The organism is Vibrio sp. 811, assembly GCF_033339195.1.
The window spans coordinates 115,343-230,685 of sequence record NZ_JAWOUB010000001.1; the positions used below are offsets into that span (position 1 = coordinate 115,343).

Annotated in this window: 93 protein-coding genes, 6 tRNA genes and 1 pseudogene (1 of these 100 cut by a window edge); 41 read left to right on the plus strand and 59 right to left on the minus strand. The window is 43.0% G+C overall.

All coding sequences use genetic code 11. The annotated features are described in order from the left end of the window. Positions 1-65: 65 nt before the first annotated feature. Positions 66-893, minus strand: a complete 828-nt coding sequence (locus R7Q46_RS00535; protein ID WP_318077218.1) for a hypothetical protein — start codon at positions 891-893, stop codon at positions 66-68. Positions 894-987: 94 nt separating this feature from the next. Here R7Q46_RS00535 and R7Q46_RS00540 point away from each other — a divergent pair, with 94 nt between their 5' ends. The 3 genes from R7Q46_RS00540 to R7Q46_RS00550 all read left to right on the plus strand — a co-directional run bounded on the left by R7Q46_RS00540 (position 988) and on the right by R7Q46_RS00550 (position 5,510). Continuing rightward, complete coding sequence (locus tag R7Q46_RS00540; RefSeq protein WP_318077219.1) at positions 988-2,196, plus strand: winged helix-turn-helix domain-containing protein; 1,209 nt, start codon at positions 988-990, stop codon at positions 2,194-2,196. A gap of 243 nt (positions 2,197-2,439) precedes the next feature. Beyond that, the gene (locus R7Q46_RS00545) at positions 2,440-4,137 is read left to right on the plus strand and encodes an ATP-dependent nuclease (protein ID WP_046875411.1); all 1,698 of its coding nucleotides are present in this window, start codon (positions 2,440-2,442) and stop codon (positions 4,135-4,137) included. Beyond that, entirely contained in the window at positions 4,134-5,510 is a 1,377-nt protein-coding gene (locus R7Q46_RS00550) for a UvrD-helicase domain-containing protein (RefSeq protein ID WP_046875410.1), read from the plus strand. The genes R7Q46_RS00545 and R7Q46_RS00550 overlap by 4 nt, the downstream gene beginning before the upstream one ends. Positions 5,511-6,078: 568 nt before the next feature. On the opposite strand, the gene R7Q46_RS00555 is transcribed toward R7Q46_RS00550, so the two are convergent. Next, complete coding sequence (locus R7Q46_RS00555; RefSeq protein WP_046875409.1) at positions 6,079-7,731, minus strand: recombinase family protein; 1,653 nt, start codon at positions 7,729-7,731, stop codon at positions 6,079-6,081. Between the two features lie 48 nt (positions 7,732-7,779). On the opposite strand from R7Q46_RS00555, the pseudogene R7Q46_RS00560 reads away from it, so the two are divergent. Beyond that, a pseudogene (locus R7Q46_RS00560) lies at positions 7,780-9,372 on the plus strand (FAD-dependent oxidoreductase); the annotation flags it as partial. Positions 9,373-9,439: 67 nt separating this feature from the next. Here the strand turns inward: R7Q46_RS00560 and R7Q46_RS00565 are convergent. After that, positions 9,440-10,138 (minus strand): aspartate/glutamate racemase family protein, encoded by a 699-nt coding sequence (locus tag R7Q46_RS00565; RefSeq protein ID WP_176311566.1) that lies wholly within the window; start codon positions 10,136-10,138, stop codon positions 9,440-9,442. Positions 10,139-10,275: 137 nt separating this feature from the next. After that, positions 10,276-11,076 (minus strand): PhzF family phenazine biosynthesis protein, encoded by an 801-nt coding sequence (locus R7Q46_RS00570; RefSeq protein ID WP_167416018.1) that lies wholly within the window; start codon positions 11,074-11,076, stop codon positions 10,276-10,278. A gap of 148 nt (positions 11,077-11,224) precedes the next feature. On the opposite strand from R7Q46_RS00570, the gene R7Q46_RS00575 reads away from it, so the two are divergent. Further along, positions 11,225-11,674: a YkgB family protein gene (locus tag R7Q46_RS00575; RefSeq protein ID WP_205461022.1), complete on the plus strand. Its 450-nt coding sequence runs from the start codon at positions 11,225-11,227 to the stop codon at positions 11,672-11,674. 198 nt (positions 11,675-11,872) lie between these two features. On the opposite strand, the gene R7Q46_RS00580 is transcribed toward R7Q46_RS00575, so the two are convergent. Next, positions 11,873-12,349: a DM13 domain-containing protein gene (locus tag R7Q46_RS00580; RefSeq protein WP_005376099.1), complete on the minus strand. Its 477-nt coding sequence runs from the start codon at positions 12,347-12,349 to the stop codon at positions 11,873-11,875. Between the two features lie 195 nt (positions 12,350-12,544). After that, complete coding sequence (locus tag R7Q46_RS00585; RefSeq protein WP_205461021.1) at positions 12,545-14,869, minus strand: FdhF/YdeP family oxidoreductase; 2,325 nt, start codon at positions 14,867-14,869, stop codon at positions 12,545-12,547. A 665-nt stretch (positions 14,870-15,534) separates the two neighbouring features. On the opposite strand from R7Q46_RS00585, the gene R7Q46_RS00590 reads away from it, so the two are divergent. The 10 genes from R7Q46_RS00590 to R7Q46_RS00635 all read left to right on the plus strand — a co-directional run bounded on the left by R7Q46_RS00590 (position 15,535) and on the right by R7Q46_RS00635 (position 28,966). Then, complete coding sequence (locus R7Q46_RS00590; RefSeq protein ID WP_005460961.1) at positions 15,535-16,419, plus strand: LysR family transcriptional regulator; 885 nt, start codon at positions 15,535-15,537, stop codon at positions 16,417-16,419. 53 nt (positions 16,420-16,472) lie between these two features. Further along, entirely contained in the window at positions 16,473-17,303 is an 831-nt protein-coding gene (fdhD, locus tag R7Q46_RS00595; RefSeq protein WP_017447522.1) for a formate dehydrogenase accessory sulfurtransferase FdhD, read from the plus strand. 406 nt (positions 17,304-17,709) lie between these two features. Beyond that, entirely contained in the window at positions 17,710-19,104 is a 1,395-nt protein-coding gene (gene uhpT / locus R7Q46_RS00600; protein ID WP_021707729.1) for a hexose-6-phosphate:phosphate antiporter, read from the plus strand. Between the two features lie 138 nt (positions 19,105-19,242). Next, positions 19,243-19,851 carry a transcriptional regulator UhpA gene (gene uhpA, locus R7Q46_RS00605; protein WP_005376090.1) on the plus strand — a complete coding sequence of 203 codons (609 nt, stop codon included), beginning with the start codon at positions 19,243-19,245 and terminating at the stop codon, positions 19,849-19,851. Next, positions 19,851-21,353 carry a signal transduction histidine-protein kinase/phosphatase UhpB gene (uhpB, locus tag R7Q46_RS00610; RefSeq protein ID WP_318077220.1) on the plus strand — a complete coding sequence of 501 codons (1,503 nt, stop codon included), beginning with the start codon at positions 19,851-19,853 and terminating at the stop codon, positions 21,351-21,353. The genes uhpA and uhpB overlap by 1 nt, the downstream gene beginning before the upstream one ends. A 6-nt stretch (positions 21,354-21,359) precedes the next feature. Next, positions 21,360-22,700, plus strand: coding sequence for an MFS transporter (locus R7Q46_RS00615; protein ID WP_017634643.1), 1,341 nt, complete (start codon positions 21,360-21,362; stop codon positions 22,698-22,700). A 124-nt stretch (positions 22,701-22,824) separates the two neighbouring features. Further along, a complete protein-coding gene (gene manA / locus R7Q46_RS00620; protein WP_005388002.1) occupies positions 22,825-24,042 on the plus strand; it encodes a mannose-6-phosphate isomerase, class I in 1,218 nt (405 codons plus the stop codon). Between the two features lie 351 nt (positions 24,043-24,393). Continuing rightward, positions 24,394-25,656, plus strand: a complete 1,263-nt coding sequence (locus R7Q46_RS00625) for a hydroxymethylglutaryl-CoA reductase (RefSeq protein ID WP_161441634.1) — start codon at positions 24,394-24,396, stop codon at positions 25,654-25,656. Positions 25,657-26,062: 406 nt separating this feature from the next. Next, on the plus strand, positions 26,063-27,631 hold the full coding sequence (locus tag R7Q46_RS00630) for a DUF1800 domain-containing protein (protein ID WP_064369239.1): 1,569 nt from the start codon (positions 26,063-26,065) through the stop codon (positions 27,629-27,631). Positions 27,632-27,640: 9 nt separating this feature from the next. Next, the gene (locus R7Q46_RS00635) at positions 27,641-28,966 is read left to right on the plus strand and encodes a DUF1501 domain-containing protein (protein WP_053349916.1); all 1,326 of its coding nucleotides are present in this window, start codon (positions 27,641-27,643) and stop codon (positions 28,964-28,966) included. Between the two features lie 86 nt (positions 28,967-29,052). Here R7Q46_RS00635 and R7Q46_RS00640 read toward each other — a convergent pair whose 3' ends face one another. After that, entirely contained in the window at positions 29,053-30,147 is a 1,095-nt protein-coding gene (locus tag R7Q46_RS00640; protein ID WP_005387993.1) for a ketoacyl-ACP synthase III, read from the minus strand. 162 nt (positions 30,148-30,309) lie between these two features. Here R7Q46_RS00640 and trxC point away from each other — a divergent pair, with 162 nt between their 5' ends. Together trxC and R7Q46_RS00650 are read left to right on the plus strand one after the other, a co-directional pair. Then, positions 30,310-30,744: a thioredoxin TrxC gene (trxC, locus tag R7Q46_RS00645; RefSeq protein WP_213871126.1), complete on the plus strand. Its 435-nt coding sequence runs from the start codon at positions 30,310-30,312 to the stop codon at positions 30,742-30,744. A 176-nt stretch (positions 30,745-30,920) separates the two neighbouring features. Next, on the plus strand, positions 30,921-32,081 hold the full coding sequence (locus R7Q46_RS00650; RefSeq protein WP_213871127.1) for an MFS transporter: 1,161 nt from the start codon (positions 30,921-30,923) through the stop codon (positions 32,079-32,081). 57 nt (positions 32,082-32,138) lie between these two features. Here the strand turns inward: R7Q46_RS00650 and R7Q46_RS00655 are convergent, their stop codons facing one another. Continuing rightward, entirely contained in the window at positions 32,139-32,528 is a 390-nt protein-coding gene (locus R7Q46_RS00655) for a nitrous oxide-stimulated promoter family protein (protein ID WP_005387988.1), read from the minus strand. A gap of 14 nt (positions 32,529-32,542) precedes the next feature. Further along, positions 32,543-33,052 carry a GNAT family N-acetyltransferase gene (locus R7Q46_RS00660; protein WP_005387984.1) on the minus strand — a complete coding sequence of 170 codons (510 nt, stop codon included), beginning with the start codon at positions 33,050-33,052 and terminating at the stop codon, positions 32,543-32,545. 136 nt (positions 33,053-33,188) lie between these two features. On the opposite strand from R7Q46_RS00660, the gene R7Q46_RS00665 reads away from it, so the two are divergent. Next, on the plus strand, positions 33,189-33,380 hold the full coding sequence (locus tag R7Q46_RS00665; RefSeq protein ID WP_005376066.1) for a DUF2986 domain-containing protein: 192 nt from the start codon (positions 33,189-33,191) through the stop codon (positions 33,378-33,380). Positions 33,381-33,429: 49 nt separating this feature from the next. Here R7Q46_RS00665 and R7Q46_RS00670 read toward each other — a convergent pair whose 3' ends face one another. Beyond that, a complete protein-coding gene (locus R7Q46_RS00670; protein ID WP_005376064.1) occupies positions 33,430-35,601 on the minus strand; it encodes a TonB-dependent receptor in 2,172 nt (723 codons plus the stop codon). An 89-nt stretch (positions 35,602-35,690) separates the two neighbouring features. Next, positions 35,691-36,428 (minus strand): siderophore ferric iron reductase, encoded by a 738-nt coding sequence (locus tag R7Q46_RS00675; RefSeq protein WP_042520969.1) that lies wholly within the window; start codon positions 36,426-36,428, stop codon positions 35,691-35,693. A 419-nt stretch (positions 36,429-36,847) separates the two neighbouring features. On the opposite strand from R7Q46_RS00675, the gene R7Q46_RS00680 reads away from it, so the two are divergent. Next, positions 36,848-38,179, plus strand: a complete 1,332-nt coding sequence (locus R7Q46_RS00680) for an anaerobic C4-dicarboxylate transporter (RefSeq protein WP_005376060.1) — start codon at positions 36,848-36,850, stop codon at positions 38,177-38,179. An 86-nt stretch (positions 38,180-38,265) separates the two neighbouring features. On the opposite strand, the gene R7Q46_RS00685 is transcribed toward R7Q46_RS00680, so the two are convergent. Then, positions 38,266-38,754: an NYN domain-containing protein gene (locus R7Q46_RS00685; protein WP_005387978.1), complete on the minus strand. Its 489-nt coding sequence runs from the start codon at positions 38,752-38,754 to the stop codon at positions 38,266-38,268. A 119-nt stretch (positions 38,755-38,873) separates the two neighbouring features. Between R7Q46_RS00685 and R7Q46_RS00690 the strand changes: the two genes are divergently transcribed. After that, positions 38,874-39,314 (plus strand): DUF4174 domain-containing protein, encoded by a 441-nt coding sequence (locus tag R7Q46_RS00690; RefSeq protein WP_005376058.1) that lies wholly within the window; start codon positions 38,874-38,876, stop codon positions 39,312-39,314. A gap of 16 nt (positions 39,315-39,330) precedes the next feature. Here R7Q46_RS00690 and cobA read toward each other — a convergent pair whose 3' ends face one another. The 4 genes from cobA to nirB (R7Q46_RS00710) form a co-directional block, all read right to left on the minus strand. After that, entirely contained in the window at positions 39,331-40,089 is a 759-nt protein-coding gene (gene cobA / locus R7Q46_RS00695) for a uroporphyrinogen-III C-methyltransferase (protein ID WP_213871128.1), read from the minus strand. A 206-nt stretch (positions 40,090-40,295) separates the two neighbouring features. Continuing rightward, positions 40,296-41,144, minus strand: a complete 849-nt coding sequence (locus tag R7Q46_RS00700) for a formate/nitrite transporter family protein (RefSeq protein ID WP_005387971.1) — start codon at positions 41,142-41,144, stop codon at positions 40,296-40,298. Between the two features lie 195 nt (positions 41,145-41,339). Next, positions 41,340-41,663, minus strand: a complete 324-nt coding sequence (gene nirD, locus R7Q46_RS00705) for a nitrite reductase small subunit NirD (protein ID WP_005387969.1) — start codon at positions 41,661-41,663, stop codon at positions 41,340-41,342. A 13-nt stretch (positions 41,664-41,676) separates the two neighbouring features. Next, a complete protein-coding gene (nirB, locus tag R7Q46_RS00710) occupies positions 41,677-44,241 on the minus strand; it encodes a nitrite reductase large subunit NirB (protein WP_262638437.1) in 2,565 nt (854 codons plus the stop codon). A gap of 527 nt (positions 44,242-44,768) precedes the next feature. Here nirB (R7Q46_RS00710) and rnk point away from each other — a divergent pair. The 3 genes from rnk to R7Q46_RS00725 all read left to right on the plus strand — a co-directional run bounded on the left by rnk (position 44,769) and on the right by R7Q46_RS00725 (position 48,628). Then, entirely contained in the window at positions 44,769-45,176 is a 408-nt protein-coding gene (gene rnk, locus R7Q46_RS00715; RefSeq protein WP_005376048.1) for a nucleoside diphosphate kinase regulator, read from the plus strand. A 236-nt stretch (positions 45,177-45,412) separates the two neighbouring features. After that, a complete protein-coding gene (locus R7Q46_RS00720; RefSeq protein WP_213871361.1) occupies positions 45,413-46,366 on the plus strand; it encodes a GGDEF domain-containing protein in 954 nt (317 codons plus the stop codon). Positions 46,367-46,843: 477 nt separating this feature from the next. Further along, positions 46,844-48,628 carry an Ig-like domain-containing protein gene (locus R7Q46_RS00725; RefSeq protein ID WP_318077221.1) on the plus strand — a complete coding sequence of 595 codons (1,785 nt, stop codon included), beginning with the start codon at positions 46,844-46,846 and terminating at the stop codon, positions 48,626-48,628. A gap of 64 nt (positions 48,629-48,692) precedes the next feature. On the opposite strand, the gene R7Q46_RS00730 is transcribed toward R7Q46_RS00725, so the two are convergent. Beyond that, the gene (locus R7Q46_RS00730; RefSeq protein ID WP_151515535.1) at positions 48,693-50,288 is read right to left on the minus strand and encodes a DUF11 domain-containing protein; all 1,596 of its coding nucleotides are present in this window, start codon (positions 50,286-50,288) and stop codon (positions 48,693-48,695) included. A gap of 679 nt (positions 50,289-50,967) precedes the next feature. On the opposite strand from R7Q46_RS00730, the gene R7Q46_RS00735 reads away from it, so the two are divergent. Then, complete coding sequence (locus R7Q46_RS00735; RefSeq protein ID WP_213866317.1) at positions 50,968-52,254, plus strand: hypothetical protein; 1,287 nt, start codon at positions 50,968-50,970, stop codon at positions 52,252-52,254. A gap of 72 nt (positions 52,255-52,326) precedes the next feature. Here the strand turns inward: R7Q46_RS00735 and R7Q46_RS00740 are convergent, their stop codons facing one another. The 3 genes from R7Q46_RS00740 to R7Q46_RS00750 all read right to left on the minus strand — a co-directional run bounded on the left by R7Q46_RS00740 (position 52,327) and on the right by R7Q46_RS00750 (position 55,186). Next, positions 52,327-54,009, minus strand: a complete 1,683-nt coding sequence (locus R7Q46_RS00740) for an Ig-like domain-containing protein (protein WP_213871362.1) — start codon at positions 54,007-54,009, stop codon at positions 52,327-52,329. Between the two features lie 980 nt (positions 54,010-54,989). Then, positions 54,990-55,063 (minus strand) — tRNA-Cys (locus tag R7Q46_RS00745). A 36-nt stretch (positions 55,064-55,099) separates the two neighbouring features. Beyond that, positions 55,100-55,186: transfer RNA gene (locus R7Q46_RS00750), tRNA-Leu, on the minus strand. Positions 55,187-55,488: 302 nt separating this feature from the next. On the opposite strand from R7Q46_RS00750, the gene R7Q46_RS00755 reads away from it, so the two are divergent. Further along, positions 55,489-56,418 carry a CHAD domain-containing protein gene (locus R7Q46_RS00755; protein WP_213871132.1) on the plus strand — a complete coding sequence of 310 codons (930 nt, stop codon included), beginning with the start codon at positions 55,489-55,491 and terminating at the stop codon, positions 56,416-56,418. A gap of 69 nt (positions 56,419-56,487) precedes the next feature. Further along, entirely contained in the window at positions 56,488-57,276 is a 789-nt protein-coding gene (locus tag R7Q46_RS00760; protein ID WP_005375991.1) for a lipase family protein, read from the plus strand. Positions 57,277-57,350: 74 nt separating this feature from the next. Here R7Q46_RS00760 and R7Q46_RS00765 read toward each other — a convergent pair whose 3' ends face one another. The 4 genes from R7Q46_RS00765 to R7Q46_RS00780 all read right to left on the minus strand — a co-directional run bounded on the left by R7Q46_RS00765 (position 57,351) and on the right by R7Q46_RS00780 (position 59,762). Beyond that, positions 57,351-57,605, minus strand: coding sequence for a hypothetical protein (locus R7Q46_RS00765; protein ID WP_005375990.1), 255 nt, complete (start codon positions 57,603-57,605; stop codon positions 57,351-57,353). A 130-nt stretch (positions 57,606-57,735) separates the two neighbouring features. After that, a complete protein-coding gene (gene amyS, locus R7Q46_RS00770; RefSeq protein ID WP_238843902.1) occupies positions 57,736-59,259 on the minus strand; it encodes an alpha-amylase in 1,524 nt (507 codons plus the stop codon). Between the two features lie 306 nt (positions 59,260-59,565). Further along, positions 59,566-59,639 (minus strand) — tRNA-Cys (locus R7Q46_RS00775). A gap of 36 nt (positions 59,640-59,675) precedes the next feature. Beyond that, positions 59,676-59,762, minus strand: a tRNA-Leu gene (locus R7Q46_RS00780). A 550-nt stretch (positions 59,763-60,312) separates the two neighbouring features. Between R7Q46_RS00780 and R7Q46_RS00785 the strand changes: the two genes are divergently transcribed. The 4 genes from R7Q46_RS00785 (at position 60,313) to R7Q46_RS00800 (ending at position 64,723) form a co-directional block, all read left to right on the plus strand. Beyond that, complete coding sequence (locus R7Q46_RS00785; protein WP_053303666.1) at positions 60,313-61,944, plus strand: methyl-accepting chemotaxis protein; 1,632 nt, start codon at positions 60,313-60,315, stop codon at positions 61,942-61,944. Between the two features lie 201 nt (positions 61,945-62,145). After that, positions 62,146-63,375: an alanine racemase gene (gene alr / locus R7Q46_RS00790; protein WP_033907027.1), complete on the plus strand. Its 1,230-nt coding sequence runs from the start codon at positions 62,146-62,148 to the stop codon at positions 63,373-63,375. A gap of 311 nt (positions 63,376-63,686) precedes the next feature. Next, on the plus strand, positions 63,687-64,418 hold the full coding sequence (locus tag R7Q46_RS00795; protein WP_017820197.1) for an AzlC family ABC transporter permease: 732 nt from the start codon (positions 63,687-63,689) through the stop codon (positions 64,416-64,418). Continuing rightward, positions 64,415-64,723: an AzlD family protein gene (locus tag R7Q46_RS00800; protein WP_017820198.1), complete on the plus strand. Its 309-nt coding sequence runs from the start codon at positions 64,415-64,417 to the stop codon at positions 64,721-64,723. Before R7Q46_RS00795 ends, R7Q46_RS00800 begins: the two co-directional genes overlap by 4 nt. A 140-nt stretch (positions 64,724-64,863) precedes the next feature. Here the strand turns inward: R7Q46_RS00800 and dld are convergent, their stop codons facing one another. The 6 genes from dld to R7Q46_RS00830 form a co-directional block, all read right to left on the minus strand. After that, complete coding sequence (gene dld / locus R7Q46_RS00805) at positions 64,864-66,570, minus strand: D-lactate dehydrogenase (protein WP_213871134.1); 1,707 nt, start codon at positions 66,568-66,570, stop codon at positions 64,864-64,866. Between the two features lie 382 nt (positions 66,571-66,952). Beyond that, complete coding sequence (locus tag R7Q46_RS00810) at positions 66,953-67,855, minus strand: LysR family transcriptional regulator (RefSeq protein ID WP_005375982.1); 903 nt, start codon at positions 67,853-67,855, stop codon at positions 66,953-66,955. A 239-nt stretch (positions 67,856-68,094) separates the two neighbouring features. Further along, positions 68,095-68,170, minus strand: a tRNA-Gly gene (locus R7Q46_RS00815). Positions 68,171-68,207: 37 nt separating this feature from the next. Then, positions 68,208-68,281 (minus strand) — tRNA-Cys (locus R7Q46_RS00820). A 204-nt stretch (positions 68,282-68,485) separates the two neighbouring features. After that, entirely contained in the window at positions 68,486-69,940 is a 1,455-nt protein-coding gene (viaA, locus tag R7Q46_RS00825; protein WP_005375981.1) for an ATPase RavA stimulator ViaA, read from the minus strand. Between the two features lie 9 nt (positions 69,941-69,949). Then, positions 69,950-71,611 (minus strand): ATPase RavA domain-containing protein, encoded by a 1,662-nt coding sequence (locus tag R7Q46_RS00830; RefSeq protein WP_053303672.1) that lies wholly within the window; start codon positions 71,609-71,611, stop codon positions 69,950-69,952. 269 nt (positions 71,612-71,880) lie between these two features. On the opposite strand from R7Q46_RS00830, the gene R7Q46_RS00835 reads away from it, so the two are divergent. The 5 genes from R7Q46_RS00835 (at position 71,881) to R7Q46_RS00855 (ending at position 76,673) form a co-directional block, all read left to right on the plus strand. Further along, on the plus strand, positions 71,881-72,396 hold the full coding sequence (locus R7Q46_RS00835; RefSeq protein ID WP_005375979.1) for an NUDIX hydrolase: 516 nt from the start codon (positions 71,881-71,883) through the stop codon (positions 72,394-72,396). Between the two features lie 22 nt (positions 72,397-72,418). Next, the gene (gene ltaE, locus R7Q46_RS00840) at positions 72,419-73,423 is read left to right on the plus strand and encodes a low-specificity L-threonine aldolase (RefSeq protein WP_213871135.1); all 1,005 of its coding nucleotides are present in this window, start codon (positions 72,419-72,421) and stop codon (positions 73,421-73,423) included. Between the two features lie 78 nt (positions 73,424-73,501). Continuing rightward, on the plus strand, positions 73,502-73,822 hold the full coding sequence (locus tag R7Q46_RS00845; protein ID WP_149192240.1) for a c-type cytochrome: 321 nt from the start codon (positions 73,502-73,504) through the stop codon (positions 73,820-73,822). A 212-nt stretch (positions 73,823-74,034) separates the two neighbouring features. Beyond that, a complete protein-coding gene (yfcC, locus tag R7Q46_RS00850; protein ID WP_213871136.1) occupies positions 74,035-75,567 on the plus strand; it encodes a putative basic amino acid antiporter YfcC in 1,533 nt (510 codons plus the stop codon). A 110-nt stretch (positions 75,568-75,677) separates the two neighbouring features. Then, a complete protein-coding gene (locus R7Q46_RS00855) occupies positions 75,678-76,673 on the plus strand; it encodes a succinylglutamate desuccinylase/aspartoacylase family protein (RefSeq protein WP_054574303.1) in 996 nt (331 codons plus the stop codon). A 207-nt stretch (positions 76,674-76,880) separates the two neighbouring features. Here the strand turns inward: R7Q46_RS00855 and R7Q46_RS00860 are convergent, their stop codons facing one another. Further along, on the minus strand, positions 76,881-77,414 hold the full coding sequence (locus R7Q46_RS00860) for a lipocalin family protein (RefSeq protein WP_025767720.1): 534 nt from the start codon (positions 77,412-77,414) through the stop codon (positions 76,881-76,883). A 307-nt stretch (positions 77,415-77,721) separates the two neighbouring features. On the opposite strand from R7Q46_RS00860, the gene R7Q46_RS00865 reads away from it, so the two are divergent. Further along, positions 77,722-78,102: a cystatin domain-containing protein gene (locus R7Q46_RS00865; RefSeq protein WP_005387498.1), complete on the plus strand. Its 381-nt coding sequence runs from the start codon at positions 77,722-77,724 to the stop codon at positions 78,100-78,102. A 58-nt stretch (positions 78,103-78,160) separates the two neighbouring features. On the opposite strand, the gene R7Q46_RS00870 is transcribed toward R7Q46_RS00865, so the two are convergent. From R7Q46_RS00870 to tagH, 22 genes are all read right to left on the minus strand, one after another. Beyond that, entirely contained in the window at positions 78,161-81,217 is a 3,057-nt protein-coding gene (locus tag R7Q46_RS00870) for an AAA family ATPase (protein WP_213871137.1), read from the minus strand. Between the two features lie 9 nt (positions 81,218-81,226). Next, positions 81,227-82,360, minus strand: a complete 1,134-nt coding sequence (locus tag R7Q46_RS00875) for an exonuclease SbcCD subunit D (RefSeq protein WP_213871138.1) — start codon at positions 82,358-82,360, stop codon at positions 81,227-81,229. A 358-nt stretch (positions 82,361-82,718) separates the two neighbouring features. Further along, positions 82,719-83,558, minus strand: a complete 840-nt coding sequence (locus tag R7Q46_RS00880; RefSeq protein ID WP_158155199.1) for an NAD/NADP transhydrogenase subunit beta — start codon at positions 83,556-83,558, stop codon at positions 82,719-82,721. Next, positions 83,559-83,849 (minus strand): PAAR domain-containing protein, encoded by a 291-nt coding sequence (locus tag R7Q46_RS00885; RefSeq protein ID WP_005375969.1) that lies wholly within the window; start codon positions 83,847-83,849, stop codon positions 83,559-83,561. An 11-nt stretch (positions 83,850-83,860) separates the two neighbouring features. Beyond that, positions 83,861-85,696: a type VI secretion system tip protein TssI/VgrG gene (gene tssI / locus R7Q46_RS00890; protein ID WP_213871140.1), complete on the minus strand. Its 1,836-nt coding sequence runs from the start codon at positions 85,694-85,696 to the stop codon at positions 83,861-83,863. Between the two features lie 49 nt (positions 85,697-85,745). Next, positions 85,746-86,225 carry an Hcp family type VI secretion system effector gene (locus tag R7Q46_RS00895; protein WP_005375967.1) on the minus strand — a complete coding sequence of 160 codons (480 nt, stop codon included), beginning with the start codon at positions 86,223-86,225 and terminating at the stop codon, positions 85,746-85,748. Positions 86,226-86,433: 208 nt separating this feature from the next. Further along, complete coding sequence (gene tssH / locus R7Q46_RS00900) at positions 86,434-89,001, minus strand: type VI secretion system ATPase TssH (RefSeq protein WP_025767715.1); 2,568 nt, start codon at positions 88,999-89,001, stop codon at positions 86,434-86,436. 10 nt (positions 89,002-89,011) lie between these two features. Then, positions 89,012-89,977 (minus strand): type VI secretion system baseplate subunit TssG, encoded by a 966-nt coding sequence (tssG, locus tag R7Q46_RS00905; RefSeq protein ID WP_005375963.1) that lies wholly within the window; start codon positions 89,975-89,977, stop codon positions 89,012-89,014. Further along, positions 89,974-91,797: a type VI secretion system baseplate subunit TssF gene (tssF, locus tag R7Q46_RS00910; RefSeq protein WP_213871141.1), complete on the minus strand. Its 1,824-nt coding sequence runs from the start codon at positions 91,795-91,797 to the stop codon at positions 89,974-89,976. Before tssF ends, tssG begins: the two co-directional genes overlap by 4 nt. Next, on the minus strand, positions 91,794-92,258 hold the full coding sequence (tssE, locus tag R7Q46_RS00915) for a type VI secretion system baseplate subunit TssE (protein WP_017635621.1): 465 nt from the start codon (positions 92,256-92,258) through the stop codon (positions 91,794-91,796). The genes tssF and tssE overlap by 4 nt, the downstream gene beginning before the upstream one ends. Before the next feature lie 7 nt (positions 92,259-92,265). Next, entirely contained in the window at positions 92,266-93,060 is a 795-nt protein-coding gene (locus tag R7Q46_RS00920; RefSeq protein ID WP_017635622.1) for a type VI secretion system accessory protein TagJ, read from the minus strand. Positions 93,061-93,070: 10 nt separating this feature from the next. Then, on the minus strand, positions 93,071-94,582 hold the full coding sequence (tssC, locus tag R7Q46_RS00925) for a type VI secretion system contractile sheath large subunit (RefSeq protein WP_064369227.1): 1,512 nt from the start codon (positions 94,580-94,582) through the stop codon (positions 93,071-93,073). Between the two features lie 52 nt (positions 94,583-94,634). Further along, positions 94,635-96,128 (minus strand): type VI secretion system contractile sheath large subunit, encoded by a 1,494-nt coding sequence (gene tssC / locus R7Q46_RS00930; protein ID WP_005375950.1) that lies wholly within the window; start codon positions 96,126-96,128, stop codon positions 94,635-94,637. Beyond that, complete coding sequence (gene tssB, locus R7Q46_RS00935) at positions 96,128-96,658, minus strand: type VI secretion system contractile sheath small subunit (RefSeq protein WP_005375949.1); 531 nt, start codon at positions 96,656-96,658, stop codon at positions 96,128-96,130. The genes tssC (R7Q46_RS00930) and tssB overlap by 1 nt, the downstream gene beginning before the upstream one ends. 15 nt (positions 96,659-96,673) lie before the next feature. Continuing rightward, positions 96,674-97,789 carry a type VI secretion system protein TssA gene (tssA, locus tag R7Q46_RS00940; RefSeq protein WP_017635624.1) on the minus strand — a complete coding sequence of 372 codons (1,116 nt, stop codon included), beginning with the start codon at positions 97,787-97,789 and terminating at the stop codon, positions 96,674-96,676. Continuing rightward, positions 97,782-98,576, minus strand: a complete 795-nt coding sequence (locus R7Q46_RS00945) for a PP2C family protein-serine/threonine phosphatase (RefSeq protein WP_005375947.1) — start codon at positions 98,574-98,576, stop codon at positions 97,782-97,784. The genes tssA and R7Q46_RS00945 overlap by 8 nt, the downstream gene beginning before the upstream one ends. A 9-nt stretch (positions 98,577-98,585) precedes the next feature. Further along, the gene (gene tagF / locus R7Q46_RS00950) at positions 98,586-99,281 is read right to left on the minus strand and encodes a type VI secretion system-associated protein TagF (RefSeq protein ID WP_005387528.1); all 696 of its coding nucleotides are present in this window, start codon (positions 99,279-99,281) and stop codon (positions 98,586-98,588) included. Beyond that, positions 99,263-102,781, minus strand: a complete 3,519-nt coding sequence (tssM, locus tag R7Q46_RS00955) for a type VI secretion system membrane subunit TssM (protein ID WP_318077222.1) — start codon at positions 102,779-102,781, stop codon at positions 99,263-99,265. Before tssM ends, tagF begins: the two co-directional genes overlap by 19 nt. A 16-nt stretch (positions 102,782-102,797) precedes the next feature. After that, on the minus strand, positions 102,798-104,090 hold the full coding sequence (gene tssL / locus R7Q46_RS00960) for a type VI secretion system protein TssL, long form (protein WP_213874035.1): 1,293 nt from the start codon (positions 104,088-104,090) through the stop codon (positions 102,798-102,800). An 11-nt stretch (positions 104,091-104,101) separates the two neighbouring features. After that, complete coding sequence (gene tssK / locus R7Q46_RS00965; protein ID WP_005387542.1) at positions 104,102-105,427, minus strand: type VI secretion system baseplate subunit TssK; 1,326 nt, start codon at positions 105,425-105,427, stop codon at positions 104,102-104,104. 21 nt (positions 105,428-105,448) lie between these two features. Further along, entirely contained in the window at positions 105,449-105,904 is a 456-nt protein-coding gene (gene tssJ / locus R7Q46_RS00970; protein ID WP_017820223.1) for a type VI secretion system lipoprotein TssJ, read from the minus strand. An 11-nt stretch (positions 105,905-105,915) separates the two neighbouring features. Continuing rightward, positions 105,916-107,109, minus strand: a complete 1,194-nt coding sequence (gene tagH / locus R7Q46_RS00975; RefSeq protein WP_213871144.1) for a type VI secretion system-associated FHA domain protein TagH — start codon at positions 107,107-107,109, stop codon at positions 105,916-105,918. A gap of 312 nt (positions 107,110-107,421) precedes the next feature. Between tagH and R7Q46_RS00980 the strand changes: the two genes are divergently transcribed. From R7Q46_RS00980 to R7Q46_RS00990, 3 genes are all read left to right on the plus strand, one after another. Continuing rightward, entirely contained in the window at positions 107,422-109,572 is a 2,151-nt protein-coding gene (locus tag R7Q46_RS00980; protein WP_262597730.1) for a serine/threonine-protein kinase, read from the plus strand. Between the two features lie 446 nt (positions 109,573-110,018). Next, complete coding sequence (locus R7Q46_RS00985) at positions 110,019-110,354, plus strand: Hpt domain-containing protein (protein WP_025767707.1); 336 nt, start codon at positions 110,019-110,021, stop codon at positions 110,352-110,354. A gap of 34 nt (positions 110,355-110,388) precedes the next feature. Continuing rightward, entirely contained in the window at positions 110,389-110,580 is a 192-nt protein-coding gene (locus tag R7Q46_RS00990) for a hypothetical protein (RefSeq protein WP_025767706.1), read from the plus strand. Between the two features lie 70 nt (positions 110,581-110,650). Here R7Q46_RS00990 and R7Q46_RS00995 read toward each other — a convergent pair whose 3' ends face one another. The 4 genes from R7Q46_RS00995 to R7Q46_RS01010 all read right to left on the minus strand — a co-directional run bounded on the left by R7Q46_RS00995 (position 110,651) and on the right by R7Q46_RS01010 (position 113,447). Further along, positions 110,651-111,028 (minus strand): ATP-binding protein, encoded by a 378-nt coding sequence (locus tag R7Q46_RS00995; protein WP_246542892.1) that lies wholly within the window; start codon positions 111,026-111,028, stop codon positions 110,651-110,653. A 64-nt stretch (positions 111,029-111,092) separates the two neighbouring features. Beyond that, the gene (locus R7Q46_RS01000; RefSeq protein WP_318077223.1) at positions 111,093-112,322 is read right to left on the minus strand and encodes a PP2C family protein-serine/threonine phosphatase; all 1,230 of its coding nucleotides are present in this window, start codon (positions 112,320-112,322) and stop codon (positions 111,093-111,095) included. A gap of 29 nt (positions 112,323-112,351) precedes the next feature. Further along, a complete protein-coding gene (locus R7Q46_RS01005; RefSeq protein ID WP_017820228.1) occupies positions 112,352-112,612 on the minus strand; it encodes a hypothetical protein in 261 nt (86 codons plus the stop codon). 220 nt (positions 112,613-112,832) lie between these two features. Next, positions 112,833-113,447 carry a glutathione S-transferase gene (locus tag R7Q46_RS01010; RefSeq protein ID WP_318077224.1) on the minus strand — a complete coding sequence of 205 codons (615 nt, stop codon included), beginning with the start codon at positions 113,445-113,447 and terminating at the stop codon, positions 112,833-112,835. Positions 113,448-113,731: 284 nt separating this feature from the next. On the opposite strand from R7Q46_RS01010, the gene R7Q46_RS01015 reads away from it, so the two are divergent. Together R7Q46_RS01015 and R7Q46_RS01020 are read left to right on the plus strand one after the other, a co-directional pair. Then, a complete protein-coding gene (locus R7Q46_RS01015; RefSeq protein ID WP_005375904.1) occupies positions 113,732-114,307 on the plus strand; it encodes a TetR/AcrR family transcriptional regulator in 576 nt (191 codons plus the stop codon). A gap of 1 nt (position 114,308) precedes the next feature. After that, entirely contained in the window at positions 114,309-114,713 is a 405-nt protein-coding gene (locus tag R7Q46_RS01020) for a PPC domain-containing DNA-binding protein (RefSeq protein ID WP_253649741.1), read from the plus strand. 98 nt (positions 114,714-114,811) lie between these two features. On the opposite strand, the gene nirD (R7Q46_RS01025) is transcribed toward R7Q46_RS01020, so the two are convergent. Together nirD (R7Q46_RS01025) and nirB (R7Q46_RS01030) are read right to left on the minus strand one after the other, a co-directional pair. Further along, positions 114,812-115,147: a nitrite reductase small subunit NirD gene (gene nirD / locus R7Q46_RS01025; RefSeq protein WP_318077225.1), complete on the minus strand. Its 336-nt coding sequence runs from the start codon at positions 115,145-115,147 to the stop codon at positions 114,812-114,814. Next, positions 115,148-115,343: the 3' portion of a nitrite reductase large subunit NirB gene (gene nirB / locus R7Q46_RS01030; RefSeq protein WP_318077226.1), read on the minus strand. 2,324 nt of this gene lie beyond the right edge of the window; 196 of the gene's 2,520 nt are visible here — the last part of the coding sequence; its start codon lies beyond the right edge, outside the window — the gene reads right to left on this strand; it ends in the stop codon at positions 115,148-115,150.

Below are 115,343 nucleotides of genomic sequence, written 5' to 3' on the forward strand. Positions count from 1 at the left end.
ATTTTTATTCTTATTCTAGTTTTTTGAAGCAGGCACTGAGTGCCTGTATATCTATGTTGATTGCTCTATATTTGTTCAGATAAATGCTGTTCTAAGCGGCCTTCGAGACGGTACCTCTCTGCCATTGAGAACTCATATTCTTGTTGTAACCTTTGGTTTTGCTCCATGAGTTGATGAGCTTGAATTTCTAGCTGTCGATTCATGACATTAAGCTCAGTTATCACTCTCTGATTTTCAGCATCTCTGTCTTGTAAGCTTTCAATTTCTATCTGACATTGCTCTAGTTGCATGAGCTGAGCTTTAGCCTCAAAAAGTTCTTCCATCTTTGCTTGAGACTCAATCGCCTTCCCTTCCAATACTACTAACTGGCCCCTCAACTCATCGATGAGTTCGCCACTTTCTATCAACTGAAGTGATAGCATTGATTTTTCAACGTCGTCTTGAGCAGATTTTTCAGCTAGGGCATTGTTAATCTCTTCCTGTGTCTGCCGCCATATGCTTTCAATATCCACCTGAATCGAACCCATTAGCTTTTGGGAAAAAGCCTGCGGAATAGGCTCTAACGCCAGGTTTGGAGAATGGAACTCCCAGTACGCTTCATAAGCCGCTCTCGATTTCTTGAACTTACCGCCGACCGCTTCATTCAATTGAGTCACGTTTTCAATTGGCTCCCCTGAGTTTTCGCCCTCTTTCATTGCTTTGTAGTAATCAGAGAATGGCTTTCCTTTTTGGGGGCTATATCCCAACGATTTCAGTTTCTCTACAAACGATGCTTCCATCAGCAAGTAAGTTTGGTCAGTAAAGTTAGTTTGTTCGGTATGTCCGTCAGTAAGTATGTTACTTATAGTCTGCTCACTGACTGACTTTGTTTGGTTGTAATTTTGTTTTTTCATTTTTGATTTTCCGACTTATGTGTTGAACATGACTTCACTTTAAAATCTCTGTACCATACACAAAACAACCAAAAAACCACCCAACCATGTTGACATGAGATATAAAGAACTAGAAGCCGAATTAGTATCCAACCTTGAAAAACTCAAAGCTAGTGCATCTCACAAAGGGCTTAACCTCCTCAAAAAGAAGTGTCACAAGAGTTCGGGAATTCTGGTTTCAACAGCATTTTCTCAACCACAATTGTCAGCCCATTATTCAAGCTTAATTTCAGATACCATTCCTTTTTGCAGGAAATATGAAGGCCTGAAGCCACAAAGTGTTGAAGAGTTAATACGCTACTGTGGTGGACTAAGCACAGCTATAAATAACATCCAATATGCTTACGAATTCGAATTACCGATGAGAGTGGAAGTAGATGATGATTTAGAGTTCTTACTTTTTTCGTTAGAAAGCGTTTTGCTAAAAGCAAGGAGTGCAACTAGCCAAACTAAAAAGTGGATACCTTTTGAAATCGCTCAAGAGCAAGGGCGATTAAATCTTTTTGAGTCCCAATACAAAACTCGTGTGCCTATGTGTGCTGTTTGTTGGAAACGGACATTTTCATCCAGTTACTATTGTAAAGAGCACCATTCCATTCACAACAAAAAAGCGTACAACTCGGCCGTACGAAAGGTTCTATCGTTTACGGAAAGACACTCTTCTAATTCAGAGTTAAAAGATTTTTCCAATGCATATAGAAAGAAGAACGGAAAGCAAAGAGGCCTAGCTGCTAAGTTGTTCAGCATGGTGAACGATAGCGTCCCAGCAGTAGTTGATGTTCTCAGTTATCAAACCGATGAACACTGGGAGTCATATGCCGAATCGATAATTCTCTATGCTAAAAATAACTACCCTACTAGCTTTCATCGCTTACAACAGACCGATAATTTAACGCAATTCTCCAGCTTTAATTCTCTTCTAGGTTGGGGATTCATGGTTATCGAAAGCCTCGATGACTCGGGGGTTGAATCTTCACGATGGGAAGCTTCTGAAGAATTAAATCATTTCGATAACGGTCCATTGAGGTTTGCTATTCTGAATATTTTAGCGAGGTATGAAGCTACGCAGCGCATATATCAGCCATTGAAGTCGGGGCCTATGAAAGGCTATGGTGCAGACGTGAAACGCCGAGAAATTTTGCGTGAACTCTATCGTAAGCAGTTGGAAGATAACGGACGTGTCAATTTATCCCAAATTGCCAGAGAAATGGGACTATCTAGACAAAGAGTGAGTGTGCTAGTGAAAGAGCTTCAGTTGATGTAAAAAGTGCATTTGTTCAGTTTATATATATAATCGAACAAAAATGCACTTTTCTGAATGCACAAGCAACAAGTGCTTGTGCTGACCTATAGTCCGACCAATCAAGCTTAACCTCACTAGCTCGAAAGTGGACATTTGTGAGTTACGTGCGATCACACTTAGGCACCAACAAGTAGTAGGAACAATACAATAACCTGTAGTACATTAGTAGCATATGCGCTTGTTTTCTTTTTTAGGGAAATTCCTATGTACATCAGAAAGGTAACGATTAACAACTACCGTAGTTTCCGCACTTTCGAAGCTAAACTTCAACAACTGACAGTTGTTATTGGTGAAAACGATACTGGTAAGACGAACTTTTTCACCGCACTTTCGTTACCGTTAAGCGGCAACCTAATAGACTTCAACCAGAAGCGTTTGAGTGTTTCTGATATCAACAAAGATTCCGTTATTGATTTTCTAACGTCCGTTGTCAATGATGACACCGAAGAGAATCAGCTTAAAAAGATCCCTAAAGTATCAGTAACCGTAGAGTTCGCTGATCCGAAAGATGCTTATGAAACAGCACTGTTAGCTAAGTGGATTGTTGCAGATGGAGATAAAGAAACTTACAAAATCAGATACGACTTTAAGCCTAAAGACGACAAAGATTTGCTTGAGGTCGTGAAGAAATCGTTCGCTGGTAAGACTTTAGATGATATTAACTGGTTTACTCTACCCGTTGAGCTATACGACTACCAAGTCGTCTCTGTGAACAACGAAAAGCCTATCGCATACAGTGACTTAAAACACGTCAGTCTCCATAGCATCAATGCAGAGCGAGATGACTTCTCAGAAAGCAGTTCAATGAAGTCCAATAGCATTTTCACCAAACTGCTTATGAACACTCTCAACGATGACGACAAAGGTCAGATCAATACCGCCTACTCTGAGTTTTTTAGTGCTATTGAAAAGACTGAAACATTCGACAAAGTCATTAGAACTAATGACGATTTTGAGAATTACGACAGTATTATCAAACAGCTTGAGTGCACTCCTAACCTGCCTAACTTGAAGAACATCTTATCGAACATCACTTTGAAATACGGGAATGAATTTCTGTACCAAAAAGGCTTAGGACAACGAAATCTTATCTACATACTCATCTTGTTTGCTTACTACAAGTCATGTGGTGATACATTCAACTTGTGCTGTATAGAAGAACCAGAAGCACACTTGAGCGTTAACAACCTTCGTTTAGTAAGAGACTTCATTGAGAAAAGCTCAAGCAACAGTGGCTCGCTTGTACAAACTATCATTTCGACCCATAACCCATCGATCATCAACAAGCTAAAGATCTCTAATGTGTTGGCGTTTACTGGCGAGAAAGCAATTAGTCTGTCTGATACTCCAACTAAGCTAGTTGACTACCTAAGAAAGAGACCTAACTTCGACATCTTAAAGCTGCTGTTTGCGAACAAAGTCATTCTCCTAGAGGGTCCGACTGAAGAAATGCTAATCAGCACTTATCTGTCTAAACAGCCAGCCCTCAACGACATTGATATTATTCCAATTGGTCAACGTGGTTACGCCACTTTCTTAGATATATGGCTAGCCTTGAACAAAGATAACCAGAACAAGAAAATTGGTGTTGTCCGTGATTATGACAATTCAGATGCGGCTAAAGCCAAACATGATGCCTATGACACAGCGCATGCGAATGTCACTGTAAGAACAACAACAAACTACACACTTGAAATTGATTTAGTAGAAGCAGAAGACAACCTAGCTTTACTAAGTGATTTATTCGAAATGGAAGGCGACCTCGACGCAGTATCCAAACACATGATTAATGGTAAGACAGCAAGAATGCTTGATGTATGTGATGCGATGGTTGATGAAGAGAATCCGCTGGATATCAAGTTACCAGCTCACATCGCTGAGGTTATCGAGGCGGTATCATGATAGAAGTACAGATTGCTGGTGCAGGTGCTGGAAAAACTTATGGTTTAGCAAAGACTTTGATAGAGCACATCGAAGCTTGTACTAGTCACAAAAAGACATTTGCACTTACGTACACAAACTCTGCAACAGCGAAGATAGAGCAAGAGATAATCAAACAGCATGGCTTTATTCCGTCGAATCTCTGTATACAGACCATACATAGCTTCTTGTTAAACGAAATCATCTACCCATTCTCGTCATTCACTCTCGGAGATGTGTATAACGACGCATCAATAATGATGTTACCGAGCGATGCTAGATTCAAAAACTGGCACTTAAAGCGATTAAAAGATAAAAACATCATTCATGCCGAGAGCGTCTACAACATCGCTAAACAAATTGTTGATGAAACCACCAGCAAGCACAACAACAGAGCGAAGAAAGCTAAAGTCCGCAGACTTTTGGCTATTCTAGGAAGCTGTTTTGACAAGATATTCATCGACGAAGTCCAAGACTTAGATAAAGATGCACTTCGCTTTTTCGAAGTTCTAGGCAGCAACGATATTGACATATACATGATCGGAGATCCAAAACAAGCAATCAAGTTTCCCCAAGATCTTGATGCTTTCGTTCAAAAATTAGCTCAAAAAAAATACGCGACCATACTACCGATCAACAATCAAACTAGGCGAGTCCCCAGAGAGATACTAACTGTCTCAAACAGCTTCTGTTATGAAAATCAGCAACAAGAGTCACTATCAGAAATGGTTGGTGAACTCATGTACATTGAATCGACGGACGGGCGATATGACGATCTACTAACGCACTACTTAGATACAAAACAGCTTGTTTGTATCGACAAAAAGAATGGTCGCTATACAACTTCATCTAAACACAAACACTCATTCCCACGAGAGATCGAGGAAATGATTCGTGATTCTAACCACAAGAAAGACAAAGCTTTGTTTGTTAAAGCAGCTTTTTCTGACTTTATGGACGATGCGATCAATGAAGATAATAAGAAAGCCATAAGTAAACTCATTGCTCGGCATTCATTGGCTCTTAATAAACAGCACTTCGCCCAATTACATGAGCTATGCAATTCATGCACAAAAAATGATGTTCAATTCAAAGTCCAAAGTATCGAATCTATCAAGGGATTGGATGCTGATGTGTGTGTAATCATACTTAGCCCTAATACCCTGAAATACTTAACTCAAAATGGTATTAGCAAAGCAAATCGATTTAATAAAGAATGGAAAAAAATCTATGTCGCTCTTACTCGTGCCAAAAAGAGGCTGGTGTTAGCTTTAGATCACGATTTACTCGCTAAAGAAGATATGGCGGCTGTTAGGGATTCCATAGGTGAACTGGGATTCGTTACTCATAACTAGTATGCATCTGTCCACAAACACCCATGGAGTCTAATAGAAGTCAGACTCAAAAAATGTGTGATATCTAGTGACCCTGTAAATAATTCTCTTTGACACTTGTTGCAACTCATTTTGGGGCAAAGGCTCGTTACAGCGACCGAGGACGCAATTACTAAGTATCGCTAAGAGCTGGAAAGCAACCGAGAAGGATCACTTCCTAGTTGCCAGCATGAAAAGGGCAATTGTGAGCAGAAAAACCTATTTAAACTATCTGTTACGACAGACATTATTTCTGTTTGCTAGCCTTTGTTATCAACTGAAACTGTTTAGTATTGCGAGTTCTATAACGTGTTAGATACTTATCAAAAAAGTCAGATAACTCTTTAATCTGTAGTTTCTTGGGTCAAGATCTGGTTTCAATCTCTACAACTATTTGCCAATGTCACCCACTTATGTCGAACCCGATTGATCTCTATAGTTTGGCTACGTTTGATGCTTTAATAGCCAGAATTCGCACTCTATGTCTTGATTAGAGTCTGATTGTGCTTCCGCAAGATCTTCATCAGTATTTAAGTTTTCGATAGCAACGCTACAGCTTTCTCGAAGATAGTAACAGCGATGGAGTTTTACCCTTCCTCAATACAATACCTTGCATGGTATCTTTCGCTGTTATAGTTAATTTACTAACATCTCTTTCAGTATAATCGTGGGGAATTCTTATCTCAAAGTCATTCCAGACTCCAACTTTAATCACTATCTGCATTTCATAAAAGATAATTTTAATTTTATAGTCTTTCATAATTTGATTAAATTTATACCTACCTTCAGAGTTGCCTAGGTCTAAATTTAGTTCTTTTAAAGTACCCGTGATTTTTGCTTTAGCACTCTCTAACTGCGCCATTATTTCAGCTTCTTCCAAGCGTAACTTGTCGTATAGTTCTAACCACCCCGTATCGTTGGGATTCCTAGCTAAAAACTGTCTAATATTCTTTAAGTGCTCAGTTTTTTCACCTCTTTGTGCTTCTAATGCAGAGATATCAATCGAACTACTTATTTCATATTTGATCTCTTTTAATACTCCATACACGATATTCTGAGCTTGAAAATAGTTAACATTTTTAGCTTTGCAACGGTGACGCTTCTTTTTGTTATTACACTTAAGATACATGCCTTTCGGTGGTTTAGTCCCAGGTTTTCGCCCGTAAGCTAACGTGTATCCACACTCATTCCCTCGGTCGCTAGGCCAGCCGCATGTTGCGATGTTACGGAACACATTGTTGAATTTACCACTACCTCCGCCTCCCCTATTGGTATCGAAATTTTTCTGTACTGCATAATATACACCTTCATCTACAATAGGCGGGTAGTAAGTTTTTTGTTCACCCAATTGTCCAATTACATTTTTATTACGTAAAACCGCATTAATTGTAGATTCAGCAAGAGGAGAGTTCAGCGCCCCTCGAACCAACTGCCCTTTCTGATTATATGTGTACCTAGCCAAAACTAAGCTTGGCTCATCACCCACAGTAACAAAGCCTTTTAGCTCGCCTTCAGCTTCGAGGTCTCTTAACTTATTCATAATTCTTATAGCGCCCCAGCCATACTTCAATTTCAGTTCAAAAATCTTTTGAACAATCTCAGCGTTTTGGGGGATGACTTCGTGATTCTTACGATCATAGGAACGAGTGAGCCAGATCGGGGTTTTTGCTATATGCTTTAAGCCCTGTTCTTTCATTGTATTATTGCTTGCTCGGATCCTTGCGCTTTTCTGAGATGATTCTTGGTTTGCAAGATAGATACTAATCTCCAGCAGGACTCGAGCACTCACACCTTCAATGCCTTGCATGTCCTCTTCGAACACAATGTCCCATTTAGTAATCGCTATTTTCACACCTGCGGACAAAATTTGTTCAAATTGCTTGCGCACAAAATCTGGCTTTGCTCGACTAAACCTATCAATCAGCTCGATAACAATAATGTCACCTTTTGCGATAAAGCCACGCTCAATATCACTCATTAGCTGACCAAGCTCACCTTTCTTTAGGTTAGCTGCTGTGTATCCACTACGACCTCTATCCTCGTAGATCTGCCCACGGCTATAAGTTGGCAAGCCGTCATCAATCCTTTTCTTGTTATGGTTCTCAATCCAAATTTCGCTACCCTGTTGTTGACGAGCTATACCATGTCCTTCCTCACTTTGGACAGACGTACTAACACGGTGATAAAGGTGGTATTTACTCATTTTTTATCTCTCACAAACCTTTTAAGTCAGATGAAGTCTATCATACAATTAGCTTTTGCAAACTGTGGCTTACCCTATCACATTGGTGGCGATATCCAAGAGCGCAGCAAACTGCTTCTTCAAACGCCTGAGAGCTTTCTAGCGCGTTTCAATGTTGATGTCCGTGTGATGAACGAAGTGGTTTCTATTAACCGTCAAGACAAAACGGTTACGGTTAACAATTTGCTTGATGGCTCGGAATACCAAGAGAGCTACGACTTTCTTCTACTTAGCCCTGGCGCAGGTCCAGTTGTGCCGCCTATTCCGGGTATTGATAACCCGTTAACACACTCGCTGCGCAATATTCCAGATATGGATCGCATCATTAAAACGATCGAAACCAACAAAGTTGAACACGCTACGGTCGTTGGTGGTGGTTTTATCGGTTTGGAAATGATGGAAGCCTTCCACCAGCTAGGCATAAAAACCACATTAGTTGAAATGGCGGATCAAGTGATGACGCCCGTTGACCGTGAAATGGCTGGCTTCGCACATGCTGAAATTCGTGAGAAAGGCATCGACCTTAAACTTGGCGTCGCACTTGAGTCGGTGAAATTCGTACCTAACGAGCACGTGGCAAGTTTCGACTCTGGTGAGAGCGAAAAACACCAACATCTAGAAGGTGAATTGGAATTAACACTAAACAACGGTGAAAGACTCACCACCGATATTTTGATTATGGCAATTGGTGTTCGCCCCGAGACCAAATTAGCAAAAGAAGCTGGCTTAGAAATCGGCGCTCTTGGTGGTATTTATACCAATGAATACATGCAAACCAGCGATCCTTCGATCTACGCTGTCGGCGACGCGGTAGAAGAGAAAGACTTTGTGACTGGCGAGCAAACTCTAGTGCCACTTGCGGGCCCGGCAAACCGCCAAGGCCGAATGGCAGCAGACAACATGCTTGGCCGCCAAGAAACTTACCAAGGTACGCAAGGCACGGCGATCTGTAAGATTTTTGATTTAGCCGTCGCTTCTACTGGTAAAAACGAGAAACAGCTGAAACGTGAAAACATCGCTTATGAAAAAGTGTATGTGCATACAGCAAGTCACGCGAGTTACTACCCAGGTGCAGAAACCGTGTCATTCAAAATGCTGTTTGATCCAGCAACAGGTAAAATATTAGGTGCGCAAGCAGTAGGTAAAGACGGTGTTGATAAACGTATCGACGTAATGGCAGTTGCTCAGCGTGCTGGTATGACGGTAGAGCAACTGCAACACCTCGAGCTAACTTACGCGCCACCTTATGGCTCTGCTAAAGATGTAATTAACCAAGCGGCGTTTGTGGCAAATAACATAATCAAAGGCGATGCGGCCGCGATTCATTATGATGAAATGGATTCACTGACAGAAGACCAACTGTTACTTGATGTTCGTAATCCTGGTGAATTGGAGTCCGTTGGTTATCTTGAAGGTGCAGTTAATATTCCTGTCGATCAACTACGTCGTCGCATGCACGAACTTCCTAAAGACAAAGAGATCGTGATTTACTGTCAAGTTGGGTTACGCGGTAACGTAGCATACCGTCAGCTGGTCAACAATGGTTACAAAGCCCGCAACTTGATTGGTGGATACAGAACTCTCAAATTTGCTCGCTTATAACTTGATAATAAAAAAGAGAAAACCACGTGCTTGGTTTTCTCTTTTTTTGCAGGAAAGAAAGCGTAGATCATTCACCTTCAATTGCCAAACGGACTGCTGCTTGAGCATGGATAGAAGTGGTATCGAGTAGTGTAACATCGGTGTGACTTTGGTTTACAAGTAAGGCAATTTCAGTACACCCGAGAATCACAGCTTCAGCTCCCTGCTCTTTTAGTTTTTCAATAATTTGCAAGTATATCGTCCTTGACTCCTCTTTGATTTCACCTTGGCATAACTCTTTATAAATAATGTTATGTACTTTAGAGCGGTCGTCTTGATCGGGAATGATGACATCAAGCCCATAGAGGTCTGAAAGCCTTCCTTTATAAAAGTCTTGCTCCATTGTGAATTGAGTACCAAGGAGTCCGACCTTTTGAACCCCTTTCTCACGAAGTAACTCAGCAGTCGCGTCTGCGATATGTAGTATGGGGATATTAATACTGGCTTCAATTTGAGGCGCAACTTTGTGCATTGTGTTAGTACAAATAAGAATGAAGTCAGCGCCCCCTTTTTCTATTGAAGATGCAGCATCAGATAGAATGCTTGCCGTTTCTTCCCATTTACCTTGATGTTGAAGTTTCTCTATCTCCGAAAAATTCACGCTATACATACAAATTTTTGCGGAATTTAGGCCGCCTAACGCCTCTTTGACTCCTTCGTTGATCAATTTGTAATAACTAAGCGTCGACTCCCAGCTCATACCACCTAGAAGACCGATAGTTTTCATATAACTCTCCATTGTTATACACCACCGTGCCAGGGGTGTTTTTACAAAAAAATCAGCCACTTAAATAAGCAGCATTCAAGCGTCTTCACTATTGAGCATCGGGTAACACGAAAATAAAATCATTCCCACAAGGACCGCTACGCGATTCTCATATATCCTCGCAATATCGTTACTGCATTTCCAGAAAGCTTAACGTGCTCAGTGCTTAACAACTCTGTATGGACGACCCCACTTCTCTTGGAGGTTTGGAAGCCTTTCAGTTGCTTTTTGTTGAGCTCTTTAGCCCAGTAAACACATAAAGCGCAATGTGCAGAGCCTGTAACTGGGTCCTCATTAACACCTACCCAAGGCGCGAAGTATCGAGAGACAAAATCGGCGTCAGTGCTTGATTGAGCAGTGATGACGACGCCACGGCCTTTTTGTTTAAGCAGCGCACCAAAATCAGGGTCGAGTTGTTCAAGCACAAATTCATCATTAATGACGACCAACTGCTTATTATCAAACTGACCGTAGGCGACTACATTGGCGGCATCTAGCCCCAAACCATGAAGTAAGTCTTTGTTAATACTAGCTCGCATATCTAAAGTTGGAACAGGAAACACCAAATGAATTTCTTCATGATCGAGTTGTGCAGTTAAAACCCCAGATAGCGTAACGAACTCAATCGTATCTCCAGTATTATATAACCCCTGCTCTTTCAGAACGTGCGCCGTTGCAAGTGTGCCGTGTCCACACAAAGCAACTTCCGTCCTCGGTGTAAACCAACGAAGTTGCATTGTACTGAGTGACAGAAATGCCGTTTCAGATAACGACATCTCGGCCGCGATGGCCAACATCGTTTCCTCATCAAGGCTTGACTCTGTGATACAAACACCCGCGGGATTACCTTTGAAAACCTCTGATGTAAACGAGTCAACCTGAAAAATTTTAACTTCCACGAAATATCCTTAAGTTCTATCAAACACGTAATTCTGTATCACGTGATTTTTAATATCTGTTGTTTGAGCGAAAAAAAACCTATGAAATTTTCTACCAACCTTATAGGTCTTGTTGGAAGCGCTAACAAACAGGAGAATGTAGTTAATTATGCAAAACGTAAAAAGCCATCATCAATGTGACTCAATTGGATATCTTATCGGAGTTTTCGGCGTTTCTTTAGTTCTAATATGGATTGGTATTTATAAATTCACACCTACAGAGGCTAAGCTTATACAACCGCTCGTTGAAAATCATTTTCTGATGAGTTGGTTGTATGATGTGATGTCAGTTCAAGCCGTATCAAACATCATTGGCGCAACAGAAATCATTGTCGCTATTGGATTAATCGTTGGCCTTAAAAGCACACGAGTCGCTTATTTTTCTGGCATAGCCGCCGCAATTATTTTTCTTGCGACACTCAGCTTTCTAATTACGACACCGAATACATGGAAAGTGTCTGATGGGGTTTTGGTGACAAACTTCTTTTTAGTAAAAGATATTCTATTTTTAGCCATTGCGATTAGCGTCATCGAACGAAACAAGCCAAACAGAGAATAACTCTAAATAGTTCGAAATCTTGTTTTTCCAGAACGTAGCCTGAAAGGTGCAAACGACTTACAAGTCGAATGGTTCTGTCAATAACTCTAAACAAAGGCTCTTAAATTTAGAATGTTTAAGAGTCTTTGCCTCTTAATTATGCGAAACAACATCCTAGCGTAAAGTGAAAAGAAAAGCCTTTCACTCTACTGCTAAGGTTTATTGATACTTTGCCGAAGTAATGAACTCACCGAATGTCTCGCACCATACAACAACCGTATTGTATTCAGAAATTGAAGTGCTTTGAGGAACCTCAACAACGAAGTTATCGAACGTTTTGACATCACCAATTAAGCTCATCTCAGATTTAAGGTCATTAAACTCTTGTTCCGTTTCGACAAACTTAGGAGATAGATAGAGTTTATAGTCTGGTCCGGGAGCGAGTTTTCCTACCAACGTAATGACTTCAGAACTCAAATGAATCTCTCCCTCTCCCCAATGAAAAGCATCGCTACCTTTGAGTTCCCTCTTAAACACTGCGCTGTATTCTGCACCTTGCTTGCTCTTAGCAACTTGTTCATCGGTCGGCGCAGGTGGTGCAATAAGGATCGGTAAAGTATAGATACCTATCGCAATGCCAATAGAAACTGCCACTAAGTGACTGATTGTTAATTTAATTATATTTTTCAAGGTCATAAGCATCTTCTTATTAGTTTTACTACTTGAAATTAGATTCAAATCGGCCTTATCTGTCTATTATCGAGCAGCATAATGTCATTAACATTATACACAAGCTATGCGCACTAAATGCAGACTGAGCGCAATTAAAAACGGCTGATAATTAATATCAGCCGTTTGCTTATCGGAAATGTCGTTGTGCCGGTTTGGTCACTATTCCGCTTCCACCAAAGCGATCTTATCGGATGTCGATTTTTCCAATTTTATCGCAATAAACTTAGAGGTTGGCGTAAACGTTCTATCCCCATAACTATCTAAAGGAACCAATGGGTTCGTTTCTGGATAGTAAGCCGCCGCCTGACCTGCTGGCACATCATAGGCAACAAGCGTAAATCCGCTTACGCGACGCTCTACGCCATCTTCCCATAATGACACCATGTCCACTTTGTCGCCTGGTTCAAAACCGTGTTTACGAATATCCGCTTCATTGATAAACAGCACTTCGCGCATACCAAATACTCCACGATAACGGTCATTCAAGCCGTAAAGTGTCGTATTGTATTGGTCATGTGAGCGCATGGTTTGCAAAATCAAATCTGGCTTTTGGCCTTTTTCGAGTATCGCTTCGCTGATCAACTGCTTCGGCAACTCGCTAGAGCTGAACTGCGCTTTGCCGCTTGGTGTGTTCCATCGACGCTCAGCAGCTGGGTTTACCAAGTGGAATCCACCCGGGTGTTTAAGCTTATGGTTAAAGTCGGTAAAGCCCGGAATCGTGTCGGCAATCAAATCGCGAATACGGTCGTAATCTTCAATCGCCCACAACCAATCAATTGGTTTTGCCCCGAGTGTAGCATTGGCAATACCGGCAATAATCGCTGGTTCTGAACGCAAATGCTCCGAACGCGGTTTTAGCTGACCAAATGAGATATGTACCATGCTGAAAGTATCTTCAACCGTCACACCTTGTGGGCCCGTCGCTTGCTGATCAATCTCGGTACGGCCTAAGCACGGAAGAATAAGCGCATCTTTACCTGTGACAAGGTGAGAACGATTTAACTTCGTCGAAATGTGTACGGTTAAATTACAGTTTCGCATCGCGTTGTGCGTACGTTCTGTGTCTGGCGTTGCTTGTGCAAAGTTACCGCCCAAACCGATAAATACTTTCGCTTGCCCTTCTTCCATTGCTTTAATGGCTTGCACAGTGTTGTGGCCTTCACCACGCGGGACGGCAAAGGCAAATCGACTTTCGATGCGATCTAACAACAGATCTGAAGGTTTTTCATCAATGCCCATCGTACGGTCGCCCTGAACGTTACTGTGACCACGCACTGGTGAAAGACCCGCGCCCGGCTTACCAACGTTACCTCGTAACATTTGCACGTTTGCGACTTCTTTAATGGTTGGTACAGAGTGACGATGCTGAGTCAACCCCATCGCCCAACACATGATCACACGTTCTGCACGTCGATACATGCTCGCCACCATCTCGATTTCACTTAAATCAAGACCCGATTGTTCCGCGATGTGTTCCCAAGAGGTTGCGTCCACTTCAGCCAAATACTCATCAATACCTATCGTGTGTTGTTTGATGAATTCACGGTCAAATACCGCTTTGCCACCGTTTTGCAATGCCTCGCGTTCCCATTGCAACAAGAATTTCGCGATGCCACGAAACACTGCCATGTCTCCGCCCAAAGCAGGACGCAGGTACGCCGTGTTTGTAGGTTCTGAGCCGTTACTCAACATCTCTATCGGCATTTGTGGGTTTTGGAAACGCTCTAATCCGCGCTCTTTCAGCGGGTTTAGACAGATAACCTGAGCACCACGTTTTACCGCTTCGCGCAGAGGTTCAAGCATTCGTGGGTGATTCGTGCCCGGGTTTTGACCAATCACGAAAATCGCATCAGCTTCTTCAAAATCATCAAAGATCACTGTGCCTTTACCAACGCCAATGGTGTCTTTCATCCCGATTGCACTGGCTTCGTGACACATGTTGGAACAATCTGGGAAGTTGTTGGTACCGAATGCGCGGACAAATAGCTGATACAAAAACGCCGCTTCGTTGCTTGCACGACCAGAGGTATAAAACTCCGCTTGGTGCGGTGAATCCAATTGGTTGAGATGTTTAGCCACAAGAGAAAAAGCCTCATCCCAAGAGACAGGCACATAGTGGTCGGATTCGGCATCGTATCGCATTGGGTGTGTGATACGGCCTTGGTATTCCAACCAGTAATCGGTTTGCGTTGAGAGAGAAGAAACGCTGTGATTGGCAAAAAACTCAGGATCAACCAGACGATTGGTTGCCTCCCAGTTTACCGCTTTCGCGCCATTCTCACAGAAATTGACTTTACCACTATCTGGCGACTCGCCCCATGCACATCCCGGACAGTCGAAACCGCCATTTTGGTTGGTTTTGAGCATAGTGCGAATGTTTTTAACTGCATTTTCACTGCCCCACCAACTTCTGGTTACGGCTTTCAGTGCACCCCAACCACCAGCTGGACCTTTGTATGCTTTTATTTGTTCTTTTTGGCTCACGACTTTACTCCTCGCAGATATACCAGCAAGCAGGGTGCCCGTGAAAACAAGCGCGTTATTTATTGAGATAATGCGGAAGTATTGAAGGGCTTAGTTTCTAATCCATGTATTTTTTAATCCAAATAAGTAACCACTCAACACGCTCTCGCTTGTCCGAGCGTTTACTTATCTAGATTCTTGATATCGGATACCCGCCTACTGTTTCTAAGACTGGTAGATTCAATTCGCATTGTTGCGTCTTGATCTAAATCAAAGATTAAGTCGATATTCAATATGCGTCCAATTGATAATCCTGACCGAGTGATAAACAAAGTCTATGACGAATTTTTCCACTGACGGTCATCACATTTTTAATCAATACAATTTATGAGGTTAATCGTTTTTCTATTCGATTCCGCCTAGTTCGCTTAACGAACTCAATAAAATCGCTACTCTTGATAATAGATAATATCTATCACACTATAGATACTTTAAATTTGACCCTAATTAATATCAGGAATAGCCTTGATTCAGATCAATTTTGAGTGTGGTTTTATTCTTGACTTGGTTTTGGTTTTTCATTCCCCAGTTAAAACGCTCCAGCGCTTAAAAAGTACGGTAGTGCTGTGCCCTTTTTAGGGAGTTCCCCGTACATGTGACTCACAACGCAAGGTTAACAAGCCATTATGGATATCAAACAACTTAAATATCTCATCGCACTTGAACAGACCAAACACTTTGGTCAAGCCGCCGCATTGTGCCACATTACGCAGCCTACTTTGTCCATGAGAATCCGAAGCTTAGAGGAAGAACTCGATCTCGAATTAATCCAAAGAAGTCAAAGATTTGAAGGATTTACTGAAGCCGGAGAACGCATTTTAGCTTGGGCAAAAACCGTCTTAGCAGCTCATGATGGATTGCAAGCCGAAGCCGCCAACTGCCGTGGTCAGTTGGTAGGCTCTCTTCGGCTTGGAATGGTGCCACTCGCCAGCCAAAACCCGATGCAATTGCTCAAACCATTAGCTCAACAGTTCCCTGAGTTACGCTTTCAAATACTCTCCATGACGACCGAACAGATCATAGACCAACTCAATCGCAATCAACTTGATTTGGGGATGTGTTATGTCGATCAAGTCAACACCGCTTACTTCGATGTTATCGAACTAGATTCAACCAAACTTGGCGTTTTATTCGATGAGCGTCATTTTGATTTTGCCGAATCTGAAGTGTTGTGGGAGTCACTCAATAACATTCCGCTAGGGCTGCTTTCGAAGGGCATGCACTATCGCCACTCAATTGATCTTAGCTTTGTGAGTAAAGGGCTGGTTCCGCAAACCGTCATTGAAAGTAACTCCACCTTTCACTTGATCCAAGCAGTAACCAGTGGCCTTTGTTGCGCCATTATGCCTCTGAATTGTGGATTGGAAGAGTTGAACGATACGCTTCGCATTATCCCTATCGAAGAAGCCGCCGTTCACGCCCCACTAGGTTTGTTAAAGCGAAAACAAGAACCCTTCTCCGCGCTAACCGATCAGTGCTTCGCAGAAGCAAAAAACATATTCAATCGATAACAAGAATCCACACGTCAATGTTTGGCATACATAACGGATTATGAGGTGATTTCATGAGATGCACTACTCAATCTTATTTTGAACTGTCCGATTTCAATCAAGCACCACCTCAACCAAGTGCGTTCAATTACCGAGAATTGATTGATGGCCGCCCAGTACAACAAATGTCGCTGGCGAGTGAATCCGCCTTAGCTATCAGCTACAACGGCATTAGCCAAGCGGTCATGATGGTGACGCCAGGCCATCTGGAAGACTTCGTGAAAGGATTTAGCCTAAGCACAGGCATTGTCCACGACTTCAAAGAGATCAAAGACATTGAAATTGGTGGCGATCACGAATCTCACTATGCGGAAGTGGAAATCAGCAACCGCGCTTTCTGGGCGTTAAAAACACAGCGCCGAAATCTTGCTGGCACAACCGGATGCGGGATTTGTGGCGTCGAGGCTCTGGAACAAGCTTTGCCTGATTTGGCGCCGCTGACACCGTCTCTTCCTCCGCGCTCCGATGTATTTGAAGGGCTGCGAGACAAAGTCGCACTGCATCAAGAAGCCGCACGTGAATCTGGCGCGTTACACGCCGCTTTATTTGCAGATTTACAAGGCAACATCAAGTTGTGCCGAGAGGACATCGGCCGTCACAACGCGCTAGATAAGTTGATTGGCGCATTGGCCAACAATCACATCGAGCCTCAAAGTGGCTTCGCAATCATGACAAGCCGTTGCAGCTTGGAGTTGATCCACAAAGCCGTTCGCGCGCGTATCCCCACTCTGGTTTGCTTATCTGCGCCTACAGCGTTAACCGTCGAATGGGCAAGAAGAAACCATTTGAACCTAATTCACTTACCAAAACACGGCTCGCCGCGTCTATACAGCCCTGCGCCTTAACACGTCAACCTAACCGAATTCCTAATATTTCTAACAGAGACCTCCGGGTTTCTGTTGTTTGCTTCTCATTCCCAATTGATACTTAGCGACAAGCCACTATTCTCTCCAACCAAACGTGCTCACCCCTTGTCTGCACTAAGCTTACGCATATTAACCCGCTTGCATTTGAACGCTTTCCAATCCGATAAGAACCCAGTCAAAAACCCATAGATTAGTAAGGATTTTGTGTGACTCTTTTCACGCTTTTCCTCCTTCCTAGGCATTTCTAGGAATTTTTCCTAGCCGATCTAGGCAACCATCTCATGTGCCTCACAAAACCACTCTCTAGAATTCCGCTCAGTCAAAGGTAACAAGAGCGCATAACGGTCTCCGTTGTGTTTCTAAAACAATTACAAGAGAGTTCATCATGTTAAAATTCCTCGAACAGGTGCGGAAGCCGACCCTCGATCTTCCTGTCGAAGTTAGAAGAAAGATGTGGTTTAAACCGTTCATCCAATCTTACTTGGTCGTATTCATCGGCTACCTAACCATGTACTTGATTCGTAAGAACTTCAATGTCGCGCAAAACGACATGATCTCAACTTACGGTTTGAGCATGACAGACCTAGGTCTTATTGGCCTTGGCTTCTCCATCACATACGGCATCGGTAAAACCGTTGTGTCTTACTACGCTGACGGTAAGAACACCAAGCAATTCCTCCCTTTTATGCTGATCCTTTCTGGTCTTGCAATGCTTGGTTTCAGCTTCAGCATGGGCGGCGGTAGTGCAAGCCTGTTCTTGATGGTGGCTTTCTACGCTCTGAGTGGTTTCTTCCAAAGTACTGGTGGCCCTTCTAGTTACTCAACCATTACAAAATGGACACCTCGTAACAAACGCGGCTCTTACCTAGGCTTGTGGAACATGTCACACAACGTTGGTGGTGCGGGCGCAGCGGGTGTTGCTCTTTTCGGTGCTAACTACCTATTCGACGGCCACGTAATCGGCATGTTCGTGTTCCCTTCTATCATCGCGATCATCGTTGGTTTTATCGGTATGCGCTTTGGTAGCGACTCTCCAGAAGCTTATGGTTTAGGTAAAGTAGAAGAACTTTTCGATGAAGCAGTGAGTGAAGAAGACACCGCCGCAGAAGAAAACCAGATGACCAAAAAAGAAATCTTTGTTGAATACGTTCTTAAAAACAAAGTTATCTGGCTACTTTGCTTTGCCAACATCTTCCTTTACATCGTTCGTATCGGCATCGACCAATGGTCAACGGTATACGCGTACCAAGAGCTTGGTCTGTCAAAAGAAACGGCAATCTCAGGCTTTACTCTATTCGAAGTCGGTGCGCTTGTGGGTACTTTGATGTGGGGTTACCTGTCTGACCTAGCAAACGGTCGCCGTGCATTGGTTGCTTGTGTGTCTCTTGGCTTGATCATCGTATCGCTTGAGTTCTACCAGCACGCCACTAGCGAGTTCATGTACTTGGCCTCACTATTTGTATTGGGCTTCTTGGTGTTTGGTCCGCAACTTCTTATCGGTGTTGCCGCGGTTGGTTTTGTCCCTAAAAAAGCAATCAGTGTGGCTGACGGCGTAAAAGGTACATTCGCTTACCTAATCGGTGACAGCTTCGCGAAACTTGGTCTCGGTATGATTGCAGACGGTACACCTATCTTCGGCTTAACAGGTTGGAAAGGTACCTTCGCAGCTCTAGATACCTCCGCCATGATTTGTATTGTTTTGCTTGCTTTCGTCGCTATCGCGGAAGAGAAGAAGATTCGACACGCGAAGAAGCTTCAACTTGCACAAAACCAAGCCTAACTTCTCTGCGCGCTTTACTTCGGTAAAGCGTGCAAGATCATTAAAATGAGTTGATCAATTCAGTATCATTAAAGGTTTTTCTATTGGCTCCTGTTGGAGCTTATTGTTGTTAGTCGTCTGCTCTATTTGGTTGTAATAATGATTCATGTTGCTCTAGTTGATGATCACGTCATCGTGCGTTCAGGTTTCGCACAATTATTAAATTTAGAAAGTGATATTACCGTTGTCGGTGAATTCGGCTCTGTCGCCGAAGCGCGCAAAGGCTTGCCTGCGGTACACCCTCATGTCGTCATCCTAGATATCTCCATGCCAGATGAAAGCGGCTTAAACTTTCTTAGCGAAATACCAACTGGCATTGCCTGCGTGATGCTTAGCGTGCATGACTCCCCTGCGATGGTGGAAAAATCACTAAAGCTAGGTGCAAAAGGCTATCTTAGTAAACGCTGTAGCCCAGACGAACTTATTCAAGCCGTGAGAACCAGTGCTTCTGGCGGCTGTTACCTCACATCAGATATTGCACTTAAACTTGCAACGCCTAGCGACAACACCACCTCTCTATGCCAACTGACAAAACGTGAAAACGAGGTATGTCAGCTACTTGCGACCGGGTTGGATGTAAAGTCTGTCGCGGCAGAGCTTGGCTTGAGCCACAAGACCGTGCATGTGCATCGTGCGAATGCCATCGACAAACTCGGCGTGAAAAACAACGTTGAGCTCGCCAAACTATTTTCTCAAGAGTCCTTTTAATGCGAGCTTACGCTGTTACCACCATTTGCGGACTATTTGTTATGGCTTGCGCCTGGTTCTGCTTATGGGTGATTGCCTATTACTTTGTCAATGATCCCGAACTGGCGATCTTATTGTTTCCTTTCGCTTTAAGATTAGGTGTCGCCCTGCACACTCGCACCGCTTATTGGCCGACGATTTACCTTTCGGAGTGGGGACTTTCCATCGCACTTGCGATCTTACTGGGTCAACCGCAGTGGCTTACCGTGCTGATTGCGAGCATTGCCAGTATCCCGGTCACTCTGATTGCGAAAAAATACTACTACGGAGACCAAAACCGCCATTTAGCCGTGATGAGCGCAGTCATTATCATTAGCGCGTTTATTAATGTGATGGCCGTTGGTTTTCACGTTCCTTCGGTTTACATGGTATGGCTGGCTAGCATTTCTGGAGGCTTGCTCGTGGTGCCTATGTGCTACTTGTTATGGAGTTATTTGTTCCAAAGTCGTTGGTCTCCGCTTAGCTCTCTCCTACTAAGTAATGCCGTTGTATTTCAGGTGCGTCATATCGTGCTTTATGCGCTACTTTTGATCGGCAGTATTTTGGTGCAAACCAGTTTGCCTGAAGAGCTAAAACGATTTGCGCCGTTTTGTATGGCGATTCCAATCATCGTGCTTGCTCTGCATTACGGCTGGCAAGGTGCTCTACTCGCCACCATGCTCAACAGCATTGCGCTGATTGCGGCTCGCAGCGGCGTATCAAATCTAGAAATCACCGATTTGTTATTATCTCTCTCGGCGCAAACCATCACCGGCATTATGCTCGGCTTAGGGGTTCAGAAACAAAAAGACCTCAATCACAAACTGCGCGGCGAACTTGCACGCAATCAGAATTTGTCTCGCCAGCTTATCAAAGCGGAAGAATCGGTAAGACGCGATATTGCGCGCGAGCTACATGACGAAATTGGACAGAACATCACGGCGATCCGCACACAAGCCAACATCATTAAGCGGGTAAATAACGCCGAAACAAGCGTGGGTTGCGCCGACATGATCGAAGGGCTTTCCCTAAACGTGTACGACACCACTAAGCGACTGTTAAGCAAGCTAAGACCAAAAATGCTGGATGATTTGGACTTGAAAGAATCCGTCGAGCAACTGACGCGAGAGATGGAATTTGCCAATCACGGAACGGCTGTTCAACTGAACTGGCAAGGCGATTACACCAACTTGAGTGACACGCTCAAAGTCACCCTATTCCGTTTATGCCAAGAGTCATTGAATAACGCCGCCAAATATGCAGAAGCGCAGTTGATCAGTATTGAACTGACGATCGGAGAAGCGGCGGTGTCACTAATGATTCACGATGATGGTGTCGGTTTCAAAGTTCAGGACAGCATGAAAGGCATGGGCGTTCGCGGCATGCAAGAGCGTGTGCACGCGTTAGGTGGAAAAATGGTTATCTACTCCACCAGCGATCAAGTGATCGGCACACAAATCAGCATTACTTTACCTAAGGTGTAACTCAAGATGTTTGGATTTTTACGTTCACCTAAATTTACTCAACCGAGTCTGAGCAACGAGCAAATCGACCAGCGTTACCGCCATTGGCGTTTGCACATTATGTTGGGGATGTACATCGGCTACGCAGGTTTCTACTTTACCCGTAAGACCTTTAACTACGCAGCACCAGCGATGATCACCGACCTTGGCTTAGATAAAGGCGACTTGGGTCTTATCGGTACACTTTTCTACATCACCTACGGCTGCTCGAAGTTTATTTCTGGCACGATTTCGGATCGCTCTAACCCTCGTTATTTCATGGGATTAGGATTAATTGCGACAGGTCTGGTCAATATCGCGTTCGGTTTTTCTAGCTCACTCGCGGCTTTCATTACTCTGTGGATCTTAAACGCCTGGTTCCAAGGCTGGGGCTGGCCTTCATGCTCCAAGCTGTTAACCACTTGGTATTCACGTTCCGAGCGTGGCTTCTTATGGGCGATTTGGAACACCGCACACAACGTTGGTGGCGCGCTGATCCCTATTTTGGTGGGCTATATAACGTTGCACTACAGCTGGCGTGAAGGTTTTATTCTACCCGGCATCATCGGGGTATTACTCGGTCTATTCGTTTGTTGGCGATTGCGCGACAAACCCACAACAATGGGTTTACCAAGTGTCGGCCAATGGCGCAACGACGCACTAGAACTTGCGCAAGAAAATTACGGACGTGGCCTCACCTACCGAGAAATTCTGAAATCGTACGTATTTAACAACAAATACATCTGGCTACTCGCGTTCAGTTATGTGTTGGTTTACATCGTCCGAACCGCAATCAACGACTGGGGAAACCTGTATTTAACCGAGCAGCATCACTATAGCCTGATTAACGCCAACGCTGCTCTGTCGATGTTTGAAATCGGCGGTTTTGTTGGTTCATTAGTTGCGGGTTGGGGTTCAGACAAACTCTTTGGCGGTAACCGCGGACCAATGAACTTGCTGTTCGCGATTGGGATTTTTTTATCTGTCTCTGCGCTTTGGCTGATGCCCCTGACCAACTTTGCGTTCCAAGCCGCGGGATTGTTCTCCATCGGCTTCTTTGTCTTTGGACCACAAATGCTGATCGGTATGGCGGCGGCGGAGTGCTCTCACAAAGATTCTGCCGGCGCGGCAACAGGATTCGTGGGCTTGTTCGCCTACATGGGCGCAGCATTGTCTGGTTATCCACTGGCGTTAATTCTTGAAGAATATCATTGGACGGGTTTCTTCATCACCATTTCAGTTTGTGCAGCCGTCATTGGCCTTTTGTTACTGCCATTTTTGCAAGCGCAACCATCACGAAAACCACTCGAACCAAAACCTCGGTTGTAAATCGACTTATCGCCCTTCGGGCAAATTGGCGAGTGACCTAACCGCGCTCGCCCACCTTATTTAACGTATCTCTGCTCAATTTTTCTTCCGATTCAGTTCGGAGGGTTAACTATGGGAAAAATTCATGAATTTGAACACTATTTCATCGCATAGCTTCTTTCAAATGAACAACAAAATCCAAAACTACGCTTGGGGAAGCACCTCTTCTATTCACGATTTGTTTGGCTTTTCTAACGAAACGAATGAGCCTCAAGCAGAAGTATGGATGGGTACTCACCCAAACGGCTGCTCTGAAGTTCAGATTGAGCAAAACACGCTGCCTTTGTCTGAACTGATCAAACAAAACCAACCCGCTTACTTATCAGCAGAAACCGCAGCGAAATTTGGCGACCTGCCCTTTCTGTTTAAGATCTTAGCGGCCGAACATGCACTGTCGATTCAAGTTCACCCAAGCAAACAAGATGCCGAAATAGGCTTCGAAAAAGAACAAAGTGCCGGGATCCCACTAAACGCAAGCCATCGTAACTACAAGGATCCAAACCACAAACCTGAGTTGGTGTACGCGCTGACAAGTTACCAAGCCATGAACGGTTTTCGCTCGTATGCCGAGATTATTGAGGCATTTAGCCTTTGCGATATCGATGAGCTACGCGCGCCTCTTGACACATTCAAACGCGAAATCAACTCACAAGGTTTACGCGATTTCTTTGTGCACATTCTTACCATGGAAGGAGAAACAAAAGAGCGAGCACTGAAACAGCTTCTTGCCCACGCTTCACGTCAATCGGAGCAAGGCACTGACAGCGACGTTTTCCAGCTCATCTTGGATCTATCCACTCAATACCCTGGCGATGTCGGCTTGTTTGCGCCATTACTGTTGAATGTCATCACGCTGCAACCTGGCGAAGCGATGTTCCTGAGCGCAAGAACGCCACACGCTTACATTAAAGGTACGGGATTAGAGATCATGGCGAACTCAGATAACGTTTTGCGTGCAGGACTCACGCCGAAACACATGGATGTTGAAGAACTGGTTAAATGCACAGACTTTGTGCCTAAGCCGTTTAACAGCCTTGTTCTAGAACCCAATGCCGATGGTTGCCAAAGCCTTTATCCGGTCCCAGTGGCAGACTTTAGTTTCAGCATTCTTAACCAACCGAACAATGAAGTGGTTGATGCCAATAGCGCAGAGATTTTGATGGCGATTGATGCCGACCTGACACTCATCAGTGATAACGGTGAGACGTTAACCGCCGCGAAGGGACAATCTGTATTTGTTCCTGCTTACGTTGGCCATTACCGTATTCAAAGTGCGGGACGTGTGGCTCGCGCCTTCAACTAGTTTTTGAACAACCGATTCAAACTAACGTCTGACCCAAGGGACTGGGTTAGACAATTTATTCCTTTCATAGATTGAACCATTCCGCTCTTAAGGCACTCATGCTTACACCTTGTCGAATCAAAACACCTACAGGCCAGTTTCTCTAAAAGCCATAACCTCCCGGATCTACCATTTACTCAACATTCATTGTCAAAACCCATTTATGTCCGATAAATTCGTCGCTCCAATATCAAATCACTTGGATAATAAAGGCGCTTACACAGTGGTATTTGTTGCAAAACGTATAATCAACGTTGTAATCAAAGCCTCAATCACTACAATCTCTGGTTCGATTTTTCAGTTAACGTTTGTATGCCGAAGTTAAACCAAGATAACCCTGTTCAAAGCTCCGCCCTTTCCGATATCGAAACCAGCAGTAAGATTCAATCGGCATTAGAACCGAAGTTTCACAAGCCAGAGAAACGTCTCTGCTTAAGCCCTGGCCTATCGGATAAGCATTTGGCGCGCCGTTGGCAAGTATTGGAACACGTGACCAATAAAGATCATCTCCTTGATCCTTTCACGCAGTCACACCGCGATGCTTACTCCAACAACATCGAGCACTTCATTGGTACTGTTAATGTGCCGGTCGGCATTGCAGGCCCTTTGCGCGTCAACGGCTTGTATGCGAACGATGACTTTTTGGTTCCGCTCGCAACGACAGAAGCCGCGTTAGTCGCTTCCTACAACCGTGGCGCAAATCTTATCACCGCCGCTGGTGGCGCGAGCGCATTGTTACTAAGTGAAGGGGTGAGCCGAACACCAGTATTCGCCTTTAATCACCTTGCTGACGCCGGCCAGTTCGTCAGTTGGGTTGTGACCCAGTTTGACGTATTTCGTCAAATTGCGGAATCCACCACCTCACATGGCAAACTCAAAGACATCAATGTAAATATCGAAGGAAACCATGTTTATTTGGTCTTTGAATACGTGACTGGTGACGCTTCCGGACAAAACATGGTGACCATCGCAACAAACGAAGTGTTCCATCATATTTTGGCGACCAGCCCAATCAAACCAACTCAAGCATTCTTGGATGGCAACTTATCAGGCGACAAAAAACCAAACGCACACACACTGCGCTCGGTACGCGGTAAGAAAGTATCCGCCGAAGTGACCATTCCTGCTGAGTTGGTGGAAAAATATCTGCATACGACGCCGGAGTCTATGGTTCAATTTGGCAAAATGACCACGGTGGGTGGTTTACTCAGCGGGACAATTGGCGTCAACGCGCATTACGCAAATGCCCTTGCCGCGCTTTACATTGCTTGTGGTCAAGATGCCGCTTGCGTTGCAGAGTCTGCCATTGGAATCACTCGTATGGATGTGGACGCTCAAGGCAACTTGTACGCGTGCGTGACCTTGCCAAACATCATGGTGGGAACGGTTGGCGGTGGTACTGGCCTTCCAACGCAAAAAGCATGTTTGGATATTTTGGGTTTGCACGGCAACGGCAATGCGAAAGCGTTAGCCGAAGTCGCAGCTTCGCTTTGTCTGGCTGGCGAACTCTCGATTGTGGGCGCATTTTGTGCCGATCACTTTTCTCGTGCTCACCATAAGCTTGCCCGAAAATAACCTTTGTTGCTTTGTACAAGAGAACATCCGTGTGGTTTTCTCTTGTGCAAACCAATGGACTTTATTTATTGGCTCAATAATTTCTTGAAACTAACTTAAGCCTTAACAAACATACCAATCTCTTGTTAACCGTACTTTAGCTGTCCCCCTTCTATATCCATTGCGATATCTCTGCTTGTTACTCTTCATTGGCCATATTTAATATCAGTATCTTAGAAAAATAGCATCAAAAACTTCTAGCACTATAGTACCAAATTCATCGTTTGAGTTTTTTGTTCACCACTTATAGCTACTATACTCGCCTATGCAGCTGCTTGATTTTCATAAATTTACTAAACAGCTCAAAAGAGCTTAATAACTCCCGTTAAATGGACTTAAATCGTTACTTCGGGTAAGCGAGTTAACTATGAGACGTCAGAAGCTAAATAAAATCTCTGCTTGGGTACTAGGATTGGCTATCTTATTGCTGAGCCATGTGCCTAATGTATCAGCACAAATACAGCAATCCCCATCCGATCAAACCGTTGCGCGTTTTCTCTATCAAACCTCTTTTGGACCAACACCTGCGTTAATTAATGAGGTTAGGGAAAACGGGTTAGAGGATTGGATACAGAAACAAATCAACCTGCCAGCAACCTACCATCAACCACTTTATCAAACGCCTTTTTCTAAAGGCCTACAGTCAAACCGCGAAAATGCTTGGTATCAAATTGTTGTTACTGCTGAAGATCAGCTTAGGCAGCGAACGGCTTATGCATTGAGTCAGATCGTAGTCGTTTCTCGTTATGGCGGCGTTCTTTCCAGCAAACCTACAGGGTTAGTGAATTACTACGATCTGTTGGTTGAGCATGCGTTTGGCAACTACCGAGACCTGTTGTATGACGTTTCCATCCATCCAGTCATGGGGAGCTATTTGTCTATGCTCGGTAGTGCAAAAGAAAATAGTGCGACAGGAACGCTTCCCGATGAGAACTTTGCTCGAGAGTTAATGCAGTTATTCACTATCGGTTTGTATGAACTCAATTTAGATGGCAGTAAAAAGCTAAACCACGCAACAGGCAAACCTATCCCCACGTACAATCAAACTGATATTCAAGAGCTCGCGCGAGCATTAACTGGATGGAAAAATTCCGACATCGCATTCGTGAAACCGATGCGAGTTATCAGTCAACGGCACGACACCGGCGAGAAGCGATTTCTAGGGAACGTGATCCCATCGGGTCTAACCGCACAAGAAGAGCTTTCAAAAGTGATTGATATGTTGATGTCTCACCCAAATGTTGCTCCATTTGTTTCAAAGTTACTTATCCAACGTTTGGTCAGTTCAAATCCAAGCCCAGAGTACGTCGCGCGTGTTGCTACGATATTTAACAACAATGGGGAAGGAGAAAAAGGCGATCTAACCGCCGTTGTTCGAGCCATATTGCTCGACCCTGAAGCATTAGGGATGACGGATACCCCGCCTATAAAAGTGAAAGAACCGATACTGGTCCTGACTAATTTTCATCGAGCATCAGGTTTTACGATTAAAGGATCACGTTACGAAGACGCAACAACGATGATGAACATCGCTAATCAAGGGCCGCTTCGTTCTCCTTCCGTGTTTAATTTTTACTCTCCAGACTATCAGCCGTCTAACGAGTTTACGGAGTCTGGTATTAACTCTCCAGAGTATGAACTTCTCAATTGGTCTGTTTATACCGATTTGGTCAACTATATGTTAACCAGCACTCGTAGAGGAGGTGGTGATTCCTACCACTTCGATCTTAACGAGTTTTATCTTCTTCTGGACGATCACCGTGCCTTAGTCGAATTGGTTAACGAGCGTTTCTTTGCTGGAACGGCTTCTGCTGAATTGAAAGAGCTCATGCTCACCGCCCTGAATGATTATCGTGGGGACTATGTGCCAACAACAAAACTCGCTCTAGTGATATTTACCGCCATTTCTGGCGACGAATTCTATATTCAGGATTAGGAGTGAATTATGGATATTTCACGACGACATTTTATACAAAGCACGCTATCGATGGGCGCACTAGCCTCTCTTAGTCTGCCAGGTTACTCTCTCGCAGCGCCATCCAATGACTTTCGAGCATTAATATGTGTGTATTTAGCAGGCGGAAACGATGCATTCAACACCATACTGCCATTATCGGAGGCGCACTATCGTCAATATTCCAAAGTCAGAGGGCCACTCTCTGTCGCCAAAGAAGACATACTCCCTATCAATTTAAGTGCTGTCGATAGCTCAAATCACCCAGTGAAGCTCGGCTTACACCCAAAGTTAAATGCGTTAACTTCCGTTTTCGAACAAGGCGATGCCAGCATCGTGCTCAATAGTGGCATTCTCAACCATCCCGTCACCAAACAAGCTATTGAGCAAGGTGAAGCATCACTTCCCGAGCAACTGTTTTCTCATAATTCTCAAACAGACGCTTGGTTACTTGGTGGAATGAGCGAGTCTAAAAATCTTGGTTGGGCTGGCAGAATGTTGGATGTATTAAACTCTGAATCAGAAATAACACCGCTATACAGTGTGCATGGCAACTCGCTTTGGTTACGGGCAATGGAACACCGCCAAACCGTCCTGAAAAAAGATCGCGCAGTTCAGCTTACCGCGATTGATAACCCGCTATACAAGGGGATCTATGATCGCCTTCTCTCTCATCAAACTGACAATCCATTTAATGGTCATTTTAATTTGATGGTTGATGAGTCGATGGTAATGAGTAGTGTACTGAGCGAGCAACTCAACCATATTGCTGACGAGCCGCTGTTTACGTCATCGACGCTCGGCAAGCAGATGCAAACCGTGTACAAATTGATAGCAAGCCAAGATGTCCTGAAGCAGCAACGACAAGTCTTTTTCGTTAAACACTCTGGGTATGACCTACACGATTCGCAACTGGCACGTCATCCAGTGTTACTTGAGGATCTCGCGACAAACCTTTTAGCAATGTATCGTGCGGTCGAACGGTTAGGGCTAAACAAGCAAGTCACCTCTTTCACTATGTCTGACTTCGGTCGACGGATGATGAGCAACGGAAATGGTACTGATCATGGCTGGGGTGGCCATCAACTATTAATTGGAGGCGCGGTAAATGGGAAACAACCTATCGGTACATGGCCGGAACTAATACTGGGCGGAAACGATGATTACTCTCAAGGCCGACTCATACCCAAAATTGCCGCTGATCAAGTTGGTTCAACACTAGCACAGTGGATGGGCGTGAGTGATAACGCTGCACTGGAATACGTGTTCCCGAACATCCGTAATTTTACCCATTCAAACCTGGGTTTTATGGCTTAAGATATTTTACAGGTTAGCTGTAGAACACATCATCAAATAAGGGAGCCTCGCGCTCCCTTACTCATCTTATGTTTGCAAAGTGTCCGTTACACCTCGTCGCGACGGCGTTCGTTACACAGCTTAATGGCACGTTCAAGTAATTCTAGCGCGGATTGCTCACATTCAGGCAGAACCGCATCACTTTCACCAATTGGCGTTACGCGGTCACCCCATTTCAATACTGCCGCACCCCATGTCAAACCTGCACCAAACGCAGCAAGAAGCATGTTATCACCTGGGTTAACTCGACCTTGCTCTACCGCTTCACACAATGCAATTGGCACCGTCGCAGCTGAAGTATTGCCATAGTTTTGAATGTTAACAAACGCTTTGTCGTGTGGAATTCCAGACAGGTCACACAAGGTTTGAATAATACGAATATTCGCTTGATGCGGAATCACAACATCGATTTGTTCCGTCGTTAACTGTGATGCTTTCAGTACGGTTTTCGCAGCTAGCCCCATGCCTTTTACTGCACGTTTGAAAATTTCTTGTCCTACAAAGTTGAAATCCCAGTAACCGTTGTCTTCCGCAAAGCGATCCATACAAGTACCAAACTTTGGTACGGACAGAATATCGCGGCCTTTTGCGTCACAACCGATTTGAGACTGTAGTAAACCCGTTTCTTTTTCCGTTCTTGATAACACAACGGCGCCCGCACCATCACCAAATAGAACAGCGGTATCTCGCATTGCCCAATCGATGTAGAAAGACAATCTTTCCGCACCAATAATGATCGCGTTACGATAGTTACCTGATTGAATCAAACGTGTGCCCGTTTCTAGGCCATAGACAAATCCCGTACATGCGGCATTTAAGTCAAAGGCAGCGGCTGCACGAATACCTAGGTTCTGCTGTACCTTAGACGCGATATTTGGAATCAATGAATCTGGTGAACAAGTCGCCACAATGATTAAATCCACGTCTGTTGCATCGACGCCTGCTCGAGCTAATGCATGTTTAGCAGCAACGGTCGCCATGTCTGACGTGTTTACATGACTAATACGGCGGTTTTCGATACCAGTGCGGGTACGAATCCACTCATCGGAAGTATCGAGGAAAGTGCTAAGATCATCGTTAGAGAGCACGGCTGGCGGAACACATTTCCCCCAACCTGTAATTTCAGCGTAGTAATTTGTCATCGCAGACCTATTTATTGTTGTATTTTAATAAAATTTCTTAGAACCTTAGGCTCAAATACAAACCTGCGCTGCGTTATTTCGGCAGGTTAAAAAATAAGTATACAAATAATGAGGCTGACTGGTAAGTCATGTTTTCATCAATACGTAATAAAGGAAGAAGTCATGTCATCGTTTAAAACTCGCTGCCCTTCGTGCGGCGGTCTAAATCGTGTCCCTAATGAGCGCGTTGCCGAATCTGCAACTTGCGGTAAATGTAAAAGTGCACTTTTAGACGGCTCGCCTATCGAAGGTACACAAGATAACTTTTCTGCTCTATTACAAAGTGATATGCCTGTTGTAGTAGATTTTTGGGCCCCATGGTGCAACCCGTGCGTTGGTTTTGCTCCTGTTTTCTCTGATGTTGCTCATGAGCAAGCCGGAACGGCTCGTTTTGTTAAGATTGATACCGAAACTCAACAACAACTTGCGGCGCAATTTGGTATTCGCAGCATTCCTACCATTATGGTTTTCAAAAATGGTCAACGTGTTGATATGATCAATGGTGCGTTACCTAAAACTCAATTTGATCAATGGTTAAATCAAGCACTTACTAAATAACCTTCCACGCCAACCTTGTTTGTAGGTTGGCGTTTTTATGCAACTTATCAACCTATCTAGTTAATAAATATTATTTGTCGAAACGACTTAAATTTATCATTTTACTTGCCTAACTATTAGCCTCATATTCGCGCCGAATAACCCTTAGATTTCATTTAACTTATAGGCGCAAAACAGTGGAAAACACAGTCGTTCCTGCAGCATCACCACGAGTTACAGTTCCAGTCGTCGCACTGTCTCTTTATGCGGTGGCTTCGGGCTATTTAATGAGCTTGATCCCTCTCATGCTCGGTGAATACAACATCTCAGCAGATTACGCGAGTTGGTTGGCGAGTGTGTTTTATGGCGGCTTATTAACCGGTGCTATTTTTATTGAACGTATCGTACGTCAAGTTGGTCACCGTAACGCGTTTATTGGTTGCTTGGCCGTATTTTCGCTAACTATCGTCACACTACCCGTGTTTGCTAACGGATTGATGTGGCTTGCCGCTCGCTTTATTGCGGGTATCGCGGTTGCTGGTGTTTTTGTCATTGTTGAGTCTTGGCTAATGTCTGGAGACGAAGCATCGCGTGCGAAACGTTTGAGCTTGTACATGCTATCGCTTTATGGTGGTTCAGCATTAGGCCAGTTTGGTATTGGCGTGCTTGGCGTAAGTGGCGGCGTTCCGTTTATTGCGATCACGACGTTGATCCTAATGGCGATGCTGGTGCTAATGTTCATTGAGTGTGAGCAGCCAAACAGCCATGAATCAACCGCTTTATCATTTAAGCAAATTGCCAAACTAAACCATGCAGCAATTATTGGTTGTATTGTTTCAGGTTTGACCTTAGGCGCGATCTACGGATTAATGCCAGTTGAGTTAACTAACCGTAAAATTAGCCATCAAGACATTGGTACATTGATGGCGCTAGTGATTCTAGGTGGCATGCTAGTTCAACCAATGGTGACCGCGTTAAACAAATACATGAGCCGCACAGTGCTAATGGCGTTTTTCTGTATTTTGGGTATTTTTTCGATCGGTATGACGTTTATTTCCTCGTCAGCCGTGGTATTGGCTGCTGCATTATTCTTTTTAGGTGCAGCTACTTTTGCTTTGTACCCGATTGCAATCAACTTAGGTTGCGAAGGTCTTGATGAACGCTTTATTGTCTCTGCGACACAAGTCATGCTGTTTAGCTACAGCATCGGCTCTGTTGCTGGTCCTGTTGTCGCTGATAAATTCATGGGCCAAGAACACGGCTTGCTAGGCTACTTGTTTGCCGCTTTGGTTGCGACTGGCGTATACATGCTACTTGCTGCGAGCAAAACCAAGCAGCGTATGGCCGCTGGCCTCTAATCACGCCGCTTCTACTCAACGAACTCAACGAAAACGAGGGCATGCCGCCCTCGTTTTTTATTCTTCGCATTTTTGTTTAGATAAACGCTTGTGACGGTTTGACGCGTTCGCTGCAGGCTTTTCCGGTACCATGCGCTTTTCATGAAGCAAATGACGAACCGCCAAGATGGGATGTTTCAGTAACATTCTGGGGCCAGAGTAACGCATGACCAAACGCATTTGTTCTTTCGGCTCTGGTTTGTAGCAGTGAATCGGACATTTATTACACGTCGGTTTATTCTCTCCATAAGGACAGCGGTCGAGGCGCACTTCTGCGTATTCAAGCAGCTCACGACATTCTGAGCATAAGTCACGTTTTGTTCCATGATGGTCATGACAGTAAACCTCTACCATGGCTTTTACTGTCTTAAATTCAGTGGCGAGTTTGCCAAGTAAAATATCGCTCATGCGCTATCCAAAAATCACAACATCATTGTGTAAAGTTCTAACGTGCGGCCATTATCATATTGCTGCTCAACTCGTTCAAACTCAAAGCCCAGTTTTTTGAGCAAACTTATACTACGAATATTGTCATTGTTGGTGATGGCAACCAAATTATCGAGTTTCATTTCCTCTCTAGCGTATTCCAGCACTGCGGTTGCAGACTCCGTTCCGTAGCCGTAGCCATAAGCGGAAGGTAAAAATCCATATCCGAGATCATAGTGTTGTAATGTGTCACGTTTAACCAACCCACAAATCCCGATGGGTTGCCCATCTTCTTTCTTCTCTACAACGAGTAAACTCACGCCTTTAATTTGTTGCATGCGTAGCATGTTTTCTTTTATGTAACGCGCCGCTTCATATTCGGTACGAATTTGTTTGTCTCCGACAAAACGGTAGAAGTCTGGGTGGTTATAAAGTTCTAGTATAAATGGTGCATCATCTACACTCACAAGACGCAGTATCAAACGTTCGGTGTACAGTGTTTTCATTTGGGCTCCATTAAAACGCGATAGATGATTGGACATAGGAACGTACTTGAATTTTGCGACCGATACCGGCGCTTATTTAGTTGTAACTTGATAAAAAAGTAACTATCCTGCCTCGCTAAATTAAAGGACCACCACCATGAACCGCAAGAAGAAAATCAATCAGATCTTGAAAGCGAAGCAGAAGAAGCATAACGCTAAGCTACATAAGAGCAATAAGCCGCGTTATATCTCCAAAGCTGAACGCGCGAAAATGGAAGCTGAAGAACAAAACCAAGCTTCAGAACACACGGAAAACGTTGTAGACACAGCGCAGACAGATCAAGCCTAAAAGAAAAGCCGCTTTCAGCGGCTTTTTTGATATTCGGAGAGAGTTAGCTTTAGTATTCGACACTGTAGTTCAGTGTGAATGTGCGACCTCTTCCTTTGTAGTCGTACGCTGCTGCATCGTAGTGTGCTGCATAAAGAATCTGCGCACGTTGTCCCCAAGCGGTTGTGTAGTCTTCGTCAAATAGGTTTTGAATACCAAAACCTAACTGCCCGATAGGTAGTGTTACGTTACCAAGAAGATCAAACGTAGTGTATCCATCTAGTTTATTGTTTGCGTCATCTTCGTAATCAAACATCGTCTGGCTTTGTAAACGTACTGAATAGCCATCCTGATAGTAAGCCGCCCACGCGTTCGCTTTTGATGTACTTGCTTTACCCGCGCTTAGATCTTCCCACTTACCGTTGGTTTTCAGCTCAGAAACCACATAGTGACCTGATGCACCTAACAAAATATCACGGTTTACCCAGTAGTTAATGTTTGCTTCGGCACCGTATACACGTTGCTCGTCATCAACATTGGTGATTAGGAGCGTCTTCTTGTCATACTTGATTGAGTTATCCGAAACCGAGTAGTAACCCGCCGCTTGCAGTGCGACAGTATCCGTATCTAATCGGTAACCAATTTCATAGCTGTCCGTTTTGATGCCCGACATTTTTGAGTCAGATACATTAATGCTATTGTTCAACGCGTAGTGACCATTTGCATCCGCGGCATCGTAGCTACCTTGGCCGTAGTACTTTGCAGGATCAGCGAGTTCGAAACCTTGAGAGAAGTTCGCCCAAAGCTGAGATTCATCGTTAAGCTGATAAATAGTGCCCAAATTAAATAAGCTCACAGAGTAGTCAGTGCTGCCACCTGGTACCGCATCCGCTGATACACCATTACCCGATGCGATCTTCTTTTGTATACTATAGGCAACAAAATCATCAATCTTATTGTCCATGTATTGGTAGCGGTAGCCTGCTTGTACTGACCAATCTTGATTGATTTGGTAATCCCCTTGGACAAACATTGCGTAAGACGCCACATCAACATCTGGGTAACGCCCCACTTCGGCATAGGTTCGATTAATTAAGTTCCCAGAGCTGTTCGCAATGGTTGGATCGAACAGAGCCTGGTTACTTTCAAAACGGTCTAAGTACGCATCGACACCATAAACAAGTTTGAATGACTCCCAGCTTTTAGCTAACGCTAAGCGCCCAGCAAAAACTTCTGTTTTTTGTTGAGAGGCACTTTGGTAATAAGGAGTAAAGGTTTGGTCTTCACTACGGTAAGATAACTCGCCTATCAGTTGATGACCGAATACGCTGTCGTGAGCGTAGTTCGCACTTAAGAGAACTCGCTCTGTACCATGTTCACGGTCGGAATCGAACCCCTCTCGTACATCAACAAATTTATTGTTAACAATGTACAAACCGTATGGCGAATCTTGCTGGCTGTCATAGTATTGTGCGACAAGGTTTAACTTGCTGGCATCGGAGATTTGAATCTCGGTCGATCCCATAACATCGAGCGTTGAATTGTACTGCAAAGAGCCCTGTGAAATGTCTGGGGTGACAATGTCGCCATTTGCGTCAAATGCACCTTGTGTCTCGGTGTACACAACCGAACCTCTAGCGGTAATTCGCTCATTACCACCCGAGATAGACTGAGCGAGTTTGTAATCAAAGTCATCGCTGCTATTAAAGCCTGTAGTGCCACTCACGTAGGATTCAAACGACAAGTCATCCGAGTACGCTTTCTTGGTGATAATGTTAATAACACCACCAGTAGCGCCTGCACCATAAATGGAGGTTGCACCAGATAGTACTTCAATTCGCTCGATGTTGAATGGGTCTATTGCGTCTAACTGACGACTAATCGGGCGAGAAGACTGTAACGAGACACCATCAATCATTACCAACATTGCTCTACCGCGAAGGTTCTGACCATAGTTAGTTCGACCACCGGTGCCGACGTCTAAAGAAGGGATGGTTGCAGAAAGAATATCACCCAGTGTCTTGCCCGCACGATATTGCTGAGCAATCTCTTCTTGGCCAACAAACCAAACCGTTCCTGGAATATCGGAGATCGATTTCGGCATCACACTGCCTACAACAACCAATTGCTCATCGCTCGGAGTCGATGTTTGTTGAAGATCTTCTGCTGCTATTGAGCTAACTGCGTATCCACTGCTCATCGCAAGTACGATGAGATTGAAAGAAAACGTCCTTTTCATCATTGTATTTATCTTTTTGTTGTCAACAAGAGCATGCAATGATACTTATTCTCACTCTCAAATCGAGCACTGTTACACAAGTTAAATAAATGTTAATTAAGAACCTTCTTGCTCATAAGCTGTCGATTTTCCTCTAAACGAGGACAATCTGCACAAAGCTTTCTGCCTTCACACTTATAGACTAAACAACAACTTTTTCTTACTAACTTTAGCGGCTGATCAGATTCCGTCTCATGAAGTGAGCGGCTATTATCAACATCCAAACCCATTGCGCTTAGCCACAAGACCGCATGCTCCTGAAGTGTCGAGTTAGTCATTTGCGGAAAGCGCTGTTGGAGACGAATTAAACAAGCCATGATTCCGTCCGACATCAATTGATGGGTGAAGCCAGGACGAATGCGTGTCCATTGACTCATCTCTTGTTGATAGAAGTCGAACAGTTCTCGGATTTGACGCCCCGCCTCTTTTATCAACGCTTCTGGCTCGCCATGTATATGCGCTTCGTCGGCGAATCGGTACCCAGAAACAAAACAAGGTTTGAGGTGCTGCGCTATCTCGCGAATGTTTGGCAACGTGTGGTAACCGTAAATAGAGATGAATGCGACATAAACTGGCTGCCAACAAAGTAAATCCCACGTTCTTGTCAACCAATATGCTTTTCCCGCTTCCGGATGAGCCTCCGAGATTTGCTGGTAAAGGCCTTGGATGATCGGGTTGATATCATTCTCGATATGGATAGCTTCTTGCCCTATCTCGCCGATATCACCGTGTAGGTAAGGTGTAATCTCACTCGAAGTTTGAAACAGTTGCGGGAAAAATTGCTCAGACATGATGGCTTATTGTTGGTGTAGTCATTCTGACACCTTTATACCCAAGCACCAATCGCAATGCAAACTATTATCCTTTGCGTTTTCATAACAAAGAAGCACTCTTAGGGTTAGTTATGAATGTATTTCCGAGTTCTGTGAAGCTGTAAGGTCTGGTTACGTATGCGATGAATAGCAACAAACTCTTAAACCTCTTCGCATTTAACGCTCAGATGATCGCAAAAATACACAGCATAAAAACACCCTGATAAAACTGTGTTAACAGTTTCCCTGTGTAGCGTGAGTTATTGCCAATAATTGAATATTGCTGTTTCTTATCCAGCGGATTGTGAACAACATGAAGTATTTTCTTTCTGAATATCGAGACAATACAAAGAGGTAATTTGGCTATGTAGCCCTCTGTTTTGAATAAGGAAATCCACATGTTGTATCTTGAGTTTCTATTTTTGCTCGTGATGCTGTATATCGGCTCACGTTATGGTGGTATAGGCCTTGGGGTCGTATCCGGAATTGGCTTGGTGATTGAAGTCTTCATCTTTAAGATGCCGCCAACCTCTCCTCCTGTCACCGTTATGTTGATCATTTTAGCGGTGGTAACATGTGCTTCCATTCTTGAAGCCGCTGGCGGTTTGAAATACATGCTGCAAGTTGCCGAGCGTGTGCTTCGTAAGAACCCAAAACGCGTCACCCTTATTGCTCCGTTCGTGACTTACTTTATGACCTTCCTACTTGGTACAGGTCACGCGGTTTACTCTATCATGCCAATCATTGGCGACGTTGCACTTAAAAATGGCATTCGTCCAGAGCGTCCTATGGCTGCCGCTTCTGTCGCGTCTCAAATCGCAATCACAGCCTCGCCAATTTCAGCAGCAGTGGTTTACTACTTGGCGCAACTCTCCGACATTCAACACGAGATCACTCTGCTCTCAATTCTGCTCGTTACTGTACCTGCAACGCTATTCGGTACGTTGTTGATGTCACTTTACAGCCTAAAGCGTGGTAAAGAGCTAGACGACGATGAAGAATACCAAGAGCGTTTGAAAGATCCAGTGTGGAGAGAAAAAATCCTCAACACAACTGCGACGTCTCTTGATGAAGTACTACCAACAAGTGCTCGTAACTCTGTATTGCTGTTCATTGCTTCTATCTTGGTTATCGTCGTTATCGCGATGTGGCCAGACATTCGTACCATCGTAGATGGCTCGAAGCCAATCAGCATGGCAGTTGTGATTCAAATGATGATGCTCTGCTTCGGCGGTATCATTTTGCTTGCGACCAAAACTGACCCGCGCGACGTACCAAATGGCGTGGTATTTAAATCTGGTATGGTGGCGGCGATTGCTATCTTCGGTATTGCATGGATGTCAGATACCTACTTCCAGTACGCTATGCCTCAATTTAAATCTGGCATCGTTGAGATGGTAACCAACTACCCTTGGACATTCGCGCTTGCGTTATTCATTGTGTCGGTTGTGGTGAACTCTCAAGCTGCAACGGCTCGCATGATGCTACCTGTTGGTCTCGGCTTAGGTTTGGAACCTGCGCTGCTTATCGGCTTGATGCCAGCGGTATACGGCTACTTCTTTATTCCCAACTACCCTTCAGATATTGCGACTGTGAACTTCGATACCTCGGGCACAACTAAGATTGGTAAGTGGTACTTCAACCACTCATTCATGTCTGTGGGCTTAATCGGCGTGATTGGTGCGTGTTGCTTGGGTTACTTGCTAGGGCAAATGATCATTCCTTCGTAACTAGCCAAATCAACGATAAATTAGAGGCGAGTCATTGTACGTTTCGTACAGCCTGAGTGACTCGCCTTTCTTTATTGCACTATTCACTACAGCAAGAAATCGTCATCAATCGCGACAAAATTGTCGGCACAATCAATCAGAGTTTGGGATGTTAGCTTAGGTACACCATAAACGGTCACCGTTTTATTGAAGCGCTGCTGAATTCTCTCTACTAGCAGACTAAAGTCTCCATCTCCCGAAACTAGAATCACTTCCTCAACTTCGGGAGCAATTTCAATTGCATCGAGAGTAATACCCACATCCCAATCGCCTTTCGAGCTGCCATCACGACGCTGGATGTAGGGTTTAAGCATCACCTCAAATCCAACACCACGAAGAATATGGTGGAACTGACGTTGCTTGGGATCATTGCTCGCAATTGCATAAGCACGAGCACTTACCACCTCTTTCCCTTGTGTGGCAACATACCAAAACTGGTTGTAATCAAAATTGCTTCGATACGCTTCGCGACAGGTGTAATACACATTCTGTACATCAACCAAAATGGCGATTTTTTGTTTGCTTTCCGAACTCATCTATTTCTACGCTCAATTTATTTGCTGCCTACCCTATGCCAGTTTTGGAAAAAGCACAATGAGCCAATTCCACTAAACTTAACGTATAAAAAGTTATTTGGGTTTCTAGGGAAACTGTCATGGGCGGAAAGTTACTAGTGATACTGCTTTCTTGTATCTTGTCATCGACAGCATTTGGTTATCCAGCGCACTCCAAATACTGGCCACATAGAAGTGTGCTCTACTTTGCGCCAGAAAATGATGAATACGTCAAACAATTCTTGCTAGAAACACTTATGAATGAGTGTGAGTTGGAAGACAGAGATGTCGTCACGCTGGTCATTACAGAACAAGGTTATACTTTTCCTGCTTGGCTTAAAGAAGAGTTCGACCTAAAAATGCTAGCTCGTCTTTATGAGGTCGAAAAAGGTTCTCATACTGCTATTTTGCTTGGTAAAGATGGTCTAGAAAAGCACCGTTGGGGCGCAGAAACAGACTGGCCGTTTATCAACAACCTCATTGATCAAATGCCTATGCGTAAGCAAGAAATGCAGAGGCAGCAAAGTCCCTGTAAAATATAGTCACTTCTGGGCAGTATTACTTTGCGAACCAATCCAACTTGTTGTGAAGTTGAGTCACGCTGCCAACCACAATCAATGCTGGGCTCACGGCTTGCTCTGCCATGATCGATAGCTCGTTCAACTTTCCTTGGAGCACGCGCTGCTCTGGGCGCGTACCGTTTTCAATAATGGCGCATGACATCTCAGGATCTAACCCATGAGTGATCAGCTTATCCATAATGTGGCCGCTTTGCTTCAACCCCATATAGAACACAAGTGTGTTGTTGGATTGCGCTAGTGAATGCCATTCAATCTCACGACCATCTTTTTGTACATGACCAGTGATAAATTGAACGCTTTGTGCATGGTCACGGTGCGTTAATGGAATACCAGCGTATGCCGTTGCACCCGCCGCCGCCGTAATACCAGGAACCACTTCGTATTTGATGCCAAATTCGGCTAGCTCTTCTAGCTCTTCACCACCACGGCCAAAGATAAATGAGTCCCCACCTTTTAGGCGCACAACGCGTTTACCTTCTTGCGCTTTCTGCACCAAGATTTGGTTGATTTGATCTTGAGGCACACAGTGAAAGTCTAATTTTTTACCTACGTAGATCATCTCTGCTGATGCGTGAGCCAATTCAAGAATGTCTTTCGACACCAATCGGTCGTACACCACAACTTCAGCCGCTTGAATGGCTTTTAAGCCTTTTACTGTGAGCAAATCAGGATCACCTGGACCTGCACCAACAAGAGAAACAAAGCCGCTGTTTAAAGATGAGTGAGCAGTAGTCATATCAACGCCTATCGAAAAATTTAGATATAAAGAGTAACACTCGCGTTATGCACTTAGGGCTAAAACCACTCTAAGGAGTTATTACTTTTTATAGCTAAATCAATAAAATATGTCGCGAAAGTGAAAGTTAAAAATTGAAATCTAGTTAGAGAATAGTCCCGCCCATCCAGAAGCGGGACCATATTAAGCGAATTACCCGTTAATGGTTATTTAGCCATTGCAGGTTGCGCTTTTACTTCTTCTTCAGCATTGATAGAAGGCGCAGTTTTAGCGTGAGTTAGGTACAGTGGAATACAAGTCATTACTAGACCACCAACAATGTTACCTAGGATGGTTGGGATAAGGTTGAAGTTCAACCAAGTCGCGATACCAAAATCCGCACCTAGAATCATACCTAGTGGGAATAGGAACATGTTTACTACTGTGTGCTCGAATACTAGAGCGAAGAAGATGAAGATTGGGAACCACATCATTGCTACGCGACCAGATACTGAACGTGCTGTCATGTTGCCGATAACGCCTAGACATACCATTAGGTTACAGAAGATGCCGCGTACGAAACACGTGATCCATCCGTCCATACCCATGTTTTCAAAACCAAGGCTACGCGCGGTAGAAACAGCCACAAATTTCTTCGCTACTGCGTTCAGTTCTAGAGAGAAGTTACCTGTTAGAGAGATAGCCACTAGGTAAGCAACGATCAGAGAACCGATAAGGTTACCCAAGCCTACAAGACCCCAACAACGGAAGATACGACCCCAAGTGATGCCCGGACGGTTAGCAAACTTAGCCAGAGGCGCTAGACCAAAAACACCGGTTACTAGGTCATACCCCATCACACTTAGAATTACGAAACCAACGGGGAAAACAAGTGCTCCTACAAGACCGATACCCGTTTGTACAATCGCGGTAATAGCAACCACCACCGCAAGCGAAAGAATAACGCCAGCCATCGTACCGCGAAGCAGAAGATCTCGCGTGCTTGTATTGGTTTTCGCTTCACCAACATTGATCATGGTTTGCACGAATTCTGCAGGCTTAAAATCAGTAGACATGAATGTGTCCTTATCCAAAATTGAAAGTTAAAAAGTTAAAGATTGAATAGAGAAAGGCTTCCCGTTGACACCTGAACGCTGTCTACAACACCTCGCTTCCCTGTTCCCCTGAGATGATGCTTGGAAAGCCTTTGTCTATTGAATCTAGGTTTCAGTTCATTCCCTCCCCCTAAGAGGAGGGAATGAAAACCAAGCTTACGCAGAGATTTCTACTTCGCCGTTGGTTACGCGGGTTTTGTACGCTTTCACGCTAAAACGCTCGTCTTCCATGCACGCACCTGTTGTCAGGTTAAAGCGTTGCTTCTTAAGTGGGCTAGCCACCCAAAGCTCGCCTTGGTGCTCACAGATCAAACCGCGAGAAAGCACGTTTGATTGGAAGAACGGGTCTGTGTTGCTGATCGCCAGCACTTCTTCTGCTTGTGTTGGGCGGAATACCGCAACTTGCTGACCATCAACCAGTGCACAAACACCTGTGCCCGGTACGATGTCGCTGATTTGGCAAATCTTTTCAAATGACATAATCAACCTTCCCTTATGCTTCAGTGATCGCTACGTGTAGGATGTCGCCTTTCGCTTCAGGATGTTTTTCCGTGAAGGTTGCAGGGCGGTGCTGTTCACGCTCTTGTACAAACACAACGTTTTCATCGCGCTTGTCAGAGTTGATGAAGTGCGCGAAACGAGTCAGTTGTGATTCGTCGTTGATGGTCGCAGTCCACTCACACTCGTACTCGTCTACAAGCTTCGCTACATCAGCTTCTAGTTGAGTGTTGATGCCAAGTTTGTCTTCAACAATCACTTCGCGTAGGTAGTCAACGCCACCTTCCATGTTTTCCATCCAAACTGATGTGCGTTGTAGTGGCGCAGCAGTACGGATGTAGAACATCATGAAGCGGTCGATGTACTTGATTAGTGTTTCTTTATCTAGGTCACTTGCAAGTAGGTCTGCGTGACGAGGTTTCATACCACCGTTACCACATACGTACATGTTCCAACCTGCGTCAGTCGCGATAATACCAAGGTCTTTACCTTGTGCTTCCGCACACTCACGAGTACAGCCAGAAACACCGAACTTCATCTTATGAGGTGTACGAATGCCTTTGTAACGGTTCTCGATGTAAGAACCCAGACCAACAGAATCTTGAACGCCGTAACGACACCACGTTGAGCCAACACAGGTCTTCGCCATACGAAGGGCTTTTGCGTACGCTTGACCTGTTTCGAAACCAGCGTCGATAAGCTTGCGCCAGATCTCTGGAAGATCGTCTTTTTGAGCACCAAACAGACCAATACGTTGAGCACCGGTTACTTTGGTGTATAGGTTGTATTCTGCGGCAACGTTCGCTAACGCACCCAGTGCTTGAGGTGTTACTTCACCACCCGCCATACGTGGGATAACAGAGTAAGTACCGTCTTTTTGGATGTTACCTAGGAAGTTATCGTTCGTGTCGTGCAGCTTAACCAGTTGTGGCTTAAGAATGTGCTCACCCCAGCAAGAAGCCAAGATAGAACCAGCCAGTGGTTTACAAACTTCACAGCCGTAACCTTTACCGTATTTCTCTAGAAGCTCATCAAACGTTTTGATCTCTTCAATACGGATTAGGTGGAACAGCTCTTGGCGTGAGTATGCAAAGTGCTCACAGACGTCGTTCTTCACTTCGATACCAGATTTAGCAAGCTCAGCATTTAGAACAGACGTCACTAGAGGAATACAACCACCACAGCCTGTACCTGCGCCAGTCACTGCTTTGATGTCAGCAAGCGTATGATTACCATCAGCAACCGCCTGTGCGATCTTGCCTTTTGTCACGTCGAAACAAGAACAGATCACTGCGCTTTCTGGTAGAGCATCTGCACCTAGTGCTGGTTTCTCAGCGCCTGCGTGTGCAGGAAGGATCAACGCATCTGGGTGTTCTGGTAGGTCGATTTCGTTCAGCATAAGTTGAAGCAGGTCGCCGTAGTCAGAGGTGTCGCCAACCATAACCGCGCCAAGCAGTTTCTTGTTGTCTTTAGAAACGATAAGACGTTTGTAAACTTCTTGCTCTTCGTTTTGATAAACGTAGCTCTTACAGCCTTCAGTACGACCGTTCGCGTCACCAATTGAACCTACTTTTACACCTAGAAGTTTCAGCTTCGCAGACATATCAGCGCCTTCGAATTTGCTTTCTGTGTTACCTAGTAGGTGATCAACGGCAACTGTCGCCATCTTGTAGCCAGGAGCAACAAGGCCGTAGAACATTTCGTTCCAAGACGCACACTCACCGATAGCGTAGATGTTCTCATCAGAAGTCTGACAATGGTCGTTGATAGCAACACCGCCACGAGGTGCCACTTCCAGCTCCATTTGGCGTGCTAGTTTGTCTTGTGGACGAATACCTGCAGAGAATACGATGAAGTCTGTTTCTAGCTCTGAGCCATCAGCAAAACGCATAACGTTGCGTGCGTTTGTGCCTTCTGGCGCAATCTCAAGCGTGTTTTTGCTAGTGTGAACGTTCACGCCCATACGCTCGATCTTTTGTCGAAGTTGGTTACCACCAGCAAGGTCAAGTTGCTCAGCCATTAGCTTCGGTGCGAACTCAACAACATGCGTTTCTACACCCAGTGCTTTCAATGCGCCTGCTGCTTCAAGACCTAGCAGACCACCACCGACAACAACGCCTGATTTGCTCTTCTTCGCACACGCTTCGATCGCTTTAAGATCTTCGATAGTACGGTAAACAAAACAGTCTTTGCTTTCGTGACCTTTGATAGGTGGAACAAATGGGAATGAGCCAGTAGCAAGAATCAGCTTGTCGTATTGAACTTCGCGACCAGTGCTTGAGTAAACAATGCGGTTTTCACGGTTGATGTTGATCGCGCGTTCGCCGATCAGCATGTTAATACCGTGTTTCTCGTAGAAGCCTTCTTTTACTAAAGAAAGTTCATCTGCAGTATGGTGAGAAAAGTAAGAGGAAAGGTGCACACGGTCGTATGCGACACGAGGTTCTTCACAGAAAACCGTAATGTCCATATTAGACATATCAGCTTTCTCGACTAAGTCTTCAATATAACGGTGCCCTACCATACCGTTACCGATGACTACTAGCTTCAACTTGCTCATTATAATTCCTAAGGGTTAGGTTCTTATCACTGAGCTCATTGTTAATTGTGAAAGAAAATTAATACATGATGTAAATCAATTACAATTTCAAACTACCCTAAAGGGGTAGATGAACGTATTTATCTGACTATTGCGAAATAAAAAGTAATTTATTAACGGATATTGGTAGTTTTAACAAACTGAGATAACCGAAGCCATGTTAGCAACGGACTATACCGTTTTGCTTTTATGAAGTTAGGCTGACCATCGAAACCGAGCACACCTACGATAAATCCTGCTTTGCTTCTAAACGACGCACTCACTTGACTTCACCGTTTCAAGGTGATCAGAGAACAATATCTGAAGTGATTGAAAGATTTAGAAAAATCAAGCTTCACAACAAAAATTTTTTACTAGCTAAGTCGCACTATAAAGACTAAAATCAGGTTTAGTTCATATGGAATAGCGTCCATATGATTGATACCGTAATTGACATATAGAGTGCCGTCCCATTTTTGTGAGGCGGCCTTTTATTTGGGAGTCATAAAATGTCAGAAAACAATTCTATCTACATCTCAAGCTTAGATATGAACCGAATCACAGCCTTGTTGGATAAAATGCCAAACATCGCAGCGGAGCTTGTGGAATTAGAAGCAGAGCTCGACCGAGCAACAGTTCTTGAGCCAGAACAAATGCCAGATAACGTGGTCACGATGAACTCGACTGTAGAGTTTAAATTTTCAGGTGAAGATAGAACCATGACAAAGACACTGGTTTACCCTTCTGAACTGAAAAGCAGTGATGATATCTCTATTTTTGCGCCCGTAGGCAGCGCACTGATCGGTTTGTCTGTCGGCCAAAAACTTGAATGGCCAATGCCAAATAATCAAGTGAAGACAATTGAAATTGTCGATATCACCTACCAGCCTGAGCGTTGTGGTGCACTAAACCGCTAACCCTCAGTAGTCCCGGTGCAAAGGCCTCCATTTAAGACTTTGCACCAGGAGAGCCCCTCGCTTACCCCCTATTTCCTTCTTTTTTCCAAGTATTTACTTTGCTGCTCTTAAGTAACATCACCGATTCTTTATTATTTACCGCATATTCAATACTTATATCTCCAAGCTCAATCATAGAAATTGCAAAGTATTTTTCGTATATTGTCGCTCCGAAATCGACGTAAATTATGCGCAAAATGGAAGAATACCTAACTCGAATTGCCTGCTTAGAAAAAGAAAATGAAGAGCTGAAGCGGAAGAATGCGCGACTACAAGAAAAGTTGAATGCTGCACTCGACAGTAATGGACTGTGTTTGTGGGAGCAGCATATTCCTTCGGGTACTTTGACTATATTCAATATGCAGTGGGGCAAAATGCTAGGTTATCAGCCCCATGAGTTAACCGCCACGGTTGAAACATGGAAAAACAAACTCCACCCTGAAGATTACGATCTTGCGGTGGGTGCATTTGAAGATCACCTAGCAGGCAAGACCGACCTTTATGAGGTAGTGCATCGCATGATTCATAAAGACGGCAGTGATAGCTGGGTCTACGATCGAGGGCGCATCGTCGAGTATGGTTCTGATGGAGAACCACTACGCATGATGGGCACTCATATCGATATTACAAAAGAAAAGCGATATGAGCAGCAACTGGCTAAGTTAGCTTCGAGTGATCCATTGACCGGATTGTTAAATAGAAAAGCAATTGAGGAAAACTTTAATCATCAACCTCAAACCAAGCCGTCTCAGCAGTCTGCCTTAGTGTTTGTTGATATAGATAATTTTAAAGCAGTTAACGACCAGCTAGGCCATCATACTGGTGATACTCTCCTCATCAATATCGCCAATAGCTTAACAGAGCTTGCGCCAAGCAAGTCTCAAGTCGGACGCATAGGAGGAGATGAGTTTGTCGTTTTAAGCTCTTATTCAAATCAAGAAGAAATATCTCAACTTTGTGATCAACTCTTAGATTCAATCATTCCAGCGATAAATCAAGACTTACATAAAGTAACGATAGGAATGAGTATCGGTGTTTGTCTCTTTAATAAAGGAAAGCAACCGTTTAATGAAGTGTATCAAAAAGCCGATCACGCAATGTATGAGATAAAGAAAAATGGCAAAAATGGCGTTGCCTATATCCAGATATAATAAGTCTCTTTTTTTGAAATTAATATTTCTTTAATTTGACAATTTTCTCTATGGAATTGATAGCGTCTTATTTTTAATAAGTAATTTATATAGGAAACAAAAGAAATAACAAACAATTAAAAGTGTTGCATACTACACGGTGTAATATTACTACTGTCTTTGTAACTACTTTTGTTGCATACAATATTATTTCTTATTATTTTTATAAAAACCACCAGTAAAAATTAGTTAAACATTATAATTCATGAACTTATAAAAACCGAAATGCATGGTTGAATTTTAACCACCCCTTCTGCTAATATCTCGCCTCGTGTTTAAAAGTAATAAACACACACAAATATAAAACAAACTTTATAAAACATAATGCACACTTGATGATTACTGGTTCTATTTGGGTAGAGCTCGTTATTTATTTTATTTAAAACATTATGAATTTGTAATTTCATTTAATATCAAAATATTAAGTAGGTATATAAATTGAAGAAGGTCATCCTCCCTCAATTGGGCGTTGTTGCGTCAAATTTACGCTTGCTAGCTCTTGGCTTTGTAACCCTCGTGTCAGCATATTCTTTTTCATCAGAGGTTTATGCTGAGCAAGTGGCTAGTGGTGAACAAAAAACATTAGTTGTACTCGTCAATTTCCAAGAAAGCCCTCAAGAGATCCCGATCTCTAAAGAAGACGCCCATCATGTGGTTTTTAATACCGTTAGCGACTTCTATTCGCAAATGTCCCAGGGGCAACTTTGGCTAACTGGTGATGTTGCTGGAACATTCACCTTGCCGATATCAAACCAAATTTGCGATGATGATGCTGTAGCTGCGGAAGCCAACAAAATGGCTGAAACTGCGGGATATCAACTATCAAACTATGACCGTTTTATCTACTTAACAACCAAAACTGGATGTGCATCAGAAGGCTCTGGTAGTCAAGGAGTAACTCCCTCTAGAGCGTCAATAAATGCGGTTTTCGAGCCTCGAGTTATCGCCCATGAATTAGGACATAATTTTGGATTGCATCACGCTTCCGCCCTCGACTGTAAAGACGGTACGTTGGCTGGTGATTGCCGTGTCATAGAGTACGGTGATAGCTACGATACAATGGGTAACTACGATATGGGTTACTTTAGCGCCTTCCAACTGGAAAACTTAGGGTGGCAGACCTCCCCTGCTCAAATCATTTCTAGTGATGGTGTTTACTCTATTGATGCCTATGAAGACTTTGAAAGTACTTCATCAAAAGTTTTAAAAATCCCAAGAGGTACCGATCCAATTACAGGCCAGCGCCAATGGTTTTACGTTGAATATCGACAAGCTCTTGGCTACGACAGCTTTTTACGTGACCGTTCGTACATCGTATACCGCCAAGATGTGACAGAAGGTGTGGTTGTGCGCCTAGCGACAGACGGTGATCTTAAAAGTAGCCGCTTGCTACACATGAAGCCTGACTCCACTTTCAAACAATTATTTGGGAGTAATGACTGGGAAGACCCCGCTCTTCCAATCGGTGGAACGTTCACCGATCCAAAAACAGGCGTGTCGATTACTTTGGAAAGTGCTAATGGTCAAAACGCACAGGTCAGTGTCATATTTGGTGGTGAATCAGGGCAATGCGTTGCGACATCGCCTCTACTCTCTCTAACCCCACTTTCAGGTTCTGATGCTAATGCCGGAGAAACATTAGCGTATAATCTAAAAGTGACGAACCAGAACAATACAGAATGTGCAGACGCGACCTATACAACTGCTTTAAGCGTTCCTGACGGATGGAATTATGACGCAAGTGCCTTGACGGTTCCTTCCGGCATGAGTGCAGAAACGACGGTCATGGTTACGTCAAACAGCGATGCTCAACCGAACTCTTACAGCATAGCCGTTGACGTTATAGATGCTGAAAATGAACAATCAGCCAAAACCGAGCTACCTTACACAGTGTTATCTGAGTCAACGTCACCACTTGAAGCGGTGAATGATAGCGTAACGATCAGTGATAAATCCGTCGTTCGCATCCAACAGTTAAATAATGACTCATTTGAACAATCGACTTCTCTTGCAATTACGGTCGCTAAGCCAAACAAAGGCAGCGCCCGTGTACTGAGCGATGGCTCCATTGAATACATACCTTCGAAGAAGTTTAAGAATAATGATTCATTCACTTATACGATCAGTGACGGTCAATCTTCTTCAACCGCGACGATTAGCATCACCTTACAATCGAGTTCTGGTGGGAATGGTGGTGGAAACGGTAAAGGGAAACCGAACTAAATCACGCAATTCAATATGAAAAAGCCTGGAGAATACTCCAGGCTTTTTATTCACAAGACGTCAATTAGTTGCTTGGTGCAGGACAAATGTCACAGTCTGCAGAAGCTGTATTCGTCGCTTGAGTATTATCGATTTTCAAGAAACCAACCGCTGTCACAGTATCACGGAAAGATTGTGTTTCTGCATTGCTAAATGCCGTTGGGATATAGCTACCAGTATAAGACTGACATTGATCCGAAGCGAGTTCGATATTATCTACCACTTTCACGTCATCAGAAGTATCCTCAGGCGTACCTGAGTCATCCACAACAGAAACATTCACTAAAGTAAGTCCAGGCGTTGTGTTACATACCATTCCCGAGAAGCTCACTTCTGCAATGATACCGTTTTCAGTAAGTTTGAAGCCGCTTTCACATGATTTCGTTACACTAATCATTGGAGACAAGCTCAATGACTCACATGGATCACTCGCTGTATCAGTAATGGTCGCTTGACCACCCGGAGTCGCAGCTGCTGTGACTCTTACTGTATTAGTTAGACCGTTATTTGTACTTTCAAAACTGCCGCTGTATGAAGCACTGTCACCTGAAGCAATGGCACCTAAGCTATGTGTAGTACCTGCTTCTAAATCCTCTACAACAACATCGTAGAGCGTACCGACACCATCATTAATCACGTCGCCGCTGTATGAGTAAACGTAACCATCTTCTGTTTCATTCACGACCGCTTGATTACATGTTTTAGTGATATCAACACTACACAACTCAAAGTCACCAACCACAAAGTCTTTCAACTGAGCGGTAATACTGCTTGATGCTCTTGTTTCGGCTGCAAATGAGCTAAAACAGGTGTCTGTTTGTAGAAGTTCAGTAAGGTTTACACCACCTTCAAAGAAGGTTTCTGGAGGGAAGACATTTTCGACACCACTTTTTGGCGTATACGCCCATGGTGCAGGTGAGTCAGTTGTATTGGTTGAAGCACACACATCTTGCGCGCCCGGTGAACACAGTGCATTTGTCTTAACTTTCAAACGTAAGTTTGTCGCAGCACACTGACCATCTTGTGGATTATTGTTATCAGCTTTCGCACAAGTTGTGTCCCATTCAAGAACCAAAATTTCTGGCCCCTCATTTGCCCCTTGCAAATAATTCACCTGAATCAAAAGGTCGCCAGCAATATGTTGACCAGTGAATGTACCGTCTGGGTTTGTACTGACTGAGTCTTGATAAAACCAAAAACCTAAGAAGGCATCACCGCTGTTACCAAAGCGGTCTGCACCAAAGGTGAGTACAAGGTCATTATTAATGTTGTATGCCGCTGCATACGCATGAAGAATATCCCCTTTATCGAGTACCGTCCCAGTCTTCCAACCGAGTTCTGGTATGTCTTTGATGTCTTTATTACCACCAGTAAAGATTGTATCCGGTGTTGCCGTGTCATTCTCAAAGCTAAATACTAATGCTCCACCACTGTTTGGCGGCGTTGACCAGTCATCTGGAGCTCCCACTCCAGAGTCATCTATCGCATTAGCATTTGCTTCTAACTCAAATACGCCATCTGTTGGTGTTGCAAATGCAGAGCTACCTATTAGCAAACTTGTAAATATTGCATAAAGAAAGCTCTTCATCGTATGCCAGATACCTGACTTACAAGAATTCATAACCTACTCCTTAGAACGCTTCTAAAGCTAGACGAAGGTCCCTATGTCATTAATTGCCTTTTAAGAAAGAGTGAAAGCGAGATACAACTTTCGTTTCGGCTTGTATAACGCATAGAGCATGCCACTACTTAAGGTTATGATTTTATTAAACTAAATATTCTCAACAGCGAAGAGAATGAACAGAGTGTTCAATTTTAAAGAAAGAGAAAGAAAACAAAAGAGACAAAAAAACCTACGATAACAAAGATATATACGTGTTCTAGGATAATGTTACAGATTGACACTTTATTGTTTACATCTGTGACAGGTGCACAAAAACGACGGTATTGAAACTGTCCACTATGAATATGAAATAGACGCTTACTCACCTGTTCCAACTAATGTGAAGGTGATGTGTAACACCTGTTTGCATAGTGTTACATCCTTTACACATCTAATTGAATACTCATTTAACTAAAACATATTCAGTAGTTTAGCGAATAAGTTTTAGCTCAACCATTTATGAAAATATAAACAAACTGTTCACCCCTCTGTACAAAAACAAAAAATAACCAACAAATACAAAAGGTTAAATATGGAACACTCTATGCTAGTCAACCGACGCAGTTTAACTCTGTGAGAAAACTATCACGTATGTGGGCTCAAGGACGTAGCGAGCCCACTTACACAAGGAGGTTTTATGAAAACCATATTTAACTCTTGGTGGGGCAATAAGAGTTACCGTTGTTCCACTTTATGTAGCCAGAATATACTTACAGCGATCAATATCAGCAGCATGTTTAAGCTGTTTACTTGGGTCATAGCGGTTAGCTTAGTGCTGAGCTCTCAAATTGTTTACGCATCCGCTGGCGACCCTTCAAGCCGAGGCGTGCAACCAATATTTGTTGAAGGGAATAACACCTGTCAACAATTACTTCCAGGGATCGATGGTTTGATAGAATACAAGCTTGAGCCAGTTACAGACGGCACTTTCGGTGATGGCATGCTTGAAGTGGTTATTGATCAACAACCTGGGGCAAAAACCTTCAGTTGGGATCAAGGTGATAGCCCTGTGATTATGCAAGCTATCTTTGTTAAAGGTGGTCCTGACGGAAACCTATATAACTACTTCACAGATGGATTATTGTATCAAGATGATGCCTTGCTGCATTCACCTGTAGGGAAAAATGGTAGATACTATGGCTTAAGTCATATTTCATTCTGTTACACACCAGGCGTACCAGACATTAAAATCACTAAAACTTGTACATTTGGTGATATTGTCAATGGTAACACTTTGAAATACAACTATAAACTCACTGTAGAAAACACCGGTGACTTTGCATTGTATGATGTTGTGGCAACAGACACTACAGCCGTTGACAACGATATGGCTGCTGGTGACCATGTGTTCAATTTAGCGATGCTCGCCGTTGGACAAACGCAAGAGTTTAATGGTTCGTTTATTATTGACCAAAACGGTATCACTAACTATGCAGAAGTAAGCGCAGCACTTGAAACTGGTGGTGGTGTTGCGGTTTCTGACAACGCAGATTGGGAATGCCCAAGCCAAAACATCCCTGGTTCATTGTCTCTAGAGAAAGACTGTAGTGTCGTCGTCGTGAATCGATTTGAAGATACTGGTATTAATGAATACGGTCTTCAAGTCAATTACAGTGGTAGTGTATGTAATACCTCCAATGTCACCATTGACGGCATTGTCGTAATCGACAACAAAGACTCGAATCCAATCCAGGTTGGTATGCTTGCGCCTGCTGAGTGTTACGACTTTACTGGTAACTACGAGCCAATCCCAGGAGATGGTGAAGGCCTTCCATTACCGGGTGAAGAAGTCAGAGCGTTTACAGATACTGTGGATGCGAGTGGTGAAACTATCTTCGGTAATGTTGTCGTAGAAGCGATAACAGCGTCTGCAGAATGTACGCTATGTCCAACTTGTCCAGAGCCTGTTAACTGCCCTGAATAAGGTCTACTTACAACTTAATAAAACAACGCCTGACGTTAACTCGTCAGGCGTTTTCTTTCGAACTATATCGTTCTATTTATTCTTACCTTTCCCATTGTTACCAGAGTTGCCAGAATCTCCACCAGCTGAGGACTCTAACTTCACTGAGACCTGAGCGGTCGAGCTGCTTTGACCATCACCTATGGTATAGGTAAAGCTGTCATTATTTTTGAATTTCTTCTCAGGTGTGTAACGCAGGGTGCCATCTGATAACAGCTCTAGTCGCCCCTTACTTGGTCTAGTAAAAGAAACCACGCTTGCAGAGTTTTGCTCTCCAACAACATCGTTTGCCATCACATCGATAATCACCGACTGTTTCGAAGACATAGTCACCTGATCATCAACAGCAACGAGCTCTGGTGATGGCGAGATTTCATTGGTTACAGAGTAATTCACGGATGCTGCGGTTTGCAGACTTGAGTCTTCTCCGTGCGTCACGATCATCTTCAAAGCATAGTCTTTATCACTAGCGTCAACCGAAGATACGACTGATATCATTACTTGTCCGGTTCCACCTGCTGCTAGCGTGATTGAATTGCTGCTTGCTTTCCAACCAGTTGGCACTGACGCGTTCACAGAAAAACTGCTCGCTGAACAATCTGCACTATCTTTGTTAGTAATAGTGACCTGATATTGAACCTCATCGCCGGCTGCAACCGAGTGGCTTGTTGCAGCTTTCGCAGTCACTGATGGAGCATTAACAGTACAAGTCCCGATATTACCGTTGTCAGAGTCGTCAAAGACAACGCTTACTTCGGCGATGCCGTTCGCTGCACTCACCAAACTCAATGTTACACCTGAGTCTGGGTCAGTATAGCTACCACCGACCGGCATAGATGGGTCAAACCAGTCATTTCGGCCAAAAACCGCACGATATTCAGAATCAGTTTTAAAGTGAAGCAGATTACTGCTGCGCCCATCGCCTTCTACAGCGCTTCGAATGATGATGCCATCCGTAACGTCCCCACGATAGAACGAGTAAGAACGAGCATCTAAAAAGTCGTCAAACCCAATAGACTGGCGGTATTCAATGTAAAACCATTTTTTTGCACCTGTAGAAGGATCAGTACCACGAGGTACTTTTATCGTAACTGGCTGAGCACTAGTCGTCTCGTAATTCGCGATGGAGTATGTACCATTTTGAGTAACTTCCAGTGTCTTTGAAGCGTGCTCTCCCTCTAGCCATCCTAGTCGCTCGCGCTGGAAAGTATTCAAATAGCCGATGTCTGGACCACCCATTACATCATAGGTATCACCGTATTCACGCAACGTACAGTTGTCTGAAAGCGTATGCTCGCCACAATCAAGAGCACGAGAGTGATGCAAACCAAAGTTATGTCCAAGCTCATGAGCGATATTCATCGGAGAAAAATCACCATTGATGTGCGCGCGTGAAGGCATGCCATCAATAGTTGCGGATCCAGCGACACCACATGCCGTTTTTGTCATCAAGTAAACAATACGATCGTACTCTTCAAGCTTCACTCCCGCTGCGATGGCTTCTTGATCCGCTGCATCTTGAACAGCGGTAAAGTCACAAACCTGATTAGACAACGGTAGATTAAACCAACCCACGACTTTCCCAGACAGCCACATTTGATCAAAAGAGCTTTCACGGTAGAAGTCATTCACTGTACCAAAGATTAGATTATTTGCTTCTGACAAAGTTAATGGCTGCTCATTTGGGTTTTCTTTGAAGTTCAGCAGGATAACCAATGTATTTTGCTGTCCCGTCGTATTTCCTGCTGCACTGGCGTAATGGATGCTCTGTAAACAAGCGAATATTACTAATAAAAATGACAACCCTTTATTTAGGGTTGTTCTATTTATTTTAATATTTTTTATCACTGCTTCACCTAATTTTAATTTAATAACGAGTTCACCTTCCCGCCAATATAAGCAGAAATGGTAGGGTAAAATAATATAAATTTTAGGCAATAAAGTGCCCTAGCCTATAAAGCCAAATATGTTCCTATATACATCAACATGGTTATAAAAGGATAACCACCAAAAATATAAGAGCCGGAATCATAGCAAAGCAACCGGTCAAAATTCAACCAGAGTGATAAGTAATTTAGGTTAAGTTTGTGTAATAATAAATTTATCCATTTTTGTCAGCCACTTAAAATAACCTTATGATTGTTTTATATGAACAACCTTTGTATTCAACAATGACTTTAATAAATCACTTGCACTACAGACAATTTAAATCATTAAAAATCAAACAAGTAGAAATTGAACTAAAATAACCTCAATTTCATCGCATAAAATTATAACCTTTAAATTCATTAACTTAATAACGAGTCATTCTAATAATATACCTCAACAACTCATGAGTAATATTATCCACCTTTAATTGTTAAATTTACGTTAAATTAAAGTGGTGAAAATTTTTTGCTCACCTAGTTTTATACTCGATTAAAAGACAGACTGAGAGATACAGTGCAATATCAACTAGAGACATATAGAGAAACAAGCAGGATATATGTGCAACTTTATTTTCAGTATTGAACTAAAATCACGTGACAATATGACGCTATAGATAGCAATTCGGGAAAACTAGTTAAAGAATGATTAATTGATAATTGAGGTTGGTATTTGTAAAAAAATTAATTATTCAATAATAAATGTGTATTAGAATAGTTTGACAATACCAGATAGTAAAAAACCGGCACAAGGCCGGTTTTTAGAAATAGTGGAGGCGCCTCCCGGAGTCGAACCGAGGTCCACGGATTTGCAATCCGCTGCATAGCCACTCTGCCAAGGCGCCTTTCTGATTTTGTATCTCTGTCACCAAAGATTTTGATGGTGCCCCGGGCCGGACTTGAACCGGCACAGCGCGAACGCCGAGGGATTTTAAATCCCTTGTGTCTACCAATTCCACCACCAGGGCAACGCAATCATGCGATGGGTTAGACACCATCTGTCTCTGCGGCCTTTGCCGTGAGAACGAGGCGTACTTTAACGGATTAATTTATCTGGTCAACAAAAAATTAGTCTTTTTTATTCAAATGGTTAAAAAGACGACTCTAACGAACAAAGGGCGATCATTTTGCTTATTTGATCATCAATACGCTTTGCTTTCGTGCCTTTTAACCTTCTCATTTTATATCAATGAAGAGCCAACAAATCGCGCAAGTTAACAGTATGGGTATAAACTTAACGTGTATTTCAGAGAACAAAATAGCGCTCATCATGTTTCGAAAACCATCATTTCACTTACCCTTACATGCCGACTCCGAACTCGACTTCGTAGTGCCCCACTTCTTCCTTACTGAATTTGATTATGCACGCTCTCTGGAGCAGGGAGTCATCGACGACTTGGATCCTGAATATACACACCAATATCGCGTCACACTGAGGCGCATACGCTCACTATGCTCACTACTTCGCGAACTGATCCCTCCTTTTGAACAGCGTATTTTGAAACCTCATTTAAGAATAATGATGAAGAAAACAAATAAGCTGCGTGATTTGGACGTATTTATCTTGGACAAAAACCAATACATTGAAATGCTCCCAAATCACAAATCGTCTCTTGAGCAACTTTTTTGCTTTATAGAATCTGAACGTGCTTACGAACAAGCAAAAGTTACGCGTTGGCTAGATACACAAGAATACACAACGCACTGCACTTTGATCAGGAATAGTATGTTGCGAAGTACGCAACACGAACCAGTGGATAGCAACGTACCTGCGTTACTTTTCGCAAGCCAAAAAATCTCCGTTCAATTTAAAAAAGTTGATAAAGCACGACACAAAATCTCGGACAAAAGTCGTGACAGCGTGATTCATTCGATGCGGATAAAGTGCAAAGCGCTGCGTTATCTGTTAGAAGGGTTTTCCACGCTCTATCCTTCCCAACAGCACAAAAACAACGTGAAACAACTAAAACTATTGCAAGATAAGCTCGGTGACTTTAACGACACTTCAAGTCAAATTGAATTTTTCGCACAACTCAAAGAGACAGCAAATCTCAATAAAAAAGATCGTAAGGCTTTGAAAAAGCTAATTAACGTGCTTAGCGAACATCATGAACTCTCTCGCCAAACCATCTTGACGCATTTAAGCCAGTTTGAGTCTTTCATTCGCGATACCAATACACAGAATCTCTACCGACCCTAAATCAAGGTTCACGTATTTTTAATATTCATTAATTACAGTCAACCGTTAGGCTCCACTAAGAAAGTTAACGTGAAACCATTAAAACGATACCAATACGAGCGCTATGCGGTGCTTTGTAATCTCGCCTACCCTCGCGTCTTCAGGCAAACTCAATACGGGTTCGATCCTAATGGGCAACGAGTCATTAGAAATGAACACGGTAAGATTATGATTCGCGTGCTCTGGAGTAAAAAACAGAGTGAAGTGGTCGTAGTGATTAAAGGCTCACACAGTATCAGTGATTGGTTGTTGAACTTCGCGATGTGGACGAGAAGCTGTCGAAGGTTGGGACTAAACTATCGCATTCACGCGGGTTTCTATCATCTGTTGTTCCAAGAAAGTTTACCGAGCCGGAATGAAGATCGGTTAGGGTTAACCGTGATCGAACGCCTCGAAGGTATCGTTGTACCACTTATTCTCAGGGGGAAAAGAATCACTATTACTGGCCACTCTTCAGGTGGCGCGATTGGCAGTGTTTTTGCTGACTATATTGAGAAAAAATACCCAAAAAGCATTAAACGCGTGGTCACTTTCGGACAGCCCGCTGTCGGGGATTGGACGTTTAAGAAACGCTACCGTTTGGGGCACAAAACATACAGGATTTGTTGCGACATCGACATCGTGACCTTTATGCCGCCCGTACCTTTTTTGTATTGGCATGTAGGCAAAATGCTATGGTTATATAACGGGAGAATATACGAGAACACCCCAACGCTCATACGGCTTGGGCGCTCCTTATTTAGTTGGTTAATGCGACCGTTCTCTTATCACTTTATGAGTAAATACATTCGCGACAAAGACTTTTTTGATGAACGCTGAGTTAAACATCCGAAAGGTATGACGTACAGACACGAAAAAGCCGGACTTCGCCGGCTTTACGATTAAGTGGTGATCTACAGAGAGGCAATTTCTTTTTCAAGTTGATATTTGTTATCTGTGACAATTCGCTCTAACACTTCAACACGTCGCTTCAAGTCACCAATTTGCTTGTTAAGGTTATCTTGTTCTTCTCGGCTCATCGTATTACGTTCAGATATCTCCAACGCTCTTACTTCTTTACGATGGTTCAAGATTAACTTTATTATCCCGCCCCCAAATATGGCACCGAACACAATAGCCACAACCAATACATCAGCAATAGATTCCATTCTTTATCTTCCTCTAGATTATGCTCAAATATAAGTTACTCATTTGTCGAATGAATATCAAATAACACATTGATTCATTGAAAAGTTTTATTAAGAATTGCCTACTCTGTATCAAAATCACAGGAATGGATTATTCAACGCCAACCCAAACCGAGACAGATCCGCCGTTTACTGGGAACTCAGCCCAACCATTCGCATCAGTCCAAATGTCTTCAGTTCGGATACCCAACTTGTCTACGTAGCGAGCACTTGGTTTACCCGTATACATCCACTTCGAGCCGCCTGGTCCATCGCTCATGATCACGGCCATTGAATGTGGATGCTCTGCATCACCTTCTCGAGTCCAACCAATTACGTCCCAGTGGTCGAGATAAGAATGTTGTTTGCCATACGCATAATCTTTACGCAGTGTTACTAGCTCTTCAATGTAAGGCACTTTGACCATATTGATGTCATGCCCTTTATCACTGTACTGCGCGCCGTAGTAATCTGCATAAAACACGGATGGATAACCTTCTTCACGCAATAAGATAAACGCGTAAGCGAGCGGCTTGAACCACCAATCAACGGTTGATTCCAACGCCTGCAAAGGCTGAGTGTCATGGTTTTCTACTAAGGTAACCGCTTTGACTGGATTGTCCTTCATCAGCGTACCATCCATGATTTGACGCATATCGTAGCTACCACCCGATTTAGACGCATTATAAAAGTTCATATGTAACGGTGCATCAAACAAAGACATGCTGCCAGAGGTTTTGGTGATAAAGTTATGCAGCTGATTCACATCGTAGTTCCAGTACTCTCCGACCGTGAATAGTTCTTTCCCTGTTTTCCAACGTAGGTGATCAATCCATTCTTGCAGGTATTGATATTTGATGTGCTTCACCGCGTCCATTCTAAACCCATCAACACCAGTCATGTTGATATACCACTCACCCCAGTCTTTAAGTTCTTTCTTAACTTCAGGGTGATCCATGTCTAGATCAGCGTACATAAGGTAATCGTAGTTGCCTTTTTCCGAGCTCACTTCCCAATCCCATGCCTTACCCTCACCTTTGAATTTGAAGATAGCTTTTTCTTCGCCAGCATCGTCCCAGTCCACGCCATCAAAGTGGTACCACGTCCAATGAAAGTTTGAGTACTTGTCGTTGCGCCCAGGGAAATCAAACTCTACCCACGCTTCAATCCATTTATCACCAAGTTCAATATTTCGGTTGTTCCAATCTACTCGCTTGGTATCAACCCAAGACTTTCCATCCGCACCACCGCGATGGTTGAACACCACATCGCCATAAATCTGGATATTGTTTTTATGGGCAGCATTGATGGCGCTTAGGTACTGATCTTTGGTGCCATACTTGGTGCGCACCGAACCTTTTTGATCAAACTCTCCCAAATCGTACATATCATAAACGCCATAACCGACGTCGTTGCTACCACCAGCACCTTTATAGGCGGGCGGCAACCATAACGCAGTAAAGCCGTTGTCAGATAGTGCCGAAGCGTTGTTTTCAACTTGTGTCCAGAGTGCACCGTCATTTGGCACATACCAATGGAAATACTGCATCATGGTGCCATTTTGTGCCGCCATTACAGGCGAACTGAGCAGCAAAGTTAAGGGTAAAAGTGTAGGTTTAAGGTTGAATGTTTTCATTATTTTTCTCTCACGTTAAGGACTAGAATCCTCCTTTCTGCATATACGCACCAAGCGATACTAACTATGACGCTAGCTAGGTTGCTGCCTGTAATACAAAAAGTTCGGATTACAATCGAAGAGAAACTATCACCAATCACAATATACAATTATTGAGTTGTCTAACATTTATAAAATCAATGATTAGCGCGTTAAAAATATTGAATGGTGATCAAAACATGGGAGACTTTAGGAAAGCGCGAAGGGTTACGAAAAGGCGGACTAAAAACGAAAAAGCCAGTCATTTAAGACTGGCTTTCGAAATAGTGGAGGCGCCTCCCGGAGTCGAACCGAGGTCCACGGATTTGCAATCCGCTGCATAGCCACTCTGCCAAGGCGCCTTTCTGATTTTGTATCTCTGTCACCAAAGATTTTGATGGTGCCCCGGGCCGGACTTGAACCGGCACAGCGCGAACGCCGAGGGATTTTAAATCCCTTGTGTCTACCAATTCCACCACCAGGGCAACGCAATCATGCGATGGGTTAGACACCATCTGTCTCAGCGGCCTTTGCCGTGAGAACGAGGCGTACTTTAACGGATTAATTTATCTGGTCAACAATAAATTTTATCTTTTTGATTTAAGTGCTTAAAAAGCGATCTGACTAGTACGTTTGGCATTCAATTAGACCAATAAGCACCCGTTCCCTTTCATTAGCTATGAAGTCATACGCATACTAGTGTCCGTAACTGCTTCGAGGTAAACACGCGACTATCACGTTATGAACGCTGATCTTTTCATCGTTGTAACATCTGTAACAATTTGATTCCCTACTCTTGGCACGACTGCGTACAGAACATCATATTTTGTTACCGATAACTTTATATCGAATGTGGTCGTACCTTTATAAAATCATTGACTTTTTTTATTTTCAAACAAAGCTCAATTCATTATCGAAAATATCAATAAATAATGGTACGTTACACGAGTTGCAGTAATTTAATGGACATATATCACATATAAGGATGTGGTTTACTTTGGCGACACAACATAAGAAAAACAAGGTATATCACTAATGTCTATCAAGAATCTTTCTATAGCGAAAAAGATATCGCTATCGTTTTTACTCATTGCCATCGTCAACATTGCATTTGGTGTATTTTTATCTACAGAGCTCAAAAGCATCAAATCTGAGCTTTTAAACTATACCGATGATACGCTTCCTGCAATGGAAAGGGTCGATTCGATTCGAGATCACTTGTCTCGCTGGCGCCGAGCTCAATTTGCTGCGTACACTTATGAAGACGCAGACCAAGTCAAAACTAAAATTTCTAACAATATTAGAGAACGCGAAAAGATCACTAGAGAGCTCAACGCTTACGGTGAAACTATCTGGCCTGGCGAAGAGCAGCAAACTTACCAGCGTCTTATGCGTCAGTGGAAAAAGTATTTGGATACTATGGACCAGTACAATGAAGCGATGCTAGCTAACGACAAAAGCAAGGCCCACCCTATTTTGGCGAACTCTTTGTCTGCTTTCGAAGCGGTTGACTCAGAGTTAGGCGAACTAATCCGTCTCCTTAAAGAAGCTATGGATAGCAACAAAACTCATATCCTGTCCTCTGTAAATGGATTGAGTAATTCTTCAATTGCAAGTAACGTGATTATTCTACTGATCATGGTAGGCATGACATACGTGCTGACTCGCCTAATTTGTGGCCCACTTAAACTTGTTGTTGAGCAAGCAAATGCCATCGCGACAGGTGATCTATCAAGTGACATTGACCGTAAAGCAATCGGCAATGACGAGCTTGGTGAACTGGCAGACGCGACCACTAAGATGCAAGATGACTTACGCCAAGTTATCGATAACGTGATTGCTGCAGTTACTCAGTTAAGCAGCGCTGTCGAAGAGATGAACCAAATCTCCGATATTTCTGCGTCTGGTATGAAAGATCAACAGCTGCAAATTACGCACATCGCAACAGCAATGACAGAAATGAAAGCGGCCGTAGCCGATGTTGCTCGTAACACTGAAGACTCAGCGAACCAAGCTAACGAAGCAAACCGCCGCACACAACACGGTGTTCGTGAAACCCAAGGTATGGTTGACGCGATTCAAGAAGTTTCAAACGTAATTGGCGCTGCAGGCGATACCGTAGCAGAGCTTGAACAGCAATCGAATAAAATTAACGTGATCGTGGATGTTATCCGCGACATCGCCGATCAAACCAACCTACTTGCACTTAATGCAGCCATTGAAGCGGCGCGTGCTGGTGAGTCTGGTCGTGGCTTTGCCGTCGTTGCAGACGAAGTTCGAACTCTTGCCGGCCGTACGCAAGATTCAACGAGTGAAATCACTTCGATCATTGAGCAGCTACAATCACTTGCAAAAGACGCAAAATCAGCCACTGAACTTTCTAGAACCAGTATTTCAGAATGTGCAGAACAAGGCATTCAATCAAAACAGCTGATGAGCGACATTGAGCATTCGATTTCGGACATCTCAGACATGGGTACCCAAATCGCCACGGCTTGTAACCAGCAAGACTCTGTTGCGGAAGAGCTTAACCGCAGCATTGAAAACATACATTTGGCATCTCAAGAGGTCTCGCAAGGTTCGGAGCAAACCGCACAGGCGTGCCGCGAACTAAGCCAGCTATCCATTTCTCTTAAAGATGTAATGAGCCGCTTTAAACTGAGTTAAACTCAGTGGGTACCTTAGTAGATATCAAATCAATCCCGATTTGCTTAAATTGAATGTCATCACTGAGGTATATTTAGGTATATATTCAATCACTATCTTAACAAACGCTCCAAAGCACCACTTGGAGCGTTTTACTTCGTCAGGTACTTTCCCCAAGTACTCAATAACATAACCAATACAAAAAACGCGTACGGAGACTTTATGCGCTTAAATAAAACCTTACTATCACTGACTATCGCTGCTGCAATCGCGGTTCCTGTAATGCAAGCTACTGCTGCTCCTCTTCAAATTAGCAATACAGCAGCAAAAGCAGAGCAAGTTCAAGGTGCTAACGCTTGGCTAGAAATAAACTTAGGTCAGTTCCGCGATAATATTGAGCAGTTTAAATCGCACATGGATGGCAAAACGAAAATTTGTGCCGTGATGAAAGCCGACGCATACGGCAATGGTATCGCAGGCCTGATGCCGACTATTATCGAGCAACAAATTCCTTGCGTTGCCGTTGCAAGTAACGCCGAAGCACAAACTGTTCGCGACAGTGGCTTTAAAGGCCAACTTATGCGTGTACGCTCAGCGGATATTGGCGAGATTGAAGCCGCAATCGACCTAAATGTCGAAGAGTTGATAGGCACAGCAGAGCAAGCTAAAGCACTGTCTAAACTAGCCGAGAAAGCTGGTAAAGAAATCAAAGTTCACCTTGCTCTGAACGACGGTGGTATGGGACGTAATGGTGTTGATATGACGACAGAAGCGGGCAAGAAAGAAGCGCTAGAAATCGCTCAACAAGCTGGCGTTAATATTGTTGGTATCATGACTCATTTCCCTAACTACAATGCAGACGACGTGCGCCAAAAGTTAGCTTCATTCAAAGACAGTTCTGCATGGCTGATTAAAGAAGCGAATCTAAAACGCGACAACATTTTACTGCACGTAGCAAACTCTTACACCGCGCTTAATGTTCCTGAGGCCCAGCTTGATATGGTTCGTCCTGGTGGCGTTTTATACGGAGACTTACCAACTAACCCTGAGTACCCTTCTATCGTGTCTTTCAAAACACGCGTGGCATCCGTTCACCACCTTCCAAAAAATAGCACAGTCGGTTACGACAGCAGCTACACAACAAGCAAAGAAAGCTTAATGGCGAACATTCCTGTTGGTTACTCTGATGGTTATCCACGAAAAATGGGGAATACAGCAGAAGTTCTGATCAATGGCCAACGTGCAAAAGTTGCGGGCGTTGCTTCAATGAACACTACAATGGTAGATGTTACAGGTATCAAAGATGTTGAGCCTGGTTCTGAAGTTGTTTTGTTTGGCTCCCAACAAGGCAAAACGATTTCAGCTGCTGAGATGGAAAAACACGCAGAAGTCATCTTCCCTGAACTATACACGGTTTGGGGAAGCGCGAACCCTCGTGTCTACGTAAAATAAACCTATTCAGTTATTCGTAACAGAGCGAAAAAGCGAGCCTCGTGCTCGCTTTCTTTCTTATTTACTAATCTGTACTAGCTCGTGATGTTATCAATTGAACAGAGCTTACTATTTCTGTTGTTTTACTCTCCTTTAGCACTACCAAGTGCGACTCTCTACACTCTGTTTCTTAAAGCCGCTTGGATGGCTCAATTTTATATAGCACTTAGTGTTTGAAAGCCCCTCTAATTGATGTTAAACATGAAGTTTACAAAAGAATAACAAACACACTCGTATGGCACTGCCCCTTTGCCTGCTAGCTAGGTATCTCTATGACAGAAAATACTCAACATCTTCAACGCTCCTCCACTGAGTTGCACGAATTTAATCGGCTTGACGTCTGGAACGGATTCACCCAACTTTTACCCCTCTCTATGTTCGTGGTCATATTTGGCCTCGCTTTCGGTGTTGCTGCCGTACAGACTGGACTAGATGTATTTCCCACTATGTTGATGAGCACACTGGTCTTCGCCGGTGCTTCACAATTTGCCACGTTAGAAATGTGGGGAGCAGAAGTCCCTCTCATTCCAGTACTTATTACTGTATTTGCGATTAATGCTCGTCACCTCTTGATGGGAGCCACACTTTATCCATGGTTACGACAACTCCCACCAACAAAACGTTACGGTGTAATGCTGGTAGCATCAGACGCTAACTGGGCAATGGCACTCAATGCATTCGGTAGAAAAGAACCAGGCTTTGGCTTACTTGTTGGTGGCGGCTTAGCGATGTGGTCTTTTTGGATTGTGGGCACCTGGATCGGCATTTATTTTGGTAGCGCAATCAAAGATCCGGTGGGCCTCGGGCTCGATATGGTTATGGGGTGCTTCCTGCTGTCTATGGTGGTAGCCGGGCCGAAAGACTTAAGAATCTTTGCGATTTGGGCCATAGCAGCAGCCTCTTCTATGTTGGCGTATTGGTATTTGCCAGAGAATAGCCACGTAGTGGTTGGCGCCATTACTGGCGGAGTATTGGGTGCTTGTTGGAAGGAGAAGAAAGCATGAACATCGAAACAACCTTAGGTGGCACACTGCTTATCATTATCGCTATGGCGTTAGTCACGCTCATAACCCGCTGGGGCGGTGTGTATGTTATGTCATTCATTCCAATTAGCGAACGGGTTCAACGTTTCATTACTGCGATGTCAGGTTCCGTACTGGTTGCGCTTTTAGCTCCGCTAGCAGTAGAGGGTGATAATGGTGCTAGAGCAGCACTGTTTTCTACTGCCGTTGTCATGTTCATCGTGAAAAAGCCTCTACCCGCAATCGCAGCAGGCATCATCGCTGCCGCTGCAGTACGTGCTCTTTAGTCGTTGTTTCAAAGCCGATACCAATCATCAATAAAAGACCCAAAACACAAAGCCCTGATGTCACAAGTGTCATCAGGGCTTATCTTATGCTCATCATTTTAACGATGAACAACGATTATTAATCATGGTGATGCAGCACATTATGCACAGCAGTTACAATTGCGCTTATATTTGTCCATTTTGCCAATACCAGGGTTAAAGGTGTTCGTTGGATCTAACTCGTAGTAAAACTTCTGCAGCGAGTTTTCAGCTTCGTACAAGTGACCCACATTATGTTCTGCTGGGTATTTGGCACCACGGCTATTGAGGTGCTCTAGCATCAGCTTTTTCATCAACTTCGTGTCAGTCCCTTTTTTGAAAATGTAATCTTGATGGAAGACGTAACACATAAAGTGACCATAATAGAGCGCTTGAACAAGGTTCTTACTCACCTCTTCAGGCAAAGTTTCTAGCCACTCTTCATCATTACGTCGCAATGCAATATCAAGTGCAACGATGTCTTCTACGTCTTTTCGGTGAATCGTCTCGTAACGAATTGCTGCACCTGCTGCTGCAAAGCGATGTAAATAAGCTTTTTTACCTTCTTCCGGCGTACACTCGAAGAAATCACAGTCGTCTTCAACAGCCCAAACTTCTTTGAGGTATTTTTGTGCTTCAGCAATACCACCATCACTCATTTTCAATACCAGGTGATGCTCATACTTGTCACGGAAATCCAGCATTCGCTCTGGTAAATGTTGTGGGAACAACTTGCTCGCGTAGTACAAAATGGTGTCTGGCAGATATTTACTGACAAACGGGATGCGCTCTAAGAAATTTTCTACCTTAGCTTTAAGTGCGAACATTTTTGGTAGCTTATCTGTGCCTAACAAGTCGATGGATAAGAACACATCCTTGCCGTACTTCTCTGCCATGTTGAAGATATCTCGATGCAAGTATTCTCCCATCTCAGGCAAGTTATCAAACGTAGATAAGAAGTCTTTTCGCAACTTCGTTAGTTTCGCAGGGTCATTGGTGCCAAGGTAAAAAACCTGCTCTTTTTCGGGGACTGGGTAGCTGTCCACCCGAACGGCAAAAACCCCCAACTTACCGGCGCAGCCACTGGCTTCAAATAATCGGCGTTCATCGGCATTAAAGCGAGAAGGAATGTCAGAAGTCACGTCTCGAACACGTTCATCGTATTCTTTGTCTGACGCCATTCGCTCATCATGAATGATCTTCGCTGGGTCAAAGTTCCCTTCTTGCAGGTTTGTTAGAATTTCTTCTGGCGTTTCACCTAATCCTTCAATACCAAGGTGGTTCACCAAATGTAACTGGCCTTGCTTATCCACCTGCGCATAGATCGCCAGTTCCGTATAAGCAGGACCACGCTTAACTAGCGCACCGCCTGAGTTATTAGCGATACCACCGACCACAGTGGCACCTAGCGATGAAGAACCGATGATAGAATGCGGTGCTCGGTTCACTGCCTTCAACTCTTTCTCCAAAGAGTGTAAGCTCGCACCAGGCAAGCAAACCGCCTGCTTACCACCATCTAATAAGTGAATCTTCTTGATTTTGGTAATATTGATCACAACCACATCGCGATCATAATCATTACCACTCGGAGCCGAGCCCTCTGTTAAACCTGTTTTAGCCGCCTGCATGATAATGATGCAGTTTGCTTCAACACACTGTTTAATAATCTTCCATTGTTCCAGAAGAGTGTTAGGAAACACGATAGCAAGCGCATTACCACTACCCGAACGAAACCCCGAGCGGTAATATTTCGTTTTAACCTCGTCGGTTAGAACATTTTCTTCCCCAACGATGGCTTTAAATTCTTCAATCAGCTGCTTTTGTTTCATATCCGTATCTCTAGTTATTGTACTTCGCTCACAACACCGCTTAGCGGCAGGCATGGCGTTTGAGCCACTATAAGCAGTCCATTTCTCTGCGTCTATGTCAGACGGACGACCAATACGTAATCAATAAACAACAAACAAAATAATTCTTTATTTTTCTTTCACTTATCTTTCACATTTGAGAAATTTAACGTAAGAAACAGACCGTTTCTTAAAAGAAACAATAGCAAAACCATTTGTTAACAGTTGTGCGGGGTATCTTGTTATCAATATTAGTGAAGAAAACGAGGAGAAGCGTAAGCCCCTAAATTTAAGAGGATTCTTAGAAATGAAGATGGAAACATAAGCTCAACACCAATATAACGATCGGTGTTGAGTTATTGGCTTAAAATCGATGGTTTTGACTTTGAAAGCTTGTGTATAGATGATCAATGAAGATCTTAATTTTTTCTGGTTGTTGACGAGTGTAAGGATACACCGCATAAATACCCAAACATTTGGCGGTTTCGTCTTTAAATAACTGAATCAGACTGCCTTGCTTTAAGTCTTCATAAACCAAGACACGCGGTACATAGATGATTCCCTGCCCTAACAGCGCCACATTTCTCAATACCGAAGAGTTGTTGGTACAGAGGTTACCGTCGACGGTGATTTGATATACCTCGTCTCCATCTTTAAACGCCCACTCATGCGCTCCGGTTTCTTGGTAGGAATAGACTAAACAATTGTGTTTAGCCAAGGCTTGAGGTTGTTTAGGTATGCCATGTTTAGCTAGGTATTGGGGTGACGCGCAAATGATCCAATTCGCATCCACCAGCTTTCTTGCAATCAGACTAGAATCTGGCAACACACCCGTTCTAATTGCCAAATCAAAACGCTCATTCACGATATCGACGAAACGATTATCTAGATCCATATCGATATTGATGTCTGGGTATTTCTGATTAAATTCATTAATCACTTGAGGAAGAATTAATTCACCAGAGATAGTAGGCACCGAAATTTTAATGTGTCCAGATAAGTTTTTACCTAAACCCACAATGGATTCTTCCGCCGTTGCCACCGCTTGATAAACCGCTTTTGCATGAGTAAAAAACGCTCGTCCTGCTTCAGTCAACGTTAGCGTTCGCGTTGTTCGGTAGAGAAGCTGTACACCAAGCTCTTGTTCAAGCTTGGCAATGCGTTTACTGACGACCGATTTGGTCAGTGACATATGTCTCGCGGCAGCACTGAATGAACCTTGCTCGATCAAGTGATAAAAAATGATGTAATCGTCGGTATTTCTCATGCGTCTTCGTCAAATCCTTTGGAAGCCCGCATTGTAAACTGAAATTGGCTGAGGTGCGAAACATCAGGTCACACTTAATATCAGAAACTCGTGACAGAGATGGGGTTGCTAAGCTCACAGGTAATGAAAAAGAGATGGTGTGAATTTATCAGTCTTCAGATACAAAAAAACCAGCTTTCGCTGGTTTTAAGTTGATGCACTTGGCATCGAGATACCGCCATGGCCATATCTGAATAATTTGGAGCGACACACGAGGTTCGAACTCGTGACCTCAACCTTGGCAAGGTTGCGCTCTACCAACTGAGCTAGTGTCGCATTTATTCTCGAAAGCCATTCGATCTCAAAAGAATAATGGAGGCGCCTCCCGGAGTCGAACCGAGGTCCACGGATTTGCAATCCGCTGCATAGCCACTCTGCCAAGGCGCCTTTTTATTACGCTTCAGGGCTCTACCCCGTTGCGTTGGTGGCTACTTTACGGATTGAGGGAAGATAGTCAAACAAAAACATTTCATTTTCTGTTCGTTTGATTTCTTTTAAGTCAATTCGACCAAAGTTCGATCTTATTGGCTTAAAACGAAGCAATATAAATCTCGCTTTCAGTTCGTTTTGTCCCATGAAATATTAAGGCGTTTAATAGTTGCTGACCCTTTTTAGCAATCTTCCCACAACATTAGGGTGATAAGACCAAGTGTGATCAAACATCGACATTAATGCAGGATTTCCGTATTTCGATAAGCTAATCGCGTGAAAACGGTTTTTCTTCGCTTTGAGCGCATCCACTTTGGCCAGTAACTCGTCTTGTTGTTTTGGCGCGATAAAGTCGGAAATGACTACCATGTCTGCGTTTTTATATTTATCACCGCTCATCAAGTCGATAGATTTAATCAAAGTTGGCTCTAAGTCTGTACCACCATGGAAGCTATAAGTTAGAAAGTCCGCCGCCTCGCGCAGACCATCTTGTTTGGTTAGTTCGTAGGTAATGTGTTCCGTAGAAAAAATAATGACATAGCAATCACGTTGCTCCGCTAGTGCGATTTGCATCAGAGCATAAGCCATGGCTTTGGCGCATTGCTCAGGAAAGCCACTCATGGAACCGGACGCGTCCACACAAACAATGAAGGGGCCTTTTTCGATATCTACCGCTTTATGGTCAGGTCGGTGAGCTTTAACTTTACGTAACGTGCGCGATTTGCCTTGTGTACGATAGTTCATGAGCCGTTTATCAACTAAGTGTTTATAGAACACAACTTCAAGTTCAGGATACGCCAAAAACATCGTTTCGTTGGGAAGTAGCTTATTTAGATCATCGCTTTCGTGAATACCGACAATATCATCCGTCGCCTCATCACTTTTCTCTTCGACCAATTGAAGTTCTTCAGTGGGCGCACGATTTAGTTCAGGATCATTTACTTGCCCCGCCATACGACCGAGTTGCTCCGCAATTTCTTGCAAGCCTTGGTGCTTCTTCAGAAACTCAGCATGGCGTTTCATCACCGTTAAGTCTGTTTTACTCAACTTGGCAGATGCCATATCCCACAGGCGCCCTACACTTTCAGCGTCACCCGACTCCGTGACTTTATCCATATTACGCATGGTTTCCATACGTTGATACAGGTCATTCAGCACCTTTTCTTTATTGGCTTCAAGCTCGCTTACTTGCGCTTGTTTTATAGCATCGGTGAGGCTTTTGTACCATTGATCACAAAAGTAATGAGGGAACATAGGGTTATTCATCCCTTTGTTCTTTTCCATCATTCGGCGAGCTTGCATGTAAAACGCAGAGTGCCATTCCAGCTTTTTAATCACATCTTCGATGTTTTCAAAAAACGCCTCTTCATCCCAATGAATAACCTCTTGATATAAAGACAGCTCTTGTTGGAAACGCTCTGTCTCACATACCTTGGTGATCCGTTTTTTGACGCTGCCTCGCCACTTTAACAAGTGACCTTTGACCGAAGATTTAACACCTCGGTTTTCTGCCATCATCATGACTTGTGAACGAGCCATCAAATCATTAACTGCGCTATCGATGATGCCGGAGTCGGCCACCATCAGCGCGAGGTTAAGTCCGTCTGCACCTAGCATGTCGTCTCCTTATGAGAAAAACTGATGTAAGTTTTTAAAGCGTTGGATAACTTTTTCACTTTCTGCTTGGATTGATTCAAGTCTCTGACTTACCTGTTGCAGACTCGACTCCATTAGGCGGGGTAATTCAGGATCAACAAAGCTATGCGGAAGCGCATCATGAAAGTTCGCTTTCACCTTGCGCATATGGTGTTCTGCCTCACTAAGCTGATTTACGGCTTTTTCGCTCTGCGTTAACCACTTTTGGTAAAGCTCTACATCCAAGCCCTCTTGAGTCACTAGGCTAACCAAAATGCCTCGGTTCGCGATATCACGGATAACTAGGTTATTCGCCGCGTCAACGTCAAATCGTAAACGGCACATGTTGGTGTTTTGATTGACGTAACCATACACATCACCGCTTCCCTCTTTAATGACTCGATCTAACTCATCTTTGGGTACATAAACCCAGCGGCTATCACCTTTTTCTGATTCTGAAACCGACATGTTGCTTTGCAATACAACCAATTTAACTAAGTTAACGGCTGCGCCAACTTTGTACATCTTGGCTTTAGAGGTATCAAAGCGCATGGTTTCTTTACGCAAAATACCCGTTGCCGCTTCAGACGTTAACGTCATGCGGTAGGCATCTTCTAGTTCATGTTGGACATCAACCAAAGACTCACGGCAGTACTCGATTTCCTGCTCCGCGTCTTGTTGATCAAATGCATGTTTTAAGGCGAACTCTTGAACCACTTCACGTACCACATCTCGCGATTCAGGACTGTTCCATAAACAATCTTGCAGCAGTAAAAGGTCAAGCGGATTTATTTCATCGCGACCATTAAAAAACGCGCTCGCTTTTAACAACTTCACGGCTTTCTTCCAGCGGCGGTCAGAGACATACATGTCGGTATTGGCCACATCACCAAACTGAGCTTCAACTTTGCTTTCTAACATCGTTTTAAGCTGGAAAAGCTTTTCGAATGCATTGTCGGTTAACGTCAATTTGTCGAGCTGTTGTTGCCATTGATGATATTCTTCATCAGTTATCGCTAGGCCTTCTGGTACTTGTGCCTCTTGCGATGTGCCCACAGTCAACATCGACTTAAAGTTTTGTTTATTCTGAATTCGATTCACAAACACACGCACCAACATGCGGTCGTAGAGGGCATCCAATCCACTATCTTCATCGGGTAATTCATTGGAAGCCGATACCAACAGGCGCATTGGCACACGCTCGATATCGCTGCCATTTTTGAATGTTTTCTCATTAACCACTGTCAGCAATGTGTTAAGAATTGCAGGCCCCGCCTTCCAGATTTCATCCAAAAATACGACTTGTGCAGTTGGCAAATACCCTTTAGTTAAGCGAACATAACGGCCGTTGTCTTTTAGCTCTTGGATACTCAGTGGCCCAAACACCTCTTCAGGGGTTGAGAAGCGCGTCATCAGGTATTCGAAGTAACTGCTGTTATCGAACGCTTGGATGAGTCGTTTGGCAATTAAGCTTTTTGCAATACCAGGGGGGCCTAAAAGAAAAACACTTTCACCAGCAAGTGCAGCAAGAAGGCAGAGCTTGATCGTATGTTCACGCTCATAAACGCCATCCGTTAACGCTTTCGCCAATTTATTGATGCGTTCTGAGAGAAGCGCTTTTTCGGCATTTGAGGCAAATAAGGTTTGTGTCATACGTTCTCCGGCTACTGAAGTGGTATTGCGTTAACATTTTTATACACTTGTTATAACTTTGTTACAAATGTATTTTGTCGAATTCCCCTTATAGCAGATGCTTTTCCCCTTCTTGACGAAGCAATCAAAGTTTCCATTTATGAGACATTGCTCACTTAAAGTGCAAACGCTTTCGTCGTGTTGCAGTATTTTTTGCTTTTGTTTCCCACCATTTGTGGTTAATGTCGAAAAACGTCAAAAATGCGGTAACAGCTAGGGTTCATAACTGCATGAGCAAGATAATTCATAAATGGAAGCAAATTTCTCTGATTGAAGAAGACGTTGTGCTTCCTACAGGACAGGCAATTACGCACACCACAATCCATCATCCGGGTGCTGCGGTGATTCTCCCTATTACAGCGGAGGGTCACATTGTCCTTGTCCACCAATTTCGGCCTTCACTTAATAAATGGCTATTGGAACTTCCTGCTGGTACCAGAGAAGGCAACGAAGAGCCACTCTGCTGCGCCAAAAGAGAGCTAGAGGAAGAAACGGGGTTTAGTGCAGAGAAATTCACGTCTCTCGGCCAAGTCACCCCTCTTGCCGGATTTTGTGATGAGATACAGTATCTATTTGTTGCCGAAAAGCTCAATAAAACAAACCGTTACGAGTGCGATGAAGACGAAGTGATTGAGGTCGTCACCTTGTCAATCAAGCAACTCGAAGAAAAGATTGTCGATGGCACGATCACCGATGCCAAAACGATCGCTTGCTTAAGCAAAGCGCGCCTTTGCGGATATATTTAGGACTTTGACCAAGGAGACATTCATGGATTTTCGATCAGATACCGTTACACAACCCACCCACGCCATGCGAGAAGCCATGTTTAAGGCCCCTGTTGGGGATGATGTTTATGGTGATGACCCTACGGTCAATGAGCTTGAAAAATTTGCTGCGCAGCTTGCTGGTTTCGAAGCAGCTTTGTTTACCACTTCAGGCACTCAAGCCAATCTGCTCGGTTTAATGGCGCATTGCGAGCGGGGAGATGAATATCTATGTGGGCAACAAGCACATAACTACAAATACGAAGCTGGTGGCGCGGCGGTTTTGGGATCAATTCAACCTCAACCAGTCGAAAATAACCCAGATGGCACGCTACCATTTGATAAACTGGCTGCTGCGATTAAACCAGATGATTGTCACTTTGCTCGCACTAAGCTTCTCAGCTTAGAAAACACAATTAATGGTAAAGTACTGCCTCTGTCTTACTTAGCAGAAGCACGTGACTTCGTGAATAAACATAACTTGCAGATGCATCTAGATGGCGCTCGCGTTTTTAACGCAACCGTTGCACTTGATGTTCCGGTAAAAGAGATCGGTCAGTACTTTGATTCAATGACGATCTGTCTGTCGAAAGGTCTGGCTGCCCCTGTTGGCTCGCTACTGCTTGGTAGCAAAGACTACATCGCAAAAGCACGTCGCTTAAGAAAGATGGTCGGCGGTGGTATGCGTCAAGCGGGTATTCTTGCCGCAGCAGGCAAACTTGCCCTTACCGAACAAGTGGAACAGCTAAAACAAGATCACATCAACGCAAAAACCTTAGCGGAAGGCTTAGCAGAACTGCCTGGTTTTTCAGTCAACCCTGAATTTGTTCAAACGAACATCGTGTTCGCGAAGCTTGATCCTCAAGTGGACATAGTAAGTATCGCTGCGAAACTAAAGGAACAAAACATCACGATAACCCCTGGAAATCCAATTCGTTTTGTAACTCATAAAGATATTTCAGCGAAAGACATCGACACTTTCTTATCAAGTATAAAATCTCTACTTTAATTTGATTTTGATCATTGAGCTTCCCCTAAGGGGAAGCTTTATTGTATCGGCATGATTTCTAGCGAATAGATAACTTCCATGCTCAGATTTGTACTTTTAATCTCTTTTATTTTCTCTTCCGCTATCTATGCCGAACCGTTTGGTGATGCTGATAAAGGTAAAATCAAATCACCTAGCTGTGTCTATTGTCACGGTGTTACAGGCATCGCAACGAACAACACCTATCCAAGCCTTGCTGGTCAAAATGCTCAGTACCTTTACAATGCCATGAAATCTTATCAAGCCGGTGAGCGTAAAGGGCCACTTGCAGAAATGATGGCAGCACAGTTAAAAATGTTAAATGATGAAGACCTTCGTGATGTCGCTGCTTTTTATGCAGAACAGACAGAAATCAAGTGATTAGATCACCTGTAGATGTACTATGAAAGCTCGTGAATCATCCAAACTCAACGCATATTGAAACATTAACCCAACATTTGACCACAAAACAATCAAATTAACTTCACTTCAAATATTTGATGAATTTATAGTTCAACATAAGCATTAATATTGACTTTTTATTCTATTTTATCGATATTTCATGCTTTATTGAATTTAACGTGAAGTAAGTTATGTCTCACACACATGCGCAACCAGCAGAATCGGTTGCTACCCCCAAGTCGTGGCAGATGCCAGATACCCTCATTTTGATCTTCATTGTTGGTATTCTTGCTGCGATTCTTACCTACTTAATTCCTGCTGGTCATTTTGATAGCCAACAGGTGACCTACATGGTCGACGGTGCAGAAAAAACTCGCACAGTTATCGATCCTTCTTCTTTCTCTTATGCAACCGACGAAAACGGTGAATTGGTTTACAACAAGGTTGGCCTGTTTGCTTCTGGTGGTGGCATTGGTCTAATGAACTTCCCTTTCGAAGGGCTAGTTTCTGGCTCTAAATGGGGCAGCGCAATCGGCGTGATTATGTTCATGTTGGTTATCGGCGGTGCTTTCGGCGTTGTAATGCGCACAGGCACAATCGATAACGGTATCCTGCGCCTTATCGATAAGACCAAAGGTAACGAAGCTCTATTCATTCCAGTGCTATTTTTGCTGTTCTCGCTAGGCGGTGCGGTATTTGGTATGGGTGAAGAAGCCGTAGCGTTTGCGATTATTATCGCGCCGCTTATGGTTCGCCTTGGTTATGATGGTATCACTACGGTAATGGTTACCTATGTTGCGACTCAAATTGGCTTCGCTACTTCTTGGATGAACCCTTTTTCCGTCGCTATTGCGCAAGGCATTGCGGGTGTACCTGTTTTATCCGGCATGACAGTACGCATGGGGTTATGGGCTGGCTTTACGTTAATCGGTATCGCTTTTACAATGATCTACGCCGCTCGTGTGAAGTCAAATCCTAAACTTTCTTACAGCCATCGCACAGACCAGTATTTCCGTCAGCAAGAGCTTGGCAATCAAGATTCTCGTTGGAACCTAGGTGACACACTCGTTATCCTTACGGTTATTGCGACCACGGTGTGGGTCGTTTGGGGCGTAGTCGCTAACGCATGGTACATCCCAGAAATCGCGTCTCAATTTTTCACTATGGGCTTTGTTGTCGCGATCATCGGTACGATTTTTCGCCTGAACGGTATGACGCTAAACTGCGCAGCTGATGCATTTAAAGAAGGTGCAGCTATTATGCTTGCACCTGCCCTATTAGTGGGTTGTGCAAAAGGTGTATTGTTGATCCTTGGTGGTGGTACAACTGATGAAGCGAGTGTACTGAATTCAATTCTAAACAGTGCTGGCGGCGTGATCAGTGGGCTTCCTGACGTGGCTGCGGCATGGTTAATGTATGTATTCCAATCTATCTTCAACTTCTTCGTCACTTCGGGCTCTGGACAAGCGGCACTAACGATGCCTCTACTGGCCCCTCTGGCAGACATTGCAGGAGTTACGCGCCAAGTGGCTGTTTTGTCATTCCAACTAGGCGATGGCTTTACTAACGTTATCGTCCCTACTTCGGCATCTCTCATGGCAACGCTTGGTGTCTGCCGTATCGACTGGGGTGACTGGGCAAAATTCTGCTGGCGATTTATTCTATTACTCTTTACCCTATCAAGTATCGTCGTTATCGCAGCTCATATTATGGGTTTTGCGTAAAACGAAACCAATCGGTAATTAAGGCGAGACATGTTCTCGCCTTATTAACATTCATGGTATGACGACGCTAAGGTTTTAGATTAGCTTATGGTTTTGGAGTGGTAACTTTAATGGCAACACAATTTCTCGATGACGTGATTCAGGGTCATCAAGTGATTCAATCTCTCAATGTAGCAGACCTAAATTCGGGCGAGCATAAGTTTTGGTTTCGCATCGCAACGAATGCTCTCTCTCAGTGGCAACACCTACCTGTGCTAGTGTTCAAAGGTGAAAAACCTGGCAAGAAGATCATGATTACCGCAGGGGTTCATGGTGATGAGTACAATGGTGTGTTAGCAGCGCAGAAAACTGCTCGAGAGCTCATCGGCACTGAAGTCGCTGGTACTGTCACTATTGTTCCAACCATTAACATGCCAGGTATGCTAAACCACAGCCGCGATTTCTATTCCGCAGACCCTGATGCGTCTCCTGCAAACTTAAACCGCTTTTTTCCTGGTGACCAAAACGGCAATGAGGCCCAACGTTACTTATATGCATTGTGGAATGATTTGCTCAAGCCAAATGCTGATTTAGCCATTGACCTTCACACTCAAACCAGTGGTGCGGCCTATCCACTTTACGTGTTTGCAGATTTCCGAATCGAGCAATCATTAGAAATGGCTCGCCTCATTAATCCTGATGCGATTTTAAATGATCCTGGAGATGCTGGCGTCCTTGAAACGGTCTGGAATAACCATGGTGTCCCAAGCATTACTGTTGAAGTAGGTATGGGGCGATACACCGAGCAAGAACTTATCAGTCGAACTGTAACAGGCATTTTTAATGTGCTGAAAAAGCATAACATTGTTGAAGGTGATATGGACCCTATTACGTCATGCTTGGAAGGAAACGAAATCGTCAGTGTGAAAGCGACACACGGCGGCTTTGTACTGCCTCATGTCAGTTTGATGAATTTTGTCGAGCAAGGCCAACTTCTTGCGATTCAATACGACAGCTTTGGCGCTGAGATTAAACGCTACACCGCCCCAACAAGCGGCACAGTACTTAGCCACAATGTTGAATCTATTCGAGCACCAGGTTCCCTGATCGTTCGTTTGATTAAGTAAACCATAACCGTTTGTTGATAGAGCAACCTTTCGACGCTCACTCAAATTTATATAAGCCCCATCACGAGTAATCACAAATGATGGGGCTATATCCATTTTGACCACATTAAGTTACGCCGTAACAAATTACTGTTAAGCGAAATGACAAACTGAGCTCTTAACTAGGAAGCTTCCCCTCTGTCCGCTTTTTCAGCCACGCTGATGAACTTAAAGCTGTCTTTGTTTCTCTTGTTCAACAAAAATGAGCTCGTCGATAGCGAAACCTTTCTCTTTAGCTACGTACTTAAAGCGCTCCACTACTTTCTCATCAACATTAGGCGTTCTAGACAATAGCCACAAGTAGTCGTGGTTGTAACCTGAGACAAACGCATAGTCATAGTTTTCACCTAGCTCAAACACAATGTAAGAAGAATATATTGGCCCAAAAAAGGAAACCTTTAAGTGTCCCACCGTTTCATCTTCAACAAAATAAGCTTTGCCTTCAGCTTCTGACCACTGTCGCTCTTCTTCGGAATATCCACGGTTTATCACCTTAACCCCACCATCCTCACGAACCTGATACTCAGCGGTAACGTTGGATAAGCCTCGCTCAAATGAATGGTCTAGGCGTGCAATCTCATACCACTTACCTAGATATGGCTCTAAATCGAAATTATTCACGGGTTCCACCCCATCCGGCTTCGAGGTACAACCAAATAAAGTTGCAAGCGACAAAAGTAAAAATATTTTTATCGATTTCATACAACACCTAAATTTTAATTAGTGATTGATTTTACTCTAGAAGATAACAAATCGATCATTAAGCCGCACCATCGCCCTCATAGGTACACATCACAATTCTTCATCATCAATAGCGCGCTGAACACCGAAACCTCGTCATCTCAGCAAATCGATAACAAGATTGCTCTATTTTTGACTTACAAGCTGACCATGCTTGTACATTTTGTCAGCATTTAACCCTATGCATATAGAAACTTTGCACAACATAGACATTCGTAGGCATATCACCCTCCTATAATACGTTGCGTTATAGACAGAGGTTATTGTTATGAAATTAAAAACAGTGTCAGTTTGTGCACTTTTGGTGTTACTTGCAGGTTGTCAGCAGGAAAAGCCGAGCGAAACGACACAATTAACGACCTCGGCAGATGTATGTAATGCACAAGGAAACATGCCAGGTGGGTGGAATGAGTTTAACGCGACCCCTGATGCACAAAAGGCAATGGCCTTTGTTTTAAAGAAAATGGACACAATAGCGTCGTTTAAACAAATACTGAATGTTCACGCGCAAATCGTTAGCGGCGTCAACTATGCTATTGAGTTTGAATTGGATGATGGCTCTGTTTGGAACACGATTGTTTATCGCAACCTCGATGGCGAATATGCGATTACCCAATCGCCAAAAGAAGGCCACTTTTGCGAACAGTAGCGACTTAGTCAGAAAGCCCCAACATTAGGGGCTTTTTGATCTAACAGTAGTCACTGAATTAGACAGCGAAGCGACATTGAGATTTAATCGACACCGTTGAACCAAGTCTTGATGGTTCTACATCAATCCTCTGCGCCATTTGTTCTTTCAACTCAGAAACGTGAGAAATAACACCGATCATGCGCCCAGTCTGTTGCAGGTCCACTAGCGTTTGAATAGCAAGATCTAAAGACTCTGGGTCTAAACTACCGAAGCCCTCATCAATAAATAAAGTGTCTAAACGAATACCGCCACTATAGGATTGCACAACATCCGACAAACCAAGTGCCAGAGCAAGCGCTGCCATAAATGATTCACCGCCGGAAAGTGTCGCAACATCACGCGTTTTTCCTGTGTAGCCATCTTCAACCATTAAATCTAAGCCGCGACCCGCAGCGCCTTTGAAGCCCTCTGTTTTTCGAGCAAGAATATAGCGCCCTTTACTCATAAGGCTTAAACGTTGAGAGGCCTGGATCAGCACATCATCCAACAGTACACCAAGAACAAAGCGATGTAGGCTAACCCTGCTGCCTGTTTTACCACTAGCAACGTCGTACAACGTACCAAAGACTTTGTATTCTTCTTCTAACTTACTATTTTTCTCATGCAACACGGCAATATCTTTACGAACCTTTTCAAGACGTTCAAATATTGAGCGTGTGGTATCAAGTTGATTCCTTACTTCAATATATTGCGCCTGCAGAGTGGTTAACCTGTCGTTAAACGACTCTAAATTAGGCCTTTCAAGATCTTTCAATGCATGATTTAAATCATGTAGTGTTTGCTCAAGCTTGGTTTGTGCCTGTTTGAAGCTGTCTATTTCTTGCTGCCAGGCTTGAAGTTCATCATCTCCCACTCGACTACTTAGATAATGGCTTTCATCTTCAAATTTACTCGCCTGTAGTGCCTCATTCCACGCTAATTCTGCTTGGCTAAGTTTTTGCTCTGACTCAGATAACCACTGCTTGTTCGTCGCTAAGTGACTTTCCGCATTTGATTTCTCCAATATCGCTTGCTGCAAAGCGTTTTGCGCCTTTTCTAAGCCTGTGTTCAAACTCAGAATTTGCTCTTTTGTCAGAAAAACTTCACGTTCAAGCAAGTCAGCGGAACTGTATTTTGGGTCAATAGAAGCTTGTAATTGAGCCAATTGTTCTTGGTTCGCTTTAACGGTTGATTCATTTGCCGCCATTTGATTCTGCAGCTCATGAATTTTATTTTCACCCACGACGCAGCGTTGATTAAGCTGTTCAACGTTCTTCTCTAGCTTTTCAATATCAATAGCTTGTAGACGTAGGAGTTGAGCATTAAGCGCTTGCAAATCATTTTGAACCGTCGAGATCTCAGATGTAGCATACTCACCCAACTCCTCTTTCAACTGGTTACACTGATTCTGATACTGACTAATGACAACGTTATGTTGTTCTAGCTGATTGCTTAGTTGGTTCAACAAGGTTTGAGCTTCTCGCTCTTTCGCTCTAGCCGCCTGAACTTGCTCTTTTGTAACGGCTTCGTCAACAAACGTTGCAGGGTTAGGATGCGTTTCGCTACCGCACACCGGGCATGCTTCACCTGCTTTTAGTCGCTGCGCTAATACTGCCGCTTGAGCGTTGTGCCACTTAAGCTCTATCGTATCAGCGTCTTGTTGACGCTGCATATAGCGCTGACTGGCTTCGTGTAGTGACTGCTGCTTACCTACAGTTAGCGCATTGAGTTTAGAGAGCTCTAAAGTAAGATCATGCAGCTTTTTTAGATCCTGTAGCAGCCGTTGTTTTTGTTTTATTTCCGCATCGATGCTGCCAATAAGCGCAACATCAACTCGTGCTTTCTCTAGCTCCTTCTGTCCCTGCTGGGCCTGTAACGTTAACTTATCTTTTAGTTCTATGTACTGTTTTAACGTTGCTTCAAATTGTTGTTTTTGTTGATAACCCGCCGTTATTTTACTTTCCAAATTGTCTTTCTCGACCAACTTGTTTTTCATACTTTCAAGCTGATACTGCAGTTGCGTTAACTGCGGGACCTTTGCCGCGGCCTCTTTTGCACTTTGCTGCAAGTTTTCTTGTTCTCTCGCAACGACATGAGCTTTTTCGAGACTCTCTTTCAAAGCTACGATTTTTTGCCTAAGCTCTTGCGTTTGAGCTTTTGCATTTTGTAATGAGATGTAGGGCAACTCTATCTTATTGGCATTTTTAGCGTTTTCTAATTGCTGTTGACGAGCTTTTATCGAATCTGAGTGTTCTAGATGCAGCTTGAGTGCGCTTTCTGCTTGCTCTCGTTTCGAAAACTCTCCATTCAAGGTTTCCGCTTTTTGCAATTCAGATTTAGCAGTATTGAGCTTATCTAACGCTGCTTGCTCATTCTTTTTATCAGACTCTAATTGCTTAGTTACTTGTTCCAGTTGTTGTAATAGCTCTTGTTCAGAACTCGCTTCTGCAACTTGTAAAGCACCTCGAATTTGATTATCAAATTCGCCTTTCGCTTTACTAATTGCACTCGCTTTATCTTTGAGCGCGTACTCAATTTTTTTATATATGTCAGTTTGAAAGAGCTGGCCAAAAATTTCTTCACGCTCTTTAGAGCTAGCAAGCAACAGTTCTCGGAATTTTCCTTGAGGCAACACCATAACTTGACGAAATTGAGTTTCATTCAAGCCAATAATATTGCTAACTTCAGTTTTAACCTGAGTCGTCTTGCTGGTGATAAGCGTTTCAGTCTCACCGAGTTCATAAAGAGCCGCAGTGTGCTTTTTAATCGTCATCCCTTCACCACGGGCCTTGGGCGCTTCCTGCTCAGGGGATCGAACAACTCGGTATTGTTTGCCGTGTAACGAAAATTCGAGAACTACTTCGGTTGGTAAATCTTGCGCGGATAAGTCACACCGCATCTGAATACCTTGTCGCTCATTACCTGTGGTTTCACCATAAAGGGCGAAGCAAATGGCATCTAAGATCGACGTTTTACCGGAACCTGTAGGACCATTAATCAAAAATAGAGGGTTACTGCCAAGCTTCTCAAAATCAATGATTTCAGTTTTTGCAAACGGACCAAAGGCTTGCATGGTTAGTTTAATTGGTTTCATCTTTGGTCCCTATTGCTGTGATAATTGCTTAATAATGTCAGTAACAGCTTGCTCTTGCTCTTTAGACAACTGGCTATCTTGCGCCTCAATAAAAAAATCTCGGAACATATCAATTTCGCTTCGCGCCAACTTTGCTTGCGCCATTTCCTGCTCTACCCCAATTAACATGCCAGGTTTCTCAAGGTGTAAAACGTTTGGATACACTGAACGAAGTTTTTCCATTGGGTTTAAAATCGCATGTTTATCCATCAAACGAACTAACAAATAATCTTCATTCTTGGGGTCTGTTTTCCCTTGCTCAATAACTTTATCCAGCTCGCCCTCTACAATACGCATTTCATGAGGAGCCGTAAGATCAATATGCTCTGCAGAAACGAATCCTTTCTTGTCCAGTTCAACTAACGTGAAACCTTTTCTCTGGTTCTGTTCACCAAAGCTATACTTCATGAGAGAGCCAGAGTAACGGATATGCTCTGCGCCTTTCTTTTGAGGCTGATGCAAATGACCAAGTGCGACGTAGTCAAAATCTACGAAGTGTTCATGACTCACGCGATCTGAGCCACCAATAGATAATGGTCGTTCAGAGTCTGACTCGATGGCCCCATCAACAAAACAGTGACTCACGAGCACGCGCTTTTGCTTAGAGATAAAGCGCTCTTTAATTTGCTCAACAAGCAATTGATGAGCCTCATCATGAGTGGATACCGAGGCTTTGTAGGCAAACCTGACCTGTTCAGGGTCGTTATAAGGCATACCATAAAACGCGACCTCATCCGCAGAGTCCGTTTTTATGATGATGGGAGTGAGCATCTCTTCAAAGTTGCTAACAATATGGAGGCCTGCATTTTTCATTTGCTCTGAGCCGAAACCTAGCCTTTCTGCACCATCATGGTTGCCAGATATCAATATCATTGGTGTTTCTAACTCGGTACAAATGCGTTTCACGACTCGATTTAACAGTTCTATTGCAACCGTTGGTGGCACCGAACGGTCATAAATATCTCCCGCCACTACAACCGCATCGACGGGATTGTGTTCAATATAGTTAATCAGTTGTTCGAGTACTGCTTGTTGATCTTCGAGTAGTGATACGTTGTGGAATTGTCGACCAAGATGCCAATCTGAGGTGTGGATAAACTTCATTCGAATTCACTTTCCGCCAATTCTATGAGTAGGCTTGCTTCTGTCAGAGTCCATGTACCGTTTATAAAAAGGAATGCGTCACGGGTGGGATCTCGAACAAGCCAAAACTCAAGTTATTTTATATCGGTAAGGATATCTTGAGTCGAACAGCTTTTCATGTGGTTTGTGTTCTATGGCTGGCTATTTAATCAGAAAGCGAGAATAACACTGTAAAAACGCGGTGAGCAAAGGTATTTTGACAAGCAAGCTGCGCCTAGTCATTGTCCAAACATCATTAAAGGGCCAGTTTCGAGTCAATCCCCCATAACATTTGCATCACTAAAACCTCAGCTACTAGAAGGAAAAGCAATAGCCAGACCTATTCACTACGCCAATTGTATATTACTCCTACCGCATAGCCATCTGGCTCGATGTCGGCTTGCAACACGTGAAAGTCTGGGCAGGGGCTGCTTCTTTGAAGCTCATCAATCACTAACGCTTTTAAAACGCCGCCACATGCACCCAATCCGCCAAGTTTGATATCAACAAATTGATACTGAGTTTGATCGGTCACCCACGGAGACAAGAATTGCATTGAGTTTAACCATTGCGGTTCTTCCTCATTAACGGATAAATACAATTGACTGAGTGGATGTTCACAACTTACTCCTAATTGCTTAAACACTTTGTCCACGGCGATGCGTTGTTGTTTGGCATCTAAATCAATTCGAACAACATCAGGCACAAGACCTGAATGTCGAAAAAAACACTTGGTTAAAATGATAGAGCTTTGAGGTTTGACATGCCCTTCTACATCGCTCGTAACCTCTATAGCCAGTATCCAAGTCGCTTGCGTTTCATTAACTTCACGATTTATCCGATTTAGTGCCATCAAAAATGCAGCTTGGCCATAAGGATAAAAGTAAATTTCAGTATTGACAGTTTGATCAACGAAAATAGAAAGCTCGCTTATCAATGCTTTAAGCAAACTCTTGTCTACCGAAGATGGTAAAAGAACACAGAGATTCCCCTTGATATCAGCTTGCTCAAGACTCTCGCGCTCAGAGCGCACGAGGCTTAATATATGCTCATCTATTGATTGAGCAAAGTCAGGGGGTCGGATTTCCTCGGACAATCTAAAAGAATCATCAGCTATCTCGCGAACGGTGTGTGAACGGCCATTAAAGGATAGAAGATGCGTTTGAAATGCGAGTGGCATCTAGCCTCCGATTAAAACCGTAGGCATACCAGATAGAATTTTGCCACCATGAGACGTTGAATCGCCGACTCTCGCGGCTGGTTTACCGTTGATTGTTACGCTAGAAGAACCTGCTGAGATACTATCCGGAGGACCGATACAAATAAGCTTGTCGCCTTGTCTTGCCGCAGGTATCCCGCCAATCGTTACGTTTGGTGAACCAACAACGACGGGACCACCGACATGCGGTATCTTTCCTGTTTTTTTAGGGCAAAGATGAAAGCTGCCCAAAATTGCGGCTGGTTTACCCACTTTAAATCACCTTAGTTCAATGAAATTTGCCCAGCTTTAAGAGCAATAGCTGAGCCGTTAATGGATATTTTATTACCTTTGATATTGATTTCTCCAGAGCTAGACATCTGAATAGAAGCACCACCTACTTTGATCTCGACGCTCTTTCCTGCATTAAAAGACAGTACTTCACCCGTTTCATTCGAAAAGTTTTTACCTACTTTCAAGCTCGCGTTCTGACCAACCTCTTGATTAACATCATTGGTCACTTTTTCGGTTTTACTGTTTTCAACGGCGATATCAACACAGTCTTCAACTAGCATTTGGAACAGTTTTTCAGCATGAAGATAAATGTGCTCTTCACCAGGCTTATCATCGAAGCGCAACTCATTAAAATTGGATGTACCTTTTTGTACAGAGCGTGATTTATAACCACTCTGAGAACTTTGCTCTGGTAAAGCGTAAGGAGGGAGTTGACTACCGTTATATAGTGACCCCGTAACGATTGGTTGATCAGGGTCTCCGTTAACAAACTCGACGATGACCTCTTGTCCGACTCTAGGGTGAAACACCGACCCCCATCCGTTACCTGCAATATTTTGCGCAACACGAATCCAACATGAACTATTTACATCGTATTTACCAACACGGTCCCAGTGAAACTGAACTTTGATACGGCCATGTTTGTCTATGTAAATTTCACCATCTTTGTTCCCCGTAACTACTGCGGTTTGCAAACCTTTCATCTGAGGTTTCGGGTGGTTAACTGAAGGACGCAGGATTGTCTTTGAGTCAACACAACTAAACGAGACTTTGACACCTTGCGCACCAGTCCCACCTTGACCAGTCTGGTTATAAACAGCAGCAGACAAAAAAACAGAAGACAGTACATATTCTTTGCCGACTCGAGATTTATCTTCATGCTTTTTAAACTTGAAGCACTTGCCCACACTGAATGTTCTGCACGTAGCCTCGCCACGACACAAATATGCATTTTGCTGTAGTGCTTCTATTGCATGCGTGTTTCTCAGTGCGTATTGATCATTGCTCTCCATTTCACCCATGTATTCAAAATACTCGCTTCCAGGTACTGTAAAAAAATCACTTTCACCCTTTGCAGTATTTTTAGGATTCGAAGAAGGCTTGAGCATGTTATAGCCTGACTTTTGACTCGCTTTAGTAGTCAGAATTTGCGTTTCATGCCAAGAAGAAATATGGCTAGATTTCGCCGTACCTGTATCAAAATCGACTAAAAACTCAGTACCCGGCTTATAAAAACTGATGTCATCAAAAATATTGAGCGTATGGGCAGACTTAGTATGTGTAAAACTAAATGATAGCCCCTCCTCCGATAACAGACGTCGAACAAATTCAAGATCTGATTCTTCATATTGTACTTTGTATGTGTATTTAGGATAGGACTTGGTTAACTCAAAACTAAAGGCAACACTATGCTCCGATAGTACTTCAGAGATAATTTCCTTTATATCTTTATGCTGAAATATTCTGCAATTTTTTCGATATTCAGCGAAACGTAATTTAGGCTCTATTAATAATTCTATGTTTTTATAATTTTCGCCTTTATGTGTATTAGAAACCCTTTTCCCTTCTAATCTTGCAGCAGAAACATAACCATGCATATAACGAGGATTTGAAGAAACATCCTCATTATTTTCAAGGGTAATGGTAACTTCCTTACCAATAATTTCGTTTAACTCACTTCGTTGATCATTAAAGTAAGCTTTAGCACGCAATGAAAAAAGTTCTGAGATCTCTTCTCTATACTCAAACGAGTTTAGTATGATGGCATCTTTACCGAATGGCGAAGAAATTCGGATGAAATTGTTATCTTGAGTTGCTCTTTTCATTAAATACTTCTTTCAAAAAAATGCGGAGGAATACTCCCCCGCATGAAAATTACATTTGTTGACCTTTAACACCGCTGTAGCCGTATACCAATGGAGCAGAAGTGTTGTTCTTATCGTCAGTAGGAGTCACTGTCATCATCATTTCTGTGTAAGAAATTGTGATAGTTTCAACTGGACGATCGTCTTGGATAGAAACTGAGTAGTTAGAAATCATCGCATCAGTCAGTTCGATCTTCATGATCTCTTCAACCTTCTCACCCTGCTTAGTAATATGGAAAACCGCTGGTTTACCTTTACCAATCGTCGCTTCTTTAAATAAGTCAGGAGAAGAACGGTCTTGAAGTTTAGTGATAGTCAAATCATATAGACGAGTAGCGCTCGCTTCACGGTCCATCGCTGTACCAGTGTATGATGAGATCTCACGACCTACACTCCAATCTACAGATAGTAGTGTAATCAAATCTTTGTATTGCTCGGCTGTTGCCTCACCCTTAATATCTGCGTATTTAAGATACGTATTAGACTGCATGCTAATCTCCTATAGCATTATTAATTGACATATATCGTAATAATTTAATTATCTGACGTTTGGTGATAATTAGTGATTAATGTATCAAAAACTTCATTTTAAATACGCCCTGTTATATCTTTAAATAAGATTTAATTTAAGCGTTTTCTATAAAAAATAATAGTTAATATGAACCAACTCCCAATTATTATTGAGAGTGTAAAGGATGTTAAACTATTGAGACATCAAGTCCACTAGTTGTACCTTTAACAATAATTTCATCAAACGTCTTATCATTAAGAATTGCATGCAATATTTCATGAGAAATCTTCGGAAGCAATGTATTTTCTATGGTTGTTTGTACCACACGCGCACCACTCCCAGACTCATTGCTATTGTCTACAATATCATTAATTAGTTCCTCATCAAAAAACAGGTCAGCGTTATAGTGCTTACGAATACGAGTCGTAATTTTATCCAACTTTAGTTTTGTTATTTCTATCAATACTTTTCTTGATAGAGGCAAATAAGGTAATACATTCACACGCCCTAAAAATGCTGGTTTAAAGTCAACCAACAAATCATCGCGTAAAGCATCTTTTAGTGCTGACGGCTCAGGCGCTAAATCAGGATCAGAATACAAAGACATCGTCGTTTCGGTCCCTGTGTTCGCGGTCATAATAATAATAGTGTTTTTAAAGTCTATATCTCGACCTTCACCGTCTTTAATTGAGCCTTTATCAAATACCTGATAAAAAATATCTTGAACACCAGGGTGCGCTTTTTCCATTTCATCGAGGAGAATTACACTATAAGGTTTACGTCTAACAGCTTCAGTCAGTACACCTCCTTCTCCATAACCGACATAACCAGGAGGAGAACCTAATAGTAATGAGACTTTATGCTCTTCCTTAAATTCCGACATATTGATAGTCGTGACATTTTCTTCACTACCATACACTTTCTCTGCAATCGCCAAAGCCGATTCGGTTTTACCCACTCCGCTTGGTCCGGTTAGGAGAAATACACCATTTGGTCGTGTCTCATCCGTGAGCTGCGCACTCGCAGTTTTTATCACTTCAGACATGAGCTCTAAAGCGTGATCCTGCCCGACAACTCGCTTGCACAAACTTTCTTTCAAACCCAATACTGCTTGGATTTCATCATCCTGAAGTTTACCCAGCGGTATACCGGTCCAATCCGAAATAACTTCTGCGATTAGCGCTTCATTTACATGCGAAAAAACTAAGGGCTGTGAGTTAGCGGAGAGGTTATTTTCAAGCTCTTGTAACTTGTCTCTCGCAGTCTCAGAACCCTCCTGGATTATTTGGGTTCTAAGTGACTTAGCTTCACTTACCCATTCTTTTTCTTTTTCCCAAAGTACTTCTAATTCAATAATGTCATTAGATAGCGCATCAATCTCTTTTCGGACACTTTGCAGCTGCACATCAAGAGATGCTCCTAGCCGATTCTCTTGGCTAAGATGCTCATACTCAGCTTGCTTTGCTTTAAGTTTATTTCTTTTCGCATCTAGGCCTCCCGGTGTAGATGACTGACTTAACGCAACTCGAGAGCAGGCCGTATCCAAAACAGAAACCGCTTTATCTGGCAGTTGACGACCATTAATGTATCGAGCTGAGAGTTGGACCGCTGCATTGAGAGCTTGGTTAGTGATATGAACATCGTGGTGTTGTGCCATTACATCAAGTAAGCCTCGTAACATTTCAATCGCGAGCTCAGGGGCTGGCTCATCAACCTTTACGACTTGAAAACGCCTAGTTAAAGCTGCATCTTTTTCAAAATACTTTTTATACTCTGCCCACGTTGTTGCTGCGATCGTTCTGAGTTCACCTCTCGCTAATGCTGGCTTCAGAATATTCGCCGCATCACCTTGGCCCGCTTGCCCACCACCGCCAATTAGGCCATGAGCTTCATCAATGAACAATATAATAGGCTGTGGAGCGTCGTTTACTTCCTTAACAAGGTTCTTAAGCCTGTTTTCAAACTCACCTTTCATGCCTGCGCCGGCTTGCAGTAACGCCAAATCCAGAGACTTAATTGCCACATTTTGCAGAGCGGGAGGTACATCGCCATCAATGATCTTTTGCGCCAAACCTTCAACAACGGCTGTTTTTCCAACACCAGCTTCTCCCGTAAGAATCGGGTTGTTTTGTCGGCGTCTTAATAAAATATCGATCATTAGGCGAATTTCATTATCTCTACCTATCACCGGATCTATTTTACCTTCCCTAGCTTGCTCAGTAAGGTCTGTTGTAAATTGATTCAAGGCGGAATTCGCGTTTGACTGCGCTAAGTCATTCGATCTTGATTGAGGCGCATTACTTTCTTTAAAGTTCAATAAGCGAGATGGTTCTATCTTGTTTAGTTCAGGACTAATCGAACCAGCCATGTTGACTAACGTATCATCAGACAAGTAGGCAAATAAAAGATGGATGCACCCCAACTGTTCTTGATTGAATTCAATGGTTGCAGACAACAAGGCATTTTGCATAACAGTCACCGTATGAGCTGATAGCCCAGGCACCGACTGGCATCCTGTTTTGTATTTTTCTAATGCCTTTTGAATATCGGTTTCAACCTTGATTTTATCGACATCAAATTCGTCAAAAACTTCAGAGTAAATATCGTCAGGATGGCGGATAATCATCATTAACCAGTGAGACATTTCAATACTGTGATGAGTTCGGGAGCTTGCCATCGCAGCTGCCTGTTCAAGTGTTTCCTTAGCCTGAGGAGACAATCTTTCGACCAACGCTGAAAGTGAGAGTGAAGCCATTACATTTCCTTTAAATAGTAATTGTTATAGTTCGATCTTTTGTACGTTCGTGTTTTTTAAGCACAGAACCAATACCTAACTGCCCCTGCTGTTTCGATAAACAAGCTTGTGGTAGCAAACTATGTTTGGTGGTGAGCTGCCACTTCAGTTGTTTATGTTTTCCAATCAACTCATAAGCAGCGTTCTTAATGATTGCTATATTGGGTTGGTTAGGAAGCAATTTACTAACTAGCTGTTTATCTTTTGGCAGAAATTCTATTGTTGTCCCCGCGTTGATGTTCCATGCTTTCGAACCCAAAGACGCTCCTAAACCAAGTTGAGCAAACTGCCCTTCAGGCATAGTTCGGGATGCAAGGCGTGTTTGCTCTTCTTTCGTAAGGTGTAACCATTGTCCTTGAAATTCATGAACTTTTACTTGGCATCCAGATAAACATTCAAGAATACTTTTTAGTCCACCTTTACTTCTCACTGGTGAAGCAAACACACCACCATAGTGCCGGGACAGTGAACTCCCTTTCCCAGTTAATGCCGATTTACAGCTTTCTAACGGCGAACGCGCGCCCTGCGCATGCGCACGAGACTGAACAGTCAGCTGACTCAGTTGCCAACATCGATAATAAAGAGATAACAAGCGATGATTGAAAATATCGTAGAAGTCCACCATAGCCGTATCGCCTTCTTTTTGGCGATGTAAAGCTAATTCACTATAGTGCTGGGGAAGCACACCTTGCTCACCCGTTAGGCCTATTAAATTGGTCTCAATCTCTAACTTGCTGTCATCTATATTTTTCAGTTCACAAAGCTGAGCATTTTCAAAACCTAATGATGGATTAACCTTTAAGTTTAGCTTTTCATGCTTCGGTAACGCATCTGTTCCTATTTGCGCCTCTGCTTGCAGAACTTCGTGTTCAATAAGATGAATCGCTTCAAACAATGGATGTTGCTTTAATTCTCGATAAAATTGTTCCGCGCTCATAGCAACACCTTATCGCCAGTTAATGCGGGCCATAAGTGGAAAGACTTTCCCGTGGACTTAAGTCTTATTTCTAACTGCGTAAAAATGTTAATTTCAGCATATTGCGAGAAGTAAACAGATAAAACACTACCTAAGAGAAAGATCTGCTCTTTAGGTAAAATTTGATCAGAAACCGTCAAAATAATTTTTATACCGTGCGCAAATCCAACTTTACCTTTCTGACTAATTCTTCCTGTAGTAGGCTTAAACTCTAACTTAGTTAAAGCATCGATTACCGCTTTCGTTTCTGCTGTCCCAGAAAATGCATAGAGATTAAGGGTCTGCTTCAAAGTTGCTAAACCATCTTCCTCGGTAAAATGGTTTAAAGTTAAAAGCTTAGTTAACTGCCATCGTGTGCTTTCATCCATTTCTGGCCGAATAGTTTCTGATAAAGAAACTAAACAACGAACAGATTCGAAATTGTCATTAACCTCCGGTAAAGATACTTGCGGCAGCCCACCTCCAAATGGAAGTTTCTGCGCTAAGTTGCGGTTACAGCACTCAGCTTCCACGTACATTAACCAGTTTTCCCGGCTATCCGGGCTGAACAATTGATGTTTTTTATCAACAAAAGAAATGTAAGTTTCTCTACCTGGCTCATCATACCCACCAGCCCAGTTCTTATCCTCACGTCTCATCAACCAATAAATCTCACTAGTGTTCGTATAATGCGTGTGCTCACCAGCGTGATAACATGGCAAATTGTGGTACGTTTTGTTCCAGTTTCTCAACGTTACGTCAGAAATTGAGACAACCTCATTACTTTCAGCTTCTTGGTATTGTGGAGACAAGTGGTAATCGTATTCAGTTGGTAGAATACGCTTAGGCTCCATAATACTTTTAAATAAGTTGATCACAGGCACACAGCCTACCATTAAGCTTTCTTCGTCCACTTGCTTTGGAAGCCAGTCATCGTTGGTATCAAAGTAAAAATACAGTTCGACTTGCTCTCTAAGATCTAGCTCTGATAATCCAAGTTCGGTGATATCAAAGAACATAAACTTCTCAGGAAAGTGTAAATACTCAACAAGTAATCTTGCTCCTGAAAAGCTTCTTTTACTGTATGGCACAACTTTCTCATCTTCTGAAAATCCCACTTCAGAAAGATGTCTTTTGGTTAAAGGACGAACTTCTTTGCCATCCACAACAACAGATAAACCAATTAGGTTTTGAAACAGCATTTGGTAGAGCTTAAAAGTCAATTGAGATTGACCGTTTAAATAGAAGCGCAGCCGTTCTACCCCCATTTCACCAAGAGGAGTCTCTTCATCTTGAGCCGTGAGCTGTACTTTCAAAACTGAATGAGCATTGCTTTCCCATCGTGAGCCAACTGGCTTGAAAGGCGCATTTTTAAAAACGCCAGAGGTCACATCAACAGGATACATTCTGACCGGATAACAAGTTCTAAACTCGCACTCATGATATCCAGGAGCACCGATAACAACTCGCTCGCCTTCTTCTACATCAAAATAAGAGGAAGTGGAGTTAGAACAGCTCATTTTAATGACTGACATTGACGGGATTGGGGCGTGAAAATCCGGATATAACTGTCCCATCAAAGACTCTGTAAACTGAGGGTAACTATTGTCTAAGCTTTGTCTAATCCTTGCTGTTAGAAATGCGCAGCCTTCTAACAATCTTTCTACGTGTGGATCGTCAACCTGTTCCTCACTAATACGAAGTCTCGCAGCAATCTTAGGATACTGCTCCCCAAACTCTTGCCCTTTATGACGCAAATAAGCTAACTCGCGATTATAGTACTTGAGAAACTCTTCACTCATTTTGCTCTACTCAGTTTCATACCTAAATTTACCGGCTCTACTTCAGAATTGAATCGCACTTCATGAATACTGTTATCAATTAAGCAAGTGGCATTTATCTGTAACCTCAATACCCTATCAATAGCGTTTTTCTCGTCCGAAATCTGGACATGAGGGTTCCTTAACCTCGGCTCAAACTCTTTAATTGCATCATGAACAATGTCGCAAAGCTGATTCTGCCCTTCTTGGCTGCTATAGGGCATTGAGGAAAAATCTGGCAGTCCATAATTCAATATTGAATAACGAACCTCTAGAAGGTCATCAGGAATGTTTTTCCATCCAATACGACTATTCAGCATCGACTCTAGATCTCTAAGTAAGCTGCTCAACATCTGTTGCTGGCTTGCAGGGAAGTCTTTCTCATCTCGAGTGAGAGGATCACTATCTATCAATTTGTCGAGCAGAGAAACGGTTAACGACATGATATTTCTACGCTATTTGTTTCTGTTCTAATAATGTAGTCAAATCACAGATTGGAAGCGCTGAGTCACCGACTAACCAACATTTTTGACCCAAGCCAACAAAAGATTCTTGCTCACCAATCTGCTTCCAATCCGTTTCTCGACCTAACTTTTGCGCATCGGTCTCTGAGTCAACATATGTCAACGGCATATGGCCTTCGCCTTCACCAAGTCCATCGATATCAAACTCGACAGGTCGCCAAATACTCTCTAACAAAGAAGTAGGTGCTTTAACTTCTAGCGTATGGATGCTCGATATGGGTACAAGAAAATAGTTACCTGCTGTAGAAAACAGTTCAATGTAACCACCTAAACGATCATCAATATCTCTAGCATCTTCGTAGTTTGTGCCGTTTACGTTAAACCCTTTAATAGTACGATGCTCTTCAATGCGATGCGATAGACGTGACGCTTCTTCGTACTCTTGATTTCCGAGAGCAAGATTAAATCGAACAAGCTCTTTAGTTAATTCCTCATCACCTAATACTTTGGCACTAGCCGCACCATTGATAAAATCCTTTCTAGCTTGAGCTGCTTTCACTAAATGTCGTAGCTGACTTGCACCAGGCAGATACTCAGGAAACAATTTAATCGATTGCATGAGCTGAGCGTCCGCACGCTCGAAGTCCCCATCAATGCAAAGAAGCTCAATGAAGGAACTTCTCAAGCTCGCATCTTTAGGGGTTGCTTTAATTTCATCAATTAATTGCTCTAGAGCGTGTTGCAATAGGCCTTGGGACAAAGCATTTTTCCATTGAGTCATTGTTATTTCCTTACACCATGTGCTCTGGTGATAATTCGGTAATTAATTTAATGCTAGATACCATTTGATCGAGTTGAAAATGCGGTCGCAAATGGATAACTGAGTAATAATGTCCAGGAGTTTCTCTTTTCTCTCGAACTGTAATTTTCGCTTCATTTAGGGGGTATTTAGCTCGAAGCTCATCAGACGCTTCATCTGATGCGGTAGTGTACTGATGTAACCAGCGTTGAAAGTCACGCTCTAGGCTTTCCGCGTCTTGATACCCACCAATTTTGTCACGCCCCATAACCTTGAGATAATGTGCGACTCGCGATACACACAATGTGTATTGCAACATCGATGTCAGTTTTGCATTCGTTGAAATATGCTTTTCTGCGTATTGTTTGGGCTTGTAGAGAGATACATTCGAGGTCATCCCCACCATATCGGTCTCAGGTATTGGAGAAATAGAAATAAAACCGCACTCAGACAATTCTTGTTCTTTTCTCTCAGAGATTTTCAAGTTTAACGGACATCTTTCACGATCATTCTTGCCATTAACACGCATCTTGCTCCTTGTAGGAGCGACGATAATACCCTGACTGTAATCGCCTTGTTTAATCCCTCGCATATGCGTGAACCAACCATGTTCCTGAAATGCTCTAATTGATACGGCAGCAAAACAGTACGCACTACTCCCCCATAGCAAATCTCGGTTGGAGTCGTAGATGTGTTCTTGAAAATTGAATTTATCATTCCGCGAGCCATCACTTTTGTATGGCTGACGGAACAAGACGTTAGGTGCAGTCAAACCAATAAATTTAGCGTCATCGTTATCTCTCAAACTACGCCACTTTGCATAATCTTCCTGTTCAAATTGGGCTGCTATATCTCTTATCGCAGAGAGTTGAGCGAAACTATCAACACCAAACATCTCTGGCGATGCAGACATGATAAATGGGCTGAATGCTGCAGCTGCAGACTGAGAGATCTTACTCAACACAGACAGATCTCTATCAAAATAATTTTTACTAGGATCACAGCGAAGCTGATAATCTCCAACCACCACACCAAAGGGTTCTCCCCCTGCCATGCCATATTCATTTTGATAGAGCAACTTAAATAGTGCTGATTGGTCAAACTCGATGGCTTTTAAAGCATCTTTACTGATTTCATTCCATGTCGCCGTTAAAACCTTAACTTTTACAGAGTCCGATGAACGAGAATCAACCTGTTCACATAAATACCTAACTCCAACCCACCCCCTTTCGAGCTGTTGAAACTCAGGATGATGTAATATTTCATTTAGTTGAGATTCTAATAGCTCATCAATGCGGTTAATTGTGTTCATCACACTATGACGAAAGCTGTCCAAATCTCTTGAACGTGTACCTTCTAGCCAAATTCGCGCTGACGCTACAAGATCAGAAGATTCATTGAATCGAGTCAACCACGGGCTATCAAGTTCAGCATAGCCTCCGGTACTGAACTCATGTTTTAGCTTGCTAGGGTCGCGAAAGTTAAGTGACACTGCTAATTCCATCTAGAACATAAAGATTGGTCATGGCTGGCCTTTCGACCAGCCAATTCATTTCTTATCCACCTGACTGAGGGATCTTTGCCACAAGTCGCAAAGATGTGGTCAGTTCTTCCATTTGTAACCAAGGCTTCAGCCATGCTACGGCATTGTAAGAACCAGGTGCGCCAGGAATTTCCTTAACCTGAACACGAGCGTCTGCTAGAGGGTATTTCGCTCTGATCTCTTGACCACCGCCTTCAGAAGCATTGACGTAACCTAGGATCCAGCGGTTCAGCCAAGACTCAACGTCTTCTGCTTCCATAAAGCTACCAATTTTATCTCGAGCCATTACTTTCAAATAATGCGCAAAACGAGATGTTGCCATCATATAAGGTAGGCGGGCAGAAATGGCCGCATTGGCCGTTGCTTCAGGGGATTCATGGTTCGCTGGTTTTTGACAGGTTTGCGCACCAAAGAACACTGCATAGTTGGTGTTTTTGTAGTGACAAAGCGGTAAGAAACCAAGCTTACCAAGCTCCGCCTCACGTCTGTCGGTAATACCAATCTCTGTTGGGCACTTCATATCAGGGTCGCCATCATCACTCATGAAGAAATGCGTTGGCAAGTTATCCACTCGACCGCCGCCTTCTGCACCACGGATGGCAGTACAAAATCCATATTTTGAAAATGCGTCGGTTAACTTAACACCAAGAACATACGAAGAGTTCATCCAACAGTAGTCGTTATGTTCAGCGTTAACAGCAATACCTGAGACAGGATCTACTTCGAACTCTTCAAACCCAAACTCTTCGACTGGAGCGGTAGCTTGTCCGTATGGCAAACGAGCAAGGACTTTTGGCATCGTCAGACTAACGAAGCGCGAATCGGCACTCTCGCGGAACGAACGCCATTGGGCGTATTCTAGTGATTCAAATACCTTATCTAGGTCGCGTGGTTTTGACAACTCAGTCCACTCATCAAAGCCGAATAGTGCTGGTGAAGCCGCGGACAAGAATGGAGAGAAGCCAGAAGCCGCTACATTTGACATTAGGCGTAACGACTCAATATCTTCTGGGTGGTTGGTAAACTCATAGTCTCCAATCAATGCACCATACGGTTCACCACCAGCACTACCAAACTCAGACTCGTAAACCTTTTTAAAGATCTGGCTTTGATCAAACTCAACAGCTTTGCTCAAGTCTTTATGTAGTTCTTTCTTGGTCATACTCATCATGCGAACTTTCAGAGTAGAACTGGTCTCTGAATTCATCACTAGATAATTTAAGCCGCGCCAAGAACCTTCGAGTTTCTGTAATTCTGGGTGATGCATTACTTCAGACAACTGATCAGAAATCTGCCTATCGAGCAAATTAATCGCTTCACGAAAAGTTACTGTTAGGTTTTTGTTCCAAGTAACTGTCCCTTTCATTGCTTCTTCAGCGAGCGTTTTAATCAGCTCCTCAGCACGAGAAGCTTCGGTCTGCTTAGTCGCACCAATAGCTTGATCTAAGAATGAAGTTGTCTGTTCATTAACAGTTGGATCTAACTGTTTTTCAGCTTCAGTCGTCATTATTCCGCTCCTTCAGTACTGTCTGACTTCGCTTTCTTGCCAAGATCTAACTCGCCTGCAAGTCTTGCCAGATTGTCTGTATTGTTCAAAACATCCTCTAGGATATTTTCAAGCTCTTCTGAGCGGTCAACTTTTGTCATCAAATCACGCAGTTTATTACGCGTTTCCATCAATTGGCGTAGTGGATCAACTTGATTTACGATCGCAGCAGGCTCAAAGTCTTGCATTGATTTAAAGTTTAAATCGACCTCAAACTGTGAATCGTCATTCGCAAGCTTATTCGCAACTTTAAACTTCACCGATGGATTCATTTTTTTGAGTACATCGTCAAAGTTATCTCGATCGATCTGAATAAAACGGCGGTCTTTTAATGGCTTCAACGCTTCTGTGTTTTGACCAGCGAAGTCACCCATTACACCTACAACAAAAGGCAGTTCTTTCTTAAGAGTCGTACCTTCAGTTTCAACATCATAGGTAATGTGGACACGAGGCTTCCGTACTCGTGATAGTTTCGAGTGGATACTCGTCATACCATTCTCCCTTTATTAATTTTCATTTTGTTCTGCTATGCCAACCAAACGGAAGTAGCTTTTCTTTGCATCCCCGTCGGAGATAAGTTCCGCCAGTAACTCCGGCAGAGGCATCCCACACCAACGAATAATCTGTTCGATGGAGTAAGAAACTGGTGAGTGAGGTTCACTCTCTCGGAAGAAATCAGCTACTTGCTGCAATTGTCTAATTGCCTGCTCTCGTGATTTCATGTTTGTCGCTAATAATGCGTCACAACTTTGTGCACTTAACGGTTGTTCAGAAGAAGATTCATCAAGATCCTCTAGCTCTTCAATCACTGCTTGTGGTTGATTAAAACGGTCTCCAAGAAGGTGCTTTAATGCCGAGTGTATTGATTCAAGTCTTTTTGATATATAAGAGCTAGGAGTCACATCACCGACCGCTTCATCTAATCGCTGACTGAATTCATTAAATGATTCCGTAGCGAACTCCAAATCCGTGATTAATTCTCGATAAAACGTATCAGAAGTCGACTTAACCGTAGTTGTAATTTCAGATAGCTCAACAGCCCCAAGCTCGACTCGATTTCGGCGCTTATCTTCGTCTAAGCGCTCAAGCTCTATAGCTTGCTGATATTCCCAATAGGCATAAGCTTGCTCTACGCCTAAGTCAGTCAATGGTATACAAGCAATTGGAAAAATAAGTGTTCCTTCACTATCGATACCATTGAGGCCAATAATCGCCGATATTCTTGTCTCAATACCATCTTCATCAGGCATTGGGTACAGATCATCCCAAAAGTTCTCAATTAAACTGGTTGCGAGTTTGTAGCCAACGCCCATACCACGAAAACCATACAATCGAGTTAGGGCTTCTATAAGCCAGGCAACAAATTCCAAATCTTTAGACTGATTCGTGAGTATTTCTGGGACATCTTCAATAAATACTCGCCATAAATTACTGTGGGTATAGATACTTTCTTCTTCTATAAGAGCGTTACGTTCAGCGTTGCGGGCGGCCATACGCTGATCTTTCAACCGATAGTAAGCAGACTGTGGTGATACATCCTCTCTAGGATCAACACCTGTAGGATTTTCTTGAGATATAGGAGCCAACGCTTGTTCATACCAATCAAACATTTCATTACTCATAAGCTCTCCCTCTTAGAAAGACAGGTATTGTCGCGTCTTCTCTAGTTACTGTTTCGCACTCCGTTTGCGCTTGGCGAACTTTGATCAAAGCACAAGTTACGTTATCACTTGCGCCCCGAACCAAAGCCGAATGCATGAGCGCTAATCCAGCTTGGTTGACTGAGTCTGCATACAATGTCCGATGAATTTCATCACTCGTAAGTTCCTTAGAGAGCCCATCGCTACAGAGTAAAAACTGATCGCCGTCAGCCAACTGCCCTGAAACTTGATCAATAGTGACACTTTCGTCGACCCCAACAGCTCTGGTAATAACATTTGCAAGAGGGTGAGATTCGGCATCTTCAAATGCCAATAAGCCCTGATCCACTAAGTCCATGACTTGACTATGATCACGTGTTTTTTGGACAAAATTACCACTTCTAAGCTGGTAAATTCGGCTATCCCCCACCCAAAGACAGTGGTAATACCCATCCTGAATAAACAACAAAACAAGTGTTGTTCCCATCGTTTTACCGTCTAAGTGATTTTGTGCGTATTGGTAAATTTCTAAGTTCGCTTCTTGAACCACTCTTCGGATATCATCGATATTAGTATTGGAGACATCCTGCATGTGGCGCGCGACTCTATCCACTAGCATCTGGCTTGCTATATCGCCAGCACTGTGTCCACCCATTCCATCGGCAACCACCCAAATATGCTGCTCTGTCATATCCAACAGAGCATCCTCGTTATAAGGGCGTACTTTTCCTGCGTGCGATTTAGCAAAGGTAAAATAGTTCCAATTCATTCTTCTATCCTACCAATTCCACTTTTTCCAGCCGCCATCAAGCATGGCTGAAAACTGACCAATTGAAGGAAATCCACTAGTAATGAACATGCATGGTTCAACCTTCGTTGAACCTTCAGTCCACCAAAAACATGGTTTACTCAATTTTTCTTTAATGAGGTAATTCAAAAGCGTATTTTGATCAGTATTGCCGTGATCATGAAAAACTGTAGATATTTGGCTTTGATAAAGAAACTCTAGAGGCCTCACTTCACTTGTTACATTCGCAACGAGGTCATTTTTTTCTTGAGTACTCTTATGCCAAACATCAAAGACAAAGTCGTCCTCAAGTACTGAAAGAGCAAGAGCGGCACTGTCCTCTGTCCAAGCTCTGTCACCCCAATATTGCGCAGCTTCACCTTTTACGGCACGAGCTATAGTAAAGAAAAAGTATCTACCGCATGCATCAACACTAGGAATCATGCTACCAATGTAGGTTGAGTCTTCTAAATAGCTAATATCCAAAGCAAAGTGCCACACAGGAGCCGTTAAAAAGTGCTCATTCCAGCTTTCACCCAGTTGTTCCCTGCTGACTGCAATAACCGCCTGTTGCCAATCATGCCAACGCTCCGAGAAATCTTGTGATAAACCATCTTTCACAAAGTCCCCTTTTGCAGGCATTTTACCGATATAGCCCCAGCCTGATGTTATAAGGTTCGTGGACATCTGAACCTCTCCATTTCATTTGACCAAAACGGATTAATGGCACTAGAAGGAATAAGCTCTAGCTGCACCTTATTTCCCTTTAAATCAATCATAACTATATTGTCTTTACGCGATTCTGGCCTTGCTTTAAGTGATTGATCCAAAAGCTTGAATATGCCCCACTCACCTTCATAGGTATGCGCAATTTCGCGTTTAGATTCAGGTGGTGTGAACACAATTCGAGTCTGATCTTGACCGGCAGGCCAACTCAACGATTTAGCTCTTGCTGGTCCATGCTTATAAACCAAATCTTGTCCACCCAACTCTAAGACAAATCGAGTAATGTGCTGGTCTAGATAAACAGGCTTCATCCCAAACTCTACGCGTAAGGAATTATCAGATTCAAAGAAAGACTGCCTGATACGTTGCGCTCTTTGAAAGACCATTAGTGTTTCTGGACGAACTCCAATTTCCTTTTCTAATCGCCAACGACTTTTCGAAGTATCCACAAACGGTTCGAGGTATTCTTGGAAGAATGCGTCAAGCGTGCCTCCATAACCAAAGAATCGCTTAAAGTCTTTCAATCTAACTTCTCTGCTCGCGTTGGGCTCGAATGGATATCTGCCAGCAATAGTCCGCTGATAAGGGCGGACCACCTGTGTTACCCAAAGTTGATTTAGATGATCCTTCGAACCGCTCTCCGCAAACTTAACCGACTCTTGAGAAAGCTCACCTAGCCATTGATTAAATGGTCTCGGCAAAAGTTCTTTAGCACGAGCAAAGGAAGCTGCGACATCTTGTGTAACGGTTCCATCTAAAATACTTTTGTAGGCAATTTTCTGATTGTTACCAGAGCTTGATAAGTCACTTAAATACGAACGCAAGTTAACCATTGCTTGTTGAATATCATCAAAGTCTTGCTCACCAAGGCGTAAGATCTCTGAAAAATGCGATTCGACTTCTTTACCTGGCAGAGCAACATTGAAACCGTTTTCTTCAGCTAAATACATGTCTAGTCTATCTGCCGTATTTGAAAACTTAACTTTGGCAACTTTACCAGCAACTTCAGAAGCGGCTTTTTGATTTTCTGACAATGATACTTTTGATAGAGCAACCTCTTTTTGGATTGCTCTCAACAAAGATTCGATTGGTCTTTCAACTCCAGATAAAACCCTCGCTTGCTCTGTCGCAAGTTCTAGGCTCGGAGCCTGCTTCAATTGAATATCTTCGATCAACGTTTTCCATTCATTAACATAATCTTGATAGTATCGAGACTGAACGCCTTGGATGGCACTATCTTGATCAATTTCATGAGCCTTAAGATCGTCACCATAAACCCAGTTCTCTTCCATTAGGCTTTTTACTGTACGGTTGATCTGAATCTGAAAAATGCTATGAAAACCATTGTACGTGTAGAAACCCGAAATGCCTTGTGATAGCGGTTTTCCACTAGCTCGCTCGAACTGCTCAAGCCCTTTAGGTCCCAATACATCAGTCAAGCGAAATGAAGGTACATGACTCTTAGAAAATTGTATTTTCATTCGCTGATAAGCACGTTCAGGTAGAGACATTTGAGTCAACACTTCTCGAGCACTCGTAACGGCAGCAGTGTTGTAAGTAAAGCCTTGTCCATCGTTGCCTAATAAATATTGAGTGTGCTGTAGCAAACGTCTTCTTAAGTCTGCGTTTAGCTCACCCGGATATTGACGTTCGAAATAAAAGTTAAACCAAGCCAACACTTCATCTTGTTGATATTTGTCTGGATTGAATAACATCAAATACGTTTTTAACGTTTCGTACAAATACTCACGATGCTGTTGATTGCTCTCCATTTCTGACACCAGGCTATCAAGAAGCAAAGGGGCGTAATATTGGGTCAAAGCATCAGAATATGCATTGCTTGCCGCCTGAGATACTTTGTCTCCTTGATAGAGACCAAACCTCTTTACAGAGTCGGCATCACCGTAGTTGCTTTGCTTTCCGAGAGGAAGCGTCATCAACCTATCTAATGTTTCTACAGCTGAAACAATATCCGCTTCAAAATCTAAACTTTGAGCGCCAATCATTGCATCAATATGGCTAGCTTGTTCATTGGTGTCGACAATTAACTGTGAGTTCCACTTATAACTCATAAACCAAAGCGAAGAAGCTCCGAGCAGTAGCGTTGTACATCCAATGTAAACACCTCGACGCATCCAACCTGACTGCTTTTGATAGTGACGATTAACTGTTCCTAACAGTTGCTCTTTGAAAATAACCTTGTCAAAAAGATTCTTTACGAAATAACTATGAGAACCAGTCTGACTCTTTGCTAGAGCTAATCGATTTAACCCAAGTCCATTGGTTGATTCATTCATCAGCTTATCGACTGGTAAGCCTTCTTGAACCGAACTCAACATAAACACACCACGAATCAAGGCAGGCTCTTCAAAACTGTTTTGTGCAAAAATTTCAGCTAAAAACTCGTCAAGATTAGCTTGTAGCACTCTTAATTGCTTTGGAAATTCAAAGATAAGCGCGCGTTTATCTAAATCGTCCTCTGTTTCAAGTATTCTAAGCATACGGGCATCAAGGCGCTCCAACATGCCATGAAATTCTTTGTTGAATAGAGAAATAACGCCTCTTTCATCATCCACTTCACGAGGGAACATGAAACCAAATAATTCCTCTCGCTCTTCCTTACTTAAATCGGCAAAGAACTCATTGAAACCGGCAACTAAATCCATTTTGGTGAGCAATACGTAAATCGGAAACTGCATGCCTAACTGGTTTTTCAGTTCTTGAAGTCTCGACTTAATTGCTCGAGCATGAAGACTTCGCTCGGTTCGAGTCTGAGACATCACGCTGGCTAAACTTATCGTAACAATCGCACCATTAATTGGTCTTTGCGTTCTATACTTTTTCAACAATCCTAAGAAACCATGCCACGCTTTAGAGTCGACCTTTTCTTGACTGTCTTGTGTCGTATACCGGCCAGCCGTATCTATAAGAACTGCTTTATTTGCAAACCACCAATCACAGTGGCGAGTGCCACCTACACCGGCAATAGAGTCAGAGCCAAGGCTGTCTCCTAATGGAAACTCTAACCCCGACTGCTTTAATACGGTTGTTTTCCCCGTTCCAGGAGGGCCAATCAACACATACCACGGTAAGTCATACAAGCTTCTCTTGCCTTTGTGTGTTTTCGTCACTACTTTGACAGCTTGCTCAATACGCTCGCGCATTAAGTCAATTTCACTTGCTGCTTCTTTATCTGATTGGCTATCAACCTCAAGCAACGTTTGAATACTTTCGTCTTCTTTCACCTTTTGCTTATGCTGCTTGGTAACGTTAAATATCGCCCAAAGCAACACCAACACTAGAATAGTGACTAGCCGTTGAAAGTCACTCTTTAGGGGCTCATATCCCGCTATCGTAATAAGTGGACCAACAACCCAAATGAAAATAGAACAAGCAGCGACACCGATAAGACCGAGAAACCATCTTTGAGTAAATATTCTGCCAATTTCTTTAATACGCATCTCTATCTACCTATTATTAATTCGCGACAAGAAGGTCGATTTCAATCCGGCGGTTAATAGCTCGGTTTTCATCACTACTGTTTTCAACTAATGGTCTTGCATCCCCCAATCCCTCGGGTATCACTCGCCCTTCTAATGCACTATTCGAGATCAGTTGTTCAGACATAGCAGTGGCTCGAGCTAATGATAGGTGCCAGTTCGAGGGATATTTACTCGTGAAAATAGGCCTATCGTCGGTGTGACCAGTAACAATGATCTTGCCTTGGGTCGACTCCAATGTTCTCGCAAGCTTAGAAATAACGGGTTGGATGTAAGCGACAACATCAGCACTACCTGATTCAAATAGATCTTGAGACTTTAACGAAATTCTTACCCTGTCTTGCAGCGGCTCAACATTGATTAGCCCCTTACCGATCTCAGTTGCTAGATACATTGAAATCTTTTCTGCAATTGGCGCTGATTTTGATTCTGACGTTGCATCTTGGTTAAGTTGTTGCGGTTGAATCAAATTGACTAATTGAGAAAAGGTGCGATTGGATGCCTTATTTAGCTCATAGCTAAAATACATATATATGCAGACCAATAATGCCGCCGTTACAGAACATACAACCCAAAGAGGGGCTCTATCAGAAGCCTTTGAGCCATTCAAAATGTGTTGGTCGATACTATTACTTAGCTCCTGAGGGACTCCTCTCCCATAAGACTTAAGAGTAGCAATAACCTGTCTTCTCAATTTCCGGTGCGATTCCAGTCCATTTTTTTCTAAACGGTATTGACCCAGAAACCCGAGAGATAAGCACACATACATTAGTTCAAGCAAATCTAAGTTCACATCTGGTTTCGCCATGCACTTATCAAGATGCTTAAAGAACGCTTCCCCACCTTGACTGCTAGCATAGAAGGAGCTGAGTAATGAATCGTGACTCCAGAATGAACTCCCACCCCAATTGGAGTTAAGGACAACTTCATCTAGTGAACAGCATAAACAATAACGAGCTGTATCAATGGTATCCAAATCAACGTCATGCTGACGTAATCGGTTCTCATAATCTCTAAGCTTTTGTGCCAATGTCTCTTTTAGAAACAACGGATCGGAATGAGTCGCTGTCGACCGAATTTGACCGATAATAGATAACAGGCCATTCGCCTCTGCTAGTAGAGAGTTATTCCCATAAGCGACCACTGAATCATTGTTCACCAATTCAGGGCTTTTTGAGATAACTACGGTATTATCCAGTGACTTTTCTGATTGTGGTTTCGATGCGGGTGCTCTTCCACCCGGTGTTGGTTTTACGATCGTTTGTTCCATACTGAGCGCGCCTATTGATTAATACTCCAAAGCTCAAGTTCAGCATTCGGAAAATGCCCTGATAGGTGAAGCGCAATACCGCCACTATCTTTTAGCCTCATCCAAAATGGCCCTTTCTTGACAACTTCGAAATAGACATAGCCCGTTTGGTAAGGAACCTGTCTCGGGACGACACTCAACGGCACTACGTTTATACCGTTGATCTGATTATTAATTAGATCGCGAATCTGTTCTGCCGGGCCAAACTTGAGTTGCGCTGGGACCAGGCGTCTTATTTCATCTGTTGTGGTATCTGCTTTAATTGCTAGCACAAATTGGCATGACTCAAGCAAGCGTTTATCTGGAAGTGGCGTCACTTGAATACCGTACTGGCGAGGCTCCAACGGAAGTTTGGTCGCAGTTTGGTCAAGAACAACACTGAGGTACTGACTGAGTATCTGATTCAACTCGCTATAGACACTTGATACATCTAAGTGATCATACGCAAGCAAACTTGGGACTCTTTTAGTTTTATTAGAAAAAGTGGCTAACTCACCAATGTAACCTTTAAGTGTCGTCGCTAATTCCAGTGGATGTAACCTATCTAACTCACTGAAATGCTTTAACTTAGCCTCATATCGGTTCAGCATTTGGAGCATAATGAAATCAACAGCAGATGCCGATGCAGATTTGCCCTTAATCAAGCGCTGCGCAATAACGTCAGCACGCATCTTTGTCATCGCGATAACGTTACGTAGATAAGCTGACATAACTTTATCGCTCAGGAGATTGATAAGCGGAGGAACGTACTCATCGTCTAGTATAATTTCCCCTTCAGGAGTTACCTCTTTGATCCTTAAGATAGGTAACTCCACATAACCCGCTAATTTGTCATTACTCGCTTTCAACTCAAGGTTGAGGGCTGCAACTTGGATGGTTTCTTCATCTTGTCCTGTAAGGTTATCTATCACGTCGATATCTTGAAGTACATAACGAGAGACGATCGATTCGCTTACATCCGAAACGTTTTTACCTGTAACACTTGAAAGAGGGAGAGTTATTTTTACTAACGTATTTTCAGTGTTTTTATCAATAAGTAGAGGCGAAACTGAATCGTTGGATATTAACGTATTAACCAACGTCATATCTGGCAAAACAGCTTCAAGATGCTCAAGTTCAATAAGACCATCTTTTAGCGCGTGTTTTTTTACTCGACATTTCCAAACTCCCCAATTGTAAGCCCCACCTAACTGATGTAAGCCCTTGAATTCTTGAGAGGTTGCGCGTTCTTGTTGTTGGAAGTGCTGGGGACGTAAAAACATTCCTTCGCACCAAGCCGTCTTGGAGTATTGCGTCATTTATAATTAGCCAACTAAACGTTATTTAACGACCAAAGACAGATCTTCTAACAATACTTGATATGTGTTGTAACCGGTCTTATCCACTTTAATGACTTGTCGCCAATTTGAGTTTTCAATATCTCGAAACGCGACGACAATGCCTAAATATTCTGTCTTTGGAGACATACTTGCTTGATATGTTTCTTTCTGACCTGGAGTTAATGAAACTTCATATTTATTCACTAAATCAGGTCCTAAGACTTTTTCACTTTCTTCATAAATAGAAAAAAAGTCCTGGCTTTCGAAAATGGTATTTGACGTTAATTCAAATACATACACCACTACAGGAGAAGGCCTGCCGTTTGAATCAGGATTAATGTTATGACTTGCTGCTATTTCTAAATCTGAGTATGGATCAACAACTAGGTTCGCTGCTGAGCACCCAAATAAAGCCATTGAAATTAATAACAAAATATATTGGTAAAACTTTTTCATCACCCTAATTCCTAGCCTTTGTTTTTTAATGCTAATTCATAGTGCTTAGCGAAGTCTTCTAAATAGAACGGAGACTCTTTATTGATAATATCATCGGATAACTTTTCATGAATATCCTCAAACCTCTTCCAACTTTGAGCATATTTTCTAGCTGGAATAACCTTATTGATAACCGTGTCTTTCGCTAAAGCATCTGAGTATATAGAAGTAGGTTCAACAAGTGACATAACACTCGAAACCGTACCTTCAACACCTTTCATTAAGGCTTGCTCATGACTTTCGATGTCATTAAATGCTTCTTTAATGGCTGCATTTGGCTTTAAGAAGCTAGCGGTTTGACGGTTATATAAGTTATGAATCGCATCTTCTAAGTTTGCAGAAAACTTTAAAGGGTTATTTTCTGACTTACGAAATGCGGTATGACTAAGTCGATTTGTTTGTTTAAACACTGCTCTGTTATGCAGCGTTTCCATTAAACCAACTAGCATCAAAGAAAATGACTCCCCCAGTTGCTCAAACCATTCCTCTCGGTTATCGCTGGGAATCATCATTGGATCTATACCCACCCCTCTAACAAAAGCCGCAAGTTCACCCCCATTGGTATCAAAGTTGGGAGTCGATAGGTGTTCTGATTGTCGGTCAACTTTCGGTAAAGTTTCAGATACGGTGCTCTGTTTTTCGGGCTTTGGGATATCAATAAAATCATCGACTAAACCAATATCTAGCTGAAAGTCAGAAGGAACACTTTCGTTTAAGAGTTCACTAGCACTAAGGCCTAGGTCAACAAATTCCTCTTCCGATGGACTTGAGACTACTTCAGGGGGGGCGCTAGAAAGACTTTTACTTGTCTCAAGGCTGAATACATCTGTATCTGTTTGAACAGAAACTGAAATTTGATAATCCCCTAAGCTAACCATATCATCATTGCTTAGTGCTATTTCATTTCCTTGACCCACAGGAGTTACAGCATTATTTACAAAAGTACCATTCGTTGAGAGGTCTTTTATCAAGTATTTGTCACCAAACTTAATCAGTTCTCCGTGGGTTCCGGATACCACTCTTTCAGGATCTGGTAGTGTCCAATCACATTGTTCAGACCTACCAAATGTAACCTTGGCATGTTCATCACTTGATTCAAACACGAACTCACTCTCAATCTCTGGAGTAAATTTGTGAAAACTTGTTATGGTTAAAACCAACTTCATGTAAACCTCGCCAAAGACCTGCTAGATATTATTTTTAATTTTATTATTAATTGCTTTCTTATTAACAGTAAGATTAATAAAAACCTTAATACTGCCATTGAAAATCATGCACGGAATAATGAATCATTTTTTTATCAAAGCAATCACGTATTGTTCAACAATTTTAATTATCCAACCAAGTTCAAATTTTTGAAACTTAGACTTTCATCAATAAAAAAACGAATGTTAGTTTGGCCGAGAAATTCTAACATAATGACTTTTCATTGAGCAGAAAGGTATATATTCCCCCATCATTTATACGGAGTTCTTGTGATGGAAGACAGTAATAAAAACAATTCTATAAATAACGAAGAAAGCGGAGATAAAACCAAAATTGTAAAGACTCAAAAACGAGACAATGCAATTAGATCAACCAAACTAACTAATAATGAAACCTCCGTTAAAAATAAAAATGAAACAAATACAAAACTGTCTCAAAAAGAAAACACTCCGTTAGTTAATAAGAAAAAAAACAATAAAGATGACTCATTAAATAATAACAAAGATGTTATTAACGAAAGCTTAATAGGAACGACCGTTAAAAATCGGTATGAAATTGAGTCGGTTATTGGGCATGGTGGGCTTTGCGATGTTTACTTAGCTAAAGATAAGATTCTTGAATCTTCAGGTTCAGAAACACCCTACGTTGCGTTAAAAATATTACAGAAAGAGTTTGCTTCTCAACCAGAGACTGCACGCATGTTAATACGTGAAGCTCAACAAACTCAAAGGTTAAGCCACCCTAATATCATTAGGGTTTTTGATTTTGGTGTTGATGGCGAAATATACTTTTTAGTTATGGAGTATATTAACGGAGAAACATTAGAGAGTTTAATACAGCGTTCTAGGCCCCATGGGCTGAAGTTTAATGCAACTTTATCAATCCTAAATCAGGTACTCGATGCGCTCTCATATGCTCACTCTCTTGGTGTAGTGCACGCCGACCTAAAGCCCGCTAATGTGATTTTAACGTCTGAGGGTAACGTTAAGCTGCTTGATTTTGGTGTATCTAAAACTCATCAATTAAAGCAGGATCAATATGCGGCTAAACGTAAATCCGAAAATGTTGAAACGCTTGGTTATACTCCCAACTATGCATCACTCAACCTGTTATCCGGTAAGGAACCGAACTTAAGCGACGATATGTTTGCTCTATTTTGTATTGCTTACGAGTTATTGAGTTGCAAACACCCTTACGCAAGAACTCCAGTTAATGAAGCTCTCAAAAAGAAGATCAAGGTCTCTAAACCAACTAACATGCCTGCATCTAAGTGGCCAATATTTTCAAGCGTATTTTCAACTGGCATCATTCCGAACGAGCTGACCCCTGAGCAGTTGAAACACAAATTGAATATGCGCTATTGGCCTATCGCTAGCGGCGCGGCAGCGAGTATATTATTAGTTAGCGGCATAGTATTTGGTTATCAGCAGCAACAAGAAACCATCGCCACTTTGGAAACCGTTATTAGCAAGCAAAATGATCAAATTGCCGGACAAGAGTGGCAGCTTGATACGCCAGCAGAAAAAAGTTTGGCACTGATTGATAGTGAAAAAAGCTTACATCCAGTCGTTAAGGCTGGCTTATTACGCTTACACAAGACCTATATTCTCAGCGAGTTTGAATCTGAAATTGATCAGGTTTTGAATTCTGATGCCAACAACTACCCGAATTATGATGAAATTGAGTCCATACTTGATAAAGCAAAAACCTACTACCCTGACTCACATAAAATAGAAGTTCTTGCCTTAGATATTCAGTCAAGCAAGCACTCCACGTTACTTTCGATAGCAAGGCAAATCAACAGTCAACTAGAAAAGTCTCGGTACAGTAAAGAAGATGGCAGTAAATCCATCTATGAGCTCAAGGATGAGTTAAATCAGATTCATCAAGGTTATCCTTTCACGCCAAGTTCGTTATCTAGCGATGTTTTCGGTCAGCACCTCACTGAAGCACTCCAAAAGAAAGACGCAGCTGCACTTGTTGCTCTTATTAAGGTTGGGAACACCTTCTTTTCAAACGTAGAAGAGCATCAAGAGAACTTACAGATAAGTAATGCGATGAAAGATGCAGTGCTGGAAATGAAATTGTATGAGACAGCGCTAGATTCCAACAGCCCTCTACCGTTTCCAGAAGATGCCGCTAGAATCCTGTTCCAAGAAGAGTTTGAAAACTTTTATTCTCGCCTAGAAAAGGCAAGGACGACAACTCATCTCGATAACTTAGTGAAGGATGTGGATCTGTTCTCGAAAAACTTTCCTATTGGTTTTCAGGATGTTAACGATTTAAGATTCAAAACTGCTGATAAATACTTACGCTTCTCCGATATATTACTTAATAAGCGAAGGACTTCAAGCGCAAGACGCGCTATGAAGAAAGCCAACGAGCTTATGAAGCAAATAGAACAGGACTCTAAGCAAAGCTAGTAATACAAAAGGGACGCGAGTCCCTTTTTTGCCGCAGATTACTTGCCAATATGCAACTAGATTGCTAATTTATACTTGTACTTAATGAGGAGAGTTAGCCTTGACTGAAGGAATAGTCAAAGTTGGCGAACGTCTGGCGTCCGTATGTAACGATAGCCTTAAACTAGGACTGCAAGACACTTACCGACTCGGCGTTTTACTTGGAAACGTCCCCTTTGCTACTTGTGTTAAAAACACACGAGTTGAAGTTTTTTCATCCCTACATTTCGACCATTGCCGTTTGGATATAAGTCAAAATATCTTTAACAATGACTTTCTTTTTGTAAGTTTATCTCAAGCGACAAGCAAACTATTTCTGCTCAAATACTGGTTATGCCATTCATACCTTCGGCTAAGCCTTCATTATCCGAAACATTCCTCTACCTCAACGTTTAATAGGGGTATACATGATTAATTTTGATGTTCTCAATACATACATGGATAACGACGTAGATCTGATCGTCACTGTTTTTTCTACATACCTTGAAGATCACACGAATGATATAGAGCGTATAGATGAGCTATATGCAAGCAGATGTTGGTCAGAACTCTATCTATTAGCTCATAGTTTAAAAGGCATTCTAGAGAGTTTCGGAGAAGACACCGCGGTCATTGCGTTTCAAAGAATAGAAGAAAAAACCAGAAACGATACAGCGCCAGATAGCTCAGATATAGCTATAGTTACTAAAGAGCTAGCTGCAATTAATCAACAAATCTTCGCTTACTTGAAGAATATGCAATAAAGAAATTCAAGGCTTAACTGGGGGAAATATGGCAATGAATAATAGCAATTTCAGGGAGTTGATTGAGTCTCTCAAAGACCTAACACCAACTCAAAAAAGGTACTTACTTAGCCGTACAAAGATGGCGCTAGATGATGAAAGTAATATGTTAAACATCAGTGATATCCTAACACCAGAAGAGTTGGAGGCGTTACTATCACCAGCACCAACAACGAATACAAAATAACAATGATATACAACGCCACCGTCAGATTAACGCTAGGGACCAAGTGAAGCAAATCGACTTTGCTTGGTTGTTAGTTTCTCTCCCAATTCCTTTTCACTACAACAAACGTATTGTTTTCGAAACCTTTTTCCAATTTAAACAGGTCAGATAATTGAGCGACTAACATCAGTCCGCGACCAGAGGAGGACCAACTATCGTCATCCATTAAGTTAGGTGCCTCAATCTGTTTATTTTTATGTTGGATGAACGTCTTTTCATTGATCGGCGCTCCGCAATCAGAGACTCTAAGTTCCACGAAACCGGACACTTGGTCATCCCCAACCCTACACTCCACTTCAATTGGCTGGCCTTCTATTTCACTGTAAGAATGAATATAAGCGTTATTCATGAGCTCAACGACACAAAGCTCCAATGATTGAATTGCATTTAAGGGGATTTGATGACCCATCAAAAACCTAACAACGTCTTTGCTCGCACTTCGTGAGTGAGTAAGGGAGCTCCCGTAAGTTCGTTTAAATTCGCTCTTTGACATTCTTTTCCTTAAAATCGAGCCTCTCACCATGCCATTTTACCTGTAAAAGGCTGGCATCATCATCAAACTCATCTTCGTTGTGCCAAGATTGTACTTTTTTAAAGACCTCTCCCACTTGCTCTTCAACTGGCAGCGTGCAAACAGCTTTTATACTCGATGCCAATCGTTGTAGTGAAAACATCTCCTCACCCTGCCTCGCTTCAATCAAACCATCCGAATAAAGCCACAATGCATCGCCTTCATCTAGACTAATTTGGTTACCGATATATTCCATCGGCTGCATTGCACCAACGATAAAGTTATCGTCACCTATCTGTTCCATCGTTTTCGTACTCGCTCGCCAAACTAAGATCCTGGGGTGGCCAGCCGTGCAATAGCTAAGTAGCCCTGATTTTGTGTTAAGAATGGCGTAAGCCATAGTAAAGTAAAGTTGACTGTTTCTAGTTTGCTGATAACGCCGATTTAGCCGTTCAATCACAGATGCTGGCTCACTTGCGCAATAGCCGTCATCTCTCAACTCCATCGTGATCGAATCAGGCCCCTGACTTTGAGATAGCGTCTGTTGAATAGAAAAAGCCATCAAAGCTGAAGAAATACCATGACCAGAAACATCAAATACATAAAACGCAACATGTTGTTCATCGAGCTCCAAATACCCCAACATATCACCACCAATCTGGGAGCATGGTTTGTAGACATAGCTAAAATTTACATTCTGAATAGTTGATTCAGCAGGGAGTAGTTGCTCCATCAGATGACTAGCAGACTGTAGGTCTTGGTGGATTGTTTGATAGGCCGCATCTAGCTCTTTATTTCTCTCAACGAGTTTGTTGTGCAGTTCTAAAGTACGAAACCCCGCACGGATTCTGGCCTGAAGTTCCTCTACAGACGTCTTCTTATCTACGAAATCATCTGCGCCAGCATCAATGCCTTTCACGATCGAACTTTGGTCATTTCTAGAAGACAGTAGAACAAAGAAAATGTAACGTTCGCTAACTTTAGATTTTAATTGGCGACACAATTCAATACCATTAATTCTAGGCATCATTAAATCGCTCAGCACAAACTGAATATCAGGGCGGTGGGTTAGCACTTCAAGCGCCGCTCTTCCATCTTCAACTGCAACCACTTCATAGCCTTGCTTTTCCAATGCACTGCTGATGTAAAGCAGTACTGTTTTACTGTCATCGACCAAAAGAATGGGTTTCATCTTCCTCCTTAATACGGTTGCTATACTGGCTAACGCAAAACACTAGTCACTGACTGCTCATTTCTAAAACGGCTGTAGTCTTCGGCTAATAATTGGTGTTGATATCGAGTGTAAGACAACGCTTCATTAGAAATTAGTATCTGATGCTCTTTTTCGATTAACTGACTTTGCAGCCTTTCAATCTGTTCATTCTGCTGTGTGTAATTGAGGTACAGTGCGAATAGACCAAAAACCGAAACCATTAACAGGGCGATTAGAATATTATTGATAGTTTTCACTTGAATACTCATGACCTCTCCTTGTCTATTATTAGACTTTCCATGATGAAAGAGAGCGTCTACGGACCAAGAGCTCGAGGCTCTAAAACGCAACGAAGCAAATTGAGGTTGTTTTTCCAATTATAGGCGATAGGAGAAAAAATAAGAAAAATCTGAAAAAATTTGAATATTCCGCTGAGTTAAGAATCGGTAAGGTGGTAGCAGCGAGCTATCATCCACTCGCTGCAATACATTAACTCTGAAATGCAGGTCTAGCTGAAATTTGGTTATACCATCGAGCAATGTTTGGCGACGTCGATAGCACATCAATTTCTAGGCCTTTAATTGCGAAACTGATCAAAATAAAGCCTGTTATATCGACAATAGTAAAATGGTCTACGGCGATAAAATCATTATGTTCAAGACGCTTGTCTAAGACAGGCAGAAATTCGTAGACGCGTTGTTTTGATTCTTCGCCCCATGCTTCAACGCAACGTTCTCTGTCTCCATAAACTCCGGTCATGTTTCGAAACGCCTGAAATGCCGCATTTAGTCCTTGGAACTCCACCACACGATGCCACATTTCCACCTGAGCACGTTCGAGCTGGTTTGCACCAAACAGCGCCAGATCATTTTCAAACGCTTCATCTAGGTAGCGACAAATCGCCACGCTTTCACAGATCGTCGTGCCGTCATCCAGTTCCAGTAAAGGCACTTTGCCGTTCACGCTTTTCGATTTAAACGGTTCAGATAGGTTATCGCCCTCACGAACGTTCAGCGCAATTCGCTCAACCTCGCCACCGATTTCCTTTAGAAAAATGCTAACTCGCTTACAACTTGGAGTCATTGCGGTTTCATAGAGCTTCATTTCACATCCTTTTATCTTTTTCTAACCGATTGGTTAGGATATACTGTAGCCAGTTTATAAACGATCAGTCAAGAACTTCACTATCAAAAATTTTCAAACAGTTGTGGGTCTGTTTGCTGAGCGAGATTTTTGATGCCGTTTGTGAGTTCACATGAATTTGGAGGCTGATACCCAAGCATAGATGGGTATTCATCATATTGGTTCAGTTCGAACGCTAGAGGTTCTCTGTACCATCCCTCCAAAGCAATTTAATTACCCGATAAGCAGACCCAGGCAGGTAATTTATGGCAAGAAAAGCCAACTTCGACCGAGATGAAAAGCTTCTCGTGGCTATGGATGTGTTTTGGCGCAAGGGCTTTGCGAACACGTCTATCTCGGATCTCACCGACGAACTGAACATCAACCGCTTCAGTCTTTACAACACCTATGGTGACAAGCAACAGCTCTACTACGAAGCGCTCGATACTTACTTAAAAAAGGTCTCGCTACCGTCACTCAATGATTTGGAAAAAGACGACGCGTCTTTACCTGAGTTGGAATCGTTCCTTAAATCTTTTGCTGAGCTGCAGCGCAAACGCAACTGTGGGTGTTTTATTCAAAATGCGTTGATTGAGCATGCAGGTGAAGACGATGACGTATTGCGTAAAGGGCATTTCTTATTTGACCATCTTATCGACATCATTGCGGATGCGCTGACCAATGCGCAAAAAGAAACCTTAGTGCCGAAAACGCTGAAACCAGAAGAGCTCGCTCGTTTTGTTCTCAACAACATGCAAGGCATGCGCGTACTTGGCAAAGCCAAACGTTATGCCGACTTGGATACGGCGCTTTCCTGCTTGCTGGTTTTGATTAGGAAATAACATGTCGATTGAAGTGATAGCAGTACGCCTTACCAAAGGCATGGACTTAAAGCTGAGCCTAGCGAAATTGGTCGAGCAGCATGGTATCAAAGCAGGCTCGATTGCCTCATGCGTTGGCTGTATCTCTCACCTCAACCTTCGTTTGGCAGGTGCAGAGAGTACGTTAACCAAACAAGAGCCATTTGAAATCGTCTCTGTGATGGGAACCCTAACGCCCGAACATCAGCACGTTCATATCTCGGTGTCTGATCGTGAAGGACGAGTTTGGGGTGGGCATTTAATGGAAGGCACGGTCATAGATACCACCGCAGAATTGATCATCCATTCTTACTCAGAACTTGAGTTCACTAGAGCGATGGACGACTCGACTGGCTATACCGAACTACAAGTGAACCCTTCCAAATAATTAAAAGCTCCAGAGCCATACTGTGTTGTCTCTGGAGCTTTATTCGCTTGTCTCTTACGCTAAGAATTTACTCATTTCGAGCAAGCTAGTTTCGAGGGTCATTCTTCGACTAAGTAACAAACCTGATTATCGTCGACCATTACTTGCCACGTTTTTAGACAGTGCACTTCGTCTTCTAAACATTGCCCACTCTTTAAACTGAAGTGTTGTTTGTATAGCGGTGATGCAACACACATCTCACCATCGATATCACCGACAATCCCTCGACTCATCACATAAGCCTTACCAATTGGGTCCCAATCTTGAACGGCGTAAACACCGTTATCAGGAATGTAGAATAACGCGACATGCTCGCCTTCAATCAATACAGTGGCACCGATGAACGGCATTAGGTCATCAAGCTGACACACTTTCACTTTGGTTAAAGCTGCCATTTACACCTCCTGTTTCACGGGAATACACTGACCGCGTACACGTTGGTACGGCAAGACTTTGCTGCCCGACGTGCTGTTCAAGAAAGGACGGAAGCGTTGCAATTTTTGAGGATTATCCAACGTACTCTTCCACTCACATTGATAGGTATCTACGACTCGTGCCATTTGTTCATCCAAAGAATCACATAGATTCAGA

Excerpts from the sequence above, each read along its gene's own strand:
- R7Q46_RS00675 (WP_042520969.1), bottom strand. The coding sequence starts at position 36,428 with ATGTCTGAGCAATTTTTCCCGCAACTGTTTCAAACTTCGAGTGAGATT.
- R7Q46_RS00670 (WP_005376064.1), bottom strand. The coding sequence starts at position 35,601 with ATGATGAAAAGGACGTTTTCTTTCAATCTCATCGTACTTGCGATGAGC.
- R7Q46_RS00995 (WP_246542892.1), bottom strand. The coding sequence starts at position 111,028 with ATGGGTCATCAAATCCCCTTAAATGCAATTCAATCATTGGAGCTTTGT.
- uhpB (WP_318077220.1), top strand. The coding sequence starts at position 19,851 with ATGCGAGCTTACGCTGTTACCACCATTTGCGGACTATTTGTTATGGCT.
- R7Q46_RS00575 (WP_205461022.1), top strand. The coding sequence starts at position 11,225 with ATGCAAAACGTAAAAAGCCATCATCAATGTGACTCAATTGGATATCTT.
- R7Q46_RS00985 (WP_025767707.1), top strand. The coding sequence starts at position 110,019 with ATGATTAATTTTGATGTTCTCAATACATACATGGATAACGACGTAGAT.
- R7Q46_RS00755 (WP_213871132.1), top strand. The coding sequence starts at position 55,489 with ATGTTTCGAAAACCATCATTTCACTTACCCTTACATGCCGACTCCGAA.
- R7Q46_RS00640 (WP_005387993.1), bottom strand. The coding sequence starts at position 30,147 with ATGACAAATTACTACGCTGAAATTACAGGTTGGGGGAAATGTGTTCCG.
- R7Q46_RS00665 (WP_005376066.1), top strand. The coding sequence starts at position 33,189 with ATGAACCGCAAGAAGAAAATCAATCAGATCTTGAAAGCGAAGCAGAAG.
- R7Q46_RS00680 (WP_005376060.1), top strand. The coding sequence starts at position 36,848 with ATGTTGTATCTTGAGTTTCTATTTTTGCTCGTGATGCTGTATATCGGC.
- R7Q46_RS00535 (WP_318077218.1), bottom strand. The coding sequence starts at position 893 with ATGAAAAAACAAAATTACAACCAAACAAAGTCAGTCAGTGAGCAGACT.
- R7Q46_RS00810 (WP_005375982.1), bottom strand. The coding sequence starts at position 67,855 with ATGAGAAATACCGACGATTACATCATTTTTTATCACTTGATCGAGCAA.
- R7Q46_RS00855 (WP_054574303.1), top strand. The coding sequence starts at position 75,678 with ATGGCAACACAATTTCTCGATGACGTGATTCAGGGTCATCAAGTGATT.
- tssC (WP_064369227.1), bottom strand. The coding sequence starts at position 94,582 with ATGGAATTAGCAGTGTCACTTAACTTTCGCGACCCTAGCAAGCTAAAA.
- R7Q46_RS00895 (WP_005375967.1), bottom strand. The coding sequence starts at position 86,225 with ATGCAGTCTAATACGTATCTTAAATACGCAGATATTAAGGGTGAGGCA.
- tssH (WP_025767715.1), bottom strand. The coding sequence starts at position 89,001 with ATGGCTTCACTCTCACTTTCAGCGTTGGTCGAAAGATTGTCTCCTCAG.
- tssA (WP_017635624.1), bottom strand. The coding sequence starts at position 97,789 with ATGAGTAATGAAATGTTTGATTGGTATGAACAAGCGTTGGCTCCTATA.
- R7Q46_RS00945 (WP_005375947.1), bottom strand. The coding sequence starts at position 98,576 with ATGAATTGGAACTATTTTACCTTTGCTAAATCGCACGCAGGAAAAGTA.
- alr (WP_033907027.1), top strand. The coding sequence starts at position 62,146 with ATGCGCTTAAATAAAACCTTACTATCACTGACTATCGCTGCTGCAATC.
- tssI (WP_213871140.1), bottom strand. The coding sequence starts at position 85,696 with ATGAAAAGAGCAACTCAAGATAACAATTTCATCCGAATTTCTTCGCCA.
- R7Q46_RS00550 (WP_046875410.1), top strand. The coding sequence starts at position 4,134 with ATGATAGAAGTACAGATTGCTGGTGCAGGTGCTGGAAAAACTTATGGT.
- tssL (WP_213874035.1), bottom strand. The coding sequence starts at position 104,090 with ATGGAACAAACGATCGTAAAACCAACACCGGGTGGAAGAGCACCCGCA.
- uhpT (WP_021707729.1), top strand. The coding sequence starts at position 17,710 with ATGTTAAAATTCCTCGAACAGGTGCGGAAGCCGACCCTCGATCTTCCT.
- R7Q46_RS00625 (WP_161441634.1), top strand. The coding sequence starts at position 24,394 with ATGCCGAAGTTAAACCAAGATAACCCTGTTCAAAGCTCCGCCCTTTCC.
- R7Q46_RS01020 (WP_253649741.1), top strand. The coding sequence starts at position 114,309 with ATGTCGATTGAAGTGATAGCAGTACGCCTTACCAAAGGCATGGACTTA.
- R7Q46_RS00880 (WP_158155199.1), bottom strand. The coding sequence starts at position 83,558 with ATGCCACTCGCATTTCAAACGCATCTTCTATCCTTTAATGGCCGTTCA.
- fdhD (WP_017447522.1), top strand. The coding sequence starts at position 16,473 with ATGAGATGCACTACTCAATCTTATTTTGAACTGTCCGATTTCAATCAA.
- R7Q46_RS01005 (WP_017820228.1), bottom strand. The coding sequence starts at position 112,612 with ATGAGTATTCAAGTGAAAACTATCAATAATATTCTAATCGCCCTGTTA.
- R7Q46_RS01000 (WP_318077223.1), bottom strand. The coding sequence starts at position 112,322 with ATGAAACCCATTCTTTTGGTCGATGACAGTAAAACAGTACTGCTTTAC.
- uhpA (WP_005376090.1), top strand. The coding sequence starts at position 19,243 with ATGATTCATGTTGCTCTAGTTGATGATCACGTCATCGTGCGTTCAGGT.
- R7Q46_RS00615 (WP_017634643.1), top strand. The coding sequence starts at position 21,360 with ATGTTTGGATTTTTACGTTCACCTAAATTTACTCAACCGAGTCTGAGC.
- R7Q46_RS00685 (WP_005387978.1), bottom strand. The coding sequence starts at position 38,754 with ATGAGTTCGGAAAGCAAACAAAAAATCGCCATTTTGGTTGATGTACAG.
- trxC (WP_213871126.1), top strand. The coding sequence starts at position 30,310 with ATGTCATCGTTTAAAACTCGCTGCCCTTCGTGCGGCGGTCTAAATCGT.
- R7Q46_RS00870 (WP_213871137.1), bottom strand. The coding sequence starts at position 81,217 with ATGAAACCAATTAAACTAACCATGCAAGCCTTTGGTCCGTTTGCAAAA.
- tssJ (WP_017820223.1), bottom strand. The coding sequence starts at position 105,904 with ATGAAAAAGTTTTACCAATATATTTTGTTATTAATTTCAATGGCTTTA.
- R7Q46_RS00635 (WP_053349916.1), top strand. The coding sequence starts at position 27,641 with ATGGATATTTCACGACGACATTTTATACAAAGCACGCTATCGATGGGC.
- R7Q46_RS00800 (WP_017820198.1), top strand. The coding sequence starts at position 64,415 with ATGAACATCGAAACAACCTTAGGTGGCACACTGCTTATCATTATCGCT.
- R7Q46_RS00845 (WP_149192240.1), top strand. The coding sequence starts at position 73,502 with ATGCTCAGATTTGTACTTTTAATCTCTTTTATTTTCTCTTCCGCTATC.
- R7Q46_RS00660 (WP_005387984.1), bottom strand. The coding sequence starts at position 33,052 with ATGAAAACACTGTACACCGAACGTTTGATACTGCGTCTTGTGAGTGTA.
- R7Q46_RS00795 (WP_017820197.1), top strand. The coding sequence starts at position 63,687 with ATGACAGAAAATACTCAACATCTTCAACGCTCCTCCACTGAGTTGCAC.
- R7Q46_RS00565 (WP_176311566.1), bottom strand. The coding sequence starts at position 10,138 with ATGAAAACTATCGGTCTTCTAGGTGGTATGAGCTGGGAGTCGACGCTT.
- R7Q46_RS01010 (WP_318077224.1), bottom strand. The coding sequence starts at position 113,447 with ATGAAGCTCTATGAAACCGCAATGACTCCAAGTTGTAAGCGAGTTAGC.
- R7Q46_RS00990 (WP_025767706.1), top strand. The coding sequence starts at position 110,389 with ATGAATAATAGCAATTTCAGGGAGTTGATTGAGTCTCTCAAAGACCTA.
- R7Q46_RS00920 (WP_017635622.1), bottom strand. The coding sequence starts at position 93,060 with ATGACTCAATGGAAAAATGCTTTGTCCCAAGGCCTATTGCAACACGCT.
- R7Q46_RS00545 (WP_046875411.1), top strand. The coding sequence starts at position 2,440 with ATGTACATCAGAAAGGTAACGATTAACAACTACCGTAGTTTCCGCACT.
- R7Q46_RS00555 (WP_046875409.1), bottom strand. The coding sequence starts at position 7,731 with ATGAGTAAATACCACCTTTATCACCGTGTTAGTACGTCTGTCCAAAGT.
- R7Q46_RS00630 (WP_064369239.1), top strand. The coding sequence starts at position 26,063 with ATGAGACGTCAGAAGCTAAATAAAATCTCTGCTTGGGTACTAGGATTG.
- R7Q46_RS00835 (WP_005375979.1), top strand. The coding sequence starts at position 71,881 with ATGAGCAAGATAATTCATAAATGGAAGCAAATTTCTCTGATTGAAGAA.
- nirD (WP_005387969.1), bottom strand. The coding sequence starts at position 41,663 with ATGTCATTTGAAAAGATTTGCCAAATCAGCGACATCGTACCGGGCACA.
- R7Q46_RS00590 (WP_005460961.1), top strand. The coding sequence starts at position 15,535 with ATGGATATCAAACAACTTAAATATCTCATCGCACTTGAACAGACCAAA.
- tssB (WP_005375949.1), bottom strand. The coding sequence starts at position 96,658 with ATGACGAGTATCCACTCGAAACTATCACGAGTACGGAAGCCTCGTGTC.
- yfcC (WP_213871136.1), top strand. The coding sequence starts at position 74,035 with ATGTCTCACACACATGCGCAACCAGCAGAATCGGTTGCTACCCCCAAG.
- R7Q46_RS00785 (WP_053303666.1), top strand. The coding sequence starts at position 60,313 with ATGTCTATCAAGAATCTTTCTATAGCGAAAAAGATATCGCTATCGTTT.
- R7Q46_RS00720 (WP_213871361.1), top strand. The coding sequence starts at position 45,413 with ATGGAAGAATACCTAACTCGAATTGCCTGCTTAGAAAAAGAAAATGAA.
- R7Q46_RS00830 (WP_053303672.1), bottom strand. The coding sequence starts at position 71,611 with ATGACACAAACCTTATTTGCCTCAAATGCCGAAAAAGCGCTTCTCTCA.
- R7Q46_RS00875 (WP_213871138.1), bottom strand. The coding sequence starts at position 82,360 with ATGAAGTTTATCCACACCTCAGATTGGCATCTTGGTCGACAATTCCAC.
- R7Q46_RS00865 (WP_005387498.1), top strand. The coding sequence starts at position 77,722 with ATGAAATTAAAAACAGTGTCAGTTTGTGCACTTTTGGTGTTACTTGCA.
- ltaE (WP_213871135.1), top strand. The coding sequence starts at position 72,419 with ATGGATTTTCGATCAGATACCGTTACACAACCCACCCACGCCATGCGA.
- R7Q46_RS00690 (WP_005376058.1), top strand. The coding sequence starts at position 38,874 with ATGGGCGGAAAGTTACTAGTGATACTGCTTTCTTGTATCTTGTCATCG.
- rnk (WP_005376048.1), top strand. The coding sequence starts at position 44,769 with ATGTCAGAAAACAATTCTATCTACATCTCAAGCTTAGATATGAACCGA.
- amyS (WP_238843902.1), bottom strand. The coding sequence starts at position 59,259 with ATGAAAACATTCAACCTTAAACCTACACTTTTACCCTTAACTTTGCTG.
- dld (WP_213871134.1), bottom strand. The coding sequence starts at position 66,570 with ATGAAACAAAAGCAGCTGATTGAAGAATTTAAAGCCATCGTTGGGGAA.
- R7Q46_RS00980 (WP_262597730.1), top strand. The coding sequence starts at position 107,422 with ATGGAAGACAGTAATAAAAACAATTCTATAAATAACGAAGAAAGCGGA.
- manA (WP_005388002.1), top strand. The coding sequence starts at position 22,825 with ATGAATTTGAACACTATTTCATCGCATAGCTTCTTTCAAATGAACAAC.
- nirB (WP_262638437.1), bottom strand. The coding sequence starts at position 44,241 with ATGAGCAAGTTGAAGCTAGTAGTCATCGGTAACGGTATGGTAGGGCAC.
- nirD (WP_318077225.1), bottom strand. The coding sequence starts at position 115,147 with ATGGCAGCTTTAACCAAAGTGAAAGTGTGTCAGCTTGATGACCTAATG.
- viaA (WP_005375981.1), bottom strand. The coding sequence starts at position 69,940 with ATGCTAGGTGCAGACGGACTTAACCTCGCGCTGATGGTGGCCGACTCC.
- R7Q46_RS00580 (WP_005376099.1), bottom strand. The coding sequence starts at position 12,349 with ATGACCTTGAAAAATATAATTAAATTAACAATCAGTCACTTAGTGGCA.
- cobA (WP_213871128.1), bottom strand. The coding sequence starts at position 40,089 with ATGACTACTGCTCACTCATCTTTAAACAGCGGCTTTGTTTCTCTTGTT.
- R7Q46_RS00730 (WP_151515535.1), bottom strand. The coding sequence starts at position 50,288 with ATGAATTCTTGTAAGTCAGGTATCTGGCATACGATGAAGAGCTTTCTT.
- R7Q46_RS00655 (WP_005387988.1), bottom strand. The coding sequence starts at position 32,528 with ATGAGCGATATTTTACTTGGCAAACTCGCCACTGAATTTAAGACAGTA.
- R7Q46_RS00765 (WP_005375990.1), bottom strand. The coding sequence starts at position 57,605 with ATGGAATCTATTGCTGATGTATTGGTTGTGGCTATTGTGTTCGGTGCC.
- tssG (WP_005375963.1), bottom strand. The coding sequence starts at position 89,977 with ATGAGCGCGGAACAATTTTATCGAGAATTAAAGCAACATCCATTGTTT.
- tssE (WP_017635621.1), bottom strand. The coding sequence starts at position 92,258 with ATGTCGTTAACCGTTTCTCTGCTCGACAAATTGATAGATAGTGATCCT.
- tssM (WP_318077222.1), bottom strand. The coding sequence starts at position 102,781 with ATGCGTATTAAAGAAATTGGCAGAATATTTACTCAAAGATGGTTTCTC.
- R7Q46_RS00860 (WP_025767720.1), bottom strand. The coding sequence starts at position 77,414 with ATGAAATCGATAAAAATATTTTTACTTTTGTCGCTTGCAACTTTATTT.
- R7Q46_RS00540 (WP_318077219.1), top strand. The coding sequence starts at position 988 with ATGAGATATAAAGAACTAGAAGCCGAATTAGTATCCAACCTTGAAAAA.
- R7Q46_RS00700 (WP_005387971.1), bottom strand. The coding sequence starts at position 41,144 with ATGTCTACTGATTTTAAGCCTGCAGAATTCGTGCAAACCATGATCAAT.
- R7Q46_RS00735 (WP_213866317.1), top strand. The coding sequence starts at position 50,968 with ATGAAAACCATATTTAACTCTTGGTGGGGCAATAAGAGTTACCGTTGT.
- tssF (WP_213871141.1), bottom strand. The coding sequence starts at position 91,797 with ATGAGTGAAGAGTTTCTCAAGTACTATAATCGCGAGTTAGCTTATTTG.
- tagH (WP_213871144.1), bottom strand. The coding sequence starts at position 107,109 with ATGAAGTTGGTTTTAACCATAACAAGTTTTCACAAATTTACTCCAGAG.
- tssC (WP_005375950.1), bottom strand. The coding sequence starts at position 96,128 with ATGACGACTGAAGCTGAAAAACAGTTAGATCCAACTGTTAATGAACAG.
- tagF (WP_005387528.1), bottom strand. The coding sequence starts at position 99,281 with ATGTCCACGAACCTTATAACATCAGGCTGGGGCTATATCGGTAAAATG.
- R7Q46_RS01015 (WP_005375904.1), top strand. The coding sequence starts at position 113,732 with ATGGCAAGAAAAGCCAACTTCGACCGAGATGAAAAGCTTCTCGTGGCT.
- tssK (WP_005387542.1), bottom strand. The coding sequence starts at position 105,427 with ATGACGCAATACTCCAAGACGGCTTGGTGCGAAGGAATGTTTTTACGT.